The organism is Haloarcula sp. CGMCC 1.2071, from assembly GCF_037078445.1.
Lineage (GTDB): Archaea > Halobacteriota > Halobacteria > Halobacteriales > Haloarculaceae > Haloarcula > Haloarcula amylolytica.
Map to the genome: position 1 here is coordinate 1 of NZ_JAYMGY010000009.1, position 110,843 is coordinate 110,843.

Sequence of the window (110,843 nt, forward strand, 5' to 3'; positions counted from 1 at the left end):
GCCCGTGCAGAAGCGGGCAAGGGTGAGGTTGTTCGCCTATTAAAGGAGGTCGTGAGCTGGGTTTAGACCGTCGTGAGACAGGTCGGCTGCTATCTACTGGGTGTGTAATGGTGTCTGACGGGAACGACCGTATAGTACGAGAGGAACTACGGTTGGTGGCCACTGGTGTACCGGTTGTCTGAGAAGGCACGTGCCGGGTAGCCACGCCACACGGGGTAAGAGCTGAACGCATCTAAGCTCGAAACCCACCTGGAAAAGAGACACCGCTGAGGTTCCGCGTACAAGACGCGGTCGATAGACTCGGGGTGTGCGCGTCGAGGTAACGAGACGTTAAGCCCACGAGCACTAACAGACCAAAGCCATCATTCATACGCACTGTGACTCATTCACCGACGATTTACTCGTCGCTGACCGAGTCCAGGCGCAAACTGGATCGCACGAACACACGGTGGAAGAGACGACCGACCGAGACTGGTACTTTCGTGGTTCGAATCCGCGACTCGGCGTTAGGCGGCCACAGCGGTGGGGTTGCCTCCCGTACCCATCCCGAACACGGAAGATAAGCCCACCAGCGTTCCGGCGAGTACTGGAGTGCGCGAGCCTCTGGGAAATCCGGTTCGCCGCCACCATTCATACCTTTCACAGCCCACTCGGGAGAGACATCTCTCCCGAGTGGGCGTTCTGTATTTGTACAAACCGAGAGCTGTCAGCTCACCAAGCCAGTCGTTCGTCGTTTACAAGATACGAGCTAGCGGCAGCGCTATCCGGAGTGTTTCCAGCCTGTGCGGGCAGATATGAACTATTAATACTCCAACGGCATCGAGTTAATACATGGGCGTTGTTAGTATCTCGATGCCGGACGAACTGGAGGAGCGAATCGATACGTTCGCGGACGAACACGGATATACGGGTCGCAGCGAAGTCGTACGGGAGGCAGTCCGGAACCTGATGGGCGAGTTCGAGGACAAGCGACTGGAGGACCGCGAACTAATGGCAGTCGTCACAGTCCTGTTTGACTACGAGACGACGACTGTCGAGGAGAAGATGATGCATCTGCGCCACGATCACGAATCTATCGTCGCGTCGAACTTCCACAGCCACGTCGGGGACCGGTACTGTATGGAGTTGTTCGTGCTGGAAGGCCAACTGGAGGACATCTCCGCGTTCGTCGGCAAAGTCCGGGCGACGAAGGATACGCTGTCTGTCGATTACTCGGTCCTGCCGGTCGACGACATCAACATGATCTCGTGAGCTGTCGTTGACGTCGGAAAGTCCTGCCGCGGGTCGTGAGTCCACGAACAGTTTGGCACCTTCAGTAGGCGTTTAAGTCGGGGCCGCGTAGCCGGCGGCGATGAAAGACTCTATTCTCGATACAATCGGGTCCCCGCTGGTCTCGGTACGCGCGCCGGAGGGGGCAACCGTTGCAGCGAAGATCGAGTCGTTCAATCCCGGCGGCTCCGCCAAGGACCGGCCGGCGAAGTACATGATCGATGACGCCGAGCGAAACGGCTCGCTCGAACCGGGTGATACACTGGTCGAACCGACGAGTGGCAACACCGGCATCGGCATGGCGATGGTCGGATCGACGAAGGGGTACGACGTTGTGCTGGTGATGCCGTCCTCGAAGTCTCCCGAGCGTCGCCAGATAATGAAGGCCTACGGTGCGGAGATAGAGCTCGTCGAGGGCGACATCTCCGACGCGAAAGAGCGCGCGGACGAGCTGAGTGAGCGCGACGACTACGTCCAGTTGCGGCAGTTCGACAACCCGGCGAACCCGAAGGCACATTACGAGACCACGGGTGAGGAGATTATCGAACAGATCGGCGACCGGACGGTAGACGCACTGGTGGCCGGCGTCGGAACCGGCGGCACAATCACCGGGACGGGTCGTCGACTGCGCGAAGCGTTCCCAGAGATGGACATCGTCGCCGTCGAACCAGCGGACAACGCCGTCCTCTCGGGGATGGAACCGGGAACTGGCAAGGATAGCTTCCAGGGAATGGGGCCGGGCTTCGTCAGCGACAACTTAGACACCGATCTGCTGGACGACGTGCTGACGGTCGAGCTCCCGGACGCGGAAGACGAGTGCCGGCGACTCGCCCACGAGGAGGGTATCCTCGTCGGCCAGTCCTCGGGTGCGTCGAACCTCGCCGCGCGAGAGGTAGCCGAACAACTCGTCGCGGACGGCGTCGACGACCCGCTCGTGGTCACAGTCTACTGGGACAGCGGGGAGCGGTATATGTCGACCGGGATGTTCGACTGAGCCCGGTCTGTTCTGCGCGCGCGGTGTGGCCCGAATCAGGCCCCGAACTCCGATTCGGTCACCCTGACGATGAGCGTGTCGTCCACGTCTCGAAGGTCGTACTCGGGAATCGTGTCTCCGGTCCGCGTCAGAAGCATCGGCTCGACAAGCTCGGGTGGACGCTCGGTCTCCATGGCCTGTGTGTCGGGCGTTGGCTCCGACTCTCCTTCCGACGAGCCTTCGGCATTAGATTCGCTGGTCACGTCCGGTTCGACAATACCGTACACCTTGAGAAAGCGACCGGTATCTTCGGGCGCAACGTCGTCGTCCCGGATTGACGCGGCGAGGTCCCGGGAGAGCCATTCCGTCTCACTAATTGACGGATCACGAACGAACGCGGCGTCGGCGAAGCGGACGAGATACCAGTTCAAATCGTTGAGCAGCGCTACTGCTGCCCCGAGGCTTACGGTGTCGACGGCGACGGTATTCGCGAACGGTTCCTGCAGGTCGTAGGTGGCGAGTGCGTTCCGCGCGGTCTCGCGCGAGAGGAGTTCGTACCGGAGATTCACGCCCTCGCTCCCGACGAGACAGACCTGCGTCATGGCTCAACCCTGGCCCGCCCCGGAAATTTAGCTTTCGATGGGGACGACGGCGCGGTCCCGGGCACAGGCTTCGGCGCGCTCGAACAGGTCGTCGGGTTCGGCTACCCGAACGGCTTCCAGCGAGGCGTTGGTTTCCGGATGTGATGGCGCGACGCGATTACAGCCCGTGTCGATCGTCGAGTCCTGAAAGGTCCCGATGGCCCGTGCGTGGTTGGTTATCTCGGACTTGTCGACGGTGAGGTTCGGTCGGTGTACCGGGAGCGTAGTCGCGGCGTCCGTGACGGCGATGTTCGCGCTCGTCTGGCTGGACTTCTGCCCGATTGCTTCGCCGGTGACGATGCCGACGGCGTCACATTCGTTCGCGATAGCGTCGGCGACTGCGAGCATGAACCGGCGGAGAACGAGCATTCGGAGCGACCCGAGGTCCCGAGAAAGCTCGGTGACGACGTCACCGGCGTCGATTACGGACAGCGACAGGTCGTGTCCGGGCGCGTACGAGGCGAGCGTTTCGACAGTCGAGACGGCTCGAGCCCGGTGGTCGGGGCCGCCGTAGTCACCCAGGTCGACGTAGACGGGGAGCACGGGTGCGCCGCGTTTCATCAGCTTCCAGGCGGCGACGGGCGAGTCGATGCCGCCGCTGACGAGGGCGACCACGGGGCGCTGGGTCCCGAGCGGGAGGCCACCGGGTCCCGCACGTTTCTCACAGAAGACGTAGGCCTCGTCAGCGCGACACTCGACGAACAGCTCGAAATCGGGGTTGTCGAGGTCGACAGCGGGCTCGCCGCCCAGTCCCTCGATTGCCTCCCAGACGGCGGTGCCACCGTCGGACTCGATGTCCGTGCTCGAAAAGGGGTGTGCCTCTGCTGGCCCCGCTCGACGGGCGTTGACAGCGAAAGCGCCGCCGTCGTACTGCTCCCGCGCGGTCGCGGCCAGTGCATCTTCGATTGCGGACAGCGTCGGGTCGACGGTCGTGACCGCCGAGGCGGAGGTGACGCCGAACGTGTCGGCCGCGGCTGCGGTCACGCCCTCCGGGTGGTCAGTGTGGACGAACAGCCGGTTCCGGCGCTGTTCGATGTCTCCTGACAAGCCGCGCGCGTCGAGCATCGCTCGGAGGTTGTCCGCCAGTTGCCCCTCCATCTTCCGGCGGACCTGATCGCTCTTGACGCCGAGTTCGCCGTGGCGGAGGAGCACGCTATCGGCGTCCGGTGGATGCATGCCCGCGAGTTGACTACCGGCGAGTAAAGGGGTGTCGCCTCGCCGCCTCAGAACGTCGAGAGGTTGCCGTCGATGACCTGCCGCGTGATGTCGGTCACGTCAGCGAGTTCGTCGTCGATTGTGGCCTGGATATCTGCTTCGACGTCGCCGACCGCGACACCGTCCTCGGTGATGACCGTCGCGTCGGCGACGTGGGGCTCGTCGATCGGTGAGCCGATCTGTGAGAGCAGGCGCATCTGGACCTGTCGGATGCCGTCGACCTCGCTTGCGACGGACTGTGCGATCTCCGTCGAGAGGAGGTTGTATATCTTTCCGATGTGGTTGACGGGGTTCTTGCCGGACGTCGCTTCCATGCTCATCGGGCGGTTCGGCGTGATGAGGCCGTTCGCGCGGTTCCCGCGGCCAACGGAGCCGTCGTCGCCCTGCTCGGCGCTGGTCCCGGTGGTCGTGAGATAGATGGACTCGGCGTCGTAATCGTCGGCCGTGTTGACGTGGACCGTGACGTCCCGGTCAGTGTACTCCTCGGCGAGGTCGGTGACGAACGCTTGAACGTCTGAAACGGCGGTTTTGTACGCGTCGAGGTCCGGAACGTGTTCGTCGACCATCGCAACGGCCACGGTCACGTCGATGTGATCGCCCTCGCGCTTGCCCATTACCTTCACGTCCTGGCCGACGACCGGGTTGGACTCGGCGTACTCGCCGGTCAATGTCTCCTCGGTGTTGAGAACGATCTTTTCAGTTTCTGTCAGCGGAGCGTGGCCGACGCCGTAGCTGGTATCGTTCGCCATCGGAATTGCTGCTTCCTCGCCGAACACGGTCTGGAGGTCGCCCGACCCTTCGCCGAACTGGACGTCGACGATGACATCGGAGCCGAGGTCGAGGTGGGGGAACTGCTCGTCGAGGTAGTCGCGTGCGGCCTGGAGGGCAATACTCTCGGCCGGGATGCGCTCGCCGTCGAACTTCTTCGTCGCTCGGCCGACGACCAGAATGTAGATCGGCTCAAGCACTTCGCCGCCGCCGTACGCGGGGGCGGCAGTGCCGGCGACGAGTTGTGTCTCGTCGGTGTTGTAGTGCAAGACTGTGCCGAACCGGTCGATGTACGTCTGTGCCAGCGCACGCGACACTGTCTCCGCGATGCCGTCACAGATGGAGTCCGGATGGCCGATACCCTTGCGCTCTACGACTTCGATGTCCTGATCTTCGACGGCGAGCCCGCTCGCAGGTTGGACGTGGATGTTCCGCTCGGTCATTGCCTCGACTTCGTCTGGCCGGGTTCTATAACTTACGGGAACAGATAATAGCGGAATGATTACTCGTTCGCATCGCTAAGTAGCATACCGAGATAGGAGGTCCGCTGCTGATCGCTGGGGTCCAGACTGAGGTCCTGAAGCACCTCGTAGGCCCCCTCTCGAACGGGTTCGATGTCGCCGTCGGTCTCCCGTTCGACTTCGACGAACTCGCCGACGTCGTCGACAGCGTCGAGCGTGACGTCGTATTCTCGGACCTCGTACACCCGGCGGTTCTTCCGGACGGTCGCCGCGGGCTCGAAGCCGAGGTGCTGGACGATAGCGTCGATGTCGTCGCCGTCTTCGACGCCTGTTTCGAACTCCTCTCGGCTCTTCGACTCCGCTTCGAGGAGCGGCCCCTTGTAGGTAACTTTCGCGTTCGTCTCCCCCTTTCTGGTCTCGCGACGGACCCGGAACGCCTCGTCCGTCTCGGCGAAATCCCGATGGGGGGCGTCGTAGTACGTGTCCGTCTGTATCACCGTGTCGACCTGCTCGGCCCCGAGTTCGTCGAGTCGCTCCGCGACAGCCTCGATGTCCGCTGGCACTTTCACCTCGACTTCGTACATACTGAGGGGCTGGACCGGCCTGCTAAAAAACGCTCCCGTCGACCGCGCCATTTACTGTGTCTGCTCTCCCGGGTAGTAGTATGGCCGGTCGCTACGAACCGATCGACTCCCCGGACGAGACGACCCTCTTTCCGTACCACGACCTGACGCCGCCGACAGTTGCTACGGTCGCGCACGCGCGACAACGCATCCGGCAGCACCTCCCAGAGACGCCCTTAGTCCGCAGCGAAGCCCTCTCAGATGCCCTCAACGCGGATGTCCTGCTCAAGCGGGAAGACACGCTCCCGACCGGGGCGTTCAAAGTCCGCGGCGGTGTGAACCTCGTCGCGTCCCTCGACGAGGAGTTCAGGGACGCCGGACTGCTCGCCGCGAGCACGGGGAACCACGGCCAGTCTATCGCCTGGGCCGGACGCGAGTTCGACGTGCCAGTCACCATCGGTGTCCCGAGGGAAGCCAACGCCGGAAAGGTCGATGCGCTGGAGCAACTGGGCGCGGAGGTCGTTCAACACGGCGAGGACTACGACGAGGCCCGCGAACACATCGAGGACTTGGCGACCCAGCGCGAGGCGCGCTACGTCCACTCCGGCAACGAACCGAAGTTGCTCGCCGGCGTCGGCACGGCGGGCCTCGAAATCCTCGACGAACGGCCCGATGTCGACCGCGTGTTCTGTCCCGTCGGCGGCGGCACCGCCGCGGCCGGGTACTGCATCACGCTCGGGGCGATGACCGACGCCGCTGTCGTCGGTGTGCAGGCCGCGGGCGCACCCGCGGTGTACCGCGCTTGGCAGGAGGAGACGTTGGAGGCCCTCGACAGCGTCGACACCATCGCTGAGGGCGTCGCGACCCGGGTGCCGTTCGCACTCCCGACCGGCATACTCCAGAAGGGGCTCTCGGATTTCCGTCTCGTATCTGAGGACGCCATCGCGGACGCCGTGGCCCGCCTGTTCGAGACGGACCGCATCGTCATGGAGGGAGCCTGCGCGACGGCTGTCGCCGCAGCGATAGAGGCTGGCGACGAACTCCGGGGTGAGACGGTCGTCCTTCCCGTTTCAGGCCGGAACATTGACCGCGAGAAGTTCGACCGACTGTTGGCTGAAAGCGAGTACTAGTCGGCCACTTCCGAAGTTGCTCGACTGCTACTGACCGGGAAACGTTGTCCTTAAGAGTGCCACGACTGACGAACAGGGTATGAGCAACGAGTCTGAGACTGAAGTCGATGAGGAAACCGCAGACGAAGAAGAGCAAGCGGAGGGACTCCAGAAAGGCGATGTCGTCAAGCTCGCCTACACCGCCCGCACCGTCGACGGCGGCCAGCTTGTCGACACAACTGACGAGGAAGTCGCCGAGGACGACGGCATCGACACCGAACAGCAGGAGTTCGGCCCGCGAACCATCGTGCTGGGCGAGAACCACATCTTCCCGGACGTCGAGCAGGACATCTACGGGAAGGAGGTCGGCGACGAGGGCGACGTGACTGTCGCCGCCGCCGACGCCTTCGGGGAATACGACGAGGAAGAGGTCCGGACGGTCTCGAAGGACAAGATTCCGGAGGACGACCGCTACCCCGGCGCGCACGTCGACATCGAGGGCGAGCACGGCCATATCGAGACCATCATCGGCGGCCGCGCACGAGTGGACTTCAACCACCCGCTGGCCGGCGAGGACGTCGAGTACGACTACGAAATCCTCGAAGAGGTCACGGACCGCGAGGAGAAGGCCCAGGGCATCATCCAGATGATGCTCGACATGGAGCTCGACGTGTGGTTCGAGACCGACACCGTCGAGGAAGAACAGCTCGTCGAAAGCGAAGACGACGAAGACGAGGACGAGGAGTCCGAGCCCGAGTACGAAACCGTCGAAGTCGAGAAGGAGACGCTCTACATCGAGGCGACGCCGCAGCTGACGATGAACCAGCAGTGGATGATGGGCAAACAGCAGATCGCACAGCAGCTCACCCAGCTGCTCGACATCGACCGCATCATCGTGCAGGAAGAGATCGGTGGCGGCGGCATGGGCATGCCCGGAATGATGGGCGGCATGGGCGGTGCCGGCGGCGCTGACATCGAAGACGCGCTGGAAGACGCTGACGTGGACGCCGAAGAGATCGTCGAAGAGATCGAAGGCGCCGAAGAGTAACTGCGCCGCGAGCACGCCGAGCGATTCTTGAGTGATAAGCGCCAGCGAGCGCTTTTGCGGTTCCGAGCGGTAGCGACTGCCACTTTCTGACGGCACAGACGGGAGAACGGTTATATCCACGACACGTCATCACTACCCATGCGAGTATCGCTGATGTACCCGCTACTGCTCGCGCTCCCGCCCGGAATCGCCTTCGGTGTCGGCACGGTTGTGCTGATTGGCAGCGCCGGGCTTGGACTGGCAGCCGGCGTCGGCGTCGGTCTCGGACTGTTCCTGTTGATACTCGTGGGTACGGAGTTCGGCTCGACGGACAGAGAACTACAGCCCGGCCGCGAATAGAATCCGTCTCAGGCGATGTCGCGGCTGGTGTCGATGCTGACCTCTTCGACGAGATTGAGTTTGATGATGTCGGTGGGAGCTCGCCCGCCGCGGAACTTCGGAATCGCGAGGCGGTTTTCCACCTCGTCACCGGTCGTCGTGGTGTTGAGCTGGAACACCACGTCAGCGAAGTGCTCGGTCGTATCCCGAAGCGGTGGCACGTCTCGGCCATCGAGACAGTGGACGATAGCGAGGCTCCCGGTGTTGACGATGTGGTTCTGCAGGTCGTTCATGAACGCGCGAAAGCGCGAGTGTGGCTCCTGTGCTTCCAGCACGTCCAGCGGGTCGACGATGAGGTTCGAGGTTTCCGGGAGCGCCGAGACGAGCTTACCGGCGTTGTCAAGGGGCGCTTCGCCGGAGATGTGCCGCACCGTCGGGTCCCCGGTGTTGGCCGGCGTCTGCTCGATGCTCGCGATGACCGACTCGGCGGTCCGGTCGAGCGACAGCCACAGCGTCCCGCGCGTGGCGGTGAGTTCGTAGAGGAACAGCTCCGCCTGGCTGGCCGGCTGGGCAGAGAGCACGACGATACTCCCGGCAGGGATGCCTCCGTCGAGCTTTCTGTCGAGGACATCGATGCCCGTTCGCAACCGGTTGGCCATACCACTGAGAAATTATTTAGCCACGAGATTAAGTATTCCGCTTGGCGAGAACGTTCGCTATCTCGACGTATTTTGCCGCTGCCCGGTCCGATTCCAGCGGCTTCGACACCGACGGAACGTGAACCGTCTCTGGGCAGGACAGCAGTCGGGATGGGTCTACGGACCCGTCGCTGCCGACGAGGACCGTGAGCACGGGCGGTGCATCGAGCGCACGGGCCATCGCCGCCGTCTTGGCTGCGTCGGTGAGGCTCTGGCGGGTTGGTGCACTCACGAGCACCGTCCTGTCAGCCGCTCGCAGCGGCCGGGCGGCGTCCGGGCCAGCGCCGGCCGGACAGTCGAGTACCACCGGGCGATCACGTTGGGGCAGTGTGCCGATGGCATTGTCGACAGCGGCTTCGGTTGCGTCCTGACAGGGGAGTACGTCGACGTTCTCGACGGCCGTGGCGCGCTTGGCAACCGTGGTCGGCTCAGCCGAGACCGTGATATCAGCGATTCCGGGCGTCGGATCGACGCCAGCGCGGCGGTGGAGGTTCGGCATGTCGCGGTCGGTGTCCACGACCAGCGACCGTCTGGTTGGCGTCCCCAGTGCCTGACCGACACCGAGGGCGATGGTCGTTTTGCCACAGCCACCCTTGCCGCCAGCGATTGCGAGCATACTGTGGATGGACCGTCTATCGGTTTTGAATCCTTGTACTGGAGTCGAGGACATTGACAGCCGAACTGGGCTGGAAGGACTGACTTACGTCGGTTGGCCGTTGCCTACTTTTATACGGTCGTTATATGCTGGACTTCCCTGGCCGTAGCAGGTCTCTGCTTTCGGTGGCGATGGTCCCGACAATTGCCCCGTTCGAACTCGTTTCCATGTGTCTTAATAACGAGTGTGTAACAATACCTGAGACACCACTACGGGGTGTATGGATAGTAGACCGAACACGGCCCTTCAGCTATACAGCATCCGTACCCTACCCGAGTCACTCCCTACAATCGTCCGGCGTGTCAGCGCCGCCGGCTACGACGGGGTCGAATTCGCCGACCGGTTCCACGAGGAACCGCCCGAAGACGTCGCAGCGGCACTCGATGACGCCGACCTCGAACCAGTCGCCGTCCACACAGACCTCCCTGAAATCGAGGCTGCGCTGGACGGCGAATCAGACCTGCTGGTTCGGTGTCGAACAGTGGGATGTGACACACTCGTTGTCCCACATCTCCCGGCGTCCGCGCTTCGAGCCCGGAGCGATGTCCGTTCGCTCTCCCACCGATTCCGCGACGCAGCGGCCCGCCTCGAAGAGCGTGACATGTGCCTCGGGTATCATACCGGTCGGCGGGCGTTCCACCCCTTCCTTCCGGACGCGGCGGGCAAAATCGTCGAGGAAACGCCAATACCCGAAGCCGTCGGGCGGTATACACACCAGTTGCTGAATAGACTTCGGGCACCCGAATCGGCGACGATACCGAACGAGACTCCCATGTGGAACCTCGTCGCTCGGACCGCTCCGGCGGAAGTCACGTTTGAACCGGAGGTCGCAGAAATCCGCGAAGCCGGCTACGACCCGACCGTGCTCTTCTCACTCTGTGGCGACCGTATCGATATGGTACACCTCCGGGACGTAGCCTCGGCTGGACCGTTGCAGGGCTACGAGGATGTCCCACACGGAGATGGGCTCGTGGATATGGACGCGGTTCTGGACGCCGCGACTGACGCCGGCGTCGACTGGGTGATATACGAGAACGAACTCGACAGCGACCCGGAAGCGAAGATCGATCACGGGGCGGCCACGCTGGAGCGCCTCCTCGACGGAAGTGGCTCTTCGCGGAGTCCCACACGGATTCCTGCTACGAGTTCTTGATCGCCGTTGGTCGGTGTTAGCCCGGCCATAACAATAGCGATACACCCGAACGGCTGGGACATGAACCTCCATCACGAGCGCATCGAAGCCTCGCCGCCGGCGAGCACGATGAGCTTCTGTCTCACGACCGACCTCACGGGGAACGGTCGACCGGACGTCATCGTCGGGGCGCTCGGCGACGAGCACGAGGTCCATCTCCCGCTTGTCGACAAGTCGGTCGACTTGCTGTCCGTGTTCGGCATGGGGCCGCTGGCCCGCTGGCTCCAGACGAACGTGTTCTGGTACGAAAACCCCGGCTGGGAGCGCCACGATGTCGCCAGCGCACCGGAACTCTCCGTCGGGGGCTCGCTTGGCGACATCACGGGGAACGGCCGCCCGGACATGGTCGCCGGCCAGAACATTCACCAGCACAAGCTGTGGTGGTTCGAAATACCGGACGACCCGCGAAAGCAGTGGACGCGCCGGCTCATCACCGACGACTTCGAGAAGTATCACGACACCGCGGTGGCGGACGTGGACGGCGACGGACAGAACGAGGTCGTCGGGCTGTCTCAGGAGTCCGAAACGGTGTTCTACTACGATATCCCTGAGGACCCAACGCGTGAACCGTGGCCGGTGGCGAACCGACACGTTGTCGCCGAGGATATCGCCGTCGAGGGCGTCGCCGTCGAGGATGTCGACGGGGACGGCGAGGTCGAAATCATCGCCGGCCCCAACGTCTTCCATCGGACGACCGACGGCTGGGACCGGGAGTCTATCGCCGAGGACTGGCAGTGTACCCGCGTCGCTATCGAGGACGTCGACGGCGATGGGGACCTGGAAATAATTCTCGTCGAGGGCGACGAACCGTATCTCGACGACCGCCCGGCCAGGCTGGGCGTGTTTGACCCGCCCGAGTGGGACCTGACGCTGCTGCACGACGACCTCTCGAACCCGCACAGCCTCGACGTAGCGGACTTCGACGGCGACGGCAATCCCGACATCTTCGTCGCGGAAATGGGGCTAGAGGACGGACACGAACCGCGACAGTTCGTGTTCCACAACGACGGGGCGGGGAACTTCGAGCAGAAAGAACTGGGAACCGGCATCCCCACCCACGAAGCGAAGGTCGTCGACCTCGATGGCGACGGTCTCCCCGACATCGTCGGCAAGGCATACACCGAGCCCCGCGTCGACGTCTGGCAGAGCAATCCCTGACGAGGCGCCTCGTCGTGTTATTTTGGCCGCTACGCTCCCTCTGGCCTTGCTTTCGAACCCAGCGACGATGTTCCCGAAGCCGAACCTGACGATGTAAGTGACCGTTCAATTCCCGTGTCGGGGGATTCAAGACCGTCCGGAGCGCGGTATCGAGTGAAATGCGGCACGACCACATCATCAGCGCGAAACAACTCTCGCGGGGCGACATCGAGACGGTGCTCGACCACGCGGCCGACATCGCGGCTGACCCGGGAGCGTTCGCGGACCGGCACAGCGACACGCTGCTTGGCCTCCTCTTTTTCGAGCCGAGCACCCGGACGAAGATGAGCTTCACTACGGCGATGAAACGCCTCGGCGGCGACATCGTCGACATGGGCTCTGTCGAGTCCTCCAGCGTGAAGAAAGGCGAGTCACTGGCCGACACTGTCCGCGTCGTCGAGGGGTACACCGACGCGCTCGTGCTCCGGCACCCCATGGAGGGCTCCGCGAAGATGGCGAGCGAGTTCGTCGACGTGCCGCTCGTCAACGCCGGCGACGGGGCCGGTCAGCACCCGACACAGACGCTGCTCGACCTCTACACGATCCGTGAGAACGCGGGCTTTGAGGACCTGACTATCGGCATCATGGGCGACCTGAAGTACGGTCGGACGGTCCACTCGCTGGCCCACGCGCTCACGACCGTCGACGCCAGGCAGCACTTCATCAGCCCCGAGTCACTCCAGCTTCCGCGGTCGGTCCGGTACGACCTCCACGAGGCCGGCGCGGGCATCCGCGAGCACACCGACCTCGACGAGATTCTCCCCGACCTGGACGTGCTCTACGTGACACGTATCCAGGCCGAGCGGTTCCCCGACGAGAGCGAGTACCGCGAAGTCGCCGGCCAGTACCAGATCGACGCCGACACGCTGGATGCGGCCAAGGACGACCTGACCGTGATGCACCCGCTCCCGCGCGTCGACGAGATCGCCCACGACGTCGACGAGACTACCCACGCACAGTACTTCCAGCAGGCCCACAACGGCGTCCCCGTACGGATGGCGCTGCTCGACCTGATGCTCGGAGGCGACCAATGAGCGACAACGACCAGCAACTCCGCGTCTCGAAGATCCAGAACGGCACCGTCATCGACCACATCGCGGGCGGGCAGGCGCTGAACGTCCTCGCAATCTTGGGTATCGACGGGACCAGCGGCGACTCCGTCTCCGTCGCGATGAACATGCCTTCCGACCGTCTGGGGCACAAAGATGTCGTCAAAGTCGAGGGCCGCGAACTCTCCCAGGACGAGGTCGACGTGCTCTCGCTCATCGCCCCCGCGGCGACGATCAACATCATCCGTGACTACGATGTCGTCGAGAAGCGCCGCGTCGAGCGGCCCTCGGTCGTCGAGGGCGTCCTCGAGTGTCCGAACCACAACTGCATCACGACCGAAGCCGAACCCGTCGACTCGCGCTTCGCCGTCGGCGACGACGGCGTCCGCTGTGAGTACTGCGATACAATCATCCGCGACGACCTGCCGGCACACATCCTCGCGGAGTAAGCCGACCCTGCCGCCGTCTGGCTACTGTAACCAGATGCTCGCAAACGAGTCGAAGTAGTCTTCGCCGGTATCGACCAGTACGTGGTCCGCGCCGAGTGCAGTGACGCGATTCGATACCGAATCGATGTGTGCGTCGAGCCGCGACTGGTACGTTTCGGCCAGTGAGCCGCTGAAATACGACCGGCGCGTCTCGTCGCTTTCGGGGTCGGCGAACAACACGTCGCCGACGACGCCGGGGTCCCGTTCTGCTGGGGCGACCACGCGGACCAGCAGCACGTCGGCGTCGTTGCGTGCGAGCGCGGCGATGCCCGACTCGAGTGCCTCCGGCTCGGCCAGGCAGTCGCTGAACACGACGACGAGCGAGCGCGAGCGGATGCGCTTGGCGTAGGCCTCGAGCGACGACTCGAAGTCCGCTTTCCCCGCCGGTGTCACCTCGTTCAACTGGTCGATGAGCGAGAGGAGCTCGCCCCGGTTCGACTGGCCCGTATCGATACGCTCCACCCGGTCGCGGAACGTACAGAACTGGAAGTCGTTGTTCTCCTCGGCGGTGAGATAGGCGAAGCCGAGCCCGAGCTTGGCGGCGTACTCGAACTTGTGGCTCGCCGCGTCGCCGTAGTCCATCGACGCGCTCGTGTCGACGAGCAGGTGGACGGTCAGGCTCCGCTCTTCCTCGTACTGCTTGATGAAGTACTCCTCCGTCCGGGCGAACAGTTTCCAGTCGATACGCCGCGTGTCGTCCCCCGGCGAGTAGCGACGGTAGTCGCTGAACGTGAGCCCTTCGCCGACACGCGGGGACTGCTGGTCGCCCTGCCGAATCGAGGTCGTCTGGCGGTTCAGCGCGGCGGTAAACCGGCCGAGTTCGTCCAGAAAATCCGGTTCGATAGTCACGGCTGTCCCTCCCACGGGTCCGCCCGCCAGATTGCGTGCGTCGGGTGACTCATTCCAGCAGGTCCGCGATGAGGTCGTCCGCCGTCCGGCCCGCCCGTTCGGCCCGGAAGTCCACGATGATCCGGTGCCGGAGGACGGGCGCGGCCAGCGCCTCGATATCCTCGCCCGTGACGTGCGAGCGGCCGTGGAGGAACGCCCGTGCCTTCGCCGTCTGGACGAGCGCCATGCTCGCCCGCGGACTGGCCCCGAACTCGATGTCGTCGGCCTCGCGCGTCCGGCGCACGAGCTGGACCGCCCGGTCGCGCAGGTCGTCGGCGATGGGCATTTCGCGGACCAGTTGCTGGATTTCCTGTATCTCTGGGCGGGTGAGCGAGCGCTTGACGGGGACCTGCTCCGCGCCGGCGGTGTACATGTCGACGATGGTCCGCTCTTCCTCGTAGTCGGGGTAGTCGACCAGCAGTTTCAGCATGAAGCGGTCGGTCTGGGCCTCCGGGAGGGCGTAGGTCCCCGACTGGTCGATGGGGTTCTGTGTCGCCAGGATAAAGAACGGCCGCGGCAGTTCGTAGGTCTCGCCCGCGGCGGTCACCTGTTTCTCCTGCATCGCTTCCAGCAGCGCGGCCTGTGTCTTCGGCGTCGCGCGGTTGATCTCGTCGGCCAGCACGACGTTGGCGAACACCGGCCCTTTCTCGAAGACGAACTCGCGGCCGCTGTCGGTTTCGCGGATGATCTCGGTCCCCGTGATGTCGGAGGGCATCAGGTCGGGCGTGTTCTGAATGCGGGAGAACTGGAGGTCGGTCACCTCCGCGACGGTCCGGACCATCGTCGTCTTCCCCAGTCCCGGGTTCGATTCGAGCAGGGCGTTGCCGTCGGCCAGGATACAGATGAGCAGTTGCTCCAGTACCTCCTCCTGACCGACGATCCGCGTGCCGATCTGTTCGCGTGCGTTCGCGATCTTCTGCTGTAGTTCGTCGATGTCGTGCTCTGAGCTCATGGGTCGGTGTCCTCGTCGTCCGTGTCTTGCTCTCGGATCCTGAGATTGTACTCGCGGATGAGGTCCGCGTCCTCGACGTCTTCCTGGCCGGCGAACCCGGCCTGCTGGCTGTCGACTGTGCCACTTCCACTTCCCGGCCCCCCGGTGTCCGACGACGACGGGAACGACTGGCTCCGGTCGATTTCCTCGTCGCCGCCCGTCGAATCAATCTCGGCGGTGAGGTTCTCGTCGCCCGCCTGCACGTCCTCGCTGTCGCCGAGTATCGCGTCGCCGTCTTCGAGCCCCTCGTACTCGCTGGGCCGGTCGTTCGGCGACTCCGTCTCGACCGGGTCGCGGTCGAGTAGGCCGATGTCGACGACAGCCACTTGGACCGTCGCCAGGCTCAGCAGGACGATGACGATGAGCGTCCCGATAAGCCGCCGGCTGTCGACGAGGGCGACGCTCGAACTCCGTTTCAGGCCCGCAAGCACGTCCTCGTAGAGCCGGGTCGCCATCCGCGTTTCAGCCCCGTCCTCGACCGCGTCCCGCGCCGTTCGGAGCGCGTCGGTGACGTTCGCGTTCGCCGCCTCGAACTGCTCGACGAGTGGCTGTCGGACCCGGTACAGATACTCGCCGACGAACCAGAGCGCGCCGACGACAATGCCGACGACTGCGCCCGTCGGGAACGATAGCGCAGGTATCGAGCGGCCGACAGCCGCCCCGACCGGGTCCGTCACCGCCGTCGGAACTGACAGCTGTGTCGGGAGTTCAGTCGGCGAGAGGACAGTCAGGAAGATGTTCACCAGGAGAAAGACCAACACCGCGTCGACGATGGCGTAGATGAACGCCGCCTTCTTGCCCTCGCGTCTGACCTCGGCGATGGCGTCGGCCATGCGTTCGCGTGCCTGTGCCCGTCCGTTTTCAGGCGGCTCTTCGTCGCCGTTTTCTCCGGTATCTGTGTCGGGGTCGTCCATCAGTAGTCCTCGCAGGTCGGGTCCGGTGTCTCCATCCTGTTACAGATGGTCTCGATATCGTCTCTCAGCGCTTCGTTCTGATTTTCGAGTTCATTGATCTCGCTTTCGAGGGTGTCGATCCGCGATTCCAGGCTGTCGATATCGTCCTGCAGGTCGGATACCTGCTCCTCCAGTTCGTTGCGTTCGTCCTCTAACTCCTCATTATCCGCCTCCAGATCGCCGATTGTCGTTTCGAGGTCATCGACTTCGTCCTCGAGAGTGTCGCGCTCGTCCCGAAGGTCGTCGACTGTCCCCTCCAGTTCATCGACGCGGCCCTCGCTCTGGCGGAGCGACTGCCGGGTCTCTGCCAACTGGCTTTCCGTGGCGTTCAACTGCGACTCCGTCTGATTCAGATTGGTTGCGACTTGATCGACGTCTTCCGACCGCGTCTCCAACTGCTCCTGGAGTTCGTCGACACGGGTTTGTGTGGATTCCAGTTCGCTCCTGGTGTCGTCTAGGTTCCCCCGAAGCTCGGCGTTTTCCTGTCTGAGCTCCTGATTCTGCGAGCGAAGCTCGCTCGCGGAGTCCTGGTACAGCACCGTCGTTCCGCCGGTACCGACCATCGAGAGGACGACGAACACCACAAGCCCGAGGTTAATCCGGCGGCCGATCGCGCTCACGGGAGACCACTCTCCAGAGAGGTGCGACCGCGGTACACTTGAACACGCCGGGCGACCACCTCGCCGGTGAACAGCAGGAGCGCGCCGAGCAAGGCGAGCCAGTCCCAGGTGTCCCGAACGGTCCGGACCCGGGTGGACTTCTGGCGCGCCTCTCTGGCTATCTGTTCGCCCTGGGCCGGGCTGAAGGTCTGCCCGCCCGTCGTTTCGACGAGCGCATCGAGGCTGTCACTCGGGCCGAAGGACGCGTACTCGACGGGGTAGTTCGCCGCGTACTCGGTGTCGAGTGCGGTCTGATACCCTGCTTCCCGAGGTGTAAACTCGCCGCGATACCGGCCGTCGCCGACCTGGCGGAAGGACATGTTCGCCGCGTCCGGGCGGCTATCACCCTGGTAGGTCAGCGTCGTCGGACTCCCCACGCGGGCATCGTCGACCGCTGTGACACCGGTTTGCGTGCGCATTGGATCGCCCACGGCGTAGTTGACGGACTTCGTGACGACCAGCGAGTCCGGCCGGTCGAGCAGGCCGCCCATCGTGTTGTCCGAATCGTAGGCGGTGATCGAGACCACGCGGCCCAGCCCGAACCGCCAGGAGGCGATGGCCGGCTTCCCGTCTGCGGTGGCGACCTGGTAGTCGGCCCCGGGCTTGATGCGGACATTGTTGGCCTGCCCGGGGTTGGCTGTCAATTCGACGCCGGAGGTGATGAACGTGTCCTCCGTGACGATGGTGAGGTTCTCCCCCTGGTAGCGCCGCGAGGAGCCGCCAAAGAGGAGCCGCAGCCGCTCGGTCTCGTCGGCGGCGAAGTACGAGCCGCCGGACTCGCTTGCGATCTGGCGCATCGTCGCGACGCCCACGCGCTTGCCGACGCCGACCGAGACGACGCGCGTCCCCTCACGGCCCAGTTGATTGGCGACGGCCGCCGGCGGGCCGAGCCGGTCCTGGCCGTCACTCAGCAGGATGATCGTCCCTTCGCGGTCACCCAGGAGTTCGTCGGCCCCCTGAAGCCCGACGGCGATGTCCGTCGCGCCGCCGCTTTCCAGCCGTCGGATCTTGTCTTCGGTTTCCGCCCGGTTCTGCCCGAGCGCCTGCATCTCCGAGACGCGGTACGCGTTGTGGTTGAACGCGACGACGCCGACCTGGTTATCGTCGCCGAGCTGGTCGAGCACGTCCAGCGCGACGGCTTTCTGTATCGCGAGGCCGCTCTCGGCGCTGCCGGAGACGTCGACGAGGATGACGATGTTCGACTCGCCGCCGGTGGCGTTCCCGACGCGGACCGGGAGCATCGAGGCCACCGACGACGTTTCGTAGCCGCCGTTCTCGTAGGCGTTGTCGCCGCCCGCGACGACCAGTCCGCCGCCGTTGATGACGAAGTCCTGCAGTGCGGTGGCGTTCCCGATATTGCCCGATGGCGTGTCCTGCATGACGACAGCCGAGTAGTCGTCGAGGTCCGCCGGGACCGACGAGGCCGTCGAGACGTTGTACAGCGAGTCGAGGTAGTTCCGCAGGGGATACTCGCCCTGTGAGACGTACAGCACGTCGGGCTGTTCGACGACGCGGACGCTCTTGTAGAACACGTCGTTTCGCGCGTACTCGTCGTTGCCGGACAGCGTCGCCGTCACGCGGTGTGACCCGGTTTCCTCGAACGTGTGGTCGACGGTGAGCGTGCCGTCCGGCCGGAGCTCTCCTTCAGTCGCGGTCTCACCGTCGATAGTTACCTCCACGGGGACGGGTTCGAGGACGTTCACGCCCTGCATCGAGACGGTGTACTGTGACTGGACGCCGCGGCTCACCGTCGACGGCCCCGCTATCGCCACGGCTCGCTCTGTTCGTGGCGACTGCGGGGTGACGCTGTGGACAGTCGCGTTGAGCCCGGCGGCGTCCTCGCCGGCCGTCGCCAGGCTCCGGCCCTCCGTGACGCGGCCGTCGGAGACGACGACGACTGTCCCGTTTGCTTGGAGATTTGCCGCCACGCCGTCGCCGATCCGCGAGTTCGACCCGCTACCGATTGTCGCTCGCGTCACCGGAATCCCCTCGCCCTCGATGTCCTGTACCAGCTCGTCGGTCGTGTTCGGGTAGATACCCATGCTCGCGGATTCGTCTGTCAGCAGTGTCACGCCCGGCTCGCCCGGCGTCTCGCGGGTCTGGACGGTGTACGGTTCCATCGCGCCCAGCACGAGCAGGCAGACGATGAGCACACGGCTGGCGAGCAGGAGCCGGCGGCTCCGGTTCGAGGCCGACCGCGGCCCGCCATCGCCACGCCGGACGAGATACGCGAGGAGGCCGACGGCGACCGGCAAGACGAGTAGCGGCCACAGGTGCTCGACGCCGACGGTGAGTCCCTCCGCGAGGGTGTAGGAAACCGCCATCAGAGATCACCCCGTCGGCGCAGATAGCCGACCTCGGCCAGCGCAAGTATCAGCCCGCCCAGCGCGAAGTACTCGGTCAGCGGCTGTGGCACCGACCGCTGTTCGGTCCGGGTGAGGTTCCCGGCCGTCCCGGAGCGCCGGTCGAGCGCTTCGACGTTGGTGTTTGACTCGCCCTCGTCAAGCAGCGACGCGCTCACCTGCCGACTCTCGCTCCGGTAGAGACCGACCCGCTGGAGCGGGACCGAGTTCCCGGAGACGGGGCCGGCCGGCCCCTCGACGGTGGTGTTACCGAACCGGACGGTCTCACCGGTCTCGTGGTTCAGCGCCGGGAGCTGTTCCCTGTCCGCGAGGTAATACACCGCCCGCTTCCAGAACACGGGGTACTGGTAGTTGAACTTGAAACTGGACCGGTCCTCGATGTAGCCGTAGTACATGACGCGGCCGCCGTTCCGGTCCTCGGTCGCGACGAGCGGCGTCCCGTCGCCCAGTTGCACCTGGGCCGACCCGGAGCGCAGCGAGCCGGAGATGTACTCGTCCGGGGGCTGGAAGTCGATGCCACGGGTGAGCTGTGTCTGTGCCGTCTGGCCCACTGTCGCGCCCGCCCGGGTCTCGCCGGGCTCGATGAGGAGAAGGTCCCGGTACCGCTGTGGGAGGTCGTCCTGTGCCAGTACCGCCACGCCGCCACCGTCTTCGACCAGTTCGCGCCCGCTTTCGACGTTGCCGGGCAACAGTGAACTCTGGTCGACGTTGCTGTACAGGATGACGTCGTAGTTATTCTGAATGGTCGTCGGCGGCTGCCTGACCGTCACGTTCACCCGGTCGACGACCGACAGCGCGGTGGTCAGGTACCGGTTCCGGTCGTTTGTCAGCACCAGTACGTCGACAGCCGCGTCCGCCGGTGCAGCGACGTAGACGCTGTCGTCAGTCGCGAAACTGTCGCCCGGGCTGAGCCGGGCCTCGCTCCCGCCGGCCGGGACCGGCATCGTCACCGAGCCAACGTCGTCGGGTCCGAGCTGCAGTTCTCGCTGGGTGTTGCCGAGCCGGACGGTCCGGGTGACGGTCGAGTCGCCGTAGTTTTTCACCGACAGCGTCACCGCCGAGCCGGAGAACCGCCGGTCGATGAACCCGACGTTCGCGTCGCCCCCACCGTCGAACTGCTGGAGGTCGACGGAGAGGCCGCGCCCCCGCGCCGTGGTGACCGCAGTGGTCCACTCCTCGCCCGCGAAGTCGCTCAGGACGACGATTCTGGCGTTCTCGCCGGCGAGCGACGCCGCCTGCGAGATAGCGCCGCTGAGCGCTCCCGGCGCGTCCGTCGGGCTGAGCCCGTCCAGCGTCCCCTGCGCCGCCGTCGGCGTCCCACGCTGGAGCACCACCTCGCCACCGTTGGTCGTGGTGACGATGGAGGTCGTCCCTGTCACCTCCTCACGGGCGGTTGCGACGGCCCGCTGGAAGCGCGTCTGGCCGTCGGCGTCGGTCCCCATGGACGCGCTGGTGTCGACGACGATGACCGTCTCCTCGACCGTCGCTCGCTCGGAAACGGTGACGTACGGCGTCGCCAGCCCGACCGCCAGCACCAGCACGACAAGCACCTGCAACAGCAGGAGGAGGCTCCGCGAGATCCGTTCGAGAAACGGCGTCGCTGACTGCTGGCGTTCTCCGGCGACGAGAAACTGGTACGTCGGCAGCGTGAGTTCCTGCGGGTCCGGTCGGATGAGATACAGCACCACTATCGGCACTGCCAGGAGGAGAGCCGCCAGTCCCAGGGGGGCAAGCAAAACGTCCGAGAGGACCATTGTCTGTGTATCAGGTGGAGGCGGCATTTATCTTGTGACTCTAGTGACACCACTGTACGTGCACCTGACGGCGGTGTCTCTCGGCCGACTCATCGCCGACTATGGCCCAGCACAGCAGTACAGGCAGTTATTTTCGATCCTCCGATAACAGACGAACGCTGTCACCGACGCAATGAGTGACGCCGCCGCGGCTTCGGGAGGCTCCATTCTCCACATAGAAGAACAGGTAGAATACGCCCGCAGTCTGCGGATTTCGGCGGCGATGACAAAATGCATTTAACTGCAGATAGTCGAGTGACAATCAGAATGGGACACTCCGAAAGCGGGCCTACAGGGGCGACATCGGGGACCGCGAAAGAACGAACCCTCAAGGTTCTGTTCGAAATTGAACTGCCCGATGACTGTTCGTGCCCCCTTTCGGATCCGGATGCAGACATCGAGAACGCTCAGAACCAGATCGACGACGGCGTCTGTCACGCGGAGGTGACTGTCACCGACGAGGCCGGTACCGAGCGGGTTCTCCACTCGACAAACCAGGTCGGGGACGCCTGTCTCTGTCTCGCCTTTAGCGAGGTCGGGTGTGTCCCACGAACCCGGCGCGTAGACGGTGACTCGCTTTTCATCGAGACGTACGTCTCAGACCGAAGCGTCATCAGCGAGCTAGTCGACCAGTTGGAATCGGCCGCGAAACGAGTGCGTCTGCGACGGCTGACATCCCGACAGGACGACGCGACCGAGTCGGAGCCCACTACAGTCGACCTCGCCTGTCTCACGACAAAACAGCGGGAAGCGGCGATACTCGCAGTGGACGAAGGGTACTATCAGACGCCCCGGCAGACGACCCTCGACGAACTCGCGGCCACGCTCGACATCTCGAAATCCGCCCTCTCTCAACGCCTGAACGCCGTCGAATCGAAACTCGCGACGGCCGCCTTCGACCCGTAGACTCGCCTTTTCGGGCTGGACGCACTGGCAGCGACAGAGACTCCCGGTGACACTCCCTCCGTATTTAAATCCCTTCACAATACAGCGCTCTCCCTACCGAGTTTCGAGGGTAACCGGTAACTAGAGCCATGAATGACCCACAGCAGCCGCGGTTGACGCCGATTGATGAGTGGGAAGACGAAGCAGCAGCGATGCTTGACGGCGTCGAGTACGACACTGATTTGGGGCTACGGATGGCTCGTGACGCGATTCGTGTCTCGAACGGAGAACTGAGCGACGCCGAATTCCACGAGAAGTATCACGAGGAGCTACTGGCAGAGTTCGGTGAAGACGAGCGGCCGACCAAACCTGAGGGATTCGACGATGACTGACGACGACGGCGTTTACCGACGTGACGTACTGAAAGCCAGCGGAGCGGCTGCTGCCCTCGGTCTTGGCGGGGGCGGGTTCTTCCAGACGCTGGTCGAACGCGGAGACGGAACCGGGCCGTCCAACCGCGACTCCGGTATCGAGAGCTACGTCGGGCAAAACGAGGTCATCCAGACCGTCTGCTCACCGAACTGTCGCGGGAAGTGTCCCATCGACGTCCACGTCCGCGACGGCCAGGTGAAGAAGGTCGAGCCACATCCGCCGGAAGACGAGCAGTACAAGCGGGCCTGTGTGCTCGGCCTCTCACACACCCAGCGTGTGTACGACCCGACGAGACTGAAGTACCCGATGAAGCGCACAGACTGGTCGCCCGACGAGCCAAACCCCGACGGACGCGGTCCGGACGCCGAGTTCGAGCGCGTCTCCTGGGACGAGGCACTCGACCTCGTCGCCGACAAGATGCAGTCGCTGAAAGCAGCCCACGGCGCGGAGAGCGTCCTCTTCCACGCGGGGTCGGGGAACTACGGCCAGTCCAGCACGGCGTTCAATCGACTGGCCTCCCTGTTCGGTTCGACCCAGTCAGCCTGGGGCATCGACGCCAACGTCGGTCGTGGATTCAACCGGGTCACTGGGACCGGCTTCTTCCTTCCGCCGACGAACGAGGCCGAGGACTGGGAGAACGCGAACACCATCATCGTCTGGGGGTCGGACCTCTTCGCCAGCCAGTTCCAGATGGACGCCTCGAAGGTTCTCGACGCCGTCGAGAGCGGGGCGAAGCTCGTCGTGGTTGACCCGGTGTACACGACGACAGCGTCGAAAGCCGACCTGTGGCTCCCGGTCAAACCCGGGAAAGACGTGCATCTCGCCCTTGCGATGATGCACACCGTCTTCGAGGACGAGACGTACGACGAGGACTTCCTCCGGAAACGGACGACCGCGCCGGCGCTGATCCGCACGGACACCGGGGAGTTGCTCAAGGCGAGCGACGTCTTCGAAGACGGCGGCGAGAACCAGGTCGTCGCCGTCGAACAGGGCAGTACGACGCCGGTCGAACTCGAACCGGAGACCGGTGGCCCGTATGCGCTCTTCGGGGAGTACACCGTCGACGGCATCGAATGCGAGACGGCACTGACCAGACTCCGTGACCACGTGGCCGACTACGCGCCATCGAAAGTCGCGGCGAAGACCGGTGTCGACGCGGAAAACATCCGCACTGCAGTCCGATGGCTGGCGACTCGCGGCCCCGGTGGCATCGCCCCCAGCTACGCGATCGGGCGGTACAAACACGGGCACATCTTCGGCCAGACCTACGCGATGCTCATGGCACTGACCGGTGACTACGGTCGGCACGGAAACATCCACGCCCATCACTCCGGCGGTGCGACGCTCAGTACCGGTGGCTGGAGCGCGCCGGAGGACGCTGACCCCGGACCGTCGCTGTTCTTCCCCGAATACCCAGACGCGATACTCGACGGTGACCCGCACAAGGTCAGGGCCGTCTACTCGATCGAGTCGAACATGATGGGCAACCAGTTCCCGGACCGGCAGCGGTTCAGAGAGGCCATCAGAAGCCTTGAGATGTACGTGGTCGCGGACATGCACCACACGGATACGGTCCAGCACGCGGACATCATCCTCCCGGTTCCACACTGGTTCGAACAGGAGGATATCACGTCCAGCTGGGGGTCCCATCCACACATCAGCTACCGACACAAGGTACAGGAACCGCTGTGGGAGGCCAGAGACGACTACTACGCGATCCGCGGGCTCGCGGAGCGGCTCGGCTTTGGCGACCGGTTCCCGGAGACGAAACGCGAAATGCTCCGGGAACTCGCCGGCCGAGACGACGATATCGACTTCGACACGCTGTTCGAGCAGGGAACACAGAAGAAAGAGAGCGTCCCCATCGTCAAGTACACCGATGCGTTCCCCACTGAGACGGGGCGAATCAAGATGTACGACGACGACGCCCCGAGCGAGGAGGGCGTGACGTTCGACGTTCCTCGACCGCTCGAAGACCGGACAGCCGACGACTACGAAAAGGCCGACGAGTACCCGCTGATGTTCATGCAGAAGCACAGCCGGTTCCGCATCCACTCGCAGTACGAGATGCTGAACTGGGTGCGTGAGGTCAACCCCGAACCACAGTTGGACATCCACCCGACGGACGCGAAGGCCCGCGGCATCGAGGACGGCGAGTACGTCCGAGTGCACAACGACCGCGGCGAGATGATCGTGAAGGCGAAGTACAACGAGGCGTTCCAGCCGGGGCTGGTAAACACTGACCAGGGATGGTGGGCACGCGACTACGTCGCGGGCCACCACAACGACCTCACGCACAACGAGGTCAGCGAGGTCGGCCAGACGATGGCGTTCTACGACGTCCGTGTCGAAGTCGAACCGGCCCCCGATGACGTCGATACGGACAAGTACGAAGCCGATAACCCGCGCGGGGCCGGTGCCGACGCACCGCGCGCAGGAGGTGACTAACAATGACGAACTACGGCCTAGTAATCGACCAGGAGCGGTGTATCGGCTGTCAGGCATGCGCAGTGTCGTGTAAACAGGAGAACAACGTCCCGATGGGGCAGTTCTGGAACCGCGTCCTGACGGAGGGCGGCGACAAGATTGACACCCCGTCCGGTGGCTATCCCGAAGACGGCGGCAGTGGCTCGCTGGACATGGAGTACCAGCCGACGGCGTGCCAACACTGCGAAAACGCGCCCTGTGTGAAGGTCTGTCCGGTCAACGCGACGTACACCCGGGACGACGGGATCGTCGAAATCGACTACGACAAGTGCATCGGCTGTCGCTACTGTATGGCCGCCTGCCCGTACAACGCACGGGTGTTCAACTGGGACGAACCCGAGCAGATGCCCGAGGAGGGGACGGGCGACGTTGCCGCCCGGCCACAGGGCGTCGTCGAGAAGTGTACGTTCTGTAGCCACCGCGTCGACGAGGGACTCGACCCGGCCTGTGTCGTCAACTGCCCGGCCGACGCACGCATCTTCGGCGACCTCGACGACGAGGGGAGTACCGTCTCGAAGTACATCAACGAGTACGAGACGGACCAGCTCCTCGAAGACCGCGGGACGGACCCGAAGACGCACTACATCAGCGGCGAGATGAGTCCCGGTCGGCCGCAGACGTCGGATAAAATGGAGAGCGAACTCGACGATGTTTCTCCGTGGTCCGATGGAGCCGAGGACGTGCCGTCTGACGCCGACGGAAGCGACAGTGGCGACTCGGGTGGCAGCCACCACTCCATCGAGAGTGATGCAGATCCACACGTCCCGGCAGTGGGGTCCGGAGGTGATGACTGATGGCCGCTGACTCGTCACGGATCGCGATTCCGGCCTTCGGGACGAAAGGAAAGCTGTGGCTCGGTCTGCTCGCGGCCATCATGGTCGCTGGACTGGCAGCCTGGGGCTACCAACTCACCACTGGGCTTGTCGCCACGGGGATGCGCAACGTCTTCTCGTGGGGACTGTACATCATGATGTTCGTCCTGTTCGTCGGGCTGTCTGCCGGGGGACTCATCATCTCCAGTGCACCGAAGTTCTTCCATTCACACCGCTACGAGGGGTTCGCACGGCTCGGCGTGCTGGTCAGTCTCGCCTGTATCACCGTCGCGGGTCTGCTCATCCTCCCGGACATCGGTCGGCCCGAGCGACTCTACCAGTTTTTCACCTCGCCGGACTTCCGCTCGCCGATGGTGTGGGACTTCGGTATCGTCATCCTCTATGGCGTGCTAAACCTCTGGTATCTATGGCTGCTGACCCGCCGCGATCTGGCCGCCCGCGGGTCGCGACTCGCACTGGGCGTTGCTGATACCGACGCTGGGCGCGAGCGTGACCGCACGCTCATGTTCTGGACCGCAGCACTCGCTCTCCCGACCGCGGTCGCACTCCACTCGGTGACCGGGTGGATTTTCGCGACGCAGATCGGTCGGGGCGACTGGTTCAGTCCCCTCGTCGCACCGGTGTTCATCGCCAAGGCGCTCGTCTCCGGGCTCGGACTGTTGCTGGTCGTGTCGGTACTCGCAGACCGGCTCACGAACTACGAGGTCGACCGCGAGGAACTCACGAGTCTCGGGAAGATACTCGGCATTTTCCTCGCGCTTCACGTAGTGTACTTGCTCGCGGCCGAGCGACTGCCCCACGCCTGGGCGAACCACTTCGAGTTCTGGGCCATCACCAGCAGCTTCCTCATCGGCGAGTCCGTCTACTTCTGGCTCTGGACCGTCGTCGGCGGGGCAGTCCCGCTCGTCATGCTGATGATTCCATCGCTTCGGAAGCGCGTGTCGGTCATCTTCACCGCGAGCCTCCTCGCGGTCTTCGGCACGATGTTCGAGGGGATCCGGCTGGTGTTCACGGGATACGAAGTCGCTAACATCGCCCTCCCACCGGGTATCTCGACCGGTGGGGAGTATGCCGGCATCACGACAGACATCTGGGCGACTGCGGGGGCCTACACCCCGACGCTGGTCGAAGTGGCTGTCACCCTCGGTATCGTCGCCTTCGGCGCACTCATCGTCACGCTCGGCCTGAAATACGTGCCGATTCAGCGAGTCGAGAGACCGGAGTCGTACGCGACTGACGGCGGTCGACAGGAGCGACAATGAACAGACAGACTGACGCTCCCGCCAAGCGTGAGCGAGCAGCCGAGCGCGGCACAGACAGCGACGGATTCCGCTCGGATGTCGCGGCGACCTACGCCGTCCTCGCCGAATGCTGGCGGGAACCGACCGAACAGCTGGTCGAAGCCGTCGAGACCGGCGAACTGGTCCCGGTAGTCGGCGACGTTGGCTCGGTTGACCTTCGCCGTCTCAGCGCCGAGTACACCCGGCTGTTTATCGGGCCGGAAGGGCCACCGTGTCCACCCTACGAGAGCGTCTATCGCGACGGCGACGACCCGGACGAACTCGGCCCGGTCAAGGGACCAGCTACGATGGCTGTCGTGCGCTGGTACCGGGAGTTCGGCGTCCAGCCTGCGGCTGACCATCCGGACCTCCCGGACCACATTGCGACCGAACTGGAGTTCGCCGCCTATCTGGCAGAAGCGGGTCTCGACGAACGGCTTGCCCAGTTCCGTGCGGAGCATCTTGATGCGTGGGCTGACGAGTTCCTCGGCCACGTCGAGGCAGAGACGCGCGAAGCGTTCTACGCGTCACTGGCAGCCACGACCCGGGAGGTGCTCGGGCAATAGCGGACCTGCGGGGCACTGATCGGGTTCGTCGCGGCGGCCGACTGTCTCCTCACCCATCTTCGCGGACAATACGCCCCCAGAGTCGTGTGCGCCGTCAGCGACCAGTATCGCGACGAGTACGAGAGACAGCTCCCGCAGCGGTCGCACAGTCGGTCACAGCGACGAAGCCCAGCGGATGCAGGAGAGCGGGGCATGACAGACGAGAACCCGGAGCGGCGGCGCGGTCCTACTGTGCGTCGCGTCGTTCCCACGCCTGGACCGTCGGGAGCGACCACCCGCGACCGATGCCCAGCCCTCGGGCCAACAGCACCGCGAGCGCGCACCCGGCCGATGCCGCACCGGCCGCCACGCCTAGCTGTGCCAGCGCCCAGAAGGCGAGGCCGCCGATGACGGCACAGGACGCGTAGAAGTCCTCGCGGAGGATGAACGGCGTCCGGCCCAGCAGTAGGTCCGATATCGCGCCGCCGCCGGCCGCGTTGACCGTCGCCAGCGCGACGACGGCAAACACCGGGAGGCCGGCCTGATGGCCCAGCAGCGCTCCGGTGGTCGTGAACGCCGCCAGCCCGATGGCGTCGGCCGTCAGGACGACCGGATGCTGGTGGCCGTCGTCGAGGAAATGCACGAGCAAAACGGCCGCGGCGACGCCGAGGAGCGACAGGGTGACTTCGCCGGGCGACTGCAGGGAGTTCGGAACGCGGTTCAACAGCAGGTCCCGCGTCGTCCCGCCACCCAGCGCCGTCATCACGCCGACGACCGTGACGCCGAATACGTCGTAGCGCTCCTCGACAGCCTTCGCCGCGCCGACGAACGCGAACCCGACCAGCCCGATAGCGTTCATCACCGCAAACGGGTCGGTCACGTTACCCCTCCGGCCCGCTGGGGCACGGCGCGTGAGCGACCCCGGGCGAGTCGACCCGCTGTCACGAGTTTCGCGGTCATTATGCTACTACTACGGGTGCGGACAATTATGCCTTTAGTCCTGTCCGTGAGGCGTGGGACTTGCTGTCACTGTCGACTGCCAGCGACCGTACTCACGGCTTGACCGTCTCCAGTACCCAGACGGACGGTGTCGCTCGGCGGACCTCGAACGGGTCGAAAGCTTCTCGTGGAGCCTCGGCGAGTCGGCCCAGGAACTGCCCGACTGGCGTCGGGTCGCGGTCGCTGACGAGGACGAACGACTCGTCGCTGTCCAGTGCGGTGAACTGCTCTCGAACCAGATCCTTGCGTTCCTGTGGCGGCAGGCCCCGGATATCGGCGGTCGGATCAACGCCCACCTCACCGGCTGTGTCGAGGGCCGATTCCACGGCATCCCCCAAATCGCTGACCGCGCTGGGCACGTCGCCGGGCGCTGGCGTTTCCTGCAGGTCGTGCGAGAACGGGAGTTCGGCCAGCACGTCGGCATCGAGGTCCGAAAGCGCGTCACCAGTGAACAGGTCGTTCGGTTCGCCACAGCAGTCACAGACGTACTCCGCCATGTTGACGACGGTGCCGAGCACCGGCACGTCGTTGTCGCGGAACAGTTCGACCGTCCGGCTGGTGTCGCTGACGCTGGCGTGAAACGGCGTCGTCACGACGACCACGCCGTCGACGGGGACCTCCTGCAGCGTCGTCAGCACCACGTCGCCCGTCCCCGGTGGCAGGTCAAGCACCAGTACCTCGTCGTTGCGCCAGGCGGTGTTCTCGAAGAGGTCGTCGAGCGCGTCGTGGGCCATCGCCCCGCGCCAGGCCAGCGGCGCGCCGCTCTCCATCAGGCCGACGCTCATCACGTCTATGTCGCCCGCTCGGACGGGGAGCGGGTCGCCCTCCTCGCTGGAGTGGACCGGGCCGCTCACCTCCAGCAGTTCGGGGACGTTCGGCCCGTGGATGTCGGCGTCGAACAGCGCCACGTCGTTGTCGGCGGCCAGCGCACAGGCGAGATGCGTGGCCACCGTCGACTTGCCGACGCCGCCCTTCGCGCTGGCGACGGCCACGACGTGGTCGAAGGACTCGACGCCGGCCTGGCCCTCGCTCGTTGGCGTCGTCCGTTCGACGTGGACGCTGTCGACGCCGTCCACGTCGTCGACCGCGTGGAGCATCGCCTGGACGACCTGGGTACTCGTCCCGCCGTCCAGCGCGGTCAGGTCGGCCTCGATAGTCACCTCACCGTCGGCCGCGTCGATGTTCTCGACGAAGCCCGCGTCGAACACGGAGAGGTCGGCGTTCGGATCGCGCACGTCTCGCAGTGCGGCTTCGATGCGGTCGGTCAGTGTGGTGGGCGTTCCGTCAGTCATCGTCAGAGGTCGGGCATCCGATTGAGTCTGTCTTCGCCGGGCAGCAGTCGGGCGTCGTTCTCCAGCGCACCGCCGAACTGCCGCCGGAACCGTCCGGGGTCCACGTCGAGGGACCGCTCGGCGGTCTGGCGGACCACGGTGGCCGGGTCGTCGGTGAGTTCGCGCAGTCGCTCGCGGGCGCGGTCCTCGTCGACGCCGCCGAGCATGTGGGCGGCCCATTCGCGGACCCGCTCGCTGTCGTCGCGGCTCTGTTCTAACAGCAGGTCGGCCATTTCCTCACCGCGAAGCTTGAACAGCGAGATGGCCGCGTTGCGCCGGACCGCGTGGTGGTCGTCGTCGATTGCGGCCGCGATATCGTCCTCGTGGGCCTCGCGGTCGACGTTGTCGAGCGTGACGACGGCCTCCGCCCGGACCCACGGGTCGGGGTCGGAAAGCAGTTCCACTGCCACCGCTGCGGCCCGCTCGCCGCCGTGGGCCGTCAGCGCCTCGACGGCGAACTGGCGCACGTCGCTGTCGTCGTCGGTCGTCGCAGCGCGGGCCAGCGCCGCCACGATTTCGTCGGTGGACGCGCGGTCTTTGAGTTCGAGGGCGGCGCGGCGGCGGTCGGTCTTTTCCCCGTGTTCGATGTCGGACAGCAGCGACGCCACCGCGTCGCCCTCGACGGGCTCGGTGTCGCTGGCGGCCAGCTCTTCGGGCGTCGCCTCGCCGATGGTCACGTCCTCGCGGGATACTTCGATGTCTTCGAGCGCTTCGATGTCGGTGTGCAGGCCCGGACTGCGCTCGGGGTCCAGTTGCGGGTCCGGGTCCTCTTCGAGGTGCTTCTCGAACTCGTCGTCGTCGTGACAGCCCGTCATCGCTGGCCCTCCTGTGCAGTGAGGACGGCGATGCCGAGCGCGAACGGGAGCGCACGCGGGATCGACGCCGGGACGCCCGCGAACGCGACCAGCGCGACGCCGGCGAGCAGCGGCCATCGCCGCGTTCGGCTGGCCGCGCTGGCCGCCGTCACCGCACCGGCGACCGCCAGCGCGACGACCGGCAGGCTCGTCCCGACGACGCCGGTCCCGGTGAGCGTGACCGCGCCGGTGACGAACGGGACGGCGCGACCGACGGCAAAGACGACGGTGAAGGCGGCCAGTCCCCCGATTACTGCGCCCCAGTCCGCCGTCGACAGCGAGCGCCAGTCCGTCGCGGCGAACGCCGGCATCGACGCGATCCCGAGCAGCGCCACGGTCGAGGCCGCCGGTCGGAGGCCCGTCCAGCCGCCGACGCCGCTGGCCAGCCCGATACTCAGCGCCGCGACGAGCAGGGCGACCGCGGCGGCCGAGACGAGGTCCAGATGGCGTCCCGCGACGGCGGCGACGGTCGCCGTTCCGAGGACGACGGCGGCGGCCGCCGGGAGCGCCGCTGCGCTACTGAGCAGCGACAGCAGGCCGAACACGCCGACGAACAGCAGGCCGATGCCGGTGAGCGGGTCGGCGTCGGTGACGGCGACGGCGATAGCCGCGGCGGCGACGACGGCCGTGGACACCCCTGTCGCCAGGCCAGGCGAGACCGGGAGGCCCGCGTACCCCGGTGCGTTGACGAACAGGACGGCGAAGTACCGGGCGGCGACCGCGACGGCCGCAGCGCCGACTGCCAGGTTCGCCAGCGAGTGGCTCCCGCCGTGCAGCAGCGGTCTGACTCGTTGCTGTAGCGCCGCCGTCATCGCTGGTCCTCCAACCGTTCCGCGAGGTCGTTGCGGTCGGCGCGGACGAACGCCTCCAGCAGTTCGCCGAAGCCGCCGTAGATGTCGGTCCCGGGCTCGTCTGCCAGTCGGTCCGCGACGCCCGCGGCCGCATGGCCGAGGTGGCGGTCGTGGAAGTCCAGCCGAGCGATTGCGGCGTCCTCGCCGACGGCGGCTTCACGGCGGGCCAGGTAGCCCGCGAACTCCAGTTCGTAGGTCAGCGCGTCGTGGTTGTCCCGCTCGTCCTGGTCGATTTCCAGGCCGTAGTGGCTGTAGGCCCGCGAGAGGTCGAGGTTCACGTCGTTCCAGGAGTGGTCCGGGCGGTATTTGGACTCGTACAGCGGGACCGGCGGCCCCTCTGCTTCGAGTGAGCCGTCGGTCCGGTCCGTGTACTCGCTGTAGCCGAGTTCGAAGATGTCGTTGTAGCGGGCCGCGAGCGTCTCGTAGTCGTCGTCGGTGGGCAGCGACGGGACGGGTACGTCAAGGCCCGTCCGGTCGAGACACGCTCGCAAATCGGCTTCCAGCGTCCCGTCGGCCGCCGCGCTGTGGAACGACTCCTCGGGGTACTCGAACGCTTTGGCGAGCGTCGCGTACACCGCGCCGCGAGCAGCGGCGTCCTCGTCGAGGTCGTCCATCGGGTCGGTTGGCGTGGTCGCCATTACTCGGCCCCCCGCGTGCGGTAGATGCCGAAGCTGGTGACGCCGACGACGGCGACGATGGCGATGCCGGCGAGGGTCCACAGCAGCGTCTCGTAGGGCGGTCCTTGCGGGCCGCCGCTGAACGGGTAGTAGTGCCACTCGCTGACCGCCTTCTGGCCGGACCGCTCGCCGTTAGAGCCGTTCCAGACGGCGAAGGCCACGTCGAGGTCGCCGTCGGTCCGCAGGTCGGTCCGGTTCTCGCTCGGCGCGTCAAGCTGGCGCGAGTACACCACCGTCCAGGTGGCGTTGCCGCCGGTGCCGCTGTGACTCGCGTTCGCCTGGACGGTCGGGTTCTCGAACGGCGTGGTCGAGCCAGCGCCGCCGGCCAGCAGTTCTTGCGTCCCGGTCGATCCGCTCCAGTACCAGACGTTGACGCGGTTGTCCGGGCCGCCCATCGCTATCGGCGGCCGAGAACTCGTGTTCGCCGGGAACTGGACCGCGACCGCGTCGGCGAACTCCCGCGTGGCGCTGGCGTTCATGTCCCGGGTCGCGTCGTGCCACTCCAGGCGGACGTACAGCCGTTCGTCGGTCCGGACGGCCTGGACGTCGACCGTCTCGATTGACGTGTCATCAGCGTTCGGGACGCTACTCGGGGCGCTCGAAAGCGGCACGTCCGAGGCCGGGACCTCCGCCCAGCCGTCGGCACTCGGTTCGGCGAGGTCGGCCGTCGATACCTCCGAAACCGGAATCTCGTGTGCTGGCCGGGCGCTCACCATCGGCGCGGCCACCGTCGAGACGACGATGAGCCCCGCCAGCACCGCCGTGAGTATGAGCGTGCGTCGGTGGTCAGTCATCGTTGACCACCCCCTGAGCACGCTCAGGGGCGGCCAACTGGGACCGCTCGCGGGCATCGCCCGCTCGCGTTTCCGAGCCGCGTAGCGGCTCGCTACTCATCGTCGAACACCGCTGGCGTATTCGCCAGCGGATTCGAACTCGCTCACTACGCTCGCTCGTTCGAACGCCGGAAGACCGCAGGTCTTCCGAGCTCGACGTTCGTTCGCGGTGCTCACTCATCGTCGAACACCTCCAGTCGGTACTGTTTGGCCGGGTTCTTGTCCTGAAGCAGTTCCATTAGTTCGCTGTCACCGCCCTGTCGGACGCGCTGTCGGTGGGCGTCGATAGTGTCGAGCGCCTCGTCGACGCCGTCGCCGAACAGGTTCCGGAGGTACTGCCGGGGAATCCGGTCGATGTCGACCGTCTCCCCGTCCTCCGTGTGCTGGCCGGGGGCGAAGGGCGGGATGTAGTAGACGTTGGGCTGCGTGCGGAACTCCGGATGGAGCGGCAGGGCCACTTCGTACTCGTTGACGAGCTTGTGAATCGGTCCCTCCTCGTCGTCGAGGAAGCCGACCAAGCGGAGCTGTGGCGGGCACTCCTCAGCACAGGCCGGGGCGAACGTCTCCCCATCGGGGCCTTCCCCTTCGATGCGGGGGTAACAGAAGATGCACTTCTCGGATTTCTTCGAGACGGTGTTGTAGTACACCTTCTTGTAGGGACAGCCCTCGACGCAGTAGCGGTAGCCCCGGCAGCGGTCCTGGTCGACGAGGACGATGCCGTCCTCCTGGCGCTTGTATAGCGCCGAGCGCGGGCAGGCCTCGACACAGGAGGGGTGGGTGCAGTGGTTGCAGATGCGCGGCAGATAGAAGTAGTAGCTGTTGGGGTACTCGCCGGCACCCTGGTCCTCGTCCCAGTTGGGCCCCCACTCCGCGCCCTCGCGGGGCCGCAGCGGCTCGTCGCTGCCCTCGTACATGATCTCCTCGTGGTTGAACTCCCAGGCGCGGCCGTAGTCCTCCTCGTCGGGAATCTCGCCGGGCGAGCGGTCGGAGTGCTCGCTCGACTCCCAGCCGCCGCCGGAGTCCTCCCAGCCGCGGGGGTAGCCCTCGCCGGGCTTGGTCTCGACGTTGTTCCAGTACATGTACTCGCTGCCGCTGTCCTCCGTCCAGAGGCTCTTGCAGGCGATGGTACACGTCTGGCAGCCGATGCACTTGTTCAGGTCCATCACCATCGCGACCTGGTGGTCGACGCCGTCGGCGACGTTGACCAGCGTGTCCTCCTCGCTCTGATCGTCCTGTTGATCGGTACTCATTCGGTGTCACCTCCGCTCGGTCGGACATCCACGCGCACGTCGCTGTTGACCCCGGTCGGTCCCCAGTAGTTCGGGAAGAAGTACAGGTGTTCCCCGGTGTCTTCCGGGTACTGGACCAGCTGGGTCGGCTTCATGTACATCGGGACGAGCGTGTTGAAGTTGTCCCGGTCGGGGTACTGGAACTTCTCCCAGGAGAAGAAGTGCCGGATCGTCCCCGGTTCGCTGGAGGGGTAGATCTTCGCCTGCACCTCGACGCTCCCGAGGTCGTTGTACACCTCTACGGTGTCGCCGTCCTCGATGCCGCGCTCTTCGGCGTCCTCGGGGTTCAGATACACTACGGGCTCGCCGCGCTGGAGCCTGAGCATCTTGGTGTCGTCGCGCCACGTCGAGTGGATGGACCACCGACCGTGGGGCGTGTTGTACGACAGCGGGTAGTCGCCGCCGGTGTTTTCGGGCCCCTCCTTGTGGGTCGGGAGTTCCTCGCCGAGTTCGAGGTACCAGTCGTGGTCAATGTAGTACTGCTGGCGGCCGGTGAAGGTCGGCCAGGGGTTCTTGTCGTGGACGTAGTCCTGCCACGGGACGTACGCCTCGCCGTCTTTGATGTCCGAACTCCAGTGGTCGCCAGCTTCGAGGAACCGCTGTGGCTGCTCGTCGATGTCGTCGAAAGTTATCTGCTCGTCGCTGCCCTCGGGGTTGGTCTCCTCGGAGTGTTCGAGGATGAACTCCGCCGCGGCTCTGTCTTCGACGAGCCCCTCGTCCTCGCCGGTTTCCCAGTCGCGGACGTAGTCGTCGTAGATGGTCGTGAGGTCGATGGTCCGGTCGAACTTTCGGTCCACGATAGGCTCGACACCGCGTTCCTGGGCGCGCTCCTGTATTTTCTCGGCTATCAGGCGGAATATCTCCCAGTCGGTCTTGGCCTCGCCGAGCGGTTCGACGGCCGGCGTGAATGGATGCACATAGCTGTGCATGTCCGTCTCCGAGAGGTCGTGTTTCTCGTAGTGGCTGGCCGCCGGTAGCACGATGTCTGAGTACATCGCCGTCGAGTCCATCCGGAAGTTGATGTCGACGACGAGGTCGAGTTTGGGCCAGAGCTGTTCTTCGAGGGCGACGTTGCCCTTGGCCTGATTGAAGTAGTTCCCGCGCCAGATGAACATCGTGGACGGGTCCGGTCGGTTCCCGTCCTCGCGCTCCTCGGGGTAGACCGGCATCCACCCCTTGTCGATGGACTCGCGTATCTTCTCGGCGGTGTCCGGGTCCGTGTTGTCGAGGATGCCGGCATGGAAGTAGGTCCACAGCGTCGTCGGGACGCCGCGGACGTTCCCGGTCGGGAACGAGAGCACCTTCCAGCCGTGGAACGACCAGATTTTCTCCTGGCCCACGTAGTGGTCCAGTCCGGTGCCGGGGTCGCCGAGGTTCCCCGTCAGCGTCACGAGCAACTGGATGGCGCGGTTGCCCAGGTCGTTGTGGTACCAGTCGTTGACGCCCTTGCCGTGGATGATTTTGGCGGCGTCGGCTTCGGCGAACTCGCGGGCGACCCGCTGGTAGGTGTTCGTACCGACGCCGGTCTCCTCGTGGACGACTTCCGGCGTGTACTGACTGAGTTCGTCGGTGAGGTTCTCCCAGACCGACCGGACTGCGACGCTGCCCTCGTCAGCATCGACGCTACGCTCGACACTCAATTGTGGGTCGAAGTCGAGTTCGATACTTGCGGAGTAATCTTTCTGTCCGTCCCGCTCACCCAGCGAGCCAGGCGCACGACGGAGGGTGCCGTCGGCGTCGACCATGACGAACACCTTGTCCGGGTCGTCGGCGTCCTCGGCGAGGCCGACCTCGCTGGCCCGGAGGAATTTCCCGGTGTCCTCCCGAACGAGCAGCGGCATGTCGGTCTGCTCTTTGAGGTGTTCCTCGTCGTGCAGTCCCTCGTCGACGATGGTCTGGGCCATCCCCAGCGCGAGCGCGGTGTCGCTGCCGCCGTGGGGCGAGAGCCACTCGTCGGTGTGGATGGCCGTCTGGGAGTAGTCGGTGAAGATGCCGACTCGCTTTGCGCCCTCGTAGCCGGCGTCGAGGAAGTACTTCGCGTCGGGGATGCGCGTGACGTTGATGTTCGACCCCCAGGCGATGATGTAGTCCGAGTTGTGCCAGTCGGCGGATTCGGCGTTGTCCGTCTGGGTGCCCCACGTGATCGGCTGGCCCGGCGGCAGGTCCGAGTACCAGTCATAGAAGCTGTGCGAGACGCCCCCCAGCAGATTGACGAGACGGCTTCCGCTCGCGAAAGAAACCGGTGACATCGCCGGAATCGGCGTGAATCCCGAAATCGCGTCGTACCGGCCCGCCTGTACCTCGTCAATGATGTGGTCGGCGATTTCGGTCAGTGCCTCGTCCCAGCTAATCCGTTCCCACTGGCCCTCGCCGCGGTCGCCCGTGCGGCGGAGCGGGTGGAGCACGCGCTGGTCCGCGTTGACGTAGTCCGTGTAGCAGGCCCCCTTCTGACACCCGCGCGGGTTCGGGTCCGGAAGGCTCTCGTCGAACGTCGGGTAGTCGCCGGCCTGTTCCTCGCGCCAGACCTGGCCGTCCTTGACGTAGACGTTCCACGAGCACGAACCGGTGCAGTTGACGCTGTGGGTCGAGCGGGCGACGGAGTCCCAGTCCCACTCGTCGCGGTAGAGGTCCTCCCAGTCCCGATACGGATACGACCCGATGGGATCGTCCACCGCTTCGAGGCCGTCCATGCCGTCGTCGGCGAAGGACAGCCCCGTCGCGCCAAGCAGCGACGCGGCGCCGAGGCCGCGCACGAAGTCGCGGCGACTGATTCCCGCACTGTCCGTTTCGTCGTCGGTCAGGTCGTTTCTACTCATTGGTGATGAACACTGTCGCAGTCGCGCAGGCAGCCCCGACGATAGCCAGCGCGATGCCGGTCGGCGTGCTGCCGCCGACTTCGAGGCCGGCGGCGACCAGCACGAGGCCGACCAGCTTGCTCGTCGTATCCAGCAGGCGATACTGCCGCGCAGTCAGTTTGACGCTCGCAGTCATCCGTCCTCCTCCGATTCGGTGCTAGCCGTTCTCTCGTCTACTGCGCCGCCGTCCGCGGCTACGTCGCCCTCCTGTGATGGCGCGGGCTCGCCGTCGCGCAACAGCAGGTACGTGATGCCGCCGAAGACGGGCGGGACGACGAGCAACGCGGCCGTCAGGATGGGGTTGACCACGTTCGTCGTCGTTCCGAGCACCTGGTCCGCGAGGATGTTGTTCATCCCCGCAATCGAGGCGATCATGATGAACGCGACGGCGGCCACGCCCACACCGGTCTGCCAGGCCCGGTCCAGCGGGTCCGCGGTGAAGTGTGTGGGCTCCGTCCGGTCGATGAACGGCCAGAGGGCGACCGCGGCAAACACCAGCCCCGGGAGGACGATGCCGCCGACGAACTCCCCGTTGATGTGGGCCGGGCCGATGTTGAAGCTGATCTGTGGCAGGAGCTTCAGGAAGCCGTACACCCACATCAGGAACCAGTCCGGCATGATGAGCGCCGGCGTGGCCGCGGGGTCGTTCGGGCCGTACTCGGCGACGTTGTGGACCGGGAGCAGGCCCGCAAGCGCCGATAGCGTCGCCGCAGTGACGAAGAACACGACTGCCGACACCGCAGCCTGGTTCGGGAACGCGGGCAGGCCGATGATGATGTCGTCGTCGTCCTCGTCGACAGTCTGGCGGCCGGCCGTCACGTCACCGTCCCGCGGGGCTTCGGTGTGTTTCTGCCTGATGAGGATGGCCATGTGGACGGCCAGGCCCACGGCGATGGCCGCCGGTATCACGAGGACGTGCAGGAAGTACAGCCGCGGAATCGTGGCGGACGAGGGGAACTCACCCCCGAACACCACCTGGCCGAGGAAATCACCTGCCAATGGTATTGATATCGTGAGGTTGTAGCCGATGCTCGTGGCTGTGGCGGCGAACTCGTCGAACGGCAGCGCGTAGCCGGTGTAGGCTGCGCCCATCGAGAGCGCTGCCAGCCCCGTCCCGACGATCCAGTTCGGTTCCCGGGGATTGCGGTACGCGCCGGTGAAGAACACCCGTAACATGTGCAACCCTATTGAGGCGACGAACAGGTGGGCCGCCCAGTGGTGGAGCCGGCGGATGAACATCCCGAAGGGCACGTCGTAGGTGATATGCAGCACCGAGACGAACGCTTCGGGCATCTCCTCGCCCTGGAACTTCTGGACGCTACCGTCGTACTCCACGTCGGAGGTCGAGGGTTCGAAGAAGAACCCGAGGAAGATCCCCGACAGGACGAGCAGGAGGAAGCAGAACAGCGCCACTTCGCCCAGCAGGAACGAGTCCTCGGCCGGGAACGCCTTGCCGAGGAACTTCTGGCCGTTCTCCAGATCGAGGCGGGTGTCGAACCAGTCGTAAACGGCTTTCGCGCGGGACATTATCCACCTCCGGGGCCGACTGGCCCCTCAAAGTCCCCGGTGGCGACGAGGAATCCGTCGCTTGTCACCGTAATCGGAAGCTGTGGGAGCGGTCGCCCCGGCGGGCCGCCGCTGACCGCCGCCCCTTCCAGAACGTTGAACTTCCCGAAGTGGCAGGGACAGACGACGAGGTCCTCCTCCCGGTCCGATACCATACAGCCGGCGTGGGTACACACCTTCGAGAAGGCGGCGTAGCCGTTGACGGTGAACCCCTCTGAGATGTCGCTGCCGTAGTCGGACTCGGCGTAGCGCACCAGCAGCGTCGGTGCGTCCTCGATGCCGGGTCGGGGCTCCGGAAAGACGGTCATGTGCTCGCCCTCGGAGAGCCGGCTCTCCGTGATGCGCTCGCCTTCGCTGTCGACGAGGTGGATGCCGTCGGAGTACACCGGCCCGTTGTATCCCCGCTCGAACACCTGCGTGGTGCTGGCAAGCGGCGCGGTGAGGCTGGCGACGGCGGTCAGGCCGCCGACGGTCGCGAGGAACTTCGCGAAGTCCCGGCGGCGGAGTTCCGCGCGGGCGTCCCCATACAGTGTGGGAGATGTACCGGTGGCCCCGTCACACGAGCAGTCGTCGCCCTGTTCCTCGTCGTCGTCATCGGGTTTCGGATAGTCTATCATTCGTGCCCCCTGATTTCGGCGACTTCGACGTGTGGCATGAACCAGGCGTAGTACGCGACCGTCGAGAGCGCGAGCGAGAGGAACATCCCGGTCGCGTACAGCCCGAAGTACTGGGTGCGGGCGAGCGTGAGGTACTCGCCGGTGAACAGCGCCGCGAAGACGATAGACAGGACTGTCAGCCCGCTCATGGCGACGAGTCCCTCTATGGCGTCCGAGGCGTCGTGGTACTCGACAACCCAGCGGTGCTCCGTGTTGAGCCACGGCAGCGAGACGGTCCCGCCGTCGGTGACCGGCTCGGCGTCGTCAGGCGGCCGGACCGCCCTGTTCATGAACTGGTGGGCGGCCGTCAACACGCCCACGAGACCGAACAGGGCGACCCAGACGACGACACCGACCTGGCTCGGTGACAGCTTGTTCGGCGTCTCTACTGGGCTTTCGAGCGGCCGGATGTCGCTGACGCTCTCGTCGATAGCGATTTCTTCCGACGGTGGCTCGCCGTGCAAGGCGACGTACCACATCGGCAGCAACACCGCTGTTATCAACAGACCGATGAGTATCGTGTTGCGTCTCATAATCTTGTGTTATCTCGGTTCGCCAGCGATTCGAACGGCTGCGCTGTGTCGCTGTGTTCGGGGTTTGTCCCAGAACCCGGATGAACTGCCAGCCCGACATCTTAGGCCCATTATATGGCGGTTTTTTATACGAACATGTTCGCCTACCCTTTCTTATGGAAGCCGGCACATCTACCGTGTATGTCGGGCCGAATGCTCGCCGAGGTCGAAGTGTTCGGTCCTCGGTCCTGTCAAGTACAGCCACACGCTGACGAGGAGTGGTCAGTGTCGTCGGTCTCTCGGAGCGCAACGAGTGGTGATGCCGACCGCGTCCTCGAAGAGTTCACGCTCAAGGGCGGTGATGACCACCCGGGAGCGCTACAGAGCGAACTCCCGAATGTGGACCATGTCTTCGCTTACGACCAGCGACACGTCTTCCAGGTGTCCCGGGCGGCCGAACAGGGTTGTGTCTGTGAACGTATCGAAGCGGCCGGCTGTGTCGTCCAGAAGTTCACGGCGGATACCGAATCCATCGTTGTCACGTTTCTCGTCGACGATATGCCGACTCTGCGGGATATCGTTGCCGACCTCCAGTCGGAAGGCGAGACTGTCAAACTACGGCGGCTACTCGAAGACACGTCCACGGAGACGGATCAGCCGGTCGTGCTCGACCGCGCGAAACTGACCAATCGCCAGCGCGAGGTGCTGAGCCAGGCCCACCAGATGGGGTACTTCGAGCATCCGCGCGATGCGACTGCCGGCGACGTGGCCGAAGCGCTTGACATCTCCACCTCGACGTTCACCGAACATCTCGCCGCCGCCCAGCGGAAACTCCTCGACGACCTGCTTGACTCCCGCTGAGTGGGACCGCTCCGCTTCATGTCAGCGATACAGAGGCATTTCACAGCAGTTATTCCAGCCGGCACGCGAGGTGCCACCGCCGCCAATGACACAGGAACTTGGTCCCCTCGCTCGAACACTGTCGGTCCCGTACTACGAAGACGCCCTCCCAGCGCACGACCAGTTTCACGCCAAGCGAGTCCGAGACGTCGCGCTTCGGCTCGCGGGCCACTGCGACGGCTCGGTCGACCGGGATGTCCTTGCCGCGTCGGCGTGGCTCCACGATATTGGTCGGCCCCGGGAGCGGGCCGGTGAAATCGATGACCACGACGAATGGGCCACGGCGGAAGCCGCACAGCTACTCGCGGCTGAAGACGTGGAACCCGACCGAATCGACCGTGTCAAACACTGTATCCGAGCACACAGTATCCGCGCGAGTTCTCCGGAGCCGAGAACGCTGGAGGCGAAACTCCTCTTCGATGCGGACAAACTGGACGCTGCCGGGGCACGCGGACTCGTCCGACTGGCCTGTATCGTCGGCGAGCGATCTGGGCGGACGGGTAAGAAATACGCTGTCATCGATGACACGTCAGATACTGACCTCGAATCGTCGGATCATCCGGATATCACGCTGCTTCGGGAATGGGCCCGAGAACGCCTAGATATGCTGTACACCCACCCCGGCCGCCGTCTCGGTCGGACTCGTCGGGAATTCATGGACGAGTTTTTCACTCGATTCGACGGTGAAATCGGAGGCACGGGGGAGTGGTAAGCGGCGTCCGGTCGTGGCCGATAGACCCTCGACCGGCGGAGCCCGAATCCGACCGCATTGATGCCGACTGACGCTGCAGCCGTTTCGGCTGGGAAATCCATCTCTGAGGCACGGAACCCTTTACCCTCGCCCCGGCGACACTGCATCTATGACCGAGTTCGACGCCGAGAAGTTCGACGAGAAGTACGTCCACTACTTCGAGGAGCTCGAAACGGCGTATTCGAACGCGTACCAGGAGCTACACGGGCAGTACGATTCCGAGGTCCTTCGCGGGATCGACCGGCAGATTCTCAGCGAGAGCGAGCCGGTGTACGAGGGGGGCGGGGCGTTCAGCATCCGGCTGCCCGACGACACTGCGGCGCGTGCACAGTCTCTGCCGGGCGACGAAGCGACGTTCGACACAGTGCTGTCGGCGTTCACCGACGCCATCGAGCGTGAGCTCCGTCGGCTGTTCGAGTTCGAGTAACCCCGAGTTCTGCCCGACGGATCGCTCGATAGCGGGCGTGCACAGCCTGTCTGTCACCCCTTCCAGCAGCGGTCGGCCCGGCGGATCGAAAACACCAGAATCAATGCAGTTCCGGTGCTAGCTGAACCAATTATACTAATGGCGACCGATTCAGATCTTCACTGTCTCTTTACGGCTTCCGTCGAGGAGCAGAACGACTCGTACGTGGTCGAGATTCCGAAACAAGAAGTCGAACTGGGAACGCTGGCCCCCGAGACGCTGTACCGGATCGCACTGTTCCAGTCGGCGGCTGCGGCACCCACTCCCCAGCCACAGTCTCATTCCAGTCCCGAGCCTCGCTCTAATTCCCAATCGGAGCCCGAGCCTCAGTCCAATTCCCAATCTAAGTCTGAGACCCAGTCCGATTCCCGGTCCGACGGGCGGAGCAGGGAACCGGAGTTCGAACCGTCGTCCCCGCCAGTTGCCGAGGGTGAAACGCGCGTGGTCGAGATCGAAAACATCGGCGACAAAGGCGACGGCGTCGCGCGTATCGACGGCGGGTACGTCGTCATCGTCTCTGACGCAGATGTCGGGGAGCGCCTCCGCGTCGAGATGGAGCAGGTCCGCGAGAACGTGGCCTTCGCGGAGGTCGTCGAGCGCCTGCCGTACTACGAGTAAGCCGCTGTCCTCTCAGCCCAGACCTGGCTTGGTGCGGTGCCGGGGCCGCCGTCCGACCGCCGGTCACCGGCCAGACAGCCGAGGGTATATTTCTCCGCCGACTGTCGTTTCGGGTATGGGACACGACCATGACGAGGCAGCCAGCGACAGCGAGGCGGGCCACGAACACGGAGAGCACGGCCATGACAGTGACCACGACCACAGTCATGGGGAGCACGACTACGACGATCATCACGCCCACGACGCCGAAGGGGTTGAAATAGGGGTCCTCACGGTCTCGACCTCGCGAACGCTGGACGACGACCCGGCGGGCGATATCATCGCCGCGGCCTGCGAGGACGCGGGCCACGAAATCGTCGAGCGCCGCCTCGTCGCGGACGAGATGGACGCTATCGAGGACGCCGTCGCCGACCTGCTGGATGACGGCGTCGACGTCGTCCTGACGACCGGCGGGACCGGACTCACGCCCGACGACGTGACCGTGGACGCCATCGAACCGCTGTTCGACCGGCCGATTCCCGGCTTCGGCGAGCTGTTCCGCTGGCTCTCCTACGAGGAGGTCGGGCCGATGGCGATGGCCTCGCGGGCAACCGCCGGCGTTGTCGACGACCGACTGGTGTTCTGTCTGCCCGGGAGCGAGAACGCCGCCCGGACGGGCGCGGAGAAACTCGTCGCGCCAGCGGTGGGCCACCTACTCGGCCTCGTCCGTCGGTAACGCGGACCCGCACGGTTTTGGGCCGGCGTCGGCTACAGGGACGCATGCCCGAGGAGTTCACGCACGTCGACGAGGACGGGGACGCACAGATGGTCGATGTGGGCGAGAAGGCCGAGAGCCAGCGCCGCGCGGTCGCGCGCGGACAGATTCGGCTCACAGAATCCACGCTGGCGGCCATCGATGCCGACGAGGTGGAGAAAGGCGACGTGCTGACGACGGCCCGCATCGGCGCGATTCAGGCGGTCAAACACACCTGGGAGACAGTGCCGATGTGCCACCAGATTCCCATCACGAACGTCGAAGTCGAGTTCACCGTCGGCGACGAGGCCGTCGAAATCACGGTCGCCGTCGAGACGGTCGGCAAGACCGGCTGCGAGATGGAGGCGCTGGAGGGCGTGACGACCGGCCTCAACGTCGTCTGGGACATGGTGAAGGCAAACGAGAAAGACGAGGACGGCGAGTACCCCGCGACGACCATCGAAGACATCCGCGTGGTCGAGAAGACCGTCGACCGGTGAAGAGCAGCTACCGGCGGCACCTTCGCCGCTCCTATGAAAAAGGTCTATCTACGTCGCCCTGTTACCGGTGTGCATGCAAGTCCTCGGTATCGTCGGCCATTCCGAGTCGGGGAAGACCACGCTGGTCGAGCGGCTGACCCAGCGGCTCTCCGGGTCCGGACGCGTCGCGACGGTCAAACACTGCACGCACCCCCCGGACGTCGACACGGACGGGAAAGACACGGCTCGCCACCGCGACGCCGGCGCGGCCGAGACGGTCGCGCTTACCGACGACGGCGAGTGGTACGCGACGGGCGAATCCCGAACGCTCGATGAGACGCTGGACGCGCTCGCGCCCGATTACGACTACGCACTTGTCGAGGGATATTCGGACGCGAGCATCCCGAAGGTCGTTCTGGCCGACCGCGAGGTCGCCGACCCCGTCGTGCATCGCGCACCCCACGGCGCGGACGCCGATCTCGACGACATCGTCGCGGCGATGGAGGAACGGGACCCCTACATCACGCTGGAGACGCTCGTGGCGGACGTAAAGCGGGACCCGGACGAGGTCTACTCCGGCGCGATTGCGACCTTCACCGGGCGCGTCCGCGCACGGGAGGGACCGGAGGACCAGCCGACGGAGCTTCTGGAGTTCGAGCGCTATGACGAGGTCGCTGCCGAGAAAATGGCCGCGCTCCGGCGGGACCTCGAAGCGCGGGACGGCGTCCACGCGGTTCGCCTGCACCACAAGACCGGGGTAGTCGACGCTGGCGAGGACATCGTCTTCGTCGTCATCCTGGCCGGCCACCGGGGCGAGGCGTTCCGTGCTGTCGAAGACGGCATCAACCGTCTCAAGGAGGAGGTGCCGCTGTTCAAGAAAGAAGTCACCGTCGACGAGGAGTTCTGGGCACACGAGCGGTGAGTCGGCGGCGCTGTTTTCACGATACCGACTGCTACCGCCACGGCGTCGCCCGGAGCGCATGGACTATCAGCAGCGTCCCGAGCGCGACGCTCAGCAGGACCACTGCCACGGGAAGCGCCGCGTCCAGTCCGTCCGAAATGAACGAGGCCCAGATCTGGACCGGCAGCGTCCGCGGGTAGTACGCCAGCATCATCGTCGCGCCGAACTCGCCCATCGCGCGGGCGAAGGTCAGCACGAGACCGGCGAGCAGGCCGGGCTTTGCGAGCGGCACCGTCACCGAGCGCATCGTCCCGACCCAGTCGCGCCCGAGCGACCGCGAGGCCTCTTCGAGGTGGTTATCGATGCCGTCGAAGGCGGCCTTGGCGGTGACGACGAAGAACGGCGACGCGACGAACGTCTGGGCGGCGACGACGCCCACCAGCGACCGCGTCAGCGCCAGGTCGGTGAGACCGCCGAGTCCGTTCGGGCCGACGACTGTCAACAGCAACATTCCGCTGACGACCGGCGGGAGAACGAGCGGAAGGACGACGGCTCCCATCGCGGCGGTCGCCAGCGCCCCGGTGTTCTTCGAGAGCCAGTAGGCCAGCGGCAGGCCGAACACGACGGCGATGGTGGTACTGCCGAGCGCGGCGACGAGGGAGGTAATCGCGGCGTTGATGACGTACGTTTCAGTCAGACTTGTCAGCAGTGCTGCCGGGGAGTACGTGAGCACGAGCACCAGCACCGGCACGACGAAATACAGGAGCAGCACCGCTCCCAGGACGGGCACGAGTTCGCGCACGCCGACCGTGTGGCCGGCCCTGGTCTCACCGCGTGACAGTACTCGGGACATCTCCCACTAGTCGAGGATACGCCTGACGGACGGTAAATCCGTGTGGTGTGAGCCAGTCGCCGGACAGGACTGTCTCAAAGGCTGTACGCGTCGCTTCTTGTTCGTCACGGCGGACGGCTCCGTACTCGATTGGGTTGCCGGCGACTGCCGTGCCGTTTGGCAGTTCGTAGCTGGTGGTCCGATACTGCTCGGCGTGCGCGGGGTCGCCAAGGTGTATTTCGGCTGGGAACTCCCGGAACGGGTAGTCCCGCTCCATTGCCATGCTCCGGTAGACGAACGCGGCGTTGACAGCTCCCGTCTCGAACTGCGCGAGCAGTTGCGTCTCCGGATAGGTCTGGTCCGGCGAGAGAACCGCCTCAGCTAGGCCGGGTTCGTCGTAGTAGTCGGCTGCGAGGGCCAGCACGAACAGCGTCCGGTAGCCAAGCGGGTCGAGCGTCGGGTCGGTGCGGCCCAGTGAGACACTGTCCCCCCGGAGCGGGACGTACCACGGGTCCGCCTCCGCGACGCGCGTCCCGCCGCCCGTCTGAGGGTTGTACGCCAACACCATCTCGTTGCTGGCGACCACGGCGTGCCAGGCGGTGTTCATGACCCGGTCGAACAGGGTCGGATCCGCCAGCGCGACGATAGCCGGGTCGCGCTTCCCGCCGGCGACCAGACGCGCGGCCTGAACAGAGCCGCGGGCTTCGACAGCGACCTCCACGTCTGTTTGGGTTTGTAGCGTCTCACTGGCCGCCTTTTGTAAACTCCCTGCGACCAGCACGTCCACCCGCTCCCGACCGAACGCCCCACAGCCTGCCGTCGCAGCGATACCACTCCCCAGCGCCGTGAGTACTGCGCGGCGGGTCCGGCGGGCCATTGTTCGTCTATTTCCTGTTCGCGTACATCGGTGTTGGGGTCGGTCCCAGTATTGACAGGGTCTCTTTACCGCGACCGATCACCGCAGTTTTATAACCAAGTAGTATAACCTAGTGATTATGACGCAGCTAGCAGCGGCCCGGAACGGGACCGTCACCGAGGCGATGGCGCGAGTCGCAGAGCGCGAAGGTGTCGAACCGGAGTTCGTCCGCCAGCAAGTCGCCGATGGCCAGGCGGTGATTCCCGCAAACGTCGGTCACGACTCACTGGACCCGATGATTATCGGCCGGGAGTTTGCGACGAAGGTCAACGCAAACATCGGCAACAGCGAGGAGACGAGCGATATCGAGGGCGAACTGGAGAAGCTCCACACCGCTGTCCACTACGGCGCGGACACGGTGATGGACCTCTCGACTGGGAGTAACCTCGACGCAATACGGTCGGCCAACGTCGAGCATTCGCCGGTCCCCATCGGCACGGTCCCCATCTACGAGGCGGTCAAGCGCGCCAGCGACCCGAGCGAGATCACCCACGAACTGCTGCTTGACGTTATCGAGAAGCAGGCGAAGCAGGGCGTCGACTACATGACCATCCACGCCGGCGTCCGGATGGAACACCTGCCGCTGACCGACGGCCGGAAAACGGGTATCGTCTCCCGCGGCGGCTCTATCCTCGCCCAGTGGATCGAGGAGAACGGCATGGAGAACCCGCTGTACACGAAATTCGAGGCCATCTGCGAGATATTCCGCGAGTACGACGTGACCTTCAGCCTCGGCGACGGCCTCCGGCCGGGCTGTCTCGCCGACGCCGGCGACGACGCGCAGTTCGCCGAACTTGACACGCTCGGGGAACTCACGCGGACCGCCTGGGAACACGACGTGCAGGTGATGGTCGAAGGGCCGGGCCACGTCCCGATGGATCAGGTCGCCGGGCAGGTCGAACGTCAGCAAGAGGTCTGTGACGGCGCGCCCTTCTACGTCCTCGGCCCGCTCGTGACCGACGTTGCGCCGGGCTACGACCACATCACGAGCGCCATCGGCGCGACGGAGGCGGGCCGTGCTGGTGCGGCGATGCTCTGCTACGTCACTCCCAAAGAGCATCTCGGCCTCCCGGAGAAGTCCGACGTGCGGGACGGGCTTGCGGCCTATCGCATCGCCGCTCACGCCGCCGACGTGGCAAACGGCCGCGAGGGGGCGCAGGACTGGGACGACACGCTCTCGGAAGCCCGGTACGCCTTCGACTGGCGCGAGCAGTTCGACCTGGCGCTAGATCCCGACCGCGCCCGCGAGTACCACGACCAGACGCTCCCCGGTGACAACTACAAAGAGGCGCGCTTTTGCTCGATGTGCGGCGTGGAGTTCTGTTCGATGCGGATCGACCAGGACGCGCGGGAAGACGGTGAGATGGAGACAATCGAGGCTGACGTTGACGACCGGACTGCCCTCGAAGAGTCGTCAGCGGCGGAGGTAAACCGGCCGCCCGTCGGTACCCACGACGAGGCCGATATCCCCGGCCCTGACGCCGATATGCCCGCTGATACAGAGGGGCGTGCCGACGATTAGCACGGCGATAGTTCTTTATAATCGGTGTTCGTTTATTGAAACGATGCAAAAGAAAGTCATCGCCCTTGTCGCGGTCATGGCACTTGCCCTCGCGTACTACGTCAAGCGGTAAGGCTGCGCGAATCGACTGTATCGCCCTCTGAATCTACTGTCGGCCGCCCTGCCTACTGGTCCTCAACGGCGTCGTACGGGTGGGGTATCCCGATGGCCGGCAGTATTCTCTCGGTCTCTGCGCTGTCAGCGACAGCGCCGTCGCTTTCCGAACCCTTACCCGGCGAACGGCCGTACCAGCGTGCATGTACGGCGTTGTCACCCGTAACGAGGAGGAGACGGAGTGGTCCGAATTCGACCGGGCGTTCTACGAGGTCAAGGACGTGACCGGCCGCGCTGTCGAACCGATTGCCGGCGCGGTGAACATGGTGTCCTGTTTCGGCGACAACGCGGTCGAGAGCGAGGAGGACCTGCTCGCGTTCGACGACGAGGGGACGCCGGCGACCCGGAACCAGCCGTACTTCGACTGGACGTACGTCTGCCCGACCCACGACCGCTACCGCGAGGGCCTGCTCGACATCATCGAGGAGGCGGCGGCCGTCAACGAGGACGTTCGCCTCGACGACGTGGGCTTCCCCCGGGACGAGTACTGCCACTGTGACCGCTGCGAGCAACGTTTCGCCGACAGCGAGTTCGATGACTGGTCGGCCTGGCGCAGTAACGTCATCACGGAGTTCGTCGCCGAGGCTCGCGAGCGCGTGCCCGGTGAGATGTACCTCACGCTGTATCCTGACCCCTATCCCGGCCACCTCGAAGCCCGCTCGGGCGTCGCCGTGGACGACATCGCCGAGTACGTCGACGAGTTCGTCGTCCCCATCTACGACATGGCGTACTCGACGACTTACTGGCTAGAGATTCTCGCAAAGGGCTGGCAGGACCGACTCACGACCCCGTTCAGCATCGAACTGTACGCCGTCGACGTGGACGTCGACGACCTCTCGAAGGCCGTCGAGGTGGCCGAGGAGTACGCCGAGACCGTGCTGTTCGGGTACGACGCCAGCAACGCCCGCGCGACCATCCGGCGGATGAACGCCGACGCTCGCGAAGGCCAGTCGTTCGGGCCGGAGTAATGCGTTGGGTGTCGGCGGGTTACGCCCCGCCGCCGAACCGCTGTCCGCGCCACTGTAGAATCTCCTCGCGGTCGCGCGTATCGGCCGGCAGCTCGTCGAACCATCGCGCCTCGCTGATTTCGTGGTCCGGGTCGTCGACGGCGACGTCGGTCGTCTCCGCTCGCGCCTCGTACACCGGAAGGACGCCCCAGGCCATGTTGCCGTCACAATAGAACTCGACCCGTCCGAGCATCCCCAGTCCCTCGATGGTCGCTTCGATACCGCTTTCCTCGCCTAACTCCCGCAGTGCGGCCTCCTGCAGGGATTCACCGGCGTCGAGTTCACCGCCGGGCAGTACCCACATGTCGACGCCCTCGTGGCGGACGAGCAGGAGTTCACCGGTGGGCCGGTAGGCGAGCGTGTGCGCCCCGTACGGTGCGCCGTGGTCCCGAGCGACAGCGGCCACGTCCCGGAACCGATTCCGCGGGACGTTACGGTGGCGCGTGAACTCGACGTAGCCGCTGTACTGCTCCCGGAGCTGGTGATACGTCTGCTCGGCGGTCTGACACGCCCCGTCGGAGAGGTACCACAGGTCGTCGACGCTCGTCATCTGTGTCCTATCTGTGTCTGACACCTCGACGAAACAACCGTCTTGACGGGGGAGAGCGGTGGACTGATCATGTCGATAGTTAGTCGAGAGAGTCCCATAACAGTTGTTGTGACGTATCGGCTGCCGTGGCGTATCTCAGGGGGTTTCGCAACCGAATCCGTTGTGCCACTGACACCGGTGGAGAAGTTGCAGACGCGGATACACGTCTGGTCCGACTCACTCGCAGCCAAACACGGGAAGAGGCCCGAACAAGGATAGCCACGCTCCCGTGTAGCAGGAACTCATTGGCTGTTTCGACGACCTGACGGATTGTTCTACCCACTCGATCTGTACGCCTTTGCGTTCCGTGGTTGACGGAACGCATGTGACTGTAGAATGATCTGACACTTAATTCTACCTATCTAAGGAAATATTTAGACAAGTCTAATAATAGCCATGCCTTTCGCAACGGAAGCGACAGGGAACAACAAGATCGGTCAGCCCTGATCAGCGCACCCCTGGCTTTGGGCTGATCGAGGTTTGTCGCTGTCCTGATTGTCAGATCTGGGCCGTGTCACAGGGATATTTTCCCACCACGTCCGCGACTGGGCCGAGCAAATCCGAATCAGTCCCTTTTTGACGAGCCACCGAGTACCGCACGGTATGGCATTCGAAGAGGACGACAGCGTTATTCTCCACGACGAGCACAGCGACTACGACGGCGAGGAAGGCACCATCACGCAGGTCGTCGAGACGATGTTCGGCGACGCCAACTACACGGTTTCCTTCGAGGACGGACAGGAGCAGGGCGTCCCCGAGGACAACCTCGAAGCCGCCGAGGACGAGTAGGGCCTCGATGTCGTCGGTTCCGTTCCACTACGTCGACCTCCGGACCTTCTGCTACGCGACAGAGGACGACAAGCGTGTCGAGGGAGCGCTCCGGACGTTCCTCCCGGAGGACTACCCTATCGAGCGCGCACAGAGCGAGGGGCACTACGGCGACCGGATCGTCGTCCTCTCGGCTCGCGTCGAGAACGCTGGCGACATCCGGCACGTACTCACGCAGGTCGCGTCAGCGCCGGATATCGACGCGGTGCGTGCGGAACTGGACGACCGGGTCGACGACAACTGTTCGTTCTTTCTCACCTTCGACAAACAGGCCGCGTTCGGCGGCGACGTCGAGCGCGGCGACGGCATCACGCTCCGGGCGAAAGTCGAGGCCTACCCCGCAAAGCGGGAGAAAGCCGTCGCTAACGCCCGCGAACTCTTAGAGGAGTTGTGATGTACGAGGCCGTCTACGCCCACCCTGACGGTGACAGCACCGTCGCCCGGCACGCGCTGACGGCCGCCGATTCGGGCTACGACGGCATCGTCGTCAGGAACCACGGCGACGTGCAGGCGGACTACGACGCCGACGCCAACAGCGACGCGTACGACATCGACGTCGCGGCCGGTGTCGAGGTCCGGGCGGACGACCCCTCGCGAGCGAGCGGCTTCGTCGGGAACTACCGGAGCGACCGGACGGTCGTCGTCGTCCACGGCGGCGACCGCCGCATCAACCGGTTCGCGGTCGAGCAACCGACCGTCGACGTGCTCGCCCACCCGATGCGCGAGGACGGCGATTTCAACCACGTCCTGGCGAACGCGGCGGCCGACAACGGCGTCCGCGTCGAGTTCGACTTCGGCCCGGTGCTCCGGGCCTCCGGCGGCACTCGCGTCCGGGCTATCAAGGAACTCCGGAAGCTCAGGGAACTGGTCGAGGACGCCGGCGCACCGTTCGTCGTCTCGGCGTCGCCGAGTAACCATCTCCAGATTCGCGCACCGCGGGATCTCATCGCGGTCGGGAAGACCATCGGCTTCGACGCCGACACCGTCCGCGAGGGATTGGCGGAGTGGGGCCGAGTCGCGGAGCGCAACCGCGAGCGCCAGAGCGACGCTGTCATCGAACCGGGCGTCCGACTGGAAGGCGACGTAGACGCCGTCAACGATGACGGGCAGTAGCCCCACTATCGACATCCTGACCGATCGCCACACCACACCGCTCATTGTCCTCCGCCCCAACGCTGGCGTATGAAACACCTCCCGAAACATCTCCGGCCGCGGTGGCGCTACCTCGCCGTCGGCGTCGAGACGTGGCCGACGGCGTCGCTCGACCGTCGGGCGTTCCAGCGGGCGGTGTGGTACGCCGCCCAGAACCTGCTGGGCGACACCGGCAGCGCCGAGACGGACATGACCGTCCTCCAGTTCCACGATTACGACGGCACAGCCGAGGCCATCGTCCGGACCAGACGCGGCCAGACGGACCCGGCCCGGGCCGCGCTGGCCTGTGTCGACAGCATCGACGACGACGAGGTTCGGGTCCGCGTCCGGGGGATTAGCGGCACCGTGCGCGCCTGTGAAGAAAAGTATATACGCGGGCCGCCGGAAGCCACTGAACAGAGACACGTCGTGTTCGAGAACGCAGACCGGAGCGCTACTGTTCGGCCTCCGCGCTACGATGTCGAAGCGGCCTCCGGCGGCGCGTTCGTCGGCGCGACAGCACTCGATTTCCGATAACTATGCAGGGACAAAACCAACAGCAGGCCTACGACCGCGGGATCACTATCTTCTCGCCGGACGGACGCCTCTACCAGGTCGAGTACGCCCGCGAAGCGGTCAAACGCGGCACAGCAAGCATCGGCGTCAGAACGAGTGACGGCGTCGTTCTGGCCGTGGACAAGCGCATCCGGTCGCCGCTGATGGAGCGCTCCTCGGTCGAGAAGATCCACAAGGCCGACGACCACATCGGTATCGCCTCGGCCGGCCACGTCGCCGACGCCCGACAGCTCATCGACTTCGCCCGCCGTCAGGCGCAGGTGAACCAGCTGCGCTACGGCGAGCCGGTCGGCGTCGAAACCCTCACCAAGGAAATCACCGACTACATCCAGCAGTACACGCAGGTCGGCGGCGCGCGCCCGTTCGGCGTCGCGCTCATCATCGGTGGCATCGTCAACGGCGAGCCGCGCCTGTTCGAGACCGACCCCTCCGGGACGCCCTACGAGTGGAAGGCCCTCGCTGTCGGGGCCGACCGCGGCGACATCCGGGACTACCTCGAAGAACACTACGACGAAGGGATGGACCTCGCCGACGGCGTCGACCTCGCGCTGGCCGCCCTCGCGTCGGTCAACGAGGACGGACTGACGCCGGAAGGCATCGGCGTCGCCACGGTCGACGTCGAAACGGAGACGTTCGGCCAGCTGACCGACGAGGAGAAGGAGACCCATCTCGCGGAGGCCGACCTGCTCGACACCGGCGACGACGAGGACGCGGACGAGGAAGACACCGAGGAAGAGTAACGCTTCCGACGGCCTCCGCGGGCGACTGGGTTCTTTTCTGTTCGACTACGCAGTAAGGCCTTTAACTGGCCCACTGCTACCGACGGGTATGATATCGCTTGACGAGGCGGTGACGGCGCGCCTCGAATCCCACGGCCAGCGGTTCGAGGTACTGGTGGATCCGGACGCGGCGCTAGCGATAAAACGTGATGACTTCGACGGCGATCTCGAGGACGTTATCGCCGCGGAGGACGTGTTCGAGGACGCCTCGCGGGGGGACCGACCGCCCGAGAATATGCTCGAAGAGGTGTTTGACACCACTGATCCGATGGCCATCATCCCCGAAGTCATCAAGCGGGGGGAGATACAGATCACGGCCGACCAGCGCCGCGAGATGCAGGAACAAAAGCACAAACAGCTCATCCAGCGGATCACGCGCAACGCGGTTAACCCACAGATGGACGATGCGCCGCACCCGCCGGAGCGCATCGAATCCGCGCTCGAAGAGACGGACTTCAGAGTCGACCCGATGGAACCCGTCGAGGCGCAGGTCGACGACGCCCTCGATGCGCTCCGGCCGGTCATCCCGATCCGGTTCGACGAGGTCACCGTCGCCGTGCAGGTCCCCGCGGACTACGCCGGGAGCGCCCAGGCACAGATCCGGCAGTTCGGCGACCTCGAACGCGAGGAGTGGCAGTCCGACGGCTCGTGGGTCGGCGTCATGACGTTCCCGGCCGGCCTGCAAAACGACTTCTACGACGTGGTGAACGAACACACGAGCGGCGAAGCGGAAACTCGCATCATCAAAGACGAAGACGACATCAGTACGCGCTAACGCCGCGGCGTCGCGTTACCCTTTCTTGAAGCCGACCAAGAACCCGGCAGTGAAACCAGCGCTGACCGGCAGCGCCGAGAGCAGCGACGTGACCCAGGACGGCGGTTGCGCCGACGCCGCGTTCCCGGCGGTGCCGGTCGCGTTCTGTGCGGCCCCACCTATCGCGTCCCAGTTCACTTGGAGGATGCCACGCGTCTCGAGGAACTTGAACAGTGCCAGCTCGATGCCGATGATGACGGCAATGAGCTTTGCGACCTTCTTGGCGGCGAACCCGATGATCCCGCCGATAAGGCCGCCGCCACCGAATTCGAGGCCCATCTGCTGGAGGCCCAACCCATCTAGTTGGAGTACGAACTCACCCATACCGCGTACCTGACCGCCTGTTTTTAAATCCTTTGTGCTCCCTCTGGCGCTTTCCCTTTTGTACACCGCTTCCGCCACAGCAACGGGGCGTCGTTGCGACCTGGTGTCCCAAAGAATTCGGGGCGATATTTTTCACACGATGCCATTTCTTTACTCATATCCAAAGATTTGTATGCTACCGACGAATCTTACTTACTGTTAAGATGGCAGAAACACCGAATTCCGATATGAGCGGTGCCGAAGGCGGACGTTCGAAGCGACCGAAATCTAATCAGGACTGGTGGCCAAACAAGCTGAATCTGGAGATTCTCGACCAGAACGCCCGGGACGTCGGCCCGATGGAGGACGACTTTGATTATGCGGAGGAGTTCCAGAAGCTCGACCTCGAAGCGGTGAAGTCGGATCTGGAAGAGCTGATGACGTCATCGCAGGACTGGTGGCCGGCCGACTACGGCCACTACGGCCCGCTGTTCATCCGGATGGCCTGGCACAGCGCCGGGACGTACCGGACCGCCGACGGTCGCGGTGGCGCGGCTGGCGGCCGACAGCGCTTTGCACCTATCAACAGCTGGCCGGACAACGCGAACCTCGACAAGGCGCGACGGCTGCTCCTGCCGATCAAGCAGAAGTACGGCAAAAAGATCTCATGGGCCGACCTGATGATCCTCGCAGGGAACGTCGCCATCGAGTCGATGGGATTCAAGACGTTCGGCTACGCCGGCGGCCGCGAGGACGCCTTTGAGGAGGACAAGGCTGTCAACTGGGGACCGGAAGACGAGATGGAAACCCAGGAGCGCTTCGACGAGCCCGGCGAAATCGAAGAAGGGCTCGGTGCCTCCGTGATGGGCCTCATCTACGTGAATCCGGAAGGACCGGACGGCAACCCTGATCCGGAGGCGTCGGCGAAGAACATCCGGCAGACGTTCGACCGGATGGCGATGAACGACAAGGAGACGGCCGCACTCATCGCCGGCGGACACACGTTCGGCAAAGTCCACGGCGCTGACGACCCCGAGGAGAACCTCGGTCCCGAGCCCGAAGCGGCCCCCATCGAGCAGCAGGGCCTCGGCTGGCAAAACGAGAACGGGAACAGCAAAGGCGGCGAGATGATCACGAGCGGTATCGAAGGGCCGTGGACCCAGTCGCCGACCGAGTGGGACATGGGATACATCAACAACCTGCTCGACTACGAGTGGGAGCCGGAGAAGGGTCCCGGCGGCGCGTGGCAGTGGGCACCCAAGAGCGAGGAGCTGAAAAACAGCGTGCCGGACGCCCACGACCCGGACGAAAAGCAGACGCCGATGATGCTCACGACGGACATCGCCCTGAAGCGCGACCCGGACTACCGAGAGGTCATGGAAACCTTCCAGGAGAACCCGATGGAGTTCGGGATGAACTTCGCGAAGGCCTGGTACAAGCTGACCCACCGCGACATGGGGCCGCCTGAGCGGTTCCTCGGTCCGGAAGTTCCTGACGAGGAGATGATCTGGCAGGACCCGCTCCCGGACGCTGACTACAACCTGATCGGAGACGAGGAAATCGCCGAACTCAAGGAAGAGATCCTCGATTCGGACCTCTCTGTCTCCCAGCTCGTCAAGACCGCGTGGGCGTCGGCATCGACCTACCGCGACAGCGACAAGCGCGGCGGCGCCAACGGCGCACGCCTCCGACTCGAACCCCAGAAAAACTGGGAAGTCAACGAGCCGGAGCAACTGGAGACGGTTCTGGGGACGCTCGAAAACATTCAGACGGAGTTCAACGACTCGCGCTCCGACGGGACGCAGGTCTCGCTCGCTGACCTGATCGTGCTGGGCGGCAACGCGGCCGTCGAACAGGCGGCAGCGAACGCCGGCTACGATGTCGAGATTCCATTCGAGCCCGGACGAGTCGACGCCGGGCCGGAACACACCGACGCCGCCTCCTTCGATGCTCTCAAGCCGAAAGTCGACGGGGCCAGGAACTACATCCAGGACGACATCACACGACCGGCGGAGGAAGTGCTTGTCGACAACGCGGACCTGCTGAACCTGACGGCCTCGGAACTGACGGCCCTGATCGGCGGGATGCGTTCGATCGGTGCGAACTACAAGGACACCGACCTCGGCGTCTTCACCGACGAACCGGGGACGCTGACCAACGACTTCTTCGTGAACCTGCTCGACATGGGCACGGAGTGGGAGCCGGCGTCGGACTCCGAACACGTCTACAAAGGGCTCGACCGTGACACCGGCGAGGTCAAGTGGGAAGCCACACGCATCGACCTCGTCTTCGGCTCGAACGACCGGCTCCGGGCAATCTCGGAAGTCTACGGCTCTGCCGACGCGGAAGAGAAGCTCGTCCACGATTTCGTGGACACATGGAACAAGGTCATGAAGCTCGACCGCTTCGATCTCGAATAAGCCGGACTGACCGCTACCGCTTTGCTGGCTGCATTTCAGCCTTCGAGCGGGTATCGAAGTCGTTAGTTTCGCCAGCCGGCTGCAGGAATCGCTCAGTATCTGCCATTTTACCGGCCAACCACCGACCCCCGGAAGAGTGTGAGTCCCTCCCGGGGGGTTAAATAATCGGACGCCGTAGTTTTCCAACGAGTGACGGCGACACACACCACGGAACGGGCGGTCATCGCGAAGCGCGTCGACAGTGGCACCGCCGACACCGAAGAGATCCGGGACCTCGCTCGGGCGGCCGGCTACGAGGTCGTCGACGAGATCACACAGACCAGAACGGAGGACCCGGCGTACCACCTCGGCGAGGGGAAGGTCACGCGATTGAGCAACGCGGTCGCTCGCGAAGGGGCCGCCGTCGTGATCTTCGACAATCAGCTCGGCCCGTACCAGACGTACAACATCGGAAACGAACTCCCCGAGCGGGTGCGCGTCATCGACCGCTTCCGGCTCATCCTCGAAATCTTCGGCCAGCGGGCCCAGACGCGGAAAGCCCAGCTCCAGGTCGAACTCGCGGAACTGCGCTACGAACTCCCGCGCGCCGAGGCCAAGGCGAGCCTGGCCAAACGCGACGAGCGGCCGGGGTTCATGGGCCTCGGCGAGTACGACGAGTCCCGCGAAGAAGACATCAAAAAGCAGATCGCCAACATCCGGGACGAACTGGAATCCATCGAGGAGACCGAGCGGCACCGCCGGGAACAGCGCCGCGAGTCCGGCTTCGACCTCGTCGCGCTGGCCGGCTACACCAACGCCGGGAAGTCGACGCTCCTGCGCCGCCTCGCGGACGACCTCGACGTCGACGAGAACGATGACTTGCATCCCGACCTCGATACCACGGCCGAGAGCGAGGACCGTCTGTTCACGACGCTCGGCACGACCACCCGCCGCGCGGCGGTCGGCAAGCGCGAGGTGCTTGTCACCGACACCGTCGGGTTCATCCAGGACCTCCCGCACTGGCTCGTCGAGTCGTTCAAGTCGACGCTGGGGTCGGTGTACCACGCCGACCTCGTCCTGCTCGTCGTCGACGTCTCCGAGTCGGTCGAGGAAATCCGGGAGAAACTGGTGACGAGCCACGACACGCTGTACGAGCGCAACGAGGCACCCATCGTCACGGTCCTCAACAAGACTGACATGGTCGACGACGAGGAGGTCCGTCGCAAGCGAGACGCACTCTCGTCGCTGGCCCCGAACCCCGTCGCCGTCAGCGCCAAACAGGGACTCAACATCGACGACCTGGCGGACCGCATCGACCACGAACTGCCGGACTACGAGCGCGAACGGCTCGTGCTCCCGATGACCGACGACACGATGAGCCTCGTCTCGTGGATTCACGACCACGCCAGCGTCGAGACGGTCGACTACGGCGACCAGGTGGTCATCGAGTTCGAGGCGCGGCCGGCGATCATCGAGCAGTCCCGGGCGAAAGCCGGGGAGCTGGTCGGTGCATCAGCCTGACTGCGGAGGTTACGTTTCTGCTTCGCGCTGCCACAGCACGCTCGGTATCTCGTCTAGCAGGTCTGTTGCGACCAGTCCGTAGCCGCGGTCGTCGACGACCCGGTCGCCGACCGTGCCGACGGCGTAGGCGGCGATGGCGGCCGCGTCGATCGGGTCCTGAATGCAGGCGAGCGCGCCCGTCACGCCCGCGAGCACGTCGCCGGTGCCGCCGACCGTCATCCCCGGATTGCCCGTCCGGCCGACGCGGGTCCGCTCGCCGTCGGAGACGACGTCGTACGGCCCTTTGACCAGCAGTGTCTGGCCGACCTCCGATGCGAAGGACTCCACGAGGTCCGCCCGCTCCCGCCAGTCCTCCGATGTCTCACCACCCATCCCGCGAAGTTCGCCCTGGTGGGGCGTACAGACGAGTTCCGCGTCCGTTTCGATGTCCGGAACCACAGACAGGGCGTCGGCGTCGACGACGGCCGTCCCCTCGAACCTGGACAGCAGGTCCGCGACCGCTTCCAGCGTCGCGTCGGCGTCCCCGAGCCCTGGTCCGACGATCAGCGTGTCGTGCTCCGCCGCCAGTTCGGCGAGGCTGTCGACGTGGGGTGGCGCGAGGTGGTCCCCGTCGAACGGTCGCAGGATGAGGTTCTCGCTGTAGGACTGGATTTCCCGCGCGACGACCTCCGGACAGGCGACCCGGACGAGGTCTGCACCCGCTCTGAGCGCGGCCTGGGCCGACAGCGCCGGCGCGCCGGTGTAGGGACCGCCCCCGACGACCAGTACTTCGCCGTTGTCACCCTTGTGGCTGGCGGGGTCCCGTTCGAGTCGGGTGAGGTCGCCCCGCTCGACGAACAGCTCCGCCGCGTCGGGGATGCCGATGTCGGCGACGGTAACTGGAACCTCAAGGGCTGGGAGTCCGGGCTTCGTGTCGTGGAACGTGACGACGTGGTCGGCGTCGACAGCGTTGTCGGCCAACCGTCCCGTCTCGGCGTCGAGGCCGGACGGGACATCGACCGAGAGGACGGTCGCGTCGCTCTCGTTCATTGCCGCCGCAGCCGTCGCCTCGGGTTCCCGGAGGTCGCCGGCGATACCGGTTCCCAGCATTGCATCGACAACGATATCGGGAGTTCCGAGGTCGAACGCCGTAGAATCTTTGACTGTTTCTGTGGGATACTCAGCGCTCTGGAGCGCCTCCCAGTTCTCTCTGGATATTGATGTCGAGATCGCGTTCGGGCGGCCAAGCAACAGGACGCGGAGGTCGTAGTCGTCGAGAAAGCGGGCGGTGACGAGCGCGTCCCCGCCGTTGTTCCCCCGCCCGGCGACGATGGTGACCCGGTTGCCGGGGTCCGCGAGGGAACGGACCGCCCGGGCGACGGCATGGCCGGACGACTCCATCAACTGTTTGCGCGGGACGCCGAGTGCGGCGGCGTTCTCGTCGATGACACCCATTTCGGAGCCGGTGAGCATACTCACGGGTTCGTTCGCCAGTGAAGTAATGCTACGGGACGGCGGTTTACCAGCGGACCTCGAAGCCGTCGATGCCCTCCGGCTCCTCGTACTCGATTTCGACGTCGGTCACGTTCGCGCGTTCGCTCCCCTCGTAGCAGAACTCGACCATCGCTTCCACGTCGGCTTCTGGGCCCTCGAACACCGCTTCGACGCGGCCGTCGTCGAGGTTACGGACCCACCCGTCGACCCCCTGGTCCTGTGCGCGCTCCCGCGTGGTCGCTCTGTAATAGACGCCCTGGACACGACCGGAGACGAACACATGTGCTCGCGTGCGAGCCATGTCCGAGGGTTTGCCGGCGGACTCCGTTATACTGTCGCCTTCCACCACCCGCGTCAGTTTTCGTCGCTGCCCGTCCGGAGATAATGGAACAAGTAGGTCTGCGTGTAGCCGGCGTACTCGCCGCCGAGCGCGGCCCGGATGGCCCGGGATGTGTCGGTGTAGTTCCCTCGCTCACACTCCGGGTAGTACTCCTCGATAGTCGACCGGATCCAGGTGTCTAGCGGGACCGCTTCGAGGTAGTCAAGCGAGAACAGCAACACGCAGTCCGCGACCTTGTCGCCGACGCCGACGAAGCGGGTGAGCGACTCCCTGGCGTCCTCGTAGTCGAGGCCGACGGCTTCCTCGGGGTCGGCCTCGCCGCCTGCGACCATCTCCGCGGTGCGCTGGACGTACGGCGCTCGATAGCCCAGCCCGAGGTCCCGGAGGCGTTCTTCGGTCGTTTCGGCCAACGCTGACGGCGTCGGATAGGCGTTGTACGTCCGCCCGTCGAACTCGACCGTCTCGCCGAACGCGTCACGGAGCGCCTGTTGCATACTGTGTATCCGAGCCACGCGCATCTGGGCCGAGCAAATGAACGAGATGAGGGAGCCAAACGGTGGGTCCTGAACGAGACGCATCCCCCAGAACCTATCGTAGGCTGACTGGACCACGTCGTCGGCCGGTGCCGTCGTCCGAATCGCGGAGAGATCGTCCTCAAGCCGCAGGAGTCGCTTGAGGTCCGCCTCGGCGTCGATCGTGGACTCCCATTCGAGGACACCGTCCCGCTGCCGGATGCGGATGACTGCTGGTGACCCGTCTCGGCGGACTGTCGTCCAGTACCACGCGTCGCCCCCGGTTGCCCCGTCGCGCTGGTACATTTCGCCGTCCTCCCGGTTCCAGAGGTAGGACTGCCCGCTCTCGACAGTTGCCTGGAGGTCGATACCGCCGGCCAGCGACCCGACGTCGATGACGCCCTGTTCCATTGTCCGTGTGTACGGACCCGGAGGTAATGGCGTTACGAGTTCCGCTCGCACGGGTTGGAGGTCTCTATCGACTATAGTAGCCATTGAAAGTCAATGCACACCTGATCGCACGATGGCAGTGCGATCAGTGTGTAAATCGTTTCAATTGTTACTATAGCGGACGCTCATATCCGTCTGAGCTGTCACTGCTTTTCGCCGTCGTAACGTTTTCTCTCACTTGTGTCTGTGCGGCTCAACGGGGCTTTCTGACTCTCTATACCACGATAATGGGGTGGGAGGTGATGCCCGTTTCAGGGCTAACCTTCATTATATTGGGAAACAAACATACTAGCATGAATTGCCGAGTTGTTGTCGAGGCCGCAGTCCCAGTGTACGACGTGGCATCTGCGGACGAGGCAGTTCGCATCGCCATCTCGAAGACGGGGGAAATGCTGAACCCCGACCTCAACTACGTCGAGATCAACATGGGCGACCGGCACTGCCCGCACTGCGGCGAGACACTGGAACCGGCTTTTCTCGCGGCCGATGAGAGTCTCGTCGCACTCGAACTGGAGATGACCGTGTTCAACGTCGAACGGGACGAACACGCCGCCAGAATCGCCCGCAAGGAGATCGGGCAACGGCTCGAGAACATCCCGCTCGACGTGCTCGAAATCGAGGAGATCCCGGAGGAGTCTGCCGAAACGACGGACGACGAGTCTTCGTCGACAGAGTCGACAGCTGAGGCCGACGACTCGTCGTCGGGCCAGTCCGGGGACGACTCGGACGACGTATTACCCGAGTTCGAGGAATTAATCGACGAGTAAGCCCAGCCACCGAGCAACAGGGCTGTCTCTGTTCAACACCCTCGACGTATTCTGTCTATGACATGTATCCGACAGCCGTTATACAGCCACTAATGGCATTGCTCGTCGGGAGAACTGCGTAGAAACGACGGAGAACTGTTAGTCCGCGGCGGCAGAAACAGGCTCTTTGGTCTCGTCAGCCATCTCGGAGGCAATACCGTCAGCAATCGCAAAGACAGCGGCCTTATGGTCTGTTTTCGACTTGTGAATCGATGTCGGCTTGACGCCCAGTTCCTCGTATTCGTCGTGGTCCACTTCTGTCCCGGATTCGGCTTCGTAGTGGTTCTGTACCTGTGCAAGCAGGCCGTGAAGGTGGATGAGCTCCTGCTTTTTCATAGTCAACCCAAGGTAACAACTCGAAGGTTATAGTACTACTCTGATGAAGGTTAACACACGTCTCTGCCAGTAATACGTAATAGTTTATGCATAATTCGCGGTGCGAAGTATATTCTATGTATTTTACACTAAATTTTACCATTTCCCTAAACACGTCGTCGTGTTCGGTACGGGTGTCTACGGTTGGTTCCCAAGATTATGGGCTGTATATGTCTCCATCGGTATGGACCAAATGCCTCCGTCGGTCCGACTATGCTGTCTCCGAAACCGATACTGGTCTCACGGTGCGCGACGGTGGCGACATCGAACTCCGATTGCGGGCCTGAACACGGAATATCTCGACCGATTGACCGATGTGCCAAGTCAAGTGTCTTCGTGCGCTATCTGGGGTATGCACACGACACGGTGGCTGCCTACGGCAGGCGGGCGAACGGGAAGAGAAACCGACTGCACGGGCATGACAGGGTACAGCCGGCGACCGGGAGGAGAGCGATGAGCGGCCCTCATCAGGGCCAGCAACTCGTGACCGCGGGAACCGCGCTATCGGAGGCGAGCGCGGCGACAGTGCTGGTCCACGGCCGGGGTGCGACTGCCCGGAGCATCGTCCAGATGGGGGCAGAGTTCCAACAGGACGGGCTGGCGTTGCTCGCCCCACAGGCCGCGCGGAACACCTGGTACCCTAACTCCTTCCTCTCGCCGGTCGAGCAGAACGAACCCGGGCGGACATCGGGACTGCAGGCTATCGAGGACGCCGTCACGAAGGCCGAGGAAGCCGGGATACCAACCGATCGTGTGCTCGTCCTGGGCTTCTCCCAGGGGGCCTGTCTCGCGAGCGAGTTCGTCGCCCGTAACCCGCAGCGCTACGGCGGGCTCGTGGCTCTCAGTGGTGGCCTCATCGGCGAGACCATCGACGAGAGCGAGTACGAGGGCGACATCGAGGAAACGCCGGTGTTCCTGGGCTGTAGCGACGTCGATCCGCATATCCCCGAAGAGCGCGTTCACGTCACGGCCTCGGTCTTCGAGCAACTGAACGGGGACGTGGAGGAACGCATCTATGAGGGGATGGGCCACGGCGTGAACGAGGACGAACTGGCGTACGTCTCGTCGCTGGCCGCCACCCTCGTCAATTAGGCAGTCCGAGCGTTGGTTCGTACACCGAGATAGCCTCGCTGAGCGTGCCAACAGGGAGTTACCGGCCCCTCACCGCGAGACTTAGTGATTGGAAAGACTACACATGGCATGGACCTTTCCCGCCGACGGCTTCTCGCGACGGTTGGAGCCGGTGTGACACTCGGCGGCGCAGGCTGCGCGGGAGATGACGGCTCGACTACTGGGCCGAGTTCAGTGGCCGGGTCCGGCAGCGGAATCGGGACGCCATCGACGGCCACCGATCGAGGTGACGGGTCGAAGCCACCGACGGCTGATGGTCGCCTGCATCTAGACTACGAGATCGGGACGCTCGAAGAGAAGATCGTCAGCGGCGGCGTTCGTAAAGACGGTATTCCGTCCATCGACGACCCGACGTTCGCCGAGACGCCTCCAGAGATACTGGCTCCGGACGACCCAGTGTTCGGCGTGGTCCGCGACGGGGAGGCGAAAGCCTATCCGCAGTACATTCTCGTCCACCACGAAATCGTGAACGACACCGTCGCCGGCGACCCCGTCGCTGTGACGTACTGTCCGCTGACGGGCACCGCACAGGGCTTTGAGCGCGGCCCGGTGGAGTTCGGCGTCTCCGGTCGACTGGTGAACTCGAACCTGACGATGTACGACCGGGGCACCGACAGCTGGTGGCCACAGATGCTCGCGACGGCAATTACAGGCCCACTAACTGGCGAGTCGTTGCGGGAGTTCCGGGTCACTTGGACGACGTGGGACCGCTGGTCCAGTACCTATCCGGAAACGACCGTTCTGACCGAGGATACCGGCTTCTCGCGGCGCTACGGCACTGATCCATACGGCCAGTACAACGAGAAACGCGGCTACTATTCGAGCACTCGGACGCTGTTTGAGCCGCTGCAGGGCGACAGCCGCGCACACCCAAAGGCCGTCGTCATCGGGACCCGGACGGAGACGGGGACGGTGGCCTTCGACAAGGAGACGTTACTGAACCAGCGCGTGTTGACCGGCAACATCGGCGACACGCCGTACGTCGCCGTCGCCGACACCGACCTCACAACGGGCTACGTGTACGCGAACCCGGAGTCAGCGGCGGTCGAGGCGGCGGACGACGGCTACACGCTCGACGGGACCACACACGAGGCCGATTCCCTTCCGCTGGACCGCTCGCTGGCCTTCGACGCCATGTGGTTCGCCTGGGCCGGCTTCTATCCGGGGAGTGCGTATGTCGACTGATAGTGTAGCCGACGGGGCCAGTGTGTCCGCTCGCATCGAACGCTTGCTTCGGCACACTGCGGTTGCGGTCCGGGGAGCGCTCACCCGCCGCGACGGTCAGTTGCTTCTGGGTGTGTCTGGACTGGCGTACTTCCTGCTGTACCTCGCTGGTCTCAGACACCTCGGTTTCGGCCCAGCCGGCTACGAGGTTTCTGTCGTCAGTAACCCGCTTACCCGTGCGTTCCGGCAGGTCGGGCCGTTTCAGTGGGAACCGATTGCACTGGTCGTCGTCGGCCCAGTCGAACTACTCGTCTCGCCGCTGAACGTGCTTCTCGGTGCCGTCCTGGCATCGCTGGTCGGACTCAACCTCGCTGTCTCTGTCGTCGCGTGGCGCGGCCCATCGGCCTGCCGTCTCGGCCCGGGTGCAGGGGCTGTGTCGGGGTTGCCGGGACTGCTCTCCGGATTCGCCTGCTGTGGCCCCACTATCCTGCTCGTCGTCGGCGTGCAGGCGAGCGCTGGGCTTCTCTCGCTGTTCCAGTGGCTCCTCCCGATCACTGTCGTGGCACTGCTCGGAACCCTTCTCTGGGTCGGCAGCCGAGTCGAGCCAGCGTGACAGGCGACGTAGATTGTTCCTACTACCGGGGGGTAGCTAGTAACTACAGGCTACCGGCCCAGGTAGCGGTTGGAACTTTTTTCCCTCGATTTGAGGGAAACATATAATTACTCCGTACGACCCATCTACCAGTATGACCGCTACTGTCGTGAGCGAGGTCAACCGACCCTACGTGCCGACGGGCGGGGCGAAACTGACCGCTGAGATCGAAGTCGAGCCCGGACGGTTGGAGGAGCCACCCACGCGACAGATTGCTCTCTGTATCGACGCGAGTGGATCGATGGCCGGCGAAGACATCGAACAGGCCCGCGCTGGCGCTGAATGGGTGTTCGGGCTACTCGACGAGGACGATTACATCTCGATCATCGCCTTCGACAACGAGGTTACGACGGTTCTTGCACCGACCCGGTGGGGGACTATTTCGCGTGAAACGGCAGTGGACGCGGTCGCTGACATCTCCGCTGGCGGGGGCACCGATATGTACAGCGGCCTGCTGGAAGCGAAGGCGTCCCTGCAGGATCTGCCGACAGACGACAACACGGCTCGGCGGGTCCTGCTCCTCTCTGATGGGAAGGACAACTCCCACGACCCGGAAGCGTTCGGGACGCTAGCACGCGAAATCGACACCGAGGGCATCAGAATCAAGGCGGCTGGTATCGGGAGCGACTACCGCGAGGAAACCATTCGGACGCTCGGTACCGTCGCCCGCGGCGAATGGACACACCTGGACGCCGCCGGTGACATCGAGTCGTTCTTCGGCGACGCAGTCGAGGAGGCCGGGACCGTCGTCGCTCCCGACGCCCGTCTCGAACTCGACGTGGCCGACGGCGTCGAGGTGAGCGAAGTGTACCGTTCGCTGCCACAGACTCAGTCTGTAGACCCCAACTGGGAGGACAACGCGGCTGTCGTGCCGCTTCCCGACCTGCTTGAGCGGGAGACCCAGCGAGTCGTGCTGAAGATACACGCGCCGGCCAACGACCCGCAAGACGCCGTGTCCGTGGCGGATGTCACGCTGCACGCTGGCGGCGAGACGACGCGGGAATCGATCACCGTCGACTACACCGACGACGAGGCGAAACTGGCCGAGCACAACGAACAGGTCGACGTGGACCACCGACAGACCGTTATCAAGACGGAACTCGGCAAGGGCAACGTCGCCGAAGCCCAGACCCAACTGGAGCGGATGACGCGCATCCACGGCGAGGACACCGAGGCCGTCCAGACAGCCGAGCGGGAGACGCGTATCGTGATGGAGGGCGGACGCAAGGAACAGAACAAGGCGACGAAGATCGTCACTGACGAGGGCATCCAGAAGTGACCGCAACGACCTGCAGTGTCGGCAGGGCTGCCACTGGCCGGAGAAACGGGTGATCCATGAACTGGGAACCTGAGAGCGGTGATGTCATCGCCGGCCAGTACGAACTCGAGGAATTCCTCGGCAAGGGAGGGTTCGCGAAGGCGTTCCGCGCCAGAGACACCGAGACAGGCGAGTCGGTCGCCGTCAAGTACCCCAACTACACCGAATCCCAGAACGACCCCGACATCATCGAGGAGTATTTTAAAAAGGAGGTCGGCTCCCTGGAACGTATCCGCCGGGCCGGCGGCCACGAGAACGTGATGGACTACTACGACCAGGTCACGGAGCGTGACGTTCCGTTTCTGGTCGTCCAGCTGATCGTCGACGGCATCGAACTCGACGAAGTCATCGACCAGCACGGCCCGATCGACGACAGCGAGCAGGTCCGACAGATCGGCATCGACCTCTGTGACGCGATGGGGTTTCTCCACGAGAACGAGATCGTCTACCGGGACCTGAAACCGGAGAACGTGATGCTCACGCCCGACATCACGCCCACACTGATCGATTTCAACACCGCGACGGGCTTCGACGCCTCCGGGGACCCTTCTTCGGGGAACACCGGGACGACGATTCTGGGGCCGTTCAAGCCCCGCGAAGTCGCCGAGGCCAGCCGCACCGACGTTCGGCAGGGTCCCTGGTCGGACGTGTATTCCATCGGGAAGATACTCCTATTCTTGCTCAAGGGGAGCGTCCCGAAGAAAGACGGCGTGAACCCGCAGGCGTTCGGGGCAGACTGCGACGATTATCTGGCCGAAATCGTCGAACGGGCCACACAGTCACATTACCGCGACCGATACCGGAACGCGACGGTCCTCAAGGAGGTCCTCGAACGGCGCGATCCAACGCCGCCTGCGACGGCGTCGGTGACGTACATCCAGGCTGATAGGCAGTTCACCGTCGAACCGGGCGACACTATCGGGCGACAGGGCGCGAGCGGTCCCCCGGCATCGATAACAATCGAAGACCCGCAGGGGGAGTACATCTCCTCGGTGCAGGTACAGTTCGATATCGAGGACGGCGAGTGGTCCCTCCACGACCGGAGCCTCAACGGGACGTTCGTCCAGAAAGGGGCCGGTTGGCAGCGGGTCCTCTCCGAACCCGGACGCAACCGTCTGCGCTCCGAGGGCGAGGACCCGACCGACAGACACGGCGACGTTCCACCCGAGTCAGTGACACTCACCGACGGCGACCTGGTGTCGCTGGTCCATCCGACCTACGGGGTCACGTTCGAGTTCCATCCGGAGGAGTCATGAGATACAGCACGAACTACGACATCGGCGAGCGGAAGCGAGGACAGGGAATCAACGAGGACAGCGTCTCTCTGACGGTGTTCGAGGAGGGCCATCGGGACGGGTATCGCGGGCAAGACAGACCGCAGTCGCAGAACACGGCCACAGCGGACGGCGACGAGACAGCGGACGCGCCAGACGAACCATCCGATACTGAGGCGGCGGATGCCGATGACGACACGGACACAGCCGACGCTGAGGACGCGGATACGTCCGGCGCTGATGACAGCGGACACCCGATGAACCGCTCGGCCGGCGTGTTCGTGGTCGCCGACGGGGCTGGCGGACACGACGCCGGAGACATTGCGTCGTACATTACGACCACTATCGTGGCTGAACAGCTTGCTCCCGTGGCGATCCGGACGGCTCGGAGCTATCCCGGTGGCTTCGATGTCGACGTGGCCCGTGATGTCCTTCCGGACCCGCCCGGAGAGCGGGAACTCGAAACTGCCGTGGCGGAGGCGATTACGGCGGCCCACCGCGAGATCATCCGGTACGCAAACGAGACCGGGACCCAATCCTACACGACGGTCGTCGCGGGCATCTACGCCGACGGCAAGCTCCACTACGGCTGGGTCGGTGATAGCCGGGCCTACGTCGTCAACAGCGCCCGCGAGACGATTTCACCGCTGACCAGAGATCACGCCGTCGTTCAGGAATGGGTCGACAACGACGAAATCGACCCCGTCGAGGCACACGTCCACCCGAACGGGAACGAGATCACCCGCGCGCTGGGCGGGTCCGGCTACGAGGACCCCGACGAGGCGACTGTCGGGGTGGACACGCGAACGGTCAGGCTGTACGCGGAGGACACGGTGTTGGCGACCAGCGACGGACTCATCGACGCACAGACCGACGCGCCGGAACTGTACGAGGAGTACGTCGATTCGGACCACGCCGATTCAGTGGCCGAGCGTATCCGCGAAGCGGCCGTCACCGACGACGAGATCCGTGACGTGGTCCTCGATGCAGCGTCCCTCGACGCGGCGAGTCGGGAGTTCGTGTCGCTGGCAAACGACCGCGGCGGGAAGGACAACATCTCCGTGCTCCTGTTTGCCGACAGTGCGCTTCCGGAAACACCGGAAAGCGGCGGGATGCCAGTTCGAGATATCGACCCTGATCTCGACATTTCCGAACGGGATACCGTTATTATGACAGACGAGTAGAGAGAAAGTTTCGTGGGACAAGTATTTTATTTCTCGACTCTATAGTCTCTAACGAAACCCATGCCTGAATCCGACCGCACGGTAAAATGCCCCATATGCGACGAGGACTTTGATCCGACAGTCGCGGGCGGATGGTGCACAAACCCGGACTGTGGTGAGTGGCAACACACTGACGAAAGCGCTGCTGATTTTGACACCGACGATGGGGTGCCGGACGACGCCGACCTGATACCGGAAGGCACGGACGAGGCGGACCCGACGGATGGCCGGTCGATGGGGGCTAGCGGCGAAGCCGACGCCCCGGATGGGCACACTGTCGCCGATGATAGCGACGACGAAGCATCGGTGGATGGAGCCTCGGATACTGGGGCAGCCGAGGCCGGAGACGAGACGGTGGGGACGGCGGAGACGGCGGATACGGCGGATACGACGGAACACGAGCCTGAAGCCGACACCGATGCCGAAAACGGAACTGAGCCGAACGTTGCGGAAGAACCCGACGAGGCCGACGAAACCCCGGACCAGCCCAGCAGTGACTCCGATGCGGACGCCGAGACATCCAACGACACCTCGGAGACAGATGACGACGCGACGACGATTTCCTGTCCGGACTGTGACCGTGAACTCGACGCCGACGCGAATTTCTGTGTCGCCTGCGGTGCCGACGTACAGGATATCACACCGGGCGACGACGGCTCGCTCGACGCGTGCCCGTCCTGCGACACCGCTGTCGACGACGATGCCAGCTTCTGTGTCAACTGTGGGGAGGACTTGGACGCGCATCGCGGCGAGAGCGACACGCCGACGGCTGACTCGACAGGGTCGTCGACCGCCGACGAGACGGAGAGTGAGTCAGCAGCCACGGGCAACGCCGTCGACACACTCGCGTCACAGTCCACCGACGACGCGGCGGTACCGGACAAACTCGTCCTCTCGGTCGAGGGGCGTGACATCACCATCGAAGATGGAGACCGCATCGGCCGGGAGATCCGGGCGGCACTATTGGACGCCGGGCGACCGGAAGACGAAGCGGTTCGGATCCACCGCGAACACGTCCGGTTCGACCGCCAGCCGGAAGGGTACTATCTGGTTGACCTCGGGGACAACCCGACGCGGCTGAACGAGACCCAGTTGCAGAAAGGCGACCGGGAACCGATCCAACCGGGCGACGAACTCGAACTGTCGGGCGTCGCCACGATGACAATTCGGGCGGCGTGACCACCCACAGTTAAGCGGTCGGTCGGGAAATATCAGGCTGATGGAGCGTGGTCGACTGGGGTTGGAACTCCGCGAGTCCGCCGCACTACTGCGAACTGAAACCTGGCTATTTGTGGGTGTGGGTCTGGCATGGCTCGTCTACGGTGGCTGGGTGCTCGCGACGGGGCTGCTGTTGGCGCAGTTCCCAGGGCTCGAAGGTACTGTTCTTGTGACACTTGCTGGCCGGACTATCTCGCTACGCACTGTACTCACCGCCGGTCTCTGGCTCCTCGGTCCGTCGCTGGCGACCGTTGTCCTCGTCAACCGACGGCTTCGGAACAGCTACGGCAACCTCGCCGACGCGTACCGGTTGGACCATCCAAGCCTGTTGCTCGCTATCCCCGGCAGTGTGCTTCTGGGCTGCCTGTTGCTCAGTGTCACGCTCGGCCAGCAACGTCTGCTCACGGTAGTTGCACTGTTCGGGACGGTGCATCTCGTCGTCCGGACCGTCGCCTACGGACACCGCGTGTACACGCTCTCGGCCCCACCACTCCTGTCGCTGCTGGTGTTCGTAAGCGCCGCTGCTCTCGGGACTGGGTGGCTGACACAGCCGGTCGTCGCACCCGGCGTGTCGTCGTCGCTGTCCCTGTGGCTGGCGCGGGCGGGCGTCGGTCCCGTGGCGGAGACGGCGCTGCAACTGACGGGCGTACAGCCATCGCAAGCCACACCTCTGTTCATCGCCGTCCCCGGCGTGCTGGCGAGCGCGTACCTCCTGTTCCAATTGCTCGCTGGAACCGTCGTTCGAATCCGTGCGCCGCTTTCGAACCCGCAGCGCCGTCCGGACCAGCGGTTCCCTATCATGCCACCGGTCGGCGGCTCACAAAACGGCGACGAGAGTCCGACTGCCGAACGGGCTGTGGACGCCGCACCGGACTCCCGGAAACAGACTGGAGCGGGGACCGACACCGAAGATGCTGACAGCGACGAGGAGCCACCGGGACACACCGGGACCCGAGTGTTTTCGCCCGACGAGGTCCCGGCGGCGGAACCGCCCGCTCACGGATCGGAACAGGACAACGCGCAGCCGTCGGACGACGACGCGGAACCGGAGACGCCGGTCGACGACAGCGGTACAGAAACGGAATCGGAGACGGCCGGGACCGACAGTTCGAATGAGGCTGCCTCGGCGACAGACGAGGCATGGATGGACGATACGTCCGTCTTCACGCCGGGCGGCCGCGACGCCGGACAGTCGTACTGCGGCGAGTGCGGCGAGTCGCTCCCGCCCGACGCTACCGCCTGCCCGTCCTGTGGCGACCCCGTGGACGGGTGAGACGGTCAGCGGTTCGAAACGGGGATGTCACCGAGCGCAACGGTGTATTGCGTCGATTGTACCGAGCCCCCGTCCGGATACACTAGCACCGTTACAGAGACGGTGTCCGGCCGTTCGCCGGGGGGCAGTAGCCACGACTTGGTCACGTCGTCAGTCTGATTCACTGGTAGCTGTCCGGTGCTCGCGGATTCCGCAATCGTCTCGCCGCTGCGGGTGGTGACGCTGTCGAGACGAACTGCCGCGGGGTCTGACCCGGTGTTCGTCACGTTCACCGTGAGCGTGAACCGCCACCCCTCGTCGGCGGTGACGACAGACGCCGCATCGATGCGGGCTGAGACGTTCGCGGATTCCAGAATCGGGTCGCCGACGCCGGCACCGGCCGGCTCCGCAGTCGGCGTTTCGGGGACCGCCTCCCCACCGGTGTCCCCGGTCAAATGATGCCCCATCATACTCCCGAAGGTAACGACCTCGATGAGGATCGGCAAGCCGATTCCAACGATGATGAGGAGTCGTAGCAGCGTTTTCTGCTCCGGACCGTCGACGTCGTCGAACATGATGAGAGAGTAGTGAAGTTGTGTTAGACCGGGATCGGCGGGCTACCGGGCGCGAACAGTCCATCAGCGACCATGCTGGCGAGCGGCGGCCCGTAGGCGATGGCGATGAGCAGCAGGGCAATCGCCGTCCAGAGCTTGTAGTTGTCCAGGATACGCGGGCTGTGGTCCGCGCCGGACAGCGGTTCCGGGATGTGGCCGTTGACCGACAGCGTCCCGCCGCGGCGAGCGAGCAGGGTGTCGGCCATGACGATGAGGAACATCGCCGCGCCGACGAACAGCAGGAAGCCACCGATGGCGATCTGGATGCGCATTTCGCCGACCGTTCCGGCGACGCCCTCGAACGCGAACTCGTCGTACGTCGGTTCGGCAGTCCGTCGCGGAATGCCGGCGAGGCCGGCGCGGTGCATGGCGTTCGACATCACCGCCATGCCCACGAACCAGACGTACGGCTGGAGCGTGGCGATGGTGCGCTGTCGGAGTTTCTTGCCTGTAATCTGTGGAACCAGCCAGTAGCTGATGGCCATCGCCGTCAGCGCGAACGCAGTCCCGACGGTGAGGTGGAAGTGGCCGGGCACCCAGATGGTGTTGTGGATGAGGTAGTTGATGTTCATCCCGGCGTTGATCATGCCGGAGAAGCCTCCCGCTGCGAACATCAGGCCGGCGAGCATACAGCCGGCGAAGGCCGGTTTCCCCCATGGCAGATTTCGAAGCCATGAGAGGTAGCCCTTTGCACCCCGCTGGCGAGCGCCGTGTTCGACCGAGGCGACCACGGTGAACGCGGTCAGCAGCGAGGGCAACAGCAAGAACATCGTGTTCGTCATCGCGATGAATTTATATCCCGATGGGATGCCGGGGTCGGTGTACTGGTGGTGGAAGCCGACCGGGGTCGAGAGCAGCAGGAAGGCGACGAACACGACGCGGGCCAGCGGGTCACTGAACAGTCGCCCACCGGCCAGCTTCGGCAGGATGGTGTACCAGACGAGGTACGCCGGCATGAGCCAGAAGTACACGACTGGGTGGCCGAAGTACCAGAACAGCGTCCGCGTCAGCAGCGGGTCGACGTTCTGGATGAGTCCGAGCGACCACGGAATGAGGAAGGCGACGACCTCGACGGCGACGCCGATGGTGGAGATGTACCACATCAGCATCGTCGTCAGGACCATGAACGTCTGCAGGGGAATGCGTTCACCCGGGTTCTCAGAGCGCCACTCCCACAGGGACTTGAAGTACGCGAGGCCGGCGACCCACGAGCCGACGATGATGAGCGCGGCGCCGATGTAGAACGCCGGGTGCGCCTTCATCGGGGCGTAGAAGGTGAACAGCACGTCCGCTTCGAGGTCGTGACCCAGAATCGACGGCGAGCCAACGATGCCGCCGATGATGGACACGGCCGCAAGCACCGTCCCCGTGAGCATTATCCAGAAGGCCGACCAGGCGATGCGATGTGGCAGCTCGCGTTCGAGGCTGTTAGCGACAGCCCATGTGAACAGTCCCGCGATGAAGAACGTGGTAAACACGAGCGCCAGCAGGACGCCGTGGCCCGTCAGAATCGTGTAGTAATCGGCTGAACTGACGAAGCCCCGGAACACGCCGGTCCGATGGAGCGCCTGGATGACGCCGAACAGCGCACCGATTCCGAGCGCGATGAACGAGACGAGGAACTCGCTACGGACGAGCTTCGACGTTTTCGGATAGGAGTCGACGAACACCATTACTGATCCGCCTCCTCCTGAGCCTGTGCGTCATCTGCGGACTGGTCGATGTTCTCTTGCTGCATATCGTACTCCTCCGGCGGGACGACTTCGACGGAGCCACCCATCGTGTGATGGGCCGCCCCGCAGTATTCGTGACAGACGAGTCCGTAGGTGCCGGGCTCGTTGAACCGGGCCGAGACTTCCGAGACCTGTCCCGGGATGACCATCGTGTTGATGTTGGTTTCAACCACGGAGAAACCGTGTGTCACGTCCGCACTGGTTACTTTGAACGTGACGTTCGCACCCGCGGGCACACGGATCGGCGTGTCCCCGGTCCCGGGAACGAACTGGAACTGCCGGGCGACGACGTACACGACGTACTGCCCGTCCTCTTTGACGACACCGGGGTCGTCGAACTGGGTGTCAGTGTTACCGTTCTGTACCGCTTCTGCGCTGATCTGTCCGCCCGTATCGTCGACCATCCCGACGCCAACGCCGACCGAGCCGTAGGCGATAGTTGCGATGAACCCGACGATGAGCAGTAGCGCTGCACCGAGCCAGACTTTTTCGAATCTATGAACCTGCATGATATCACCCGATTATTGAGACACGGCCGAGGAACTCGACGAAGTACATGAACACCCATAGCAGGGCGATGAGCACGAAGTAGAACGCGACCAGCGCCGCCGTTCCCTTCGGGTCGTACTCGTCGTGGCCAAGCTCGACGGCCGGTTCAGTTTCAGCGGCTTCTTCAACAGGTTCCGGGCCGCTCGCCCGCCGTAGCTCGCCACCCTCACCCGTCTGTGGTGGCCGCCCGTTCTGGCGGCGTCGCATCGCAACCGCGAACAACAGCGGTGAGAAGAACGCCAGTAGGACCGAGCCTGAAAGGAGCCACTGCGGGCCGGAGAGTTCGATACCGCCGCCTTCCTGTCCGCTTCCGCCGCCACTGCCACCACTGCCGCCATCAAGTGGGCCGCCGACAACGACCGCACCCTTCATGCCGAGCGATGCGTGGGGCGTACAGACGTACTTGTACACACCCGTCTCTTCGAAGGTATGGCTGTAGGTGGTCCCGGATTCGCTGACGGGGTCGCCCGAGTCAAGTGGGCCGTCGCCGTCGGAAACGACGTTGTGGCCGCCGCCTTCGCCGGTCCAGGTCCACGTCACTTCGGTGCCGGGCGTCACCCGAACCGCAGGCGGGTCGAAGGCGAACGCGCCGTTGTTACCCTGTGCACCGACCGATATCTCGACGCTATCGGCGTCGGTTCTGTCGACCGTCGTTCCGTCGTAGTTGGAAACGTCGTCGAACCAGCCGCCGTAATCGGGGTTCTCGGGCGGCCCCTGTTGCTGTTGGCCGCCGGAGTCACTGCCGCCGGAGCCGCCGGGCCGAACGACGACTGCGCCTTTCATACCGAGCGATTCGTGGGGGACACAGACGTACTTGAACATCCCCTCCGACTCGAAGGTGTGGCTGTAGGTCGTGCCGGCTTCGCTGACCGCGCCCCCGGAGTCGAGCGGGCCGTCGCCGTCGGAGACGACGTTGTGGCCGCCGCCTTCGCCGTTCCACTCCCAGACGACCTCTGTGCCCGGGCTGACCATCACTGCCGGCGGGTCGAATGCGAACGCGCCGTTGTTGCCCTGCGCGCCGACGGTGATTGTAACAGTGTCTTGGCCTCGCTTGTCGGCGGTCCCGTCGTAGTTCGACACGTCGTCGAACCAGCCGCCGTAGTCCGGTTCCTCCTGTGCTGTCGCCGTGCCGGTCGCGGCCAGCGCCGCCGTCCCGGCTGCGGCACCGACGAACTGTCGCCGACTCAGCGCCATCGTCGCACCCCCACCGCGTCGTGCGAATCTGGCAGCTGGCTGCTTCTAGCTTCGTGCCGTACCATATCTGGGAGAATAGCAGATTACCTAAAAAAACCCCTGATGGTGTTTTCAGCCGGCAGGAACGACCCGTTTCTTTTTATAATCCCTCTAACGTACGGCCAGATATGTCTGCGTCAAGCCCTCGGCTCGTGACGTTGCTGGCGCTGCTCGGGCTCGCGCCGGTCGCGTACTACATGCAGGGAACCGGACGCTCCATCGTCGCGCTCTCGCTGGTCAGCGTCGTCATCATCGCCGGCAGCCTGTTCTGGATGACAAAACCAACCGAGTCGAGTACCGTCTGATATGCAGTTCGGGACGGCGGGGCTGAGTTCCGGTGAGACGGCCGGCCTCGCGGCGTTCGTCGGGCTGGGACTCGTCGGCAGCGTCCACTGCCTCGGGATGTGCGGGCCGTTAGTCACCACCTACGCCGATAGACTTGACGACGGCGGGCCGGTGTCCGGCCACGAGATACGTCAGCACGCGCTGTTCAACGCCGGTCGGACACTGAGCTACGCGCTCGTCGGGACGGTGCTTGGCGCTGCTGGCAGCGTTCTGTACGACGTGGCCGGCTTAGCACGCCTCGGGACCGCTGTCCGTGGAGCCGTCGGGGTTTTCGTCGGCCTCGCGATCATCACTGTCGGTATCGGGTATCTCTCGCGTGGGCGCGCCGTCGATGTCGCCCGGTCGCTGCCGCTGGTCGGGAACCTGTTCCAGCGCCTCTCCGCGTCGCTCGTCGCCAGAGTCGACCGGTGGGTCGACGGTCCGGGGATGGTCGCGCTGGGCGCGATGCACGGGCTGCTCCCCTGTCCGTTGCTCTACCCGGCGTTCTTGTATGCGTTCGCGACGGGCTCCGCGCTCACCGGCGGGCTTTCGCTGGCCGCACTCGGCCTCGGGACGTTCCCGCTGGTGTTCGCCTACGGGACCGCCTTCGGCACGCTGTCGCCGGGCCATCGCTCGACGCTACACCGGGTGCTCGGGGTCGTCTTCATCGCGCTCGCGCTCGTCCCGCTGTCGAACGGGCTGGCGGCGTTCGGTATCGCTATCCCGAAACCACCCCTGCCGATGCCCTGGACATGACCCACTGTACGCTCTGTGACCTGCCGGTCGATGCCCCGGTCACCGACGACGCGGTCGAGGGGACGTTCTGCTGTCGCGGCTGTCTGGAAGTCGCGCGGACGCTCGACGACCCGGCGACGGAGACCCGCGACGCGGCCGACACGGGACCCGACCCGGACGACGCCGACGGCGAGACGGCGTTCCTCTCTGTCGACGGGATGCACTGTGCGACCTGCGAGACGTTTCTGGAAGCGCGGGCCACGGACCACGACGGCGTCGCTGCCGCATCGGCCAGCTATCCGACGGGGACGATGAAACTCACCTACGACGCCGACGCGCTCTCGGAGACGGACCTCGCGGACGCGGTCGCCGGCACCGGCTACGACGCCAGTCTGCAGGCCACGGAGACCGACGACGAGTACGAACTGGAGGGGCGTCTCATCGTCGGTGGCTTCTTCGGGATGATGACGATGCTGTGGTACGTCCTCTTTCTCTACCCGGCGTACCTCAATGTCGACCCGTCCCTGTTGTTGTTCGACCCGGCGGGGCAGGCGGGGGACTACCTGCTGTGGAACATGGCCGTGATGACCGGCGTCGTGGTCGGCTATACCGGGTGGCCGCTGCTCCGCGGGGCCTACGTCAGCCTCCGTGCCGGCCGGCCGAACATGGACCTGCTGGTGGCGATGGCCGCCGTGACTGCCTTCTTATACAGCGTCGTCGCCGTCATTCTGGGCCGGACAGAGGTGTACTTCGACGTGGCGACGGTCATCGTCATGGCAGTCTCGGTCGGCGACTATTACCAGGACCGGGTCCGGCGGCGCGCGCTGGACCGCCTCACGGAGTTCACGACACAGCGGGCCGATAGCGCCCGGCGACGCACCGACGGTGGTCACGAGGAGGTCGATGTCGAGGCGCTGTCGGCCGGCGACGAAGTCGTCGTCCGCTCCGGCGAGCGAATCCCCGTCGACGGGACCGTGGCCGAGGGGACCGCCGCCGTCGACGAGTCGCTCGTGACCGGCGAGTCGCTAGCCGTCCGGAAGACGGACGGCGACGAGGTCATCGGTGGGTCCCTGGTCACGCAGGGCGGCGTCGTCGTCCGCGTCGGGCCGGACGCCGAGAGTACCGTTGACCGGCTGACGAACCTGCTGTGGGAAGTCCAGAGCACGCGCGGCGGCGTTCAGCGGCTGGTCGACCGCATCGCCGCCGTCTTCGTCCCGCTGGTGGTCGTCCTGGCTGTGCTCGCCACCGGCGGGCACCTCGTCGCCGGAGCGACGCCGACCGACGCGATGCTGACCGGGCTGGCTGTACTCGTGGTCTCCTGTCCCTGTGCGCTGGGGCTGGCGACACCGCTGGCAACCGCGGCCGGCATCCGTCGGGCGCTGGACGGCGGGACCGTCGTCACTGGCGATGCGGTGTTCGAGATCGCGACCGACGCGGACGTGGTCGCGTTCGACAAGACGGGCACGCTGACGACCGGCGAGATGGAACTGCTGGAGCGGGCCGACGAACAGGCGATGGCCCGGGCGGCCGCAGTCGAGCAGTTCGCGGGGCATCCCGTCGCCGAGGCAGTGACGGACGCCGTCCCGGTACCGGACGCGGCCGTCTCCGAGTTCGAGCAACACCCGGGCCAGGGCGTCACTGCGACAGTCGACGGGGACCACGTTGTCGTCGGGACACAAGCGCTGTTCGACGACCTCGGGTTCGACGTACCCGCTGACCTCCGGACCCGGTGTGAGCGTGCGACTGAGAACGGGCGTGTCCCAGCGCTCGTCGGCTGGGACGGCGAGGCGCGGGACGTGCTCGTAGCGGGGGACAGGCTCCGCTCGCACTGGGAGTCGGTCGTCTCGACGCTGGCCCGTGACCGCGATGTCGTCGTCATCACTGGTGACCGGCCCGAAGCCGCCACACCGTTCGAGCGCCACGATGGCGTCGACGAAGTGTTCGCCGGGGTGCCGCCCGAGGCGAAAGCCGAAGTCGTCGGGCGACTGCAGTCCCGCGGGACCGTCGCGATGGTCGGCGACGGGAGCAACGACGCACCGGCGCTAGCCGCTGCCGACGTGGGCATCGCCATGGCGTCGGGCACGTCACTGGCTGCCGATGCGGCCGACGCGGTCGTCACAACAGACGACCTGCGTGCCGTTCCCGACGTGTTCGCGGTGACGGCCGCGACCCGCACGCGGGTCCGCCAGAACCTCGGGTGGGCGTTCTGTTACAACGCCGTGGCGCTCCCGCTAGCGCTGCTCGGCGTCCTGAACCCGCTGTTCGCGGCCCTGGCGATGACAGCCAGCAGCCTGCTCGTCGTGGGGAACTCCACGCGGACGCTGGCGGGAACAGCCACATACAGCGAGGCGAGTGCCGAGGGACCGACTGCGACGCAGCAACCAGCAGCGGCCGACTGAAGCCGTGCTGTTGTGCCAGCGACCGCTCAAGGGTTTGTCATTTGGTACCATGTCTGAAACAGATTTAATATATCACCGGTTCAGGTTACAGATACGTCGCATTCACCGACGTGGTGACCCATGACCTACGCAATTCCCGTTCCCGCGCCAACGTCGTTCGCTCGCTGGCTCTACAGCGGGCGGTCGGCTATCGAACGTAGCCTTGACGCTACGGTCGAGTACGCATCCCTTATTGGGGAACGGGCCACTGCGGACACCCGCTCGGTGAAAATTCCGCCCGTGGCACCATAGACTGGTTCGCTGCCGTGGGACCGGCGTCCCACTCACGGACGCCGCACTGCGGCGGCGATTCGACCGGGCTTACTGTCGAGCGGTGGGGCTTTGCCTCCCGCTCGGCTGGTCCGTCTGCGAGGCCTGCACCGCACAGTGTGGCCTCTCGGCGTGCCGCCATCGCCCCTGTTACCCCTACCGTATCGTGTAGCCACCTTGCTGTCCAGCTCTCGGGTTCCCCATCGTCCCGGTGTGGGAATCCTGTACCGGCCGCTCCGGGCCGGACGTACGCGCCCGCCGCCCGCGCAGTCCCTGACCGACGCGACTCGATTGGTGAGTGCCCTCCCTGCTCGGTTCGACTCCGGCCGTCGGCGTTATGTCGCTGCAGGCGACTCCCCCGACCGAGGTATCGGCCGACGTATCACTGCGCGTTCCGCGTGGCGGGTCCGAGACCCTCGAAGCCGGTGTCGCCGGCGTCCTCGCGGCCGTCGACGGCGTCGAAGACGTGGCGGTCGACCGCGTGACCAGCGTGCGGCCGACCTGGACCGACATCCGGGTCGACGCCGACGTGTCGCTGACCCTGCGCGTTGACGCTGAACGGAACACCGCCGATGGCCGCACCGAACTCCTGCAGGAGGGGTTCGGCGTGATGGCGGTCAACCGCCTCGACGTGACCGGTAACGCGTAAGCGCAACCCTCTAACTCGCCCCGTCTCCTGCTTTCCCGAAATCGCCCGGTTACGCCGGGTCCCTGCCCGGCGCAGGTTCGACTCCTGACGGGAAGTCACCCATGATGCACAGAACATACCTCGCCGCTGTCATCGGACGGCGGCGACGCGACTCGAAGAGCCGAGCACAGTCACGCCGTACCCGTCGGCTGTAGCCGCCGGGACCGGTCGCAGTAGTTCCTGACCCCGGCTGGTCTGGTGTCACTGTGTGGCCGAGCGTGTAAGATACTGGAGTACGAAGCACGACACATGACGGTGCATACGTCTGACGACCGCTGGCTCGATGCGCCGGTCGAGACGGTCTTCGCGTTCATGGACGAGCCGTCGAATCAGGCGGCCGTCACGCCGAGCCTGACCCGCGCCGAGCGTATCGAGCGGCTGCCAAACAGCGGAAACCGCGCTGCGTACGAGTACAAAATGTTTGGAATCACCTTCACCGGTGAGGTCCGTGCCTCGACATACAAGCCGCCCGAGCGCATCGTCTACGAGATGAGCGGCGACCTGACGGGGCGGATCGCCTGGCGGTTCGAACCGGAGCGCAGCGGCACGCGACTCACATACGCCGCTGAATACGAGGTTCCCGGGCCGCTCCCGGAGTTTCTCCTCGCGCCGCTCATCCGATGGTACAACCGCCGGGAGGTACGGCGGCTGCTGGACAACGTCGCCGGGGCGGTCGAAGGGGAGGAGCAAGTCGTCGGCGGTTCGCTGTCGTAACTGCGCTACTCGTCGGTCCAGAGCGCGTCCGAGAGCGTCCGCTGGACCGCTTCTTCGCCGACAGCTGTGGCAAGCGTCTCGAACCCGTTGCGCTCGACGGGGTCCGTGGCGTTCGCGACCAGCCGGGAGACGATGAACTCCGGTGTGGACTTCCCGACCGTGCCAAAGCGGGGCTGATAGTCGACCTGCAGGTCGAGGTCCTGATTCAGCCCTTCGGCGAAGATGCCGTCGACGCGGGCTTCGGTGGGCAGCGGTTCGAGGTCGTCCGCGAGGTGGGTGACGAACACACCCAGCGCGTCGCGGTCGACGGTCAGCGTCACGAGCCCGTGGAGGAGGTCGGCGGCGGAGCCGGGTTCGGTGATGGCCTCGAACTCGTCGACGAGCATCAGCGTCCGGTCGCTCTCGGTCAGCGGCGGCACAACCGACCGCAGCGTCGATTCGAGGACGCCGGCGTTGAACGAGGCGTGCCGGCGGTGGAACACGACGGTGTCGACGATGCCCACCTCGGCGGCCTCGGCGGGGACTGGCAGCCCCATCTGTGCGAGCAGTTGCACCTGACACAGCGTCTCCAGCAGCGTCGTCTTCCCGCCGGAGTTCGCGCCGGTCAGGACAGCTACCCGGTCGCCGCTTGGCGGCTGGTTCGCCCGATCCAGGTCCAGCGTGTGGTCGCCGATGGCGTAGGTGACCGGCTGGACGCTCTCCACGTCGGCGATGGTGAGGTTCCGGGCTCGCTTGACCGCGATTGTCTTGCGGTCCTCGACGAAGGTGGGCCGCGTCAGATCGAAGGCGATGGCGAAGCGGGCGAGCGACACCGAGAACGCGATGTCGTCCACCGCCGCGACGGCGGCGTCGATGTCCTCGCGGGCGTCCGCGAGGTCGTCCTCCAGCCGGTCGGCCACCGCCTGCTCGCGCTCCTGTACGTCGCTGCGCAGGGTGCTCCGGAGTTCCCGCAGCGCCACGTCCACGAAGTCCCGCGCGTCGGTCGCCTCGCGAGGCATCGCGTCGCGGACCCTTGCGGCGTCGATGCCTGTCTCGCTCGTGACGTGGCGAACGAGCGCGTCCTGGAACTCGTCGGGCCGCCGTGCGCCCTCCTGAACGGCCTCGACGACCTCCATCGAGGCTGCTGCGAGGTCTTCGATTTGCCCAAGCTGATCGCGCAGGCGGTCGAGTTCCTCGTCGGCCCCTTCGCCGACGGACTCGCCGTCGCCCGCGAGGCCGGCGAGCGCCGCCCGGCCAGCCGTCAGTGACTCGCCGTCGAGGGTCGCCAGTGGCTCGAACACGCCGCTCTCGATGCCGGTGTCCCGGAGCGCCAGCGCCACGTCGACCGCGGCCAGTTCGCCCCCGTCGGCGTCGTAGGCGTCGAACGCGTCGAGGACGGCCCGCTGGTCTCCTTCGGAGAGGTCGGCCCAGGTGTCCCGCGCTTCGAGCACGTCGTCCAGCCGCTCGTCCATGGCCTCGCGGGTCGGCAGCGGCGTCAGCACGCGGATGCTGTCCGCCGCGTCCTCGGTGACCGCGTACTCCTCGGCGAGGTCGAGCAGTTCCTTGTACACGTCGCGGGTATCTCTGGTGGCGAGCAGGTCCATCGACTCGGCCCCGGTCGCCCGCCGGAGGATGCGCGTCGCTCGCCCCCGGGAGAGGCCGGCCGTGGTTAGCGCTCGTGTATCCGCCGACTCGATGGCCTCGATGGCCCGCTCGACGCCCAGCTCCTCGGTGAGCAGCTCTGACGTCTTCGGGCCGATGCCCCAGTACTCCTCCAGTCGCATGCACGGGTGGACAACGGCGGCCCGCTTAGGCGTTTTCAGTTGTCGGGCTCGTCGTCGTCGATACCGAAGCGCTCGTGCAGCGGCCCCGGCTCTCCGCGGGCCTGCCGGTCAGCCCGGCGGGCTGCACGGCGCGCGATGAGTGCGCCCAGCGCCGCCGGAATCGCAAGACCGAGCGACACGAGCGCGGTCTGTTCGGAGACGACTGATGGGCCATCCGACAGGAGCACTTCGTAGCCGACTGCGAGCACGACGACGGCCACACCGGCGACGACGAGATACAGCCCGCGGGCAAGCACCTCGCTGGGGTTGCGGAGCCGCGAGAGATACGCGGCCGGACCGAGCCAGCCGGCCAGCAGGACACCCACGGCCACGGGAAGCGAGAGATCGCCGACGAGGATGACGACGGCGTACAGCACGAGCGGCGCAATGGCGATACCGAGCGAAAGCCCTGTGAGCGTGACTGCCCACGTCGGCGCACCGGAGTCCATCGACTCAAGCGTCTCGGTCAGGCGTTCGTCAAGCATCTCAGTCTGTTCGTCGGTGAGTAACGACGCGCCACAGTGTGGGCAGGCCATCGCTGTGGGTTCCAGCGGCTCGCCACACTCCGGGCAGGCGGGGTCCGACGCATCGCGCCACTCGGTCATATCCCCCATTGCACGCCGAGCGCTTTGAGTGGTCCGGCTACTTTCCCCTCTAGCTCTCATAGGTAACCGGACCGTTCGATGGCTACACACCCTTCAGAGCGACTCAGATGGTTGAATTCACCGTCGCCGCAGTAACCATTCTGTTGCCCGTTCGATGTGAACTATGGAAAGAAATAATCCATTCCGTCCCTGTGGATGTATATGGGGGACGTTGGCATTCTACATGTAGATGATGAACAAGGATTCGCGCAGCTGACGGCCGAACTGCTCGAACGAAAAGACGACCGGTTTACCGTCGAGACTGCGACAAGTGCCGCCGAGGGGCTCCAGTATCTCGACGATACCCTCCCCGATTGTATCGTTTCTGACTTTGAGATGCCCGAGATGGATGGGCTTGAGTTTCTGCACGCTGTTCGGGAAGAGCACCAGACACTGCCGTTTATTTTATTTACCGGACGGGGGAGCGAAGCAGTCGCCAGCGACGCTATCTCTGCCGGTGCAACCGACTACTTGCAAAAACAATCCGGGACCGAGCAGTACGAGCTACTGGCCAACCGGATCAATAATGTTGTCACGCAGTATCGCTCAGAAAAACAGTTGCAGCAGACCAGAGAAGAGTACGCCGCTGTCTTCGAGAACACGCGGAACGGACTCCTCCTCGTTGATGTCGAAGAAGACGGGTTTCGATTCCGGCGATGCAACCCGCAGATGCTGGAGTTCACCGGACTTAAAGAATCGGAGCTCATCGGTAAGACTCCACTGGAAGCACTTGGCTACGAAAACAGCAGAAAGGTCGCTGGTGCGTACCGGAAATGTGTCGCCACGCGCGAGACAATCGAATATACGCTGACACTGGACCACCCGGTCGGGGAAGTCATCCACGAAGTCAGTGCTACGCCGATCATCTCGGACGGCGAGGTCGAACAGCTGGTCGTTGCGTTTACTGACATCACCGAGCGTCACAACCGCGAACAGGAACTACTGGAGGAGCGTGCGGTCATCCAGCAAGCGCTCGATGCGCTGGAGGACCCACTGTTTGTCATTAGTGCAGATGGGCACATCGAGCACTGCAACGAACGGGCGGGTGAGCTTACAGGCCACACCGGACAAACAGCCGAAGGGCTGCCGATCACCGACCTGTTTCCCGAAGCCGAGCGGGAGGCGATTACCGACGCAGTCGATCGGTCTCTCGGTCGCGGGCGAGCCACCGTCACGGCCAGTCTCCGCACCGACGGCGGGCACCGCCGTACGTATGAGTTCAGCGGCCGCTCTCTGACCGACTTGGACGGCAACACGGCTGGAGTCGTCATGATAGGTCAGCGTATATCAGACGACTGATCGGTTGCGTTCGCTGTGGAACCGACGGCTCCAAACGGCTATGTCAGGGTGAAACGGTCCCAACTGGCTCTCTCAGCCCGGTGCCGGACGTGCCCGGGCACTCTCGTAACCCCATTCTTTCGATAGCGTCACTCCCTGAACTTTATACTCTGTGACGGTCGAATTACACAACACCAATGAAAGACGTGCTCTCCAGAATCGGCATCGGCTCGGCCACAGTAGACACGATTCTGCCGACGGATACCGTCAGAGCCGGCGAATCCGTCCCGGCCGAGGTCCACGTCGAGGGCGGGTCGACGGATCAGGACGTCGACGCGGTCTACTTCGCGCTGGAAACCGAATACAAGTCCGACGAAGGGTACAAGGACGCCATCATCGACCAGTGGCAACTCACCGAGCCGTTCACTATCGAAGCAGGCGAAGAACGACGCTTCGAGACCACTATCGAGATTCCCCGGGAGACGCCGGTGACTACGCGCTCGACGGCCGTCGAAATCGAGACCGGCCTCGACATCTCGATGGCGGTCGACCCCGGCGACGAGGATTACATCGAAGTCGAACCGACACACCGCACGCAAGCGGTGTTCGACGCGCTGGATTCGCTCGGCTTCTCGCTCCACGCCTCGGCCTGTGAGGCGACGGCTGGCAGTCTGTTCACTACCTCTGCGAACTTCGCCCAGGAGTTCGAGTTCCGACCACAGCGCGGCGAGTTCTCCGATCAGGTCGACGAGGTCGAGATTGTCCCGGTGTTCGACGACGACGGGCTCACGGTGTACCTGGAGGTCGACCGCAGCGCCGGCCTGCTCTCGGAGGTGACCGACGCCGACGAGCGACACACGAGACTCACGATAGAAGCACCGGAGCCTGACGCTATCGAGCCACGACTCGCGGAAGCGATTCGGGAACTGAGTTAGCCCGCTGGCGTACGTTGCCGCCCTCAACCCCAGAACGACTGCGTGCGCGCGTACTCCCGCTCTTGCCGGAGGATGTCCCGGTAGAACTCGTCTTCGTCCTCACGCAGGCGGTTGATGATGCGGGCGGCGTTGTGCGGCCCGACGCCGCGGGCGGCCAGCGCGACCACCGCTCGCTTCCCGTGGCTCTGGACCAGCGAGGCCGAGCGGTAGGCCCGCTCGGTCATCTTCTCCTGCTCGTCGTCCTTGTCGTCGGTCCGGACCGCCGAAATGACCTCCTCGGCCCAGGGATTCAGCGCGGCGATGCGGGTGGACCCACACTGCGGACAGGTCGGCTGCTCCCGCACGCGCTTGACCTGCTGCTTGCGGTCCCAGTCCTTGCAGTGCAGGCACATGAGGATGACGCGGTCGCTCTGGATGCGCTCCTTGACGGTCTTGATGACGCTCGCGTCGGCGTTCTCCGGTGAGAGGAGTTCCCGCCCGGAGGAACTGCCACCGGTCCCGATGGGCGTGTGCTCGCCGACGGTTTCGAGCGTGACGTCGCCGCGCTGGATGTCTCGGAGGAGATCGGCCGTCGCCTCGATAGCGAGGTCCTCGTGGCGCACCTCGCGCAGGGCTTCGTCGTACATCGGCGTGTCCTCAAGCGCTGCCAGCAGGCGGTCGCGGCCGAAGTCAGTCGACCCGCGGCCCCGCCAGCGCTTGAGCGACCCGAACTTCGTCGCCACCTGCGCGAGCTTGAACTTCAGCGCGTCGGCGTTCTTGAGGCTGAGTTCGATCAGCGCCGGGAGGTGGTCGGGGTCGGTGTCCTCGATGACTTCGATGACATCGCCGGCGGTGATCCGGCGCGGGACCTCCAGCGTAATCCGGTAGGGGTCGACCTCCATCGCGACTGATTCGCCCGCTCGCTGACCGAGCAGCGCCGAGAGGATTCGCCCCAGCGTCTCGTTGATCTTGTGTCCGTAGCAGGCGTTGACGATGACCTCCCGGCCGTGGAACTCCACCAGAATGGTCGTGTCGTCCGGAATCGGCCCCTCGTGCTTCTCGACCTGCGAAAGTCCCTCGGCGACGGTCTCCGGGCCGGCGGCGTAGCGAGTCGCCACGTCCCTGGCGACGGCGTCGGTGTCCGCGCCGTCTTGGAGCTGCCGGCCGGCCACGCGACGGAGTTCGCCGACCTCCGCGGCGACGGCCCTCGGAACGGGAATCTCCTGGCCGACCCAGGAGGGCACCTCGCCGGCGGGGTCCTCGATAGGCGAGACGGTCACTACCTCCTCTTCTTCGTCGATGTTCGTGATGCGCCACATTTCCCCGCGCTGGACGAACACCTCGCCGGGCGTGGCGAAGTTGACGACGAACTTCTCGTCGAGGGTTCCCACTTGCTGGCCCGAGGCCACGTCCTCCACGTCGTAGGTGGCCTCGTCAGGGATCATCGAGAGGTTCTGATAGAAGTACTGCCAGGTCCCGCGGCGCTTCTCCAGGGTGTCTCGGTCCTCGTCCAGCCAGATGACGTTGTTCGCCGCGAGTTCCTCGATGACCTGCTTGAACTGGGCCTCGTCGAGGTCCCGGAACGGGTACGCGCGGGTCAGTATCTCGAAGGCGCGCATCGCCCGGATTTCGCCGGTGTCCATCACCAGCCCGGCGATCTGGTTGGCGACCGTGTCGAGGCTCCCGTCGTGGATCTCGGCGGGTTCGACATCGCCGGCTTCGGCCTGTCTCGCTATCGCCAGCGCCTCCAGCGTATCGTCGGTGTCTGTCGTGACGACCGTTCCCGAGGAGACGAGGTCGCGGCGGTGGCCGGCGCGGCCGACCCGCTGGACGAGGCGGGACACCTGCCGGGGGCTGCCGTACTGGACGACGTGGTCGACGTGGCCCACGTCGATGCCCAGTTCCATCGAGGAGGTACACAGCAGGGCGTCGAGGTCGCCGGCCTTGAACCGGTCCTCCACGTCGATGCGAGCCTCCTTCGACAGCGAGCCGTGGTGGACGCCGAGATCGGTTCCCAACTCTTTGAACCGCGAGCCAAGCGCCTCCGCTGTTTGTCGGGTGTTCACGAACAGCAAGACCGATTCGTTCTCGTCGATGAGGTCCGCGATGTAGCGGACGTGGCTGGCCGTTCCTGCATCGGTGACGAGCGTGCTCGACAGTTCCTCGTCGCGGTCGGTGATCTGAGGCCGGACCACCTCGATGTCCAGCCGGCTGCCGATGTCGACCTCTCTGATGGCACACGTCCGCCCGCCGGTGAGAAACCGGCCGACCTCGTGTGGGTCACCGACGGTCGCCGAAAGACCAATACGCTGGAACTGCCCGGACAGTTCATGGAGCCGTTCGAGGCCGACTGTCAACTGCGCACCCCGCTTGGCCGCGGCGAGTTCGTGGACCTCGTCGATGACGACGTGGTTCACGTCTTCGAGCGCCGTCCGGAGCTTCGACCCGGTGAGCATCGCCTGGAGCGTCTCGGGGGTGGTCACGAGCACGTCCGGCGGGTCGTCGGCCTGCTTCTGGCGCTGGTAGTCCGTCGTGTCGCCGTGGCGGACGTCTACTTCGAGACCGAGTGTTTCGCCCCACCAGTCGAGGCGCTGGCGCATATCGCGATTGAGTGCCCGCAGCGGCGTGATATACAGCGCGCCGATGCCGAATCGGTCTTCGGATTCGGCCAGTGCGTCGAAGACGGGCAACATCGCCGTCTCCGTCTTTCCTGTTCCGGTGGGGGCGACCACCAGCGCGTCCCGGCCGGCGGCCAGGGTCGGAATCGCCTTCCGCTGGGGGTCGGTCGGCGTCGTGAAGCCGCGCTCGGAGAGCGCACTGCGGACGGCCGGACCGAGTGCGGTAAAGGCGTCATCGCCGCGAGCGACCCCGTCAGTCATCGCCCCTCTCTAGCGACTACTCCGGGTTAAACACGTTGTGTCACCCCTTCTCGCACGCGGTCACAAATCGAGGCGCTGTCCGCGTTGCAGGGGAGCGCCGGGTACAGCCTTATGTCGTTGCCATGGGATATGTCGACCATGACTGACGCCTGTACAACTGCGGTCGGTGATGTACCGTGAACACGCTCGACGAGATCGAACGGGCGGTGAAGGATACGGCACATTACGTCAGCGGGAACCTGGCGAACTACGCCAACAGGTCGGCCGGCGAGAACCCGAGCGGGGAGCAACAGGTCGGTGGCGACGTGTGGGCCGACGACCTGTTTTTCGACGCGCTCGCACACATCGACGGTATCGGCGCGTACGCGAGCGAGGAGCGCAGCGACGTGGTCGACTGCGGCGAGGGCTACAGTATCGCTATCGACCCGCTCGATGGCTCCTCGAACCTCGCCTCGAACAACTCCGTGGGGACGATAATCGGGGTCTACGACGCCGAGCTGCCCGCGGCAGGCCGGGAAATGGTCGCGTCGCTGATGGTGCTGTACGGCCCGTATACGACACTGACAATCGCACGGTCCGACCGCGATGTCGTTCAGGAGCACCTCCTCCGGGACGGTCACAGCGAGCGCTGGGGCCAGTTCGAACTGCCGGCGGAGGCCACAGTGGTCGGTTTAGCGGGCAAGACCGGTGAGCGCAGCGACGAGTTCAACGACATCGCCCAGGCCTTCGAGCGGGACCTGAAGCTCCGCTACGGCGGGGCGACTGTCGCCGACCTGGCACAGGTACTCGAGTACGGCGGTCTGTTCGGGTATCCGGCGACGACGGGGTATCCGAACGGCAAGCTCCGGGTCCACTTCGAGTCAGCGCCGCTCGCGTACCTCGTCGAGGCAGCCGGCGGGGACTCAAGCGACGGCTCGCAGTCCCTACTCGACGTCGAACCGGACGGTATCCACGACCGGACGCCGACGTTCCTCGGCAACACCGAACTGGTCGAAGAGCTCGAAGCGGACCTTTCAGAAACGTAACCGAGCTCAGATGTCCCGCTCAGACCCGCTGGTAGGCCCCTAACCGCGTGCCGTCGAGCAGGAACGCTTCGGTATCTGCCATGCCCTCGGGCAGGAACGGAGCCAGGAACTCCTGGCCGTCGACGTTGACCCACGTCCCCCCGGAGCGGTCGTTAAACGCCGGGAAGACGACGATATCCGGTGTGTCCCCGATCGGTTGGTCGAACTGCTCGGCAAAGGGATCAGTCGCCAGCGAGCCGCGGAGCCAGGCCCGCTCCTTCTGTGCGCCGCCGACGCTGTCCTCCAGTCGGACGACCGGGTGCTCGTGGCCGACACAGAGAACATCGGCGTCGAGCACGTCCGGCGAAGGCCAGGTGTGGCCGTGGGCGAACCCGACTGCACCGATACGGGTTCCGTGGCCCGCCGTCACCTCGATATCGGCATCGAGGTCAGACAGGACCGGCTCCAGACCGCCGTCGTGGTTCCCTTTCACCAGCGTCACGGGCACCTCAAGCGCTTCGAACAGGGCTTCGAGTTCCGCCCGCTCGTCGTCGAACGGGTCGCCGATGGCGTGGCCCAGGTCGCCGACGACCACCAGCCGGTCGGCGCGGGCGCGGTCTAAATATGTCAGCAACCGTTCCCGGCGGTCCGCGGCGGCCGACTGGAGTTCGACGCCCTCGTATCTGAGCCCCGCTTCGATGCCGGCGTGATAGTCCGCCACCGCCAGCAGTCGCTCCCCGTCGGTGTCGACGGTCGCCGCCGGAACGTCAGGGAGCGGTTCGACACGCATCGCTACTGCGTTGGCCGTCTGGCGAGAAAAGCACCGCGGCTCGGTTCCAGAGGGCTCCCGGAACCGGCTATGAGCCGTCGTTCGGTTATATTGGCTTGAGCTTGCCGTCGTCGGGCTCGTAACACCGACCGCCCATCAGGGCATCCTGAATGGCGTCGTCAACCGCGTCGGCGTCGACCCCGTAGCGGTCGACGACCGCCGCCAGCAGTTCCTCGCGGTCGGCCCCGCTGCCGTCGTCGAGTTCGCCCATGACCTCCATGACGGCGTCTTCGAGGTCAACGTCCTCGGCTGGCTCCGCGCCGCTGTCGTCATCCTCGTCACTTTCGGCCGCCGGTTCTGCGGTCGTCTCTGCTGCGGACGACGAAGTGTCCTCTTCAGTCGACGGTGCTGTTTCTGTCGCTACCTCCGGTTCCGACTCCGACGCTGGCTCTGATTCGGTTGCGGAGGCGGGCTCCGTCTCCGGCTCGCTGTCGACTTCCGTGCCCGTGTCCGCCTCGGCGGGCACCTCCTCGTCGGGGTCCGGCGTCTCGATGCCGGCTTCGCCGGGCTCGTCGACCTCGGTCCCCGTCTGGAAGGCAGTGCCGTACTCCTGCTCGATCTCCTCGCGCTCGTCCTCGTCCAGTTCGAACTCCGGATCGAACTCGCCGAGGTCCTCGTCCGCCTCCGCTGTGCCGGTGTCAGCGGCCGTCGACGTGGTCGCCTCCGGTTCGGCTGTGTCGGTACCCGACTCGCCGTCTCCAAACGTGTCGTCGGTCAGGTCGCCCTCGGCTCCAGACGACGGCTCCGGTTCGCTTGCGGACGCAGTCGTCGACGTTTCAGGTTCGCTCGCTACGGTTTCGGATTCCGAACCAGACGGCGTTTCCGAGACTGTCGGTTCCTCGTCGATTGTCGTTTCGGCCGTGGCGTCATCGGATGCCGTCTCCATCGATGGCTCTGCTGCAGGCTCGTCTGCCGTCGTCTCCGTCGTCGTTTCCGTGGTAGACTCACTGACTTCCGACTCTGCTGCCGGTTCGTCGGCCATCGTGTCCATACCTGTCTCGTCCGTCGTCGTCTCCGGCGTGGAAACGTCAGTATCGAGGTCGAGGGAGGCGAGCAGTGGAATCGGGTCGTCGGTCCCGTCGTCCGGCGACAGCGACAATCCTTCCGCTTCGTCCGTGTCGCCAGCGACGACGCGAGCGGCGTCGAGCGCCGTCGTTCGGAGCGCGTCGAGGTAATCGCCGGTCGTGCCGTAGTGGTCCAGTGCGAGCGTGATGCCGGCCGCGGCGCTCTCGTCGATGCCCTGGTCGAGCAGCGCGAGCCTGAGTTCGTCGCCGGCCAGGCCGGCCTGTTTCGCGCTGGCCATCCGGCCGATGCGCGAGACGGTCTGTTCGGCGGCCTGAACGACCCACCGATCCCGCGTGTCCGCGTCGACCTCGCTGATACTCTCGGGCCGGACCGAGGTGAACACCCGGTCGCTGTCGTCGGGCTGGAAGGTGCGGGCCTTGCCCGTGACGGCGACGAACATCGGCGGGTCGGCGGCTTCGAGGAAGGCCAGTTCGTCGGGTTGGTACTGCCCGGTGTAGACGACGAACGGGCCGGTCGGGTCCACGACGCGGGCACGGAGCACGTCGTCGTTGACCTGTTCGAGTTCGGTGAGGACGCCGACGAGGAACAGGCGGTTGACTCGCGCGCCGGTCGGCGTGACGACGTAGTTCGGCGCGCGTTCCTCGTCGGATTCGGAGTACGAGAAGTCGGCGTCGTCGAACTCCGCGGCGAACAGCCGATGGGCGACCTCCCGGCGGCCGGGGCCGCTGTCGCCGGATTCGCTCATGCGTCTGCCTCCTGTAGGAGGGTCTGCGCACGCGTCGCCGGGTCGTCGTCGGCCTCGACGAAGGTCGAGGCGGTGAGGTTAGCGCCGTACTCGTCGACCGACAGCGACCCGCGGACGACGTACTCGCGGCCGACGATGCGGTCGCTGATGCGGTCGGCGACTACTTCCTTGTCCATCGCGTCGCGGGCGTGTTCGCGGGCGTCGTCGAGGTCGCCGCCGTACACGCGGGCGGTCAGTTCGTCATCAAGTACTGCGGTGACAGTGTCGGTCCCGTCGTCGAGAATGGCCTTCGTCCGCAGGTCGTCCTCGCCCTCGACCGCGCCGTGGGATCGACACTGGCCGTTCTGGATGACGCGGCCACACTCCGGACAGCGCTCGATGAGGCCGGAGCCGTCCCGCACTTCAATGACGTTGCCGGCCAGTTCCACGTCGAACAGCCCGCCGCTCTCGACGGCCTCGCGGATCGATAGCCGCGGCGCGTCTTCGGTGACTTCGACAGTGCGGTCAAGCGCGGTCACCGCCGAGAACTCGGAGACGTTCACCGAGGGTGCGCCGCGGAACTCGCGGACGAACGTCTCTTCGAGGCGCACGGACGCCCCCTCCTCGATTTCGTCGTGAGGCTCCCAGTCGGTGAACGGGAGCCGGCCGCTCTCGTCGCCGAGGACGCCGCTGAGAATCGTCGTCTCGCCGTCGCGGCCGTCGATGACTTTCTGTTCACATTCGAGGACCTGTACCTCGACAGTGATGCCGCGGTCACCCGGTGCGAGGTCCTGCAGCGTGGCGCGGCCGCCGACATCGTAGTCGATGTCGAGCGTCTCGTCGACGACCTCGGGGTCGGTGCTGTCGCCCAGATTGAGCTCCGGCTGGCCGTCCCACTCGCGGACACCGGCGTTGCCGAGCCGGACGGTCTGGCCGGGCTGGAGGTCGCCCGAGAAGCCGTCCCAGGCCGTGTAGGATATCTTCCCCGTCTCGTCGGCGAGTTCGCCCTCGCGGATGACGTGCTGTTCCCCGTTGTACTGGATGGAGCGACGACCCGACGTGAGCACCACCGCGGTGACCGTCACGTTCGAGTCGTCGGTCGACACCTCGCTGATGGCCTTGCTCGACGGCGTGCCGTCGCCGCCCGAGCCGCCGTCGCCGTACTTCCGTCTGAGGCTCTGCTTGGCCTCGTCCATCGGGACGGAGTAGTTCACGAGGTTTTCCAGGTCGCGTGTGACCTCCTCTTTGTCAACACCGAGGTCGGAGGCGAGCTCCTCGGCATGGTCTTCGAGAGACATCGACTGACGGTTCGACGGGAGCACTCAAAAGCGTTTTCGGCCGGCCGTACGAGCGACGGTGTCTCACGTCCGGGCAAAATCGCCCACAATTCTTATTTGTGATACTGTAATCTCTCACGGTATGTGCGCTGACTGTGTTGGGACGTTTCAAACGGCCAAAAAGTACGTCATTAGCGATACTAGACCGGTCGCGACTCATGGTATCAGATTAAATAATGACGGCAGCCGCCCGGGGGCCTGACTATGGGTAGCATGTTCGGGTCGAAGCCGTCAGAGTCCCACGTCATCTGGCGGAGCGGTCGGAACAACGACGGCAAGAAGAAGTTCGATTTCGAGTATCTGGAGCTGTGGGCGGCCCACTTCGGCGTCGACTTCGAGCAGTGGACCCGCGTCGACCACGATCGCGGTGACGAGCCCCGCGAGCAGTTCGCCTGCGTGTTCCGCTGGGCGAAAAGCGGCGGGCAGGAACTCTCCGTCGGCGACGAGGAGTGGACGATGGGGTCCCAGCGCAAGCCCCGCACGTTCCTCGAAATCGACGAGGAAGGGATGGTCAGGCTCCGGGGCTGGAGCACGGAGACGACGCTCGACGTCGAGGAACTCGTACTGAAAAAGACGGTGCTGAAGCTGAAAACCGTCGACGGCACCGTGAAGAAACTCGACGTCCGGAAGCTGTCGAAGCGCCCCGAAACAACGTCCTCCTGACTGTAACCCAAAAGCCGTTTGACGTGTCGCCGGCACGAACGAGTATGCACGTCGTCGTCAACGCCGCCATGAGTGTCGACGGGAAGCTCTCCTCCCGCCGCCGCGAACAGATCGCTATCTCCGGCCCGGACGACTTCGACCGCGTCGACCAGCTTCGAGCTGACAGCGACGCGGTGATGGTCGGCGTCGGTACGATTCTCGCTGACGACCCCTCACTGACCGTCGACGACGCCGACCGCCGCGCCGCCCGAGCCGATCGCGGCGAGCCGGAAAACCCCGCACGCGTCGTCGCCGATTCCCGCATCCGAACGCCGCCGGACGCGACAGTGCTGGACGGCCGCGCCCAGACCTACCTCCTCGTCAGCGAAGCCGCGCCGCCGGACTTCATCGAAGAGATGGAAGACGCCGGCGCGTACGTCATCGCCGCCGGTCAGGACCAGGTCGACCTGACGACGACGCTTGCGAAACTGGAGGGCGACGGTATCGACCAGCTCATGGTCGAAGGCGGCGGCGAACTCATCTTCGGCCTGCTGGAGGAGGCACTGGTCGACGAACTGTTCGTCTATATCGGCCCGAAGGTCATCGGCGGCCGGGACGCGCCGACGCTGGCCGACGGCGACGGCTTCATCGAGGACTTCCCGGAGCCGGAGCTGGCCGGCGTCGAACGGGTCGACGACGGCATCGTCCTCCACTGGCAGTTCTAGAAACTGAGTCAGCCGGAAGTTAGTGGTCGTGGCCCGTCAGCTCGGCGAAGGACTGCCCGAAGCGCTCCTCGAACAGTTCGCTCGTCTCTTCTTCGAGCGCGACGATCTGCTCGTCCGGTTCGCCCTGGGCGTGGTGGACGGCGCTGTGAATCCGCTGGGTCATGCCGAACATCGCGATGTCGCCGACGACCTGCGGGTCCGTCTCGTCCGGCGACTCTCGGAGGATGTCAACGAGTTCGCTCGGGACTGTGAGTTCGTCGCTTTCCTCGCCGTCGTCGATAGTCAGCGTGACAGTGTCAGTTGCCATGCCATCGACTCCGGGGGCTATCCTAAAGGGTCTGTGGATGTGGGAACGAAACACCAGAACGTTCGGTTGGCCGTCAGTCGTCGGCTTCCGCAGCGGCTTCGGACTCGGTGTCAGCGGCGGCCTCGGCCTCAGATTCGAGGTACTCGTCGGCGTCGATGGCGGCCTTACAGCCCATTCCGGCGGCGGTGACGGCCTGCTGGTAGTGGTAGTCGACCACGTCGCCGGCACCGAAGATACCGTCGACGTCGGTGGCGGTCTGGTCGCCGCCGGTGCCGCCGTGGGTCTGGATGTAGCCGGTATCGTCCAGTTCGACGCCGGTGTCTTCGAGGTACTCCGTGTTGGGCGTGTGGCCGATGGCGATGAAGACAGCGCCCACGTCGAAGTCGAAGGTCTCGGTCCCGTCGTCGTCGAGCTTCTCGCTGGGATGGCCCTCGTCGTTCTGTGCGAGGGTGACGTGGTCGACGCCATCCTCGGGCGAGCCGTGCATCTCCAGCAGTTCGGTGTTCCGCATGATCTCGATCTCGCCCTCGTCGACCTTCTTCTGGACGCGGTCGATCCAGTAGTCCTCGGCACGGAACTCCTCGCGGCGGTGGGCGATGTAGACGGTGTCGGCAAACTTCGTGAGGAAGTGGGCCTCCTCCATGGCCGCGTCGCCGCCGCCGACGACGAGCATGTCCTCGCCGCGGAAGAACGCGCCGTCGCAGGTGGCACACGTCGAGACGCCGTAGCCCATCAGCTCGTCCTCGCCGGGGACGCCCAGCGTCCGGGCGCTGGCTCCGGAGGCGGCGATGAAGGCGTCGCAGGTGTAGACGTCGCCGTTCGACAGTTCCACGCGGAACGGCCGCTCGCTGTCGTCGATGTCGGCGACGATGCCGTGTTTCAGCTCGGTGCCGAACCGCTCGGCCTGCTCTTTCATGTTGTTGATGAGGTCCGGACCGGAGAGCCCCTCGGGGAAGCCGGGGAAGTTCTCGACTTCGCTGGTCAGCGTGAGCTGGCCGCCCGGTTCGTCGCCTTCCAGAACGAGTGGGTCGTTGTTGCTTCTGGCTGCATAGATTGCCGCTGTCAGTCCCGCTGCGCCCGTGCCAGCGACGATGAGTCGTCGGTGTTCGACCGGTTCTGTCATTAGCCAAGTTAGACTACCGGGCCGTATTTAGCTTGTGTTGTCGTGCGCCGAACTCGCATCGGGACGACACGCTTAGGCCGCTGCCACCGTTCGCTGAGGGTATGGCCGCAGATCTCGAAGAGAAGACCGACCGCTACGAGGGACTGCTCGCGGAGGCACTTGACGCGGCATCAGTCGCGCCACCTGAAGGGACGCCGATGCACGACGCCGCTCTGGAGTGTGAAGAGATGGCGGCGGCGTATCTGGCAGACGGTCGCCACTTCAGAGACGACGACGACCTCGTAAACGCGCTGGCATCGTTCTCGTACGGGCATGCGTGGCTGGACGCGGGCGCACGCATCGGACTCTTCGACGTTCCGACCGAGGGACACCTGTTCACTGTCTGAAACTCCGAACTGACCGATAAATACCCGTTGTTCGCCGAGTACTGCCTGTTCGCCTACTGCGTGCTTGACCCGCAGATCGCCGTACTGTTGCGAACCATCGCCCCGTCGCCGGTCGCGTGATGACGTTCGTCGCGATACTGGAGCTCGGAGGGCTGCTGTTTCTGGCCTGGATCTCGCTCGATTGAGCGGTTGCCGCGGCATCCCTCAAATGAGCTCTGTCGTCGCATGGATGTACGTATCTGGTATGTAATTGTAAGTAAAATGTATCGGCTGGTAACATCGCTTTTTATATCTCATCACTCCCCCACGATGTGCGGAACCACACGGTGACTCCCGCTGACCCGGTAATTCCGGGACCCATCCGCCCCCGACCGATCAGGAGCGGTCGTATCGAGGTGAGGCCTGGTCGTTCGACGGAGCACACATGGAGTCACACGGGGGTGCAGCCCCCCATTTATGCGTTGTGCACGGACGGCGGCGATAACCACCAAGATTATATAGCCGTACGGTGGGCCATGTCATACCCTATCACTCCGCTGTCTGGCGGTTCCCGCGGAAATGTGGCGAAAGATTTATATACTTTACGGACTAACTATAGGGTAAGACAGTTTCCCCAAACAGTCTTAAAATTTCTGCACCCGGCAGAACAGAACTCCCAATCATGAGTGAATCACCAACGCGGACGAGCACACGAGAACGAGACGAGCAAATATCCGAACCGACAGAGCAGGAAGCCGTAGAGTCCTGTCCCGAATGTAGTGGTAACGTCGTTACGGACTCCGAACACGGCGAAACAGTCTGTGAGGACTGTGGGCTGGTCGTCGAAGAGGACGAGATCGACCACGGGCCGGAGTGGCGGGCGTTCAACTCCGCAGAGAAGGACCGCAAGTCCCGCGTCGGCGCGCCGACGACGAACATGATGCACGACAAGGGCCTCTCGACCAACATCGGCTGGCAGAACAAGGACGCCTACGGACGTTCCCTCTCCAGCGAGCAGCGCCAGAAGATGCAGCGGCTCCGGACCTGGAACGAGCGGTTCCGTACCCGTGACTCCAAGGAGCGCAATCTCAAGCAGGCCCTCGGTGAAATCGACCGGATGGCCTCCGCGCTCGGGCTCCCCCAGAACGTCCGCGAGACGGCCAGCGTCATCTACCGCCGCGCGCTCGGTGACGACCTGCTCCCGGGACGCTCTATCGAGGGCGTCGCGACGTCCGCGCTGTACGCGGCCGCTCGCATGGCCGGAAACCCCCGGTCGCTTGACGAGATGGCCCGTGTCTCCCGCGTCGAGAAGATGGAACTCACGCGGACCTACCGGTACATCGTCCGGGAACTCAGCCTCGAAGTCCAGCCGGCGGACCCGGAACACTACCTCCCGCGGTTCATCTCCGACCTCGGACTCAGCGAGGAGACCCAGCGGCAGGCACGGGACCTCATCGAAGGTGCTCGCCAGTCGGGGATGCTCTCCGGCAAATCGCCGGTCGGCATCGCCGCAGCGGCCGTCTACGCCGCCGCGTTGCTGACCAACGAGAAGGTCACACAGAGTCAAGTCAGCGACGTCGCCGACATCTCCGAAGTGACTATTCGAAACCGGTACAAGGAACTCCTCGAAGCCGAGGACCTTCCGGCCTGACGCCCGGGTGAAGGCAGACTAATGGGGAGACGCCAAGGCTTTTTATCGTTGGATATGTGTGTGAGTAACATACATGGAGGAAGCGTACGTTCGATTGCTCTGTCCTGAGTGTAAGAAAGACTGGGAGTCGACGCCGACAGACTTGCCGCGACACGACACGACGTTCCACTGCCCGAACTGTCACGCGAGCCATCGGCTCGCCGTTTTCACCCGCACGGAAAACGACTTGCAGACGCTGAAAGGGCTGCAGTAACTACTCGCTCGTCGCCGAGCGTGCGCCACACGCCTCACAGCGGAGCAGTAGCGCGCCCTGTTCCCGTTCCAGTTGCGTGTCCGGCAGGCCACACTCCGAGCAGAGCACGAACTCGTCGACGTATTCGTCGATGGACGCCTCGATACGGTCGGCATCGAACTCGCCGGTCAGGCGCGCTCGACCGCTCTCGTCGATGTGGCCGCTCGTCCCGAGGTCGTTCTGGAGGAACTTCATCACATGGTCGTCCTCGCGTCCGAGTCGGGAACACGTCGACTGGAAGTTCTCGTAGACGGTGACGTTCCCTTCCTGTCGGACGTCTGGATCGGGGACCTCGAACCGCTCGCTTGTGCCGTCAATCTCGGGCGTCTCCTCCATCGCCCGGTCGAGCATGTCGTCGTATTCCATACTCCTACGTCACAGAGCGGTCAACAAAAACTTTTCATACGGACTGTTTGAGCGATTTTCCAGTCTGTGTCGACCCAGAGGTCGGCACGATCCGGAGCTATCTACAAGAATCCGTCACAGCCGGTGGTGGCCCGCTATCGCCAGGCTGTAAGTGTACAGGTCTCGTCCGCTACCATCGAAATCCAGATGTCATCGTGGGCAATATCGGCGATGACGAACCGCTGCTGGCCGTCGACATCGTCGACAGCACACATCACATCAGACGCAGTGCCCGACCGACGGGTGGGACGTTCAACCTCGTAAGACACAATTGTTTATCTAGGATGTGCGGTAATGAATGTGTCGTACTCGTTTCGTCTTTTGATACTCTGAGATCCGGTCGTTGACGCAACAAAACGGCTCGTGTCTCGCTATTGCCGTTGTGAGTATCAAGGTCGATTCAACAATTGTCGATGCCCGCGACCGGAGACAGCTGTTCTGAACCACCGCGAGAAGTGCCGGATCTGTCAGGGTGCGAGCCGGTTCTTGCGTCCCTTCATCTCCCGCTCGTAGTAGTCGAAGGTCTTGGGACACCAGTCGGCCGCCAGGTCGAGCATCTCCTCGGTCATCTCTCTGATCTCCCACTGTGCGTCCGCCGCGGCTCGCATGTCCGCGACGTGCATCAGCATCCGGGCGTTCATCGACATCACGATGTTCACCTTGGTGCCGATTGGCAGCACGAACCGAGCGTCTTCCGGCGGCATTCCCAGTTCGAGCAGCTCCTGGTACGATTCGACCGCCTGTTCGATGGTGTCTTTGAATATTTCCGTGCGCTTCTCGAACTCCTCGTCGGAGACGCTCGCTTTCTGCTGGTTCCGGCCGATCCAGTCCGGGTCCGTCGCGGACGGCGGCGTCACGACCAGTTCGCCCTCGCGGACGGCTTCGGGATCCACGTCGTCGAAGGAGACGTACCGCATCGACTGCACGTCGAAGGAGACGTGTCGGTGGCGGGTGATCTGGGCCATACAGGAGCGGGAGACGCCCTCCACGGCGAAGGTCGCCTGCGCGTGCTCGAACGGGCCGAAGTGGCCGTGGTCGAGCAGGTGGCCGATGAGCGTCTCCTTTTTATCGTCAAGGGTATCCCCGTCGACCTCAGCCATCGTCGCTTCGAACGACTGGCTGCCGACGGAGGTGTCGCTGTAGTCGTTGCGTGCAGCCTTGCAGATGAGATCCTCGGGGTCGTCTGTCGCTTCGAGCAGCTTTACGTCCATATCGGGTGGGTGAACCGGAGCGGCAAAATACTTCCTTCCCGGACCGACACGGGGTTCGGACCGCCTGCGGATGGCGACGTACTCAGATGTCCTGCCAGTCGGTCGGCTCGCCGGCGAGGCCGAGCACGCGGGCCTCGCGGCCGCCGCCCTCGGCGTCGCGCACGTCGATCATCCCGTCGAACGCCTGCTTGATGACCTGCAGTGTCTGGTCGTCGTGGGCTCCCGAGTCGATGGTAAACACGCCAATGTAGCCCGCGGAGTCCAGCCGCGAGGACAGCACGTGACAGAACTTGAAGACGGTCTTCTTGTCCGTGTAGGTAAGCATCGTCGACAGCGAGACGAGAGCCAGACGGCCCTGTTCGTTGCCGGCGTTGTGCAGCCCCTCCAGCGCCTTCGTGATGCCGATACCGATGCCGGTGAGATCACCGGGCGAAGAGACGTGGTGGGCGTGGGCGTTGCCGATTGCCGCCTCGTCCGTGCCACCTTCGCCCCGGCAGTCGATGACACCGAGCTGGGAGTCGTCGAGGTCGGGCACGAGCGACCGGAACTCTTCGACGACGCTCCCCGCGCCGTCACCGGTCGTCACGACCACTGCGCCGTCGTCCTTTCGCAGACCATCGGCGAGAATATCGTATGCGAGTCGTTCCTTCCCGCTCATTGCTGGGCCGGAGATCAGGATGCTGGACCCTGGCCGGACCTCACTGAGCGCATCGAACTCTAGTACTGAGGTGAGATCATACATTGTTTGTCGCTCAGTTGTCTTCATCGTCACTCAGTCCGCGAAGCGTTGCGATGAAATCGGAGTCGTCTTCGATGCCACCGAGTGTCTCCGAGAGGTCGTCTCGCATCTCCGCGACTCTCTGGGTCAGTTCGTCGTACTGGTCGCTCTCCGCCAGCTCTGCGCTCGATTTCGTCGCTTCCAGCGTCGCTTGCTTCTCGACGAGCGCGTAGTACTCCTGCAGCAGAGAGTCGTACTCAGAGCGGTCGAGCAGATTGTCGACCGTCTCGTGGAGCTGTTCGCTCCGGATCGGCTTCGAGAGGTATGCGTCAAAGCCCATCTCCAGAATATCGAAGTCCGGCTCGACGGCGGTGACCATCGCCACCCGACAGCCCAGCTTCCGCTCGCGAATACGCTCCAGCACTTCGTCCCCGGAGAGCCCGGGCATCATCCGGTCGAGCAGCACGACGTCGACATCCGCGTCCAGTTGCTCCAGGCCCTCGTCGCCGTTCTGTGCCATGCGGACCTCGTACTCCTGTTGCAGCCACAGTTTGTACGTCTCGGCAACATCTGGTTCGTCTTCGACGATAAGCACCACAGGTAGGTCCGAATCTGACATAATGTTCTACTATCCCCCGTTTGCATATCCACGTACATAGCCCTGTGGGTGCGGGCGTGCAGCGCGTCTCGGCCGGTGACAGAACGATACCCACATCCGGGACGACGGCCAATAGGCGGGTAATGATTCGAAACCTCGCCCGTGGACAGCAGGCCTTCACGAGCAACGTGTTCCTCGTCACCGGGGACCGAACCGTTCTGGTCGACGTCGGCAACGAGTTCGACGTGGTGTCGGCCGTCGAAGAACACGTCGACGACATCGACGCTGTCGCGGTCACCCACACCCACTACGACCACGTCGAGAACCTCGACAGCGTCGTCGACGCCTTCGACGTGCCGGTGTACGGCTACGACACGGACCAGGACGGCGTCGAGCACGCCATCGCCGACGACGGAACGATACAGTTGGGCGACCACGACTACCAAGCGCTACACACGCCCGGCCACAAGAACGACCACCTCTGCTTCTACTCGGACGACGCAGGGGTCCTGTTCGCCGGTGACCTCGTGTTCGCCAACGGGAGTTTCGGCCGAACCGATCTCGAAGAGGGCGACCGTGACCTGCTCGTCGACAGCATCCAGCGGGTGCTGTCAGTTGTCGACGAGGACCTACAGGAGATGCACACCGGCCACGGGCCGAGCGTCACCGACGCGCCCTACCAGGACATCGAACTGGCGCTGCAAGCCGCGAAGTTCTGAGCCTGCGGGTATCTGGCGGACTCAATCGAACGCACAGGCCAGCAGCGCGTCGTAGGCGTGATCGTACGCATCGGCGACAGCCGCCGGGTCACTGCGCTGCTCGCTGTCGAGCGCGGGCAGGCGCACTGCGGCGGCCTGCTCGATGAGATCGACGACGTTCGGCACCCGTTCCTCCAGTTGTCCGTCGCCGGGGCCGCCGGTGGCGATCTGGCAGGCCTTGCTGTACCGGTCGCCGTCGTAGATGCGGGCTCGGCCCGGCTCGACGACGGCCACGGCGTCCGGTTCGATGCCCGACAGCGGCCGGGCCACGTCGCCGTAGGACTCGACGACCGCTCGATCCGTCGACTCGATATCCGCGGCGAGCGAATCGAGCGCCTCGACGTGCATCACCCGCATCAGGTCGTTGAAATCGGCAACCGAGGTGACCCGCGGCGCGTTAGCAAGTGGGAGTCGTTCGGAAACGGACTCCGGCAGGTCGACGGTCCCGTTGACGACGTATTCGACGCCGGTTTCGGAACTCGGGCGACCGACCCGGTCGACGACGAACTGCTGGTTTTCCTTGCCGAGCAGCCCCGTCTCGGCCCCCGGCGAGGGGTGCCAGAGGCGGTGAATCGGGTTGAGCTCTTCCGGCGCGACGTCGCTCGGTGACGCGGCTGCGAGGCGCTTTGCGTCCTTGCCGTACAGCCGCCCCTCGCTCGTCGCTCGCTGGTAGTCGTCGTGGTCGAACCAGTAGTTGTTGCCCGCTCTGGGCTTGAACCCCTGGGCGCTGGTCCGCTCCAGCAGGCCGACGCTGAACGTGGTTTTGCCCGCGTCGACCCGGTCGCTGCCGGCGACGAGGAGCTTCATGACTCGGCGAGGCCGTACAGCCCGACGACGTCGTCGTCCTGCGGGTCGGCGATGACGAGGTCGTCCTGATTGAAGATCATCCACGGGATGGCCCAGTCGATGAACACCGACTCGTTGGCCTCGCTGAGTTCGGCGTCCGCCGGGAGGCCCTGCAGGAGGCGGGCGATTTCCGGGATGGTGTACAGTTTGTCGGCGTCGAGAATGTCCGCAGGTTCGTGGAGCTCGAACGACAGTATCTCGTCGAACTCCTGCTTGTCGACAGGCATACCTGCCGGTATGCCGAGCGAGTGGGTAAATCCCTCGAACTGGGCGGAACCCATTTACTCGCAGGGCCGGATTATACGCCAATGGCCGCGCTGCTCGTTGTATACGCCTTCATATTGCTTATCGTGGCCGTTGTCCTCGGGACGCTGTCGGTGTACGCGTGGAGCCAGCGTGACTCTCCCGGCGGGACCGCGCTCTCTGTTCTGCTCGCCGGGCTCTCGATATGGGACCTCTGTGTCGCAGTCGGCGTCTTGACACGCGGGACCGACGTGGCCCTCCTCTTCGCGTACGGCCTGTACGTCGGCGTGATGCCCGCGATAGCCGGGTTGTTCGTGTTCGCGCTGGCCTACACCGACCGCGCCCGCTATCTCAATCGGTGGACCTACGCACTCCTGAGTATCGAGCCAATCACGTTCTTTACTGCGCTGTTCACCGGCCCTGACGGGCTGATATACACTGTATCCGGCCCAACGGAAACGGGTATATACGGCTGGGAAATCGTTGGCGGGCCGGTGTTCTGGGGCCATCTCGTGTACTCCTATATCCTCATCGCTGTTTCGAGCGCGCTCATCATTCACTACGCGCTCAACTCGGGGGAGCTCTACGGAAAGCAGGTGTACGCCGTCCTACTGGCTATCGTGCTCCCGTGGTTCGGGAGCGTCGTCAGCATCTTCGCCAGCACCCGAATCGAACTCACGCCACTGCTGTTGGCAGGGACCGGGATGATCCTCTCGTGGGCGTTTTTCAAAGGGCGACTGCTTGACATCTCGCCGGTCGCCTACCGGGAGGTCGTCGAGTCCCTCAACAGCGCCGTGTTCGTCGTCGATACGGACGATACGATAATCGAGGCCAACGATGTCGGCCGGAAACTGCTCGGAGACGAAACTATCGTCGGGCAGTCCGTCGACGACGCGCTCGAAACGTCGCCCGGGCTACTCGAAAAGTACCGCGGTCTGAACGACGACGCCGAGGAAACGCAGGCCGTCATCGAGCAGCGCGACCGGTTTTTCGACGTCCAACTCACCCCGCTGTATGACTCCCACGACGCGCTGGTCGGGCGGGTGTTTCTCATTCACGAAATCACCGAGCAAAAAGAGCGCGAGCGGGAACTCGAACGCCGGAACCAGCAACTCGACCAGTTCGCCGCTGTCCTCTCCCACGACTTGCGGAACCCGCTGAACGTGGCCTCTGGTCGACTGGCGCTGGCCCGGGAACGAAACGACCCCGAGGAGTTCGACCGTGTCGAGGAGGCCCACGACCGGATGAGTAGCCTCATCGACGAAGTACTCGCCTTCGCCCGCGACGAAAAGACGACCGACAGGGTCGAGCTACAGCTCTCGGCGCTGGCGAAGGCGGCCTGGGGCCACGTCGACACCGGCGAGGCGACCCTGCGAATCGACGGCGACAGGGTGATCGTCGGGGACCGCGACCAGCTCCTCCAACTGTTCGAGAACGTGTTCCGGAACAGTGTGGAACATGGTTCCACAAGCAGTCGGACGGAGTCCGACGACAGTGTGGGACACGGCGGCGCGGGGGTAACGATACGCGTTGACGCCACCCCGGACGGGTTCACGATCAGCGACAACGGCCCCGGCGTGCCGCCCGAGGAACGAGAAGAGATATTCACGCACGGTGTCACCAGTTCCGAGTCGGGAACCGGCCTCGGACTGGCCATCGTCCAGCACGTCGTCGAGTCCCACGGGTGGGCCGTCGAGATGACGGAGAGCCGGTCCGGCGGCGCGAAACTCGTTATGTCGGGGCTCGAAACAAAGCCGACACAGCTCTCTGAGACGCCGTCCTGAGCAGCCGACAGTATAAGGCCCGCTCGGCTGTGAACTGCGATATGGCTGACGACGACCACATTGGTGCGGTACTCGCCCGGCTGTCCCGCGAACAGAAACTCGCCCTCGTTCGCGGCGCAACCGACCCGGAAGGCACAGCGACGGGATACATCTCTGGCGTCGAGGCGGCCGGGATTCCGCCGTTTCGCCTCGTCGACGGGCCGCTGGGCATCCGAGCCGAAGGACAGTGTGCGACCGCCTTTCCGGCGTCGATTGCGACCGCGGCGACGTTCGACCCCGACCTGGCTCGGCGACAGGGCGCGGCGATGGGCCGCGAAGCGGTGGCGCTCGGACAGGACGCGCTGCTCGCGCCGGGCGTGAACATCATTCGTGTTCCACACTGCGGTCGCAACTTCGAGTATCTTTCCGAGGACCCCGTCCACGCCGGCGTTGTCGGGGCCGGCCTCATCGACGGCATCCAGTCCGCTGATGTCGTTGCGACGGTGAAACACTTCGTCGCGAACAACCAGGAGACACACCGCACGACCGTTAGCGCCGAAGTGGACGAGCGCACGCTCCGGGAGCTGTATCTCCCGCCGTTCCGCGCGGCCGTCGACGCTGGCGTCGGTTCGGTGATGACGGCGTACAACCGCGTGAACGGCACGCACATGAGCGACCACGAGCGCCTCGTCGGCGACGTGCTCAAAGGCGAGTGGGGGTTCGACGGCTACGTCGTCTCGGACTGGTACGGACTGGAGAGTACCGTCGGCGCGGCGAATGCAGGCATGGACCTGGAGATGCCCGGGGTGGCGGCCCCCGGCGCAGCGGAAGCCGCCGACAGCGACACCGCGGATGGCGACGAGGGTTTCGAGTGGCCCGACGGCATCCCGGACGCAACGCGGGCGGGCCTGTTCGGCGACCCGCTCGCCGATGCCATCGACGGCGGCGAAGTCCCGGCCGGCCGGCTGGACGACATGGTTCGGCGGATTCTCGGCCAGATGGACCGATTCGAGCGGCTGGACAGTAATCGGACTGCTGCCGAAGCCGGTGAAAGCAGCGACGCGCTGGCGGGCGAACTCGACAGCCAGCGGCACCGGGATATCGCCGCGGACGCGGCGGCCCGCGGAACCGTGTTGCTCGACAACGACGGCGTCCTGCCGCTGGATGACGGGGCGGACGTGGCCGTCATCGGGCCGAACATCGACGAGCCGAAACTGGGCGGTGGCGGGTCCTCTGAGACGACGCCGGTCCACTCGGTTACCCCGCTCGACGGGATCGACTCTCGCGCCGAGGGAGCGGTCTCGTCGGCGTTCGGCGTGCCGCGAATCGACTCCGTCTCGCTGTTCGACCTCCTGCCGTTCGTCGGCGAGGACGACGAAGCCGACGGTGCGGCTGGCGACACAGCCGACCGGGAGCCGTCGCTCGACGACGCTGTCACGGCCGCCGAGAACGCTGATGTCGCCGTGGTGTTCGTCCGCGACGCGACGACGGAGGCGCGGGACCGCGAATCGCTGGCGCTGCCGGGCCAGCAGGACGAACTCGTTTCGGCCGTCGCCGCGGCCAACGAGAACACCGTGGTCGTCATCAGGTCCGGCGGCCCCGTAGAACTTCCGTGGCGGGAGGACGTGGCCGCGGTCCTCGAACAGTGGTACCCCGGCCAGGCGGACGGCGACGCGGTGGCCGCCGTCCTCTACGGCGACCGCGACCCGAGCGGCCGACTCCCGGTCACCTTCGCCCCGGAAAGCGAGTACCCGACCGCGGGGAGCGACCGCCGCTACCCCGGCGTTGACGACGAAGTCCACTACGACGAGGGCGTGTTCGTCGGCTACCGGCACTTCGACGACGCGGACGTGGACCCGACCTATCCGTTCGGCCACGGCCACTCGTACGCGACGTTCGAATACGGCGAGGCCGAAACCACAGGCGAGCAGGCAGTCGCAGTCCCCGTCGAGAACGTCGCCGACAGGCCGGGCCGAGAGGTCGTCCAGGCTTACGTCCGACCGCCGTCCGCGGCTGTCGCCGACCGCCCGGAGCGCGAACTCGCCGGGTTCGAAGCCGTGCAGTTGGACGCCGGCGAACGACAGACGGTGGAACTGACATTGGACGATCTGGCGTTTTCGCGGTACGACACGGATTCCGGCTGGACAGTCGATACCGGGACCTACACAGTCGAAATCGGCCGGTCCTCGCGGGATATTCGGACGACTGCGACAGTCGACCGCTAGCGCGTCTGCCTCGCTATTGACTGAAACGACGATTTAACGGTTGGAGCGCGTCTGAAGCGCAAAATCTACGGCCGGGGATTTCAAGCCCCCTGAATACATACAGCCAGCCATGAGTCAGACGCTCGAAACCATGGAGCCGAATCCGGTGTGGGTCGAAGACGCCTACTCCGACACCGTCGACGTTCTCACACGCTACGCTGACGAATTCGAGTACAAGATATGGGGCGGCGACTGGTGCAAGGACTGCCGGGCCCAGCTCCCCGACTTCGGGGCGGCCCTGAAAGCCGCCCATATCCCGGACGCCCAGATTCACCACTACCCCGTCGAGAAGGAAGACGACGGCTCGAAGACCGGCCCACATGTCGAGGAGTACGACATCAAACTCATCCCGACCGTCGTCGTCGAACACGACGGCGAGGAGATAGCCCGCTTCGTCGAGGAAGAGCCGGTCCCCATCGCGGTGTCGCTCGCCGACCAGATCGAAGACGCGATGGCGTGAGGTTACTCTGCTTCGTCGGCCGTTGCGCCCCAGTCTAACGCCGTCCCGAGATCGTGTTTCGGCGGCGAACAGGCGAAGTTCCGGCAGGCGTACACCGTCGGATCGCCGTCGACCGGCTCGCGGCCGGCCCAGATGGGCGGGGCCTCGTCCAGTTCGAGCGCGTCGAGCCACTGCTCGAACCGGCCCTCGTCGGCCGGTCGGTGAGCCAGCAGGCGGCGCGGGACGTACCGCTCTGCGAGGGTCTCCGTCCACTCGCTCGGATAATCGGACTGGTCGCCGACCAGCGTCAGCTCCAGCGCGCCCTGCTCGTAGGTGTCCGTCGCCAGCGTGAGCGAGGCGTGCTGGAGGGGGTTCGAGGAGACGCGGTCGGCGTGGGTCCGGAGGACTCGCTCGGCGACCTCCTCGAAGCGGTCGTCGTCGCTGAAATGTGACAGCGACAGCAGGAGGTCGACAGCGACGCCGGTACTGGAGGGCGTCGACTGGTCGGTCAGTTCCTGCGGCCGCGCGACCAGTGATTCGCCGCCGGTCGGCGTGAAAAACAGCGTGCCCTCGTCGTCGTCCCAGAAGGCCTCCGTGATGGCCTGGCCAAGGTCCATCGCGAACGCGAGGTGGTCCACGTCGCCGGTCGCCTCGAACAGCGTCAGCGCGCCGCGGCCGAGGAACGCGTAGTCCTCCAGATAGCCGTCGATGGCCACGTCGCCGTCCTTGTAGCGGCGATTGAGACGCTGTTCGGTCTCGTCCCACAGATGCTCTCGAACGAACGAGAGGGCGTCGGCGGCCACGTCGGCATACTGGTCGTCGAGGACGATCGCGCCCTCGGCGAGCGCCCGGATCATCAGGCCGTTCCAGCCGGCCAGGATCTTCTCGTCACGGGCCGGTCGCGGCCGGTCCGTTCGGGCTTCGAAGGTCTCGTTTAGGGCGCGCTGGAGGCCCGCCGTGATTTCGTCCTCGCTTCGCTCGTATTCTTCGGCCAGCACCGACACCGGCTTCCGGACGGCGAGCACCGTCGCCCCCTCGAAGTTGCCCGGCTCAGTGACGCCGTAGTAGTCACAGAAGATGTCAGCGTCAGTCTCGTCGTCGACGGCGTCGTGGACCTGCTCGGGCGTCCAGACGTAGAACAGCCCTTCCTCGCTGTCGCCATCCGGATCTTCAGGTGGGATACTTTCGGCATCCAGCGTACTGAAAAAGCCCCCGTCGGGGTGTTGCAGTTCGCGCTGAACGAACTCGAAGGTCTCCCGGACGACCGACGCGTAGCGCTCCGAGCCGATGGCCTGGTAGCCGGCGAGGAAGGCCCGCGGGATCTCGGCGTTGTCGTACAGCATCTTCTCGAAGTGCGGGACGGCCCACTGCTGGTCCGTCGCGTAGCGGTGGAAGCCGCCGCCGACGTGGTCGTACAGCCCCCGGTCGGCCATCACGTCCAGCGTCTCCTGAACGACGTTCAGGTGGTCCTCCTGACCACCATCGGAATAGGCTCGCAGCAGTGCGTGCAGCCGTCCGTTCTGGGGGAACTTCGGTCCGCCGGAGCCCCAGCCGCCGTCCTGCCGGTCCGCGCCGCGGTGGGCGATGGTTCCGGCGGTCTGGATGATATCCTCCGCTGGGTCCTCTGGGTTGGCCGGCGTCGCTTCGAGGTCGCTCTCGATGGCCTCGGTCCACTGCCGGGCGCGGTTCTCCATCTCCTCGCGCTGTTCGGGGTCCGCCCACGAGTCCGCGAGGCGCTGGAGCAGGTCGCCAAAGCCCGGCTGGCCGCGCTTCTCCTCGGGCGGGAAGTAGGTCCCGACGTAGAACGGCTCGCCCTCGGGCGTGAGCCAGGCCGACAGCGGCCAGCCACCGCCGCCGGTCACCTGCTGGCAGATGCTCATGTACACCGAATCGAGGTCTGGGCGCTCCTCGCGGTCGACCTTTATCGGGACGAAGTTCTCGTTGAGTTGCTCGGCGATGGCCTCGTTCTCGAAGCTCTCCTCCTCCATGACGTGACACCAGTGACACGCCGCGTAACCGATGGACAGGAAGATGGGCACGCCCCGCTCTTTGGCGGCTTCCAGGGCCGTTTCGTCCCAGGGCTGCCAGTTGACGGGGTTGTCCGCATGCTGGCGGAGATACGGACTCTCCGCCTCGTCGAGTCGGTTTCGGGCCGTCGGGTCCGTGGCGTCGCTCATACCTCTGGCTGGGAGCGCCGCGGTGAAAAGGAACGCGACGCCGGCAGCGGTGCCTCACTCGCCAGCCAGTTGGATGCCACGGGCGATGACATACATGAGAACGACGCCGGCTCCGACGGCGAGGATAAAATCCCCGAGTAGGGCCAGTAATGCACCCAGTGCGGAACTCTCCGAGCCGAAGAACACGATGGCGTAGGGAACGAGGCTCCCCGCGACGAACACGCCGATGAGTTTCGCGAGCGGAACGGCCTCTGAGATAATTCTGGCTGTCTCCAATTCTCCTGTAGCGGGGTCGATGAAGGGGCGGGGCGAGGGCATGCACCTGTGCGTCACAAGGTTGGGCAAAGTAGCTCTCGGTCTCGGTCCGGCGGACCGTACACGACAGCGCTCCCGACGTGGAAACGACCGTCGCAGTCAGCGAAAACCGGCGAAAAGACAATACTTACGTGAGAGCCCATCCGGCCTTCGGGTATGTCAGAGACAGTGCTGCTCGTGGGTGGCGGCGGCCGGGAACACGCGATTGCGCGCTCGCTCGCGGACTCACCGGGGGAGCTGTACGCCTGTGCCGGCAACCGAAACCCGGGCATCGTCGCCCTCGCCGACGGCTTCGAGGCACTCGACACGACCAATCCGAAGGCCGTGACGACCTACGCTCGGGAGGTCGACGCCACGCTGGCCGTCATCGGCCCCGAGGCGGCCCTTGCAGCCGGGGTCGCCGACGCGCTGGACGACGCCGGCGTCTACACCTTCGGGCCACAGGAGGCGGAGGCTCGCATCGAGACGGACAAGGCGTTCCAGCGGCGGTTCATGCGGGAGCACGACATCCCCGGCTGCCCGGACTTCGAGACGTTCGAGGACATGGACGCCGCCTGCGAGTACATCGACGAGTACGACGGCGACCTCGCGGTCAAGCCCGCCGGCCTCACCGGCGGCAAGGGCGTCCGTGTCATCGGCGACCAGTGTACCGCCGAGGAGGCAAAGGAGTATCTCCGGAGCTCC

114 protein-coding genes and 2 rRNA genes (1 of these 116 running past the window's edge) are annotated in these 110,843 nt (G+C 64.9%); 61 read left to right on the top strand and 55 right to left on the bottom strand.

Features of this window, described 5'->3' with window-relative positions:
- From VI234_RS15270 to VI234_RS15285, 4 genes are all read left to right on the top strand, one after another.
- Positions 1-369 (top strand): 23S ribosomal RNA (locus VI234_RS15270); the annotation flags it as partial.
- 137 nt (positions 370-506) lie between these two features.
- Positions 507-629 (top strand): 5S ribosomal RNA (gene rrf / locus VI234_RS15275).
- A gap of 202 nt (positions 630-831) precedes the next feature.
- Complete coding sequence (locus VI234_RS15280) at positions 832-1,251, top strand: CopG family ribbon-helix-helix protein (RefSeq protein WP_008308722.1); 420 nt, start codon at positions 832-834, stop codon at positions 1,249-1,251.
- A gap of 100 nt (positions 1,252-1,351) precedes the next feature.
- Complete coding sequence (locus VI234_RS15285) at positions 1,352-2,263, top strand: PLP-dependent cysteine synthase family protein (RefSeq protein ID WP_336330505.1); 912 nt, start codon at positions 1,352-1,354, stop codon at positions 2,261-2,263.
- Positions 2,264-2,298: 35 nt separating this feature from the next.
- Here the strand turns inward: VI234_RS15285 and VI234_RS15290 are convergent, their stop codons facing one another.
- Genes VI234_RS15290 through cyaB form a run of 4 tightly spaced genes read right to left on the bottom strand, consistent with a single transcriptional unit; the run spans position 2,299 to position 5,911 of the window.
- Positions 2,299-2,844: a DUF5804 family protein gene (locus VI234_RS15290; RefSeq protein WP_008308724.1), complete on the bottom strand. Its 546-nt coding sequence runs from the start codon at positions 2,842-2,844 to the stop codon at positions 2,299-2,301.
- 27 nt (positions 2,845-2,871) lie between these two features.
- A complete protein-coding gene (locus VI234_RS15295) occupies positions 2,872-4,059 on the bottom strand; it encodes a tRNA sulfurtransferase (protein WP_336330506.1) in 1,188 nt (395 codons plus the stop codon).
- Between the two features lie 47 nt (positions 4,060-4,106).
- Complete coding sequence (locus VI234_RS15300; protein WP_008308729.1) at positions 4,107-5,309, bottom strand: methionine adenosyltransferase; 1,203 nt, start codon at positions 5,307-5,309, stop codon at positions 4,107-4,109.
- A gap of 59 nt (positions 5,310-5,368) precedes the next feature.
- Entirely contained in the window at positions 5,369-5,911 is a 543-nt protein-coding gene (gene cyaB / locus VI234_RS15305; RefSeq protein ID WP_008308731.1) for a class IV adenylate cyclase, read from the bottom strand.
- An 80-nt stretch (positions 5,912-5,991) separates the two neighbouring features.
- On the opposite strand from cyaB, the gene VI234_RS15310 reads away from it, so the two are divergent.
- From VI234_RS15310 to VI234_RS15320, 3 genes are all read left to right on the top strand, one after another.
- The gene (locus VI234_RS15310; RefSeq protein WP_008308733.1) at positions 5,992-7,020 is read left to right on the top strand and encodes a threonine ammonia-lyase; all 1,029 of its coding nucleotides are present in this window, start codon (positions 5,992-5,994) and stop codon (positions 7,018-7,020) included.
- A 79-nt stretch (positions 7,021-7,099) separates the two neighbouring features.
- Positions 7,100-8,047 (top strand): FKBP-type peptidyl-prolyl cis-trans isomerase, encoded by a 948-nt coding sequence (locus tag VI234_RS15315; RefSeq protein ID WP_008308734.1) that lies wholly within the window; start codon positions 7,100-7,102, stop codon positions 8,045-8,047.
- Between the two features lie 138 nt (positions 8,048-8,185).
- The gene (locus VI234_RS15320; protein WP_336330507.1) at positions 8,186-8,386 is read left to right on the top strand and encodes a hypothetical protein; all 201 of its coding nucleotides are present in this window, start codon (positions 8,186-8,188) and stop codon (positions 8,384-8,386) included.
- A gap of 8 nt (positions 8,387-8,394) precedes the next feature.
- On the opposite strand, the gene VI234_RS15325 is transcribed toward VI234_RS15320, so the two are convergent.
- On the bottom strand, positions 8,395-9,024 hold the full coding sequence (locus VI234_RS15325; RefSeq protein WP_004515458.1) for an RAD55 family ATPase: 630 nt from the start codon (positions 9,022-9,024) through the stop codon (positions 8,395-8,397).
- Between the two features lie 28 nt (positions 9,025-9,052).
- Positions 9,053-9,679, bottom strand: a complete 627-nt coding sequence (locus tag VI234_RS15330) for a MinD/ParA family ATP-binding protein (protein ID WP_008308741.1) — start codon at positions 9,677-9,679, stop codon at positions 9,053-9,055.
- A 259-nt stretch (positions 9,680-9,938) separates the two neighbouring features.
- Between VI234_RS15330 and VI234_RS15335 the strand changes: the two genes are divergently transcribed.
- The 4 genes from VI234_RS15335 to pyrI all read left to right on the top strand — a co-directional run bounded on the left by VI234_RS15335 (position 9,939) and on the right by pyrI (position 13,605).
- On the top strand, positions 9,939-10,871 hold the full coding sequence (locus VI234_RS15335) for a sugar phosphate isomerase/epimerase family protein (RefSeq protein WP_336330508.1): 933 nt from the start codon (positions 9,939-9,941) through the stop codon (positions 10,869-10,871).
- Between the two features lie 60 nt (positions 10,872-10,931).
- Positions 10,932-12,068 (top strand): FG-GAP repeat domain-containing protein, encoded by a 1,137-nt coding sequence (locus tag VI234_RS15340; protein ID WP_442905027.1) that lies wholly within the window; start codon positions 10,932-10,934, stop codon positions 12,066-12,068.
- 158 nt (positions 12,069-12,226) lie between these two features.
- On the top strand, positions 12,227-13,141 hold the full coding sequence (gene pyrB / locus VI234_RS15345) for an aspartate carbamoyltransferase (RefSeq protein ID WP_008308746.1): 915 nt from the start codon (positions 12,227-12,229) through the stop codon (positions 13,139-13,141).
- Positions 13,138-13,605 carry an aspartate carbamoyltransferase regulatory subunit gene (gene pyrI, locus VI234_RS15350; protein WP_008308747.1) on the top strand — a complete coding sequence of 156 codons (468 nt, stop codon included), beginning with the start codon at positions 13,138-13,140 and terminating at the stop codon, positions 13,603-13,605. The genes pyrB and pyrI overlap by 4 nt, the downstream gene beginning before the upstream one ends.
- Positions 13,606-13,626: 21 nt before the next feature.
- On the opposite strand, the gene VI234_RS15355 is transcribed toward pyrI, so the two are convergent.
- The 6 genes from VI234_RS15355 to VI234_RS15380 are packed head-to-tail and all read right to left on the bottom strand — an operon-like array spanning position 13,627 to position 21,252.
- Entirely contained in the window at positions 13,627-14,493 is an 867-nt protein-coding gene (locus tag VI234_RS15355; protein ID WP_336330509.1) for a DUF58 domain-containing protein, read from the bottom strand.
- Between the two features lie 49 nt (positions 14,494-14,542).
- Entirely contained in the window at positions 14,543-15,484 is a 942-nt protein-coding gene (locus tag VI234_RS15360) for an AAA family ATPase (RefSeq protein WP_008308750.1), read from the bottom strand.
- On the bottom strand, positions 15,481-16,437 hold the full coding sequence (locus VI234_RS15365; RefSeq protein WP_008308753.1) for a DUF7502 family protein: 957 nt from the start codon (positions 16,435-16,437) through the stop codon (positions 15,481-15,483). The genes VI234_RS15360 and VI234_RS15365 overlap by 4 nt, the downstream gene beginning before the upstream one ends.
- Positions 16,437-17,096: a coiled-coil domain-containing protein gene (locus VI234_RS15370; protein WP_008308755.1), complete on the bottom strand. Its 660-nt coding sequence runs from the start codon at positions 17,094-17,096 to the stop codon at positions 16,437-16,439. The genes VI234_RS15365 and VI234_RS15370 overlap by 1 nt, the downstream gene beginning before the upstream one ends.
- Positions 17,093-19,459, bottom strand: coding sequence for a VWA domain-containing protein (locus VI234_RS15375; RefSeq protein WP_336330510.1), 2,367 nt, complete (start codon positions 19,457-19,459; stop codon positions 17,093-17,095). The genes VI234_RS15370 and VI234_RS15375 overlap by 4 nt, the downstream gene beginning before the upstream one ends.
- Complete coding sequence (locus tag VI234_RS15380; protein ID WP_336330511.1) at positions 19,459-21,252, bottom strand: VWA domain-containing protein; 1,794 nt, start codon at positions 21,250-21,252, stop codon at positions 19,459-19,461. The genes VI234_RS15375 and VI234_RS15380 overlap by 1 nt, the downstream gene beginning before the upstream one ends.
- A gap of 306 nt (positions 21,253-21,558) precedes the next feature.
- Here VI234_RS15380 and VI234_RS15385 point away from each other — a divergent pair, with 306 nt between their 5' ends.
- The 6 genes from VI234_RS15385 to VI234_RS15410 all read left to right on the top strand — a co-directional run bounded on the left by VI234_RS15385 (position 21,559) and on the right by VI234_RS15410 (position 27,774).
- Entirely contained in the window at positions 21,559-22,197 is a 639-nt protein-coding gene (locus VI234_RS15385; RefSeq protein ID WP_336330512.1) for a helix-turn-helix domain-containing protein, read from the top strand.
- 128 nt (positions 22,198-22,325) lie between these two features.
- Positions 22,326-22,568: a 4Fe-4S ferredoxin N-terminal domain-containing protein gene (locus tag VI234_RS15390; protein ID WP_008308761.1), complete on the top strand. Its 243-nt coding sequence runs from the start codon at positions 22,326-22,328 to the stop codon at positions 22,566-22,568.
- Complete coding sequence (locus tag VI234_RS15395; RefSeq protein ID WP_336330513.1) at positions 22,561-25,056, top strand: molybdopterin-dependent oxidoreductase; 2,496 nt, start codon at positions 22,561-22,563, stop codon at positions 25,054-25,056. Before VI234_RS15390 ends, VI234_RS15395 begins: the two co-directional genes overlap by 8 nt.
- 2 nt (positions 25,057-25,058) lie before the next feature.
- Complete coding sequence (gene dsrO, locus VI234_RS15400; RefSeq protein WP_008308764.1) at positions 25,059-25,889, top strand: sulfate reduction electron transfer complex DsrMKJOP subunit DsrO; 831 nt, start codon at positions 25,059-25,061, stop codon at positions 25,887-25,889.
- Positions 25,889-27,190, top strand: a complete 1,302-nt coding sequence (gene nrfD / locus VI234_RS15405) for an NrfD/PsrC family molybdoenzyme membrane anchor subunit (protein ID WP_008308765.1) — start codon at positions 25,889-25,891, stop codon at positions 27,188-27,190. Before dsrO ends, nrfD begins: the two co-directional genes overlap by 1 nt.
- The gene (locus VI234_RS15410) at positions 27,187-27,774 is read left to right on the top strand and encodes a TorD/DmsD family molecular chaperone (protein ID WP_336330514.1); all 588 of its coding nucleotides are present in this window, start codon (positions 27,187-27,189) and stop codon (positions 27,772-27,774) included. The genes nrfD and VI234_RS15410 overlap by 4 nt, the downstream gene beginning before the upstream one ends.
- A 226-nt stretch (positions 27,775-28,000) precedes the next feature.
- Here the strand turns inward: VI234_RS15410 and VI234_RS15415 are convergent, their stop codons facing one another.
- The 13 genes from VI234_RS15415 to VI234_RS15475 form a co-directional block, all read right to left on the bottom strand.
- On the bottom strand, positions 28,001-28,633 hold the full coding sequence (locus VI234_RS15415; protein ID WP_336330515.1) for a trimeric intracellular cation channel family protein: 633 nt from the start codon (positions 28,631-28,633) through the stop codon (positions 28,001-28,003).
- Between the two features lie 172 nt (positions 28,634-28,805).
- Positions 28,806-30,044 (bottom strand): P-loop NTPase, encoded by a 1,239-nt coding sequence (locus VI234_RS15420; protein WP_336330516.1) that lies wholly within the window; start codon positions 30,042-30,044, stop codon positions 28,806-28,808.
- 2 nt (positions 30,045-30,046) lie between these two features.
- Entirely contained in the window at positions 30,047-30,898 is an 852-nt protein-coding gene (locus tag VI234_RS15425) for a HEAT repeat domain-containing protein (RefSeq protein ID WP_008308769.1), read from the bottom strand.
- Positions 30,895-31,749: a hypothetical protein gene (locus VI234_RS15430; protein ID WP_008308770.1), complete on the bottom strand. Its 855-nt coding sequence runs from the start codon at positions 31,747-31,749 to the stop codon at positions 30,895-30,897. Before VI234_RS15430 ends, VI234_RS15425 begins: the two co-directional genes overlap by 4 nt.
- A complete protein-coding gene (locus VI234_RS15435) occupies positions 31,746-32,426 on the bottom strand; it encodes a molecular chaperone TorD family protein (protein WP_336330517.1) in 681 nt (226 codons plus the stop codon). The genes VI234_RS15430 and VI234_RS15435 overlap by 4 nt, the downstream gene beginning before the upstream one ends.
- The gene (locus VI234_RS15440) at positions 32,426-33,259 is read right to left on the bottom strand and encodes an ethylbenzene dehydrogenase-related protein (protein ID WP_008308773.1); all 834 of its coding nucleotides are present in this window, start codon (positions 33,257-33,259) and stop codon (positions 32,426-32,428) included. The genes VI234_RS15435 and VI234_RS15440 overlap by 1 nt, the downstream gene beginning before the upstream one ends.
- Positions 33,252-33,479: a hypothetical protein gene (locus VI234_RS15445; protein WP_336330518.1), complete on the bottom strand. Its 228-nt coding sequence runs from the start codon at positions 33,477-33,479 to the stop codon at positions 33,252-33,254. Before VI234_RS15445 ends, VI234_RS15440 begins: the two co-directional genes overlap by 8 nt.
- Positions 33,472-34,548: a 4Fe-4S dicluster domain-containing protein gene (locus VI234_RS15450; RefSeq protein WP_336330519.1), complete on the bottom strand. Its 1,077-nt coding sequence runs from the start codon at positions 34,546-34,548 to the stop codon at positions 33,472-33,474. The genes VI234_RS15445 and VI234_RS15450 overlap by 8 nt, the downstream gene beginning before the upstream one ends.
- A complete protein-coding gene (locus VI234_RS15455; RefSeq protein WP_336330520.1) occupies positions 34,545-37,403 on the bottom strand; it encodes a molybdopterin-dependent oxidoreductase in 2,859 nt (952 codons plus the stop codon). Before VI234_RS15455 ends, VI234_RS15450 begins: the two co-directional genes overlap by 4 nt.
- Positions 37,396-37,578 carry a hypothetical protein gene (locus VI234_RS15460; protein WP_336330521.1) on the bottom strand — a complete coding sequence of 61 codons (183 nt, stop codon included), beginning with the start codon at positions 37,576-37,578 and terminating at the stop codon, positions 37,396-37,398. Before VI234_RS15460 ends, VI234_RS15455 begins: the two co-directional genes overlap by 8 nt.
- Entirely contained in the window at positions 37,575-38,969 is a 1,395-nt protein-coding gene (locus VI234_RS15465; RefSeq protein WP_336330522.1) for a cytochrome b, read from the bottom strand. Before VI234_RS15465 ends, VI234_RS15460 begins: the two co-directional genes overlap by 4 nt.
- Positions 38,969-39,625, bottom strand: a complete 657-nt coding sequence (locus tag VI234_RS15470) for a QcrA and Rieske domain-containing protein (RefSeq protein ID WP_008308784.1) — start codon at positions 39,623-39,625, stop codon at positions 38,969-38,971. The genes VI234_RS15465 and VI234_RS15470 overlap by 1 nt, the downstream gene beginning before the upstream one ends.
- Entirely contained in the window at positions 39,622-40,197 is a 576-nt protein-coding gene (locus VI234_RS15475; protein WP_007190101.1) for a hypothetical protein, read from the bottom strand. Before VI234_RS15475 ends, VI234_RS15470 begins: the two co-directional genes overlap by 4 nt.
- A gap of 180 nt (positions 40,198-40,377) precedes the next feature.
- Here VI234_RS15475 and VI234_RS15480 point away from each other — a divergent pair, with 180 nt between their 5' ends.
- From VI234_RS15480 to VI234_RS15510, 7 genes are all read left to right on the top strand, one after another.
- The gene (locus VI234_RS15480; RefSeq protein ID WP_050007411.1) at positions 40,378-41,037 is read left to right on the top strand and encodes a helix-turn-helix domain-containing protein; all 660 of its coding nucleotides are present in this window, start codon (positions 40,378-40,380) and stop codon (positions 41,035-41,037) included.
- 85 nt (positions 41,038-41,122) lie between these two features.
- On the top strand, positions 41,123-41,788 hold the full coding sequence (locus VI234_RS15485) for an HD domain-containing protein (RefSeq protein WP_008308792.1): 666 nt from the start codon (positions 41,123-41,125) through the stop codon (positions 41,786-41,788).
- A gap of 148 nt (positions 41,789-41,936) precedes the next feature.
- Complete coding sequence (locus VI234_RS15490) at positions 41,937-42,254, top strand: DUF5783 family protein (RefSeq protein ID WP_050038195.1); 318 nt, start codon at positions 41,937-41,939, stop codon at positions 42,252-42,254.
- Between the two features lie 138 nt (positions 42,255-42,392).
- Positions 42,393-42,911, top strand: coding sequence for a TRAM domain-containing protein (locus VI234_RS15495; RefSeq protein WP_336330523.1), 519 nt, complete (start codon positions 42,393-42,395; stop codon positions 42,909-42,911).
- Between the two features lie 115 nt (positions 42,912-43,026).
- A complete protein-coding gene (locus VI234_RS15500) occupies positions 43,027-43,626 on the top strand; it encodes a MogA/MoaB family molybdenum cofactor biosynthesis protein (protein WP_336330524.1) in 600 nt (199 codons plus the stop codon).
- Positions 43,627-43,670: 44 nt separating this feature from the next.
- Positions 43,671-44,144 carry a cyclic pyranopterin monophosphate synthase MoaC gene (gene moaC, locus VI234_RS15505; RefSeq protein WP_336330525.1) on the top strand — a complete coding sequence of 158 codons (474 nt, stop codon included), beginning with the start codon at positions 43,671-43,673 and terminating at the stop codon, positions 44,142-44,144.
- 73 nt (positions 44,145-44,217) lie between these two features.
- On the top strand, positions 44,218-45,045 hold the full coding sequence (locus VI234_RS15510; protein WP_336330526.1) for a molybdopterin synthase: 828 nt from the start codon (positions 44,218-44,220) through the stop codon (positions 45,043-45,045).
- A 31-nt stretch (positions 45,046-45,076) separates the two neighbouring features.
- Here the strand turns inward: VI234_RS15510 and VI234_RS15515 are convergent, their stop codons facing one another.
- Positions 45,077-45,877 carry a molybdate ABC transporter permease subunit gene (locus VI234_RS15515; protein ID WP_336330527.1) on the bottom strand — a complete coding sequence of 267 codons (801 nt, stop codon included), beginning with the start codon at positions 45,875-45,877 and terminating at the stop codon, positions 45,077-45,079.
- Entirely contained in the window at positions 45,852-46,733 is an 882-nt protein-coding gene (locus tag VI234_RS15520) for an extracellular solute-binding protein (protein WP_008308801.1), read from the bottom strand. The genes VI234_RS15515 and VI234_RS15520 overlap by 26 nt, the downstream gene beginning before the upstream one ends.
- Positions 46,734-46,851: 118 nt before the next feature.
- Here VI234_RS15520 and thiC point away from each other — a divergent pair, with 118 nt between their 5' ends.
- Together thiC and VI234_RS15530 are read left to right on the top strand one after the other, a co-directional pair.
- Entirely contained in the window at positions 46,852-48,294 is a 1,443-nt protein-coding gene (gene thiC, locus VI234_RS15525; RefSeq protein WP_336330528.1) for a phosphomethylpyrimidine synthase ThiC, read from the top strand.
- Between the two features lie 296 nt (positions 48,295-48,590).
- Complete coding sequence (locus VI234_RS15530) at positions 48,591-49,415, top strand: hypothetical protein (RefSeq protein ID WP_008308805.1); 825 nt, start codon at positions 48,591-48,593, stop codon at positions 49,413-49,415.
- A gap of 19 nt (positions 49,416-49,434) precedes the next feature.
- Here the strand turns inward: VI234_RS15530 and VI234_RS15535 are convergent, their stop codons facing one another.
- The gene (locus VI234_RS15535; RefSeq protein WP_336330529.1) at positions 49,435-50,004 is read right to left on the bottom strand and encodes an NUDIX hydrolase; all 570 of its coding nucleotides are present in this window, start codon (positions 50,002-50,004) and stop codon (positions 49,435-49,437) included.
- A gap of 642 nt (positions 50,005-50,646) precedes the next feature.
- Here VI234_RS15535 and VI234_RS15540 point away from each other — a divergent pair.
- From VI234_RS15540 to VI234_RS15565, 6 genes are all read left to right on the top strand, one after another.
- Positions 50,647-50,832 carry a hypothetical protein gene (locus VI234_RS15540; RefSeq protein ID WP_004515500.1) on the top strand — a complete coding sequence of 62 codons (186 nt, stop codon included), beginning with the start codon at positions 50,647-50,649 and terminating at the stop codon, positions 50,830-50,832.
- 7 nt (positions 50,833-50,839) lie between these two features.
- The gene (locus VI234_RS15545; protein WP_336330530.1) at positions 50,840-51,265 is read left to right on the top strand and encodes an RNA-binding protein; all 426 of its coding nucleotides are present in this window, start codon (positions 50,840-50,842) and stop codon (positions 51,263-51,265) included.
- The gene (locus tag VI234_RS15550; protein WP_336330531.1) at positions 51,265-51,984 is read left to right on the top strand and encodes an RNase P subunit p30 family protein; all 720 of its coding nucleotides are present in this window, start codon (positions 51,265-51,267) and stop codon (positions 51,982-51,984) included. The genes VI234_RS15545 and VI234_RS15550 overlap by 1 nt, the downstream gene beginning before the upstream one ends.
- A gap of 69 nt (positions 51,985-52,053) precedes the next feature.
- Positions 52,054-52,539 carry an Rpp14/Pop5 family protein gene (locus tag VI234_RS15555; protein ID WP_008308818.1) on the top strand — a complete coding sequence of 162 codons (486 nt, stop codon included), beginning with the start codon at positions 52,054-52,056 and terminating at the stop codon, positions 52,537-52,539.
- A gap of 2 nt (positions 52,540-52,541) precedes the next feature.
- Positions 52,542-53,318, top strand: a complete 777-nt coding sequence (psmA, locus tag VI234_RS15560) for an archaeal proteasome endopeptidase complex subunit alpha (RefSeq protein ID WP_336330532.1) — start codon at positions 52,542-52,544, stop codon at positions 53,316-53,318.
- A gap of 88 nt (positions 53,319-53,406) precedes the next feature.
- Complete coding sequence (locus VI234_RS15565) at positions 53,407-54,132, top strand: ribosome assembly factor SBDS (RefSeq protein ID WP_008308822.1); 726 nt, start codon at positions 53,407-53,409, stop codon at positions 54,130-54,132.
- 15 nt (positions 54,133-54,147) lie between these two features.
- Here the strand turns inward: VI234_RS15565 and VI234_RS15570 are convergent, their stop codons facing one another.
- Positions 54,148-54,495 carry an FUN14 domain-containing protein gene (locus VI234_RS15570; protein WP_008308823.1) on the bottom strand — a complete coding sequence of 116 codons (348 nt, stop codon included), beginning with the start codon at positions 54,493-54,495 and terminating at the stop codon, positions 54,148-54,150.
- A 203-nt stretch (positions 54,496-54,698) separates the two neighbouring features.
- Between VI234_RS15570 and katG the strand changes: the two genes are divergently transcribed.
- Together katG and hflX are read left to right on the top strand one after the other, a co-directional pair.
- Positions 54,699-56,894, top strand: coding sequence for a catalase/peroxidase HPI (gene katG, locus VI234_RS15575; RefSeq protein ID WP_336330533.1), 2,196 nt, complete (start codon positions 54,699-54,701; stop codon positions 56,892-56,894).
- Positions 56,895-57,083: 189 nt separating this feature from the next.
- Positions 57,084-58,394 carry a GTPase HflX gene (gene hflX, locus VI234_RS15580; protein WP_008308826.1) on the top strand — a complete coding sequence of 437 codons (1,311 nt, stop codon included), beginning with the start codon at positions 57,084-57,086 and terminating at the stop codon, positions 58,392-58,394.
- Between the two features lie 9 nt (positions 58,395-58,403).
- Here hflX and VI234_RS15585 read toward each other — a convergent pair whose 3' ends face one another.
- The 3 genes from VI234_RS15585 to VI234_RS15595 are packed head-to-tail and all read right to left on the bottom strand — an operon-like array spanning position 58,404 to position 61,130.
- Positions 58,404-59,846 (bottom strand): NAD(P)H-hydrate dehydratase, encoded by a 1,443-nt coding sequence (locus VI234_RS15585; protein WP_336330534.1) that lies wholly within the window; start codon positions 59,844-59,846, stop codon positions 58,404-58,406.
- A 46-nt stretch (positions 59,847-59,892) separates the two neighbouring features.
- Entirely contained in the window at positions 59,893-60,168 is a 276-nt protein-coding gene (locus tag VI234_RS15590) for an acylphosphatase (protein ID WP_336330535.1), read from the bottom strand.
- Between the two features lie 53 nt (positions 60,169-60,221).
- Complete coding sequence (locus VI234_RS15595) at positions 60,222-61,130, bottom strand: DNA-3-methyladenine glycosylase family protein (RefSeq protein ID WP_336330536.1); 909 nt, start codon at positions 61,128-61,130, stop codon at positions 60,222-60,224.
- A 332-nt stretch (positions 61,131-61,462) separates the two neighbouring features.
- On the opposite strand from VI234_RS15595, the gene VI234_RS15600 reads away from it, so the two are divergent.
- Complete coding sequence (locus tag VI234_RS15600) at positions 61,463-61,936, top strand: DUF555 domain-containing protein (protein WP_336330537.1); 474 nt, start codon at positions 61,463-61,465, stop codon at positions 61,934-61,936.
- Positions 61,937-62,074: 138 nt separating this feature from the next.
- Here VI234_RS15600 and VI234_RS15605 read toward each other — a convergent pair whose 3' ends face one another.
- Positions 62,075-62,311 carry a UPF0058 family protein gene (locus VI234_RS15605; protein WP_004592453.1) on the bottom strand — a complete coding sequence of 79 codons (237 nt, stop codon included), beginning with the start codon at positions 62,309-62,311 and terminating at the stop codon, positions 62,075-62,077.
- Positions 62,312-62,803: 492 nt separating this feature from the next.
- Here VI234_RS15605 and VI234_RS15610 point away from each other — a divergent pair, with 492 nt between their 5' ends.
- From VI234_RS15610 to VI234_RS15645, 8 genes are all read left to right on the top strand, one after another.
- Positions 62,804-63,442 (top strand): alpha/beta hydrolase, encoded by a 639-nt coding sequence (locus VI234_RS15610; protein ID WP_336330538.1) that lies wholly within the window; start codon positions 62,804-62,806, stop codon positions 63,440-63,442.
- A 108-nt stretch (positions 63,443-63,550) separates the two neighbouring features.
- Positions 63,551-64,666 (top strand): DUF3179 domain-containing protein, encoded by a 1,116-nt coding sequence (locus tag VI234_RS15615; RefSeq protein WP_008308841.1) that lies wholly within the window; start codon positions 63,551-63,553, stop codon positions 64,664-64,666.
- A complete protein-coding gene (locus VI234_RS15620) occupies positions 64,656-65,258 on the top strand; it encodes a hypothetical protein (protein ID WP_049942874.1) in 603 nt (200 codons plus the stop codon). Before VI234_RS15615 ends, VI234_RS15620 begins: the two co-directional genes overlap by 11 nt.
- 133 nt (positions 65,259-65,391) lie before the next feature.
- On the top strand, positions 65,392-66,576 hold the full coding sequence (locus VI234_RS15625; protein ID WP_008308843.1) for a vWA domain-containing protein: 1,185 nt from the start codon (positions 65,392-65,394) through the stop codon (positions 66,574-66,576).
- A gap of 56 nt (positions 66,577-66,632) precedes the next feature.
- Positions 66,633-67,871 (top strand): serine/threonine protein kinase, encoded by a 1,239-nt coding sequence (locus VI234_RS15630; RefSeq protein ID WP_008308844.1) that lies wholly within the window; start codon positions 66,633-66,635, stop codon positions 67,869-67,871.
- Positions 67,868-69,073, top strand: coding sequence for a PP2C family protein-serine/threonine phosphatase (locus VI234_RS15635; RefSeq protein ID WP_336330539.1), 1,206 nt, complete (start codon positions 67,868-67,870; stop codon positions 69,071-69,073). The genes VI234_RS15630 and VI234_RS15635 overlap by 4 nt, the downstream gene beginning before the upstream one ends.
- 60 nt (positions 69,074-69,133) lie before the next feature.
- A complete protein-coding gene (locus VI234_RS15640; RefSeq protein ID WP_336330540.1) occupies positions 69,134-70,291 on the top strand; it encodes a double zinc ribbon domain-containing protein in 1,158 nt (385 codons plus the stop codon).
- A gap of 40 nt (positions 70,292-70,331) precedes the next feature.
- Complete coding sequence (locus VI234_RS15645; RefSeq protein WP_336330541.1) at positions 70,332-71,603, top strand: zinc ribbon domain-containing protein; 1,272 nt, start codon at positions 70,332-70,334, stop codon at positions 71,601-71,603.
- Between the two features lie 5 nt (positions 71,604-71,608).
- On the opposite strand, the gene VI234_RS15650 is transcribed toward VI234_RS15645, so the two are convergent.
- The 4 genes from VI234_RS15650 to VI234_RS15665 are packed head-to-tail and all read right to left on the bottom strand — an operon-like array spanning position 71,609 to position 75,672.
- Positions 71,609-72,157 (bottom strand): hypothetical protein, encoded by a 549-nt coding sequence (locus VI234_RS15650; RefSeq protein WP_008308848.1) that lies wholly within the window; start codon positions 72,155-72,157, stop codon positions 71,609-71,611.
- Between the two features lie 23 nt (positions 72,158-72,180).
- The gene (locus VI234_RS15655; protein ID WP_008308850.1) at positions 72,181-73,869 is read right to left on the bottom strand and encodes a b(o/a)3-type cytochrome-c oxidase subunit 1; all 1,689 of its coding nucleotides are present in this window, start codon (positions 73,867-73,869) and stop codon (positions 72,181-72,183) included.
- Complete coding sequence (locus VI234_RS15660; RefSeq protein ID WP_008308852.1) at positions 73,869-74,438, bottom strand: cytochrome c oxidase subunit II; 570 nt, start codon at positions 74,436-74,438, stop codon at positions 73,869-73,871. Before VI234_RS15660 ends, VI234_RS15655 begins: the two co-directional genes overlap by 1 nt.
- 4 nt (positions 74,439-74,442) lie before the next feature.
- Positions 74,443-75,672 (bottom strand): halocyanin domain-containing protein, encoded by a 1,230-nt coding sequence (locus VI234_RS15665; RefSeq protein WP_008308854.1) that lies wholly within the window; start codon positions 75,670-75,672, stop codon positions 74,443-74,445.
- A 167-nt stretch (positions 75,673-75,839) separates the two neighbouring features.
- On the opposite strand from VI234_RS15665, the gene VI234_RS15670 reads away from it, so the two are divergent.
- The 5 genes from VI234_RS15670 (at position 75,840) to VI234_RS15690 (ending at position 80,880) form a co-directional block, all read left to right on the top strand.
- The gene (locus VI234_RS15670) at positions 75,840-76,016 is read left to right on the top strand and encodes a hypothetical protein (protein ID WP_008308856.1); all 177 of its coding nucleotides are present in this window, start codon (positions 75,840-75,842) and stop codon (positions 76,014-76,016) included.
- A 1-nt stretch (position 76,017) separates the two neighbouring features.
- Positions 76,018-76,791, top strand: a complete 774-nt coding sequence (locus VI234_RS15675; protein WP_336330542.1) for a sulfite exporter TauE/SafE family protein — start codon at positions 76,018-76,020, stop codon at positions 76,789-76,791.
- Positions 76,788-79,169: a heavy metal translocating P-type ATPase gene (locus tag VI234_RS15680; protein ID WP_336330543.1), complete on the top strand. Its 2,382-nt coding sequence runs from the start codon at positions 76,788-76,790 to the stop codon at positions 79,167-79,169. Before VI234_RS15675 ends, VI234_RS15680 begins: the two co-directional genes overlap by 4 nt.
- A gap of 646 nt (positions 79,170-79,815) precedes the next feature.
- Positions 79,816-80,127, top strand: a complete 312-nt coding sequence (locus VI234_RS15685; protein WP_008308862.1) for a hypothetical protein — start codon at positions 79,816-79,818, stop codon at positions 80,125-80,127.
- Positions 80,128-80,415: 288 nt separating this feature from the next.
- A complete protein-coding gene (locus VI234_RS15690; RefSeq protein WP_336330544.1) occupies positions 80,416-80,880 on the top strand; it encodes an SRPBCC family protein in 465 nt (154 codons plus the stop codon).
- 5 nt (positions 80,881-80,885) lie between these two features.
- On the opposite strand, the gene VI234_RS15695 is transcribed toward VI234_RS15690, so the two are convergent.
- Together VI234_RS15695 and VI234_RS15700 are read right to left on the bottom strand one after the other, a co-directional pair.
- Positions 80,886-82,643: a MutS-related protein gene (locus tag VI234_RS15695; RefSeq protein WP_336330545.1), complete on the bottom strand. Its 1,758-nt coding sequence runs from the start codon at positions 82,641-82,643 to the stop codon at positions 80,886-80,888.
- 35 nt (positions 82,644-82,678) lie between these two features.
- Positions 82,679-83,287, bottom strand: a complete 609-nt coding sequence (locus VI234_RS15700; RefSeq protein WP_336330546.1) for a zinc ribbon domain-containing protein — start codon at positions 83,285-83,287, stop codon at positions 82,679-82,681.
- A 201-nt stretch (positions 83,288-83,488) separates the two neighbouring features.
- Here VI234_RS15700 and VI234_RS15705 point away from each other — a divergent pair, with 201 nt between their 5' ends.
- Positions 83,489-84,625: a PAS domain-containing response regulator gene (locus VI234_RS15705; RefSeq protein WP_336330547.1), complete on the top strand. Its 1,137-nt coding sequence runs from the start codon at positions 83,489-83,491 to the stop codon at positions 84,623-84,625.
- A 176-nt stretch (positions 84,626-84,801) separates the two neighbouring features.
- Positions 84,802-85,539, top strand: coding sequence for a sporulation protein (locus VI234_RS15710; protein WP_008308870.1), 738 nt, complete (start codon positions 84,802-84,804; stop codon positions 85,537-85,539).
- A gap of 23 nt (positions 85,540-85,562) precedes the next feature.
- Here VI234_RS15710 and VI234_RS15715 read toward each other — a convergent pair whose 3' ends face one another.
- Positions 85,563-88,397, bottom strand: coding sequence for a DEAD/DEAH box helicase (locus tag VI234_RS15715; RefSeq protein ID WP_008308871.1), 2,835 nt, complete (start codon positions 88,395-88,397; stop codon positions 85,563-85,565).
- A 176-nt stretch (positions 88,398-88,573) separates the two neighbouring features.
- On the opposite strand from VI234_RS15715, the gene VI234_RS15720 reads away from it, so the two are divergent.
- The gene (locus VI234_RS15720; RefSeq protein WP_336330548.1) at positions 88,574-89,422 is read left to right on the top strand and encodes a class 1 fructose-bisphosphatase; all 849 of its coding nucleotides are present in this window, start codon (positions 88,574-88,576) and stop codon (positions 89,420-89,422) included.
- A gap of 19 nt (positions 89,423-89,441) precedes the next feature.
- Here the strand turns inward: VI234_RS15720 and VI234_RS15725 are convergent, their stop codons facing one another.
- From VI234_RS15725 to VI234_RS15735, 3 genes are all read right to left on the bottom strand, one after another.
- The gene (locus VI234_RS15725; protein ID WP_336330549.1) at positions 89,442-90,191 is read right to left on the bottom strand and encodes a metallophosphoesterase; all 750 of its coding nucleotides are present in this window, start codon (positions 90,189-90,191) and stop codon (positions 89,442-89,444) included.
- Between the two features lie 85 nt (positions 90,192-90,276).
- Entirely contained in the window at positions 90,277-92,001 is a 1,725-nt protein-coding gene (locus tag VI234_RS15730) for a hypothetical protein (RefSeq protein WP_336330550.1), read from the bottom strand.
- Positions 91,998-93,278 carry a Single-stranded DNA binding protein gene (locus VI234_RS15735; protein WP_336330551.1) on the bottom strand — a complete coding sequence of 427 codons (1,281 nt, stop codon included), beginning with the start codon at positions 93,276-93,278 and terminating at the stop codon, positions 91,998-92,000. The genes VI234_RS15730 and VI234_RS15735 overlap by 4 nt, the downstream gene beginning before the upstream one ends.
- A gap of 243 nt (positions 93,279-93,521) precedes the next feature.
- Between VI234_RS15735 and VI234_RS15740 the strand changes: the two genes are divergently transcribed.
- Positions 93,522-93,980 carry a hypothetical protein gene (locus VI234_RS15740; protein WP_336330552.1) on the top strand — a complete coding sequence of 153 codons (459 nt, stop codon included), beginning with the start codon at positions 93,522-93,524 and terminating at the stop codon, positions 93,978-93,980.
- A 44-nt stretch (positions 93,981-94,024) separates the two neighbouring features.
- Positions 94,025-94,684, top strand: a complete 660-nt coding sequence (locus VI234_RS15745) for a 2,5-diamino-6-(ribosylamino)-4(3H)-pyrimidinone 5'-phosphate reductase (RefSeq protein WP_008308881.1) — start codon at positions 94,025-94,027, stop codon at positions 94,682-94,684.
- Between the two features lie 19 nt (positions 94,685-94,703).
- On the opposite strand, the gene VI234_RS15750 is transcribed toward VI234_RS15745, so the two are convergent.
- Both VI234_RS15750 and VI234_RS15755 read right to left on the bottom strand, forming a co-directional pair.
- Positions 94,704-94,991, bottom strand: coding sequence for a DUF7545 family protein (locus tag VI234_RS15750; RefSeq protein ID WP_008308882.1), 288 nt, complete (start codon positions 94,989-94,991; stop codon positions 94,704-94,706).
- Positions 94,992-95,064: 73 nt separating this feature from the next.
- Positions 95,065-96,114, bottom strand: coding sequence for an NAD(P)/FAD-dependent oxidoreductase (locus tag VI234_RS15755; protein WP_008308884.1), 1,050 nt, complete (start codon positions 96,112-96,114; stop codon positions 95,065-95,067).
- Positions 96,115-96,215: 101 nt separating this feature from the next.
- Between VI234_RS15755 and VI234_RS15760 the strand changes: the two genes are divergently transcribed.
- A complete protein-coding gene (locus VI234_RS15760; RefSeq protein WP_008308886.1) occupies positions 96,216-96,500 on the top strand; it encodes a DUF357 domain-containing protein in 285 nt (94 codons plus the stop codon).
- A 53-nt stretch (positions 96,501-96,553) separates the two neighbouring features.
- Here VI234_RS15760 and VI234_RS15765 read toward each other — a convergent pair whose 3' ends face one another.
- Entirely contained in the window at positions 96,554-96,727 is a 174-nt protein-coding gene (locus VI234_RS15765) for a hypothetical protein (RefSeq protein ID WP_161606624.1), read from the bottom strand.
- A 434-nt stretch (positions 96,728-97,161) separates the two neighbouring features.
- On the opposite strand from VI234_RS15765, the gene VI234_RS15770 reads away from it, so the two are divergent.
- Together VI234_RS15770 and VI234_RS15775 are read left to right on the top strand one after the other, a co-directional pair.
- On the top strand, positions 97,162-98,130 hold the full coding sequence (locus VI234_RS15770; RefSeq protein ID WP_008308888.1) for a transcription initiation factor IIB: 969 nt from the start codon (positions 97,162-97,164) through the stop codon (positions 98,128-98,130).
- Between the two features lie 73 nt (positions 98,131-98,203).
- Positions 98,204-98,383 (top strand): DUF7836 family putative zinc-binding protein, encoded by a 180-nt coding sequence (locus VI234_RS15775; RefSeq protein WP_004515550.1) that lies wholly within the window; start codon positions 98,204-98,206, stop codon positions 98,381-98,383.
- Here the strand turns inward: VI234_RS15775 and VI234_RS15780 are convergent, their stop codons facing one another.
- The 5 genes from VI234_RS15780 to VI234_RS15800 form a co-directional block, all read right to left on the bottom strand.
- Positions 98,384-98,788 (bottom strand): translation initiation factor IF-2 subunit beta, encoded by a 405-nt coding sequence (locus VI234_RS15780; protein WP_014040534.1) that lies wholly within the window; start codon positions 98,786-98,788, stop codon positions 98,384-98,386. It abuts the gene before it with no gap.
- A gap of 134 nt (positions 98,789-98,922) precedes the next feature.
- Positions 98,923-99,096, bottom strand: coding sequence for a DUF7556 family protein (locus tag VI234_RS15785; RefSeq protein WP_155120743.1), 174 nt, complete (start codon positions 99,094-99,096; stop codon positions 98,923-98,925).
- Between the two features lie 198 nt (positions 99,097-99,294).
- Positions 99,295-100,038 carry an FAD-dependent thymidylate synthase gene (gene thyX / locus VI234_RS15790; protein WP_008308896.1) on the bottom strand — a complete coding sequence of 248 codons (744 nt, stop codon included), beginning with the start codon at positions 100,036-100,038 and terminating at the stop codon, positions 99,295-99,297.
- 82 nt (positions 100,039-100,120) lie between these two features.
- Positions 100,121-100,780 carry an RAD55 family ATPase gene (locus VI234_RS15795; RefSeq protein WP_008308898.1) on the bottom strand — a complete coding sequence of 220 codons (660 nt, stop codon included), beginning with the start codon at positions 100,778-100,780 and terminating at the stop codon, positions 100,121-100,123.
- 10 nt (positions 100,781-100,790) lie between these two features.
- Positions 100,791-101,375 (bottom strand): response regulator transcription factor, encoded by a 585-nt coding sequence (locus tag VI234_RS15800; protein ID WP_023843291.1) that lies wholly within the window; start codon positions 101,373-101,375, stop codon positions 100,791-100,793.
- A 122-nt stretch (positions 101,376-101,497) separates the two neighbouring features.
- Between VI234_RS15800 and VI234_RS15805 the strand changes: the two genes are divergently transcribed.
- Positions 101,498-102,073 carry an MBL fold metallo-hydrolase gene (locus VI234_RS15805; RefSeq protein WP_336330553.1) on the top strand — a complete coding sequence of 192 codons (576 nt, stop codon included), beginning with the start codon at positions 101,498-101,500 and terminating at the stop codon, positions 102,071-102,073.
- Positions 102,074-102,094: 21 nt separating this feature from the next.
- Here the strand turns inward: VI234_RS15805 and VI234_RS15810 are convergent, their stop codons facing one another.
- Together VI234_RS15810 and VI234_RS15815 are read right to left on the bottom strand one after the other, a co-directional pair.
- On the bottom strand, positions 102,095-102,919 hold the full coding sequence (locus VI234_RS15810) for an ATPase (protein WP_336330554.1): 825 nt from the start codon (positions 102,917-102,919) through the stop codon (positions 102,095-102,097).
- Entirely contained in the window at positions 102,916-103,239 is a 324-nt protein-coding gene (locus VI234_RS15815; RefSeq protein ID WP_080504296.1) for a DUF5827 family protein, read from the bottom strand. The genes VI234_RS15810 and VI234_RS15815 overlap by 4 nt, the downstream gene beginning before the upstream one ends.
- Before the next feature lie 27 nt (positions 103,240-103,266).
- Here VI234_RS15815 and VI234_RS15820 point away from each other — a divergent pair, with 27 nt between their 5' ends.
- The 3 genes from VI234_RS15820 (at position 103,267) to VI234_RS15830 (ending at position 107,688) form a co-directional block, all read left to right on the top strand.
- Positions 103,267-104,985 (top strand): histidine kinase N-terminal 7TM domain-containing protein, encoded by a 1,719-nt coding sequence (locus tag VI234_RS15820; protein WP_336330555.1) that lies wholly within the window; start codon positions 103,267-103,269, stop codon positions 104,983-104,985.
- Positions 104,986-105,026: 41 nt separating this feature from the next.
- Positions 105,027-107,189 carry a beta-glucosidase gene (locus tag VI234_RS15825; RefSeq protein ID WP_336330556.1) on the top strand — a complete coding sequence of 721 codons (2,163 nt, stop codon included), beginning with the start codon at positions 105,027-105,029 and terminating at the stop codon, positions 107,187-107,189.
- 109 nt (positions 107,190-107,298) lie between these two features.
- Positions 107,299-107,688, top strand: a complete 390-nt coding sequence (locus VI234_RS15830; RefSeq protein WP_336330557.1) for a thioredoxin family protein — start codon at positions 107,299-107,301, stop codon at positions 107,686-107,688.
- A gap of 2 nt (positions 107,689-107,690) precedes the next feature.
- On the opposite strand, the gene VI234_RS15835 is transcribed toward VI234_RS15830, so the two are convergent.
- Both VI234_RS15835 and VI234_RS15840 read right to left on the bottom strand, forming a co-directional pair.
- Positions 107,691-109,844, bottom strand: a complete 2,154-nt coding sequence (locus tag VI234_RS15835) for a thioredoxin domain-containing protein (RefSeq protein ID WP_336330558.1) — start codon at positions 109,842-109,844, stop codon at positions 107,691-107,693.
- 54 nt (positions 109,845-109,898) lie between these two features.
- Complete coding sequence (locus VI234_RS15840; protein ID WP_336330559.1) at positions 109,899-110,162, bottom strand: hypothetical protein; 264 nt, start codon at positions 110,160-110,162, stop codon at positions 109,899-109,901.
- Positions 110,163-110,315: 153 nt separating this feature from the next.
- Here VI234_RS15840 and purD point away from each other — a divergent pair, with 153 nt between their 5' ends.
- Positions 110,316-110,843 carry the 5' end (the start) of a phosphoribosylamine--glycine ligase gene (gene purD / locus VI234_RS15845; RefSeq protein WP_008308910.1) on the top strand. It continues 825 nt past the right edge of the window, so the window shows 528 of its 1,353 coding nt (coding positions 1-528); its start codon is at positions 110,316-110,318; its stop codon lies off the right edge, out of view.

Coding starts and splice junctions, on each gene's coding strand:
- VI234_RS15280 (WP_008308722.1), top strand. CDS start 832: ATGGGCGTTGTTAGTATCTCGATGCCGGACGAACTGGAGGAGCGAATC.
- VI234_RS15285 (WP_336330505.1), top strand. CDS start 1,352: ATGAAAGACTCTATTCTCGATACAATCGGGTCCCCGCTGGTCTCGGTA.
- VI234_RS15290 (WP_008308724.1), bottom strand. CDS start 2,844: ATGACGCAGGTCTGTCTCGTCGGGAGCGAGGGCGTGAATCTCCGGTAC.
- VI234_RS15295 (WP_336330506.1), bottom strand. CDS start 4,059: ATGCATCCACCGGACGCCGATAGCGTGCTCCTCCGCCACGGCGAACTC.
- VI234_RS15300 (WP_008308729.1), bottom strand. CDS start 5,309: ATGACCGAGCGGAACATCCACGTCCAACCTGCGAGCGGGCTCGCCGTC.
- cyaB (WP_008308731.1), bottom strand. CDS start 5,911: ATGTACGAAGTCGAGGTGAAAGTGCCAGCGGACATCGAGGCTGTCGCG.
- VI234_RS15310 (WP_008308733.1), top strand. CDS start 5,992: ATGGCCGGTCGCTACGAACCGATCGACTCCCCGGACGAGACGACCCTC.
- VI234_RS15315 (WP_008308734.1), top strand. CDS start 7,100: ATGAGCAACGAGTCTGAGACTGAAGTCGATGAGGAAACCGCAGACGAA.
- VI234_RS15320 (WP_336330507.1), top strand. CDS start 8,186: ATGCGAGTATCGCTGATGTACCCGCTACTGCTCGCGCTCCCGCCCGGA.
- VI234_RS15325 (WP_004515458.1), bottom strand. CDS start 9,024: ATGGCCAACCGGTTGCGAACGGGCATCGATGTCCTCGACAGAAAGCTC.
- VI234_RS15330 (WP_008308741.1), bottom strand. CDS start 9,679: ATGCTCGCAATCGCTGGCGGCAAGGGTGGCTGTGGCAAAACGACCATC.
- VI234_RS15335 (WP_336330508.1), top strand. CDS start 9,939: ATGGATAGTAGACCGAACACGGCCCTTCAGCTATACAGCATCCGTACC.
- VI234_RS15340 (WP_442905027.1), top strand. CDS start 10,932: ATGAACCTCCATCACGAGCGCATCGAAGCCTCGCCGCCGGCGAGCACG.
- pyrB (WP_008308746.1), top strand. CDS start 12,227: ATGCGGCACGACCACATCATCAGCGCGAAACAACTCTCGCGGGGCGAC.
- pyrI (WP_008308747.1), top strand. CDS start 13,138: ATGAGCGACAACGACCAGCAACTCCGCGTCTCGAAGATCCAGAACGGC.
- VI234_RS15360 (WP_008308750.1), bottom strand. CDS start 15,484: ATGAGCTCAGAGCACGACATCGACGAACTACAGCAGAAGATCGCGAAC.
- VI234_RS15365 (WP_008308753.1), bottom strand. CDS start 16,437: ATGGACGACCCCGACACAGATACCGGAGAAAACGGCGACGAAGAGCCG.
- VI234_RS15375 (WP_336330510.1), bottom strand. CDS start 19,459: ATGGCGGTTTCCTACACCCTCGCGGAGGGACTCACCGTCGGCGTCGAG.
- VI234_RS15380 (WP_336330511.1), bottom strand. CDS start 21,252: ATGGTCCTCTCGGACGTTTTGCTTGCCCCCCTGGGACTGGCGGCTCTC.
- VI234_RS15385 (WP_336330512.1), top strand. CDS start 21,559: ATGGGACACTCCGAAAGCGGGCCTACAGGGGCGACATCGGGGACCGCG.
- VI234_RS15390 (WP_008308761.1), top strand. CDS start 22,326: ATGAATGACCCACAGCAGCCGCGGTTGACGCCGATTGATGAGTGGGAA.
- VI234_RS15395 (WP_336330513.1), top strand. CDS start 22,561: ATGACTGACGACGACGGCGTTTACCGACGTGACGTACTGAAAGCCAGC.
- dsrO (WP_008308764.1), top strand. CDS start 25,059: ATGACGAACTACGGCCTAGTAATCGACCAGGAGCGGTGTATCGGCTGT.
- nrfD (WP_008308765.1), top strand. CDS start 25,889: ATGGCCGCTGACTCGTCACGGATCGCGATTCCGGCCTTCGGGACGAAA.
- VI234_RS15410 (WP_336330514.1), top strand. CDS start 27,187: ATGAACAGACAGACTGACGCTCCCGCCAAGCGTGAGCGAGCAGCCGAG.
- VI234_RS15420 (WP_336330516.1), bottom strand. CDS start 30,044: ATGACTGACGGAACGCCCACCACACTGACCGACCGCATCGAAGCCGCA.
- VI234_RS15425 (WP_008308769.1), bottom strand. CDS start 30,898: ATGACGGGCTGTCACGACGACGACGAGTTCGAGAAGCACCTCGAAGAG.
- VI234_RS15430 (WP_008308770.1), bottom strand. CDS start 31,749: ATGACGGCGGCGCTACAGCAACGAGTCAGACCGCTGCTGCACGGCGGG.
- VI234_RS15435 (WP_336330517.1), bottom strand. CDS start 32,426: ATGGCGACCACGCCAACCGACCCGATGGACGACCTCGACGAGGACGCC.
- VI234_RS15440 (WP_008308773.1), bottom strand. CDS start 33,259: ATGACTGACCACCGACGCACGCTCATACTCACGGCGGTGCTGGCGGGG.
- VI234_RS15445 (WP_336330518.1), bottom strand. CDS start 33,479: ATGAGTGAGCACCGCGAACGAACGTCGAGCTCGGAAGACCTGCGGTCT.
- VI234_RS15450 (WP_336330519.1), bottom strand. CDS start 34,548: ATGAGTACCGATCAACAGGACGATCAGAGCGAGGAGGACACGCTGGTC.
- VI234_RS15455 (WP_336330520.1), bottom strand. CDS start 37,403: ATGAGTAGAAACGACCTGACCGACGACGAAACGGACAGTGCGGGAATC.
- VI234_RS15460 (WP_336330521.1), bottom strand. CDS start 37,578: ATGACTGCGAGCGTCAAACTGACTGCGCGGCAGTATCGCCTGCTGGAT.
- VI234_RS15465 (WP_336330522.1), bottom strand. CDS start 38,969: ATGTCCCGCGCGAAAGCCGTTTACGACTGGTTCGACACCCGCCTCGAT.
- VI234_RS15470 (WP_008308784.1), bottom strand. CDS start 39,625: ATGATAGACTATCCGAAACCCGATGACGACGACGAGGAACAGGGCGAC.
- VI234_RS15475 (WP_007190101.1), bottom strand. CDS start 40,197: ATGAGACGCAACACGATACTCATCGGTCTGTTGATAACAGCGGTGTTG.
- VI234_RS15480 (WP_050007411.1), top strand. CDS start 40,378: ATGTCGGGCCGAATGCTCGCCGAGGTCGAAGTGTTCGGTCCTCGGTCC.
- VI234_RS15485 (WP_008308792.1), top strand. CDS start 41,123: ATGACACAGGAACTTGGTCCCCTCGCTCGAACACTGTCGGTCCCGTAC.
- VI234_RS15490 (WP_050038195.1), top strand. CDS start 41,937: ATGACCGAGTTCGACGCCGAGAAGTTCGACGAGAAGTACGTCCACTAC.
- VI234_RS15495 (WP_336330523.1), top strand. CDS start 42,393: ATGGCGACCGATTCAGATCTTCACTGTCTCTTTACGGCTTCCGTCGAG.
- VI234_RS15500 (WP_336330524.1), top strand. CDS start 43,027: ATGGGACACGACCATGACGAGGCAGCCAGCGACAGCGAGGCGGGCCAC.
- moaC (WP_336330525.1), top strand. CDS start 43,671: ATGCCCGAGGAGTTCACGCACGTCGACGAGGACGGGGACGCACAGATG.
- VI234_RS15510 (WP_336330526.1), top strand. CDS start 44,218: ATGCAAGTCCTCGGTATCGTCGGCCATTCCGAGTCGGGGAAGACCACG.
- VI234_RS15515 (WP_336330527.1), bottom strand. CDS start 45,877: ATGTCCCGAGTACTGTCACGCGGTGAGACCAGGGCCGGCCACACGGTC.
- VI234_RS15520 (WP_008308801.1), bottom strand. CDS start 46,733: ATGGCCCGCCGGACCCGCCGCGCAGTACTCACGGCGCTGGGGAGTGGT.
- thiC (WP_336330528.1), top strand. CDS start 46,852: ATGACGCAGCTAGCAGCGGCCCGGAACGGGACCGTCACCGAGGCGATG.
- VI234_RS15530 (WP_008308805.1), top strand. CDS start 48,591: ATGTACGGCGTTGTCACCCGTAACGAGGAGGAGACGGAGTGGTCCGAA.
- VI234_RS15535 (WP_336330529.1), bottom strand. CDS start 50,004: ATGACGAGCGTCGACGACCTGTGGTACCTCTCCGACGGGGCGTGTCAG.
- VI234_RS15540 (WP_004515500.1), top strand. CDS start 50,647: ATGGCATTCGAAGAGGACGACAGCGTTATTCTCCACGACGAGCACAGC.
- VI234_RS15545 (WP_336330530.1), top strand. CDS start 50,840: ATGTCGTCGGTTCCGTTCCACTACGTCGACCTCCGGACCTTCTGCTAC.
- VI234_RS15550 (WP_336330531.1), top strand. CDS start 51,265: ATGTACGAGGCCGTCTACGCCCACCCTGACGGTGACAGCACCGTCGCC.
- VI234_RS15555 (WP_008308818.1), top strand. CDS start 52,054: ATGAAACACCTCCCGAAACATCTCCGGCCGCGGTGGCGCTACCTCGCC.
- psmA (WP_336330532.1), top strand. CDS start 52,542: ATGCAGGGACAAAACCAACAGCAGGCCTACGACCGCGGGATCACTATC.
- VI234_RS15565 (WP_008308822.1), top strand. CDS start 53,407: ATGATATCGCTTGACGAGGCGGTGACGGCGCGCCTCGAATCCCACGGC.
- VI234_RS15570 (WP_008308823.1), bottom strand. CDS start 54,495: ATGGGTGAGTTCGTACTCCAACTAGATGGGTTGGGCCTCCAGCAGATG.
- katG (WP_336330533.1), top strand. CDS start 54,699: ATGGCAGAAACACCGAATTCCGATATGAGCGGTGCCGAAGGCGGACGT.
- VI234_RS15585 (WP_336330534.1), bottom strand. CDS start 59,846: ATGCTCACCGGCTCCGAAATGGGTGTCATCGACGAGAACGCCGCCGCA.
- VI234_RS15590 (WP_336330535.1), bottom strand. CDS start 60,168: ATGGCTCGCACGCGAGCACATGTGTTCGTCTCCGGTCGTGTCCAGGGC.
- VI234_RS15595 (WP_336330536.1), bottom strand. CDS start 61,130: ATGGAACAGGGCGTCATCGACGTCGGGTCGCTGGCCGGCGGTATCGAC.
- VI234_RS15600 (WP_336330537.1), top strand. CDS start 61,463: ATGAATTGCCGAGTTGTTGTCGAGGCCGCAGTCCCAGTGTACGACGTG.
- VI234_RS15605 (WP_004592453.1), bottom strand. CDS start 62,311: ATGAAAAAGCAGGAGCTCATCCACCTTCACGGCCTGCTTGCACAGGTA.
- VI234_RS15610 (WP_336330538.1), top strand. CDS start 62,804: ATGAGCGGCCCTCATCAGGGCCAGCAACTCGTGACCGCGGGAACCGCG.
- VI234_RS15615 (WP_008308841.1), top strand. CDS start 63,551: ATGGACCTTTCCCGCCGACGGCTTCTCGCGACGGTTGGAGCCGGTGTG.
- VI234_RS15620 (WP_049942874.1), top strand. CDS start 64,656: ATGTCGACTGATAGTGTAGCCGACGGGGCCAGTGTGTCCGCTCGCATC.
- VI234_RS15625 (WP_008308843.1), top strand. CDS start 65,392: ATGACCGCTACTGTCGTGAGCGAGGTCAACCGACCCTACGTGCCGACG.
- VI234_RS15630 (WP_008308844.1), top strand. CDS start 66,633: ATGAACTGGGAACCTGAGAGCGGTGATGTCATCGCCGGCCAGTACGAA.
- VI234_RS15635 (WP_336330539.1), top strand. CDS start 67,868: ATGAGATACAGCACGAACTACGACATCGGCGAGCGGAAGCGAGGACAG.
- VI234_RS15640 (WP_336330540.1), top strand. CDS start 69,134: ATGCCTGAATCCGACCGCACGGTAAAATGCCCCATATGCGACGAGGAC.
- VI234_RS15645 (WP_336330541.1), top strand. CDS start 70,332: ATGGAGCGTGGTCGACTGGGGTTGGAACTCCGCGAGTCCGCCGCACTA.
- VI234_RS15650 (WP_008308848.1), bottom strand. CDS start 72,157: ATGTTCGACGACGTCGACGGTCCGGAGCAGAAAACGCTGCTACGACTC.
- VI234_RS15655 (WP_008308850.1), bottom strand. CDS start 73,869: ATGGTGTTCGTCGACTCCTATCCGAAAACGTCGAAGCTCGTCCGTAGC.
- VI234_RS15660 (WP_008308852.1), bottom strand. CDS start 74,438: ATGCAGGTTCATAGATTCGAAAAAGTCTGGCTCGGTGCAGCGCTACTG.
- VI234_RS15665 (WP_008308854.1), bottom strand. CDS start 75,672: ATGGCGCTGAGTCGGCGACAGTTCGTCGGTGCCGCAGCCGGGACGGCG.
- VI234_RS15670 (WP_008308856.1), top strand. CDS start 75,840: ATGTCTGCGTCAAGCCCTCGGCTCGTGACGTTGCTGGCGCTGCTCGGG.
- VI234_RS15675 (WP_336330542.1), top strand. CDS start 76,018: ATGCAGTTCGGGACGGCGGGGCTGAGTTCCGGTGAGACGGCCGGCCTC.
- VI234_RS15680 (WP_336330543.1), top strand. CDS start 76,788: ATGACCCACTGTACGCTCTGTGACCTGCCGGTCGATGCCCCGGTCACC.
- VI234_RS15685 (WP_008308862.1), top strand. CDS start 79,816: ATGTCGCTGCAGGCGACTCCCCCGACCGAGGTATCGGCCGACGTATCA.
- VI234_RS15690 (WP_336330544.1), top strand. CDS start 80,416: ATGACGGTGCATACGTCTGACGACCGCTGGCTCGATGCGCCGGTCGAG.
- VI234_RS15695 (WP_336330545.1), bottom strand. CDS start 82,643: ATGCGACTGGAGGAGTACTGGGGCATCGGCCCGAAGACGTCAGAGCTG.
- VI234_RS15700 (WP_336330546.1), bottom strand. CDS start 83,287: ATGACCGAGTGGCGCGATGCGTCGGACCCCGCCTGCCCGGAGTGTGGC.
- VI234_RS15705 (WP_336330547.1), top strand. CDS start 83,489: ATGGGGGACGTTGGCATTCTACATGTAGATGATGAACAAGGATTCGCG.
- VI234_RS15710 (WP_008308870.1), top strand. CDS start 84,802: ATGAAAGACGTGCTCTCCAGAATCGGCATCGGCTCGGCCACAGTAGAC.
- VI234_RS15715 (WP_008308871.1), bottom strand. CDS start 88,397: ATGACTGACGGGGTCGCTCGCGGCGATGACGCCTTTACCGCACTCGGT.
- VI234_RS15725 (WP_336330549.1), bottom strand. CDS start 90,191: ATGCGTGTCGAACCGCTCCCTGACGTTCCGGCGGCGACCGTCGACACC.
- VI234_RS15730 (WP_336330550.1), bottom strand. CDS start 92,001: ATGAGCGAATCCGGCGACAGCGGCCCCGGCCGCCGGGAGGTCGCCCAT.
- VI234_RS15735 (WP_336330551.1), bottom strand. CDS start 93,278: ATGTCTCTCGAAGACCATGCCGAGGAGCTCGCCTCCGACCTCGGTGTT.
- VI234_RS15740 (WP_336330552.1), top strand. CDS start 93,522: ATGGGTAGCATGTTCGGGTCGAAGCCGTCAGAGTCCCACGTCATCTGG.
- VI234_RS15745 (WP_008308881.1), top strand. CDS start 94,025: ATGCACGTCGTCGTCAACGCCGCCATGAGTGTCGACGGGAAGCTCTCC.
- VI234_RS15750 (WP_008308882.1), bottom strand. CDS start 94,991: ATGGCAACTGACACTGTCACGCTGACTATCGACGACGGCGAGGAAAGC.
- VI234_RS15755 (WP_008308884.1), bottom strand. CDS start 96,114: ATGACAGAACCGGTCGAACACCGACGACTCATCGTCGCTGGCACGGGC.
- VI234_RS15760 (WP_008308886.1), top strand. CDS start 96,216: ATGGCCGCAGATCTCGAAGAGAAGACCGACCGCTACGAGGGACTGCTC.
- VI234_RS15765 (WP_161606624.1), bottom strand. CDS start 96,727: ATGCGACGACAGAGCTCATTTGAGGGATGCCGCGGCAACCGCTCAATC.
- VI234_RS15770 (WP_008308888.1), top strand. CDS start 97,162: ATGAGTGAATCACCAACGCGGACGAGCACACGAGAACGAGACGAGCAA.
- VI234_RS15775 (WP_004515550.1), top strand. CDS start 98,204: ATGGAGGAAGCGTACGTTCGATTGCTCTGTCCTGAGTGTAAGAAAGAC.
- VI234_RS15780 (WP_014040534.1), bottom strand. CDS start 98,788: ATGGAATACGACGACATGCTCGACCGGGCGATGGAGGAGACGCCCGAG.
- thyX (WP_008308896.1), bottom strand. CDS start 100,038: ATGGACGTAAAGCTGCTCGAAGCGACAGACGACCCCGAGGATCTCATC.
- VI234_RS15795 (WP_008308898.1), bottom strand. CDS start 100,780: ATGTATGATCTCACCTCAGTACTAGAGTTCGATGCGCTCAGTGAGGTC.
- VI234_RS15800 (WP_023843291.1), bottom strand. CDS start 101,375: ATGTCAGATTCGGACCTACCTGTGGTGCTTATCGTCGAAGACGAACCA.
- VI234_RS15805 (WP_336330553.1), top strand. CDS start 101,498: ATGATTCGAAACCTCGCCCGTGGACAGCAGGCCTTCACGAGCAACGTG.
- VI234_RS15810 (WP_336330554.1), bottom strand. CDS start 102,919: ATGAAGCTCCTCGTCGCCGGCAGCGACCGGGTCGACGCGGGCAAAACC.
- VI234_RS15815 (WP_080504296.1), bottom strand. CDS start 103,239: ATGGGTTCCGCCCAGTTCGAGGGATTTACCCACTCGCTCGGCATACCG.
- VI234_RS15820 (WP_336330555.1), top strand. CDS start 103,267: ATGGCCGCGCTGCTCGTTGTATACGCCTTCATATTGCTTATCGTGGCC.
- VI234_RS15825 (WP_336330556.1), top strand. CDS start 105,027: ATGGCTGACGACGACCACATTGGTGCGGTACTCGCCCGGCTGTCCCGC.
- VI234_RS15830 (WP_336330557.1), top strand. CDS start 107,299: ATGAGTCAGACGCTCGAAACCATGGAGCCGAATCCGGTGTGGGTCGAA.
- VI234_RS15835 (WP_336330558.1), bottom strand. CDS start 109,844: ATGAGCGACGCCACGGACCCGACGGCCCGAAACCGACTCGACGAGGCG.
- VI234_RS15840 (WP_336330559.1), bottom strand. CDS start 110,162: ATGCCCTCGCCCCGCCCCTTCATCGACCCCGCTACAGGAGAATTGGAG.